This is a genomic window from Kitasatospora sp. NPDC008115 (assembly GCF_042957205.1).
Lineage (GTDB): Bacteria > Actinomycetota > Actinomycetes > Streptomycetales > Streptomycetaceae > Kitasatospora.
On the sequence record NZ_JBIBHU010000005.1, the window covers coordinates 279,126 to 364,147 of the forward strand.

Consider the following 85,022-nt stretch of genomic DNA (forward strand, 5'->3'; position numbering starts at 1 on the left):
GGCCGCCTGCGGGCCGCTCCCGACGGCCTTGACGGGCGGCTTGGCGGCGATCGCCTTCGTCGGGGGCTTGGCCGCGACCGCCTTGGTCGGCGGCTTGGCGGCGACGGCCTTGGCGGGTGGCTTGGCCGCGACAGCCTTCGCCGGCGGCTTGGCGGCGACGGCCTTGGCGGGCGGCTTGGCCGCGACGGCGGCCGCCGGCCGGGCGTCGGTGACCTTGATGGGGGGCTTGGCGGCGGCCGGGGTGGCGGCGAGCAGGCCCACCACGGGCAGTGCGGCGATCGCCCCGCCCGCGATGGCCAGCCGGGCGCCCCGGCGCCGCGCGGGCGTACCGGGACGGTCGGCGGCCGGGGTGTTCTCGGACCGGAGGCTCATACGGTTCCTCTCGACGAACGGACGAACAGATGATCGGCTGATCCGACGATAGGGCCGCCGCGACCGGCCGGACAACCAACCGATGGCCGTCCGGCCTGTGGTGACGGTCCGAAGGCTTCCCGGCCCGCCACCGCTCGGCCACCGGACGGCCGTCGAATCTCAGCGCACCCGGGTGGAGAACAACCGGGCCGACCAGAACACCGCAGCCGCCGTCATCAGCGCGACCACCAGCAGGCCCTGCCAGACGACGCTGTCCCCGACATCGCCCGCGAACAGCGAGCGCATGCCCTCCACGGCCCAGTAGAAGGGGTTCCACTTGGCCATCGTCTGCAGCCACATCGGCGCCAGCGCCAGTGGCAGCAGCGTGCCCGAGAGCAGCGCGATCGGCTGGGCGACGGTGTTCACCACCGGCGCCATCGCCTCGTCGGCCGGCAGCACCAGGGCGATCCCGTAGGAGATCGCCGAGGTCATCAGCGCGAGCAGGCCCATCAGCAGGAAGGCCAGCACCAGGTCGACCGGCCCGACCCGCAGGCCGAACGGCAGCGCGATGAGCGTGATGATCACCGCCTGGACGAGCAGCGCCACCGTCTCGCGCAGCGCCCGGCCGAGGAGCAGGGCGAGCCGGCTGACCGGGGTGACCCGGGCCCGCTCGATGATCCCGGCCCGCAGCTCGCCGAGCAGGCTGAAGCCGGTGTACAGGCCGCCGAAGATGCACAGCACCGCCAACAGGCCCGGCACGTAGATCTGGTAGGCCTCGGCGTAGCTCCGTGCGCCCATCGGCTCCAGCACCTTCTTGAGCAGCGGCGCGAAGAGCAGCAGGTAGAAGATCGGCTGGATCACCCCGACGGCGATCCAGACCGGTGTTCGCCACATCAGCAGCAGCTGGCGCTGGAAGACCAGCCAGGTGTCGCGGGCGAGCTTCATTGGCCCCTCCTAGGGGATCCGGAGGTGGGGTCAGGACTGCTCGATGGAGCGGCCGGTGCGGGCCAGGAACACGTCGTCCAGGCTGGGCCGCTGCAACTGCACGGTGCCGGTGACGACACCGGCCGCGTCCAGGGCGCGCAGCAGCCGGGGGACGGCGGCGGCGCCGTCGTCCAGGTAGAGCCGCACGCCGTCCTCGCCGTTCAGCTCCAGGCGGTGCAGGACCGGCAGCCCGGGCTGCTCGCGCAGCGCCTTGGCGGCCCGTTCGGCCTCGCCGGGGCCGAGGCCGATGAGCACGACGTCGCCGGATATCTCGCGCTTGAGCGTCTCGGGCGTGCCCTCGGCGACGATTCCGCCGTGGTCGACGATGGAGACGCGGTCGCAGAGCGCGTCGGCCTCGTCGAGGTAGTGGGTGGTGACGACGACGGTCATGCCCTCGCCGCGCAGCCGCCGGATCTCGGCCCAGACGTGGCCGCGGCTGGCCGGGTCGAGGCCGACCGTGGGCTCGTCGAGGAACAGCACCTTCGGCGCGTGGATGACGCCGAGCGCGATGTCCAGCCGGCGGCGCTGGCCGCCGGAGTAGGTGCGGCACGGCCGGTCGCCGAACTCGGTGAGCTCGAAGGCCTTGAGCGCCTCCTCGGCGCGGCTCAGCGCCTCGGCCTTGCCCTTGCCGTGCATCCGCGCCTGCATCACGAGTTCCTCGCGGGCGGTGACGGCGTCGGTGGTGCCGCCGCCCTGGGCGACGTAGCCGATCCGGCGGCGCACCTCGGCGGGGTCGGCGAACAGGTCGGCGCCGGCGATCCTGGCCTCGCCGCCGTCGGGGCGGATCAGGGTCGCGAGCATCCGCAGGGTGGTCGTCTTCCCGGCGCCGTTGGGGCCGAGGAAGCCGACGATCTCACCCGGCTCGACGTTCAGGTCGATGCCTCGGACGGCGTCCACGGGGGGCTGGCCGCGTTTCTTGGAAGGGTAGGACTTTCTCAGCCCCTTGGTCTCGATCAACCAGAACTCCCGTGCGGGGATGGCTTGCCGGGGCGCCGGGAAGGCGGCGCGCGGGGCACCTGCGAAGCGGTGCTGCGGGCCACCCTAGAGTCTGCGGCGCCCCGGAAACAATGGCCTAGACCAGTGGATTGCCTCGGCGGGCACCCGTCGCGACCAGTGCCTCCACCCGGTCGGCGGCCGTCACGGCCCCGCCACCGGCGAGCAGTTCGGACCCGATCCGGGCCGCCGCGGCCCGGTACCCGGGCTCCTCCAGGACCGTGCGCAGCGCCGCGCCGAGGTGATCCGGCGTCACCCTCGCGAACGGCACCCGCAGTCCGGCGCCCGAGGCGGCCACCTGCGCCGCCACGAACGGCTGGTCGTGCCGGATCGGCGCCGTCACCAGCGGCAGCCCGTGCGCCAGCGCCTCGCCGACGGTGTTCATCCCGCCGTGGCAGAGCACCGCGTCCAGCACCCCGCGCCGCATCAGCTCCAGCACCGGGGCCCGGTCCACCGCCACCGCGCCGGGCGGCAGCGCGGGCAGCAGTTCGCCCGGCGCCGCGAACACCGGCTGCACGCCGGGCCCGGCCAGCTCCAGCGCCCGGGCCGCCCGGGCCAGGAAGTCCGCGCCCAGCTCGCCGGAGAGGGTGCCCATGGTGACCAGCACCCGGCGGTGGTCCGGCAGCAGCCGCTCCCAGGGGAACGCGGGATCGGCCGGGCGGTCCGCCAGTACCGGCCCCACCGGCGCGTAATGCGCCGGCGGTTCCTGCGGACCGGCCGGCGCCGGGCCGGTGAGCGCCGGGCCGGTGAAGGCGAGAACCAGCGCGGGGGAGAACCGCGGGTCGACGTACTCCTCCTCGGGCAGCCCGGCCCGCCGCCACAGGCCCCGGAGCAGTCCGGTCATCCACTCCTCGACCAGCGGCAGCGCCCGGAACGGCCGCCCCAGCTCCATCGCGCCGGGCGCCAGGGTGCCCCAGGGCAGCCGGTGACGGTGCGCCACCATGGCCCCGGCCGGCGTGTGCTGGTCCACCAGCAGCGCGTCCGGCCGGTACTCGCGCACCGCCGAGTCCAGCGCCTTCAGGGTGAACCGCGCGTACGGGACGATGAAGCCCTCCCACAGCGAGCGGACGGCGGCCAGCCCGTGCCCGCCCTGCGCCCGGAACGCCCGGGTGCCGGTGCCGAACACCCTCGCCTCCGGGCCGAGCAGCGGGCGCAGCGCCGACTCGGTGCCGGTCCAGGCCACCTCGTGGCCGCGCGCGACCAGCTCCCGGGCCAGGCCGACGGTCGGATTGACGTGCCCGGTCAGCGGCGGGACCACCAGCAGGAAGCGGCTCATCGGGCGTCCTGCGCGGGCAGCAGGCGCTCGACGTCGGCGACGGTCAGCGCCTCCAGCGCGGCCAGGTCGAGCCCGGCGCGCAGCGCGGCGAGGTCCACCGACGGGCCGAAGTCCCGGCGCAGCCGCTCGTGCAGTGCGGCGAGTTCGGTCTCGTCGAGCAGCAGGTCCCCGTCCAGCCGGGCCTGCGGGGTCACCCCCGCGGCCCAGCCGGGCGGCGCCTGCGCGACGTCGGCCAGCAGGGACACCAGCGCCGGACGGACCGGCGGCACGGCGATGGGAGGTTCACGATCGGTCATCTGGGACTCCACCGTCTCGACGAAGCGGGGGCGGGGGGACGGCGGCACGAAACGTGCGCGTTCCATGGGTGTGATGTGCGGGCTGTGTGCCGCAACCGCCCGAGATCACTTGTGCGGACCCGTCGGGCGTGGGAATACTAGCCCGCGTGACCGCACTGGAGGCAGTGGCCGTTCACCTCCCCCACCACATCGTGCCCATCGAGGCAGTGGGCGAGCGCATCGGCCTGACCCCACGTCAACTTCGACTCTTCCGCCGCTTCCACGGCCTGGACCAGCTGCGACTGGACCCGGACGGGAAGCTGCCCGACCTGCTCGGCGCCGCCGTCGACGCCCTTCCGGAGCTGCGCGGACGCGAACGGAACGTCCGTTTCGTGATCCACGCGCGCAGCATGCCGGTGGCGGTGCCCTATCCGCTCAACCCGCTGCACGACCTGCTCCACCGCTACGGCCTCGGCCACGCCCAGGCCTTCACCGTCACCCACCACGCCTGCGCGGTGGGGCTCCTGGCCGTGGACCTGGCCGGCCGCCTGCTCGCCGGAGAACCCGACCGGGAGGCGCTGGCCCTGGTGCTCGCCGGGGAGAAGACCTTCACCAAGGACGCCCAGGTGGTGCCCGAGACCGGCATCTTCGCCGAGGGCGCGGCCGCCTGCCTGGTCAGCGCCGACGGCGAGCACGACCGCGTGCTCTCCTACACGATGCGCCAGCGCCCCGAGTTCGACGGCCGGCTGGCCGAGGACCCGGAGCTGCTCGCCCGCTACCAGCGCGAGTACCCGGCGGTGATGATCGAGGCGATCGAGGAAGCCCTCGACCAGGCCGGTCTGGACCTCTCCGACCTCGCGCTGCTGCTGCCGCACAACGTCAACCAGGCCTCCTGGCGGATGATCGCGCGCCGGCTCGGCTTCCCGATCGGGAAGGTGCTGCTGGACAACGTGCCCGCGGTGGGGCACAGTTTCGCTGCGGACAGCCTGATCAACCTGCACACCGCCACCACGCGGGGGCTGCTCGGCCGCGGCGAGCGCTACCTCATCGCCGCCGCAGGCATCGGAGCCACCTTCTCCGCCATGGTTGTCGAGCACTGACGCTCGGTCAGTCGCTCCACCCCGGACGCCGGTTTCCCGGCCGCCCGGACCCAAGTCCACCACGCACGACGGGACGGTCCCACCCATGTCCGACCAAGTGGTCCAGACCACCGACACCGAGCTGCGCGACCGGATCCTGCACAGCCTCGGCGAACTGCTGCCGCGCGTCCTCAAGCGGGACCTGCCCGAGATCCCCGAGAACGCCTGCCTCTTCGACGACCTCGGCCTCACCTCGGCCGGCACCATCGAGCTGATCCTGGAGGTCGAGGAGGCGCTCGACATCCAGGTCGACGTCGAGCAGATCACCGAGGACGACCTGCGCTCGGTCACCAACCTGGCCGACTACGTCGCCTCGCACGTCATCCCCGAGGACTGACCGGTGCCCGCCGCACCGGGTCTCACCCGGGTGCTGACGCGGCACGCCGACGGCCGCTCCGAACTCTCCCTCGACCCCGACCTGCGGGTCTTCGTCTCCGACCTGGTCCGCCCCTACGGCCTGCCGCTGCGCGAGGACCTGCTGGCCGAGGGCGTCGGACACGCCTACGAGGAACTGGCCGCCGGCCTGCTCGCCGAGGCGCTCGGCCCCGACGAGCCGGCGGACGTGCTCGTCCAGGCCTTCGACTCGCCCGACATCCGGCCCGGTGCGCCCACCTCGCTCGCGCTCAGCCGCTCCTGCGCGGGCTCGCCGCTCGCGCTCGGGCTCTGCGACCAGGGCACCGGCGGGGCGTTCGCCGCGCTGCGCGCCGCCACCGCGTACCAGCGGACCGGTGTCGCCCACCGCGCCGTCGTCGTCCTCGCCGAGCAGACCGCCCTGCACTACGAGCCGGCCGCGCCGGTCACCCTGCCCGAACGGCACTGCGCGGTGGTCCTGGTCTGCGAGACGGCGCCGGGCGAGGAGCTGGAGGTCGCCCAGGAGAGCGGCGCCGACCCCGGGTCCGCCGCCGAGGAGGTGCTCCGGCGGGCGAAGGAACTGGGGGAGGGGGCCGCCGTGCTGCTCTCCGCCGCGCTGGAGGTGCCCGGCCTGGAGGTGCCGGTACCGGAGGTGTCCGGCCTGGACGTCGTCCGCGCGCCGGCCGGCCAGCCGTTCACCGGGCTCTGGTCCGCGCTCGCCGACCGGCTGCCGGCCTGGCGGGACGAACGGCGTCCCGTGCTGCTCGCCGACCTCGACCCCCGGCTCGGAGTGCTCTCCACCCTGACCCTGCGCGCCGGCCCGCGGCGGTGACCCCCGACGCCGCCCCCGACGCGGGCCCTGGAGCGGGGGCCGCCGAGGGCGTCGACCGGATCGACGTCTGGCTGATCCCCACCGACCAGCCCGAGCCGGTGGTCCGCGCGCTGCGCGCCCTGCTCGACCCGGCCGAACTCGCCCGCGCCGACGGGCCCGACCCGCGTTTCGGGCGGCGGTTCACCGTCGCCCACGGCGCCGTCCGGTTGCTCGCCGGCGCCCGGCTCGGCCGTGATCCCGCACGGCTGGTCTGGCGCCGCGGCCCGCACGGCAAGCCCGAGTTCGACGGAATCGCGGTCAACCAGTCCGCCTCCGGAGCCCTCGCGGCCGTCGCCCTCGCCGAGGACCGCGCCGTCGGCGTCGACGTGGAGGAGGTCCGCGACGCCAGGGCCGCCGTGCGCCTGGCCCGGCGCTACTTCCCCGCGGCCGAGGCGGCGTCGGTCGAGGCCGACCCGCTTCCCGCCGAGCGGTTCACCGAGCTGTGGTGCCGCCGCGAAGCCTGCGTCAAGGCCTACGGCGGCCGGCTCGTCCAGGGCTTCGGCCTGCCGCTGGCCGGTCCCGCGCCGCTGCTGCTCGCCGACCCCGGCGCGCTCGGGCCCGGGCCCTGCCGGATCGACGACCTGCCCGCCCCCGGGCCGTTCCGCGCCGCCCTCGCGGCCGTCGGCGCCCGCCCGTTCCAGACCCGCGTCCGCACCTGGCGGATGTCCAATGACCATGTCATGTCAGATAGTTGACTGAGCGTCAGCACAGGGCGGCATCCCAGATTTCTGGTCTGGACCGGATGATCGGCCCGCTGATAGCGTCCCGACCGCATCCCGCCGAGACCTCTTGAACCGAAGGGCGCGTCCGACGTGACGAACGACGTGGAAGAGACCGCCGGGCGGATCACGGTCCGGTACCGCGGCGCGAGCGGCGGCTGCGGCCCGCTCACCCTCGGCCAGGACAACATGATCCGCTGCATCCGGCGCGACCGGCCCGAGCAGATCAACCAGGCCTCGGCCTGGCCGGTCCCCGACGGCACCACCGTGACCGCCGCCCTCGACGCGCTGCGCGCCCTGGTCGAGCGCCACGAGTCGCTGCGCACCGCGTTCCCGCCCGGCCCCGGAGACAGTGCCTTCCCCGAGCGCCAGGAGGTCGGCGCCGAGGGCGCGTTCACCGTCGCCACGATCCCCGCCGGCGACCGGACGGGCGCTGAACTCGATGCGCTGGCAGGCGAGTTGGGGATCGCTGACGTCGCCGTTCCGTTCGACCTCGCGGCGCTCCCGCGGGTGCGCTTCGCCCTCGTCGTGGACGGCGACCTGGTGCGCCGGCTGGTCGTGACGGTCTGCCACGCGGGCGCCGACGGCGCCGCCGTCAGTCTGCTGATCCGGGACTGGACCGACCTCGCCGCCGGCAAGGAACTGCCGCCCGCCACCTGCCGCACCCCGCTACAGGTGGCCGCGCAGGAGCAGAGCACCCAGGGCCGGCGCAAGACCGCCGCCGCGCTCAAGCACTGGGAGTCGATCCTCACCACCGGCCCCTCGGCGGTCTTCGGCACCGACGGCATCACCGGCGAGCAGGGCCCGCTCGCCACCGTGATGCTGCGCTCCCGCACCGCCGCCGCCGACCTCCAGGCAGTCTGCCGACGCACCGGCGCCAGCCCGTCGGTCGTCCTGCTCGCCGTCTTCGCCGCCCTCACCGCGCACCGCGCCGACCGCACCGACCTGGTGATCTCGGCACTGTCCGCCAACCGCCAGCGCGCCGCGCTCGCCGACCACATCGGCACCCTCGCCCAGGACGCGCTGATCGCGCTCGACACCGCGGTCGACGACCTCGACGCGCTCATCGGCCGGACCAAGTCCGCCTCCTTCTCCGGCTACTGGCACAGCACCCTCAATGCCGACAAGGTCTGGCAGTTGGTCGAGGACGTCGCCGAGCGGCGCGGTGCCCGCTTCACCCGCCAGGTGGTGGTCAACGACCTCAGCCTCTCCATTCCGGAGGCGCTCTCCGACGCCCGCCCCGGGCCCACCACCGACCCCGAGGCGCAGTGGCTGCCGGACCAGCCGCTGCCGGTCCGGCTCATGATGAACATCCTGCGCACCACCGGCATGCTGGAGTTCGTCCTGCTCGCCTGCCCCCAGGTGCTCGGCCGGGACGACACCGAGCGCCTCGCCCGCGCCGTGCCCGCCGTCCTCGCGGCCGCCGCCGACCGGCCCCTCCCGCTCACCGCTCTGGCCGCACTCAGCGGTGTGCGCCCCGGCACCCGGACGGGCGACTGGCACCGCGTCGGCGCCGACTGGATCGACCTCGGCGCCGTCCGCGCCCTGCTCGCCGACGCCCTCGGCCCCGCCGCCGCGGCGATCGACCTCACCCGCACCGAGGACGGCGTCACCGCCCGCATCGCCACCACCGACCCCGGCCTCACCCCCGCCGCCGCCCACCGCGCGGTGATCGCAGCCCTCCCCGGCCGGGCCACCGCCATGGCCCCGCACCACTACATCGTCCACGCCCGCCCGGACGCCGTCCCGCCCGTCTGGTCCGACCTCCCGGTTCTCGCCGAAGGCTCCGGCCGGGCCGTCTGACACCCGCAGGGGTACCCTCCTCGCAAACGAGTCGAGGGGGGAAGCGGAACATGCACGTCCGGAGGCTGGTGACGGCGACGATCCTGGCGGAGCTGCTGGGAGCGGTGCTGGCCGGCCTGGTCTACTCGTTGTTCCGGCTGCTGCCGGGTGACTGGACGGAGGGGGTCGCCTGGACGGGTCTGCCGCTGATGGCCGCCATCGCGCCCCTGGCCGACCACTTCGCCCGGCGTCCGCCGCACCGCCGCCGCGGAGTGCTGGCCGCACTGCCGGCACTCGTCGTGACGGGCATCGCCCTCCTGTCGGTCACGGACCGGTGGTTTGCGGGGGTTGAGGGCCTCGGCGGGGCGGTCGCCATGGGGATCGCGCTTCCCGTGGCGGCCGGGGTCTTCGCCGCCGTGTCGGGGCCTGCGTCCGAGCGCTGAGCCGCCGCAGCGCCGCCGCCCCGCCGGTGACCGGGTGTGACCGCGGTTGCCGGGAGCGTGCGGGAGCGGAAGCCTGGAGGTACGGGGGTTTTCCCATTGCGGGGTGATCGATCATGGCCAAATTCACGCCGAAGTACCAGGAGGCGGACCACCCGGTCGAGGTCTGGGACGTCGAGTTCACCGAGGAGGAGTGGGCCGAGTTCCGCAAGGGACCGCGCGCGTTCCTGAAGCGCATCACCGAGGCCGAGGGGCGGACGGTCAACCGCCTCCTCGTCGACGCGGAACTGCTGGAGGTCGCTCCCGACGGCGGCATCTGCCACGGGCACATCACCAGCGTCCACATCAAGTTCGGGCCGGAGAAGTCGACCACCGGCTACAGCTGCTCCGGACTCTGGGAGTAGCGCCGGCCCCCGCTGCGGTGAGGCCGCGACCGGCGGAGACTGAGGGTGACCCCCGTACCCCGGGGGCGCCCCCGACGCCGGGAGGGCCATGCTGCTCGGACTCACCACCGCCCTGGTCGCCACCGTCTGCTTCGGCTTCGGCTCGGTGTTCCAGGCCAGTGGCGCGCGCGAGGCCCCGCGCGCTGACCGGGTACGGGTCGGACTGCTGGCGGCGCTGCTCCGCTCCTGGCGGTTCCTGCTCGGCACCGGCCTGGACATCGCGGGCTTCGCGCTGAGCATCGTCGCCCTGCGCACCCTGCCGCTCTTCCTGGTCCAGGCCGTCACCAACGCCAGTCTCGCCGTCACCGCGCTCGCCGCCGCCCGCCTGCTCGGCGCCCGGCTGCACCGCGCCGACCTGCTCGGCATCGTCGCCGTGGTGGTCGGGCTCACCCTGCTGGCGGTCGGCTCCGGCGACGTCGGCCGCGACCACGCGCCGCCCGCGTTCCACTGGGCGCTGCTGGCCACCACCGTGCTGATGCTGCTGCTCACCCTCCTGCTGGCCCGCCGCAACGGCACCGCGGCGGCCGTCGGACTCGGCCTGCTGGCGGGCGTCGGCTTCGGCGTGACCAGCCTCGCCGTCCGGGTCCTCGACGTCGCCGGTCCGCTGGACGTGTTCACCGATCCGGCCGCCTACGGGCTGGCCCTGGGCGGGCTCGGCGGCTACCTCGCGTACGCGCTCGCCCTGCAGCGCGGCACCGTGACGGCCGCGACCGCCGCCGGCACCGTGTCGGAGACCTTCGGCCCGGCACTGGTCGGGGTGGCCGTCCTCGGCGACGCCGCCCGCCCCGGTTACGGCTGGTGCGCGCTGACCGGCTTCGCGGTGGCGGTCGGCGGCACCTTCGTGCTCTCCCGCTTCGGCGAGGTGGAGGCCGAGCTGGGCCCGACCCCGGTCGCTCGGACGGCTCCGTCGTGCGAAGGTGATTTGCCGGACAAATCGGACGGCGAGGTGCGCACAGAGCGGCAGGTGCCATGACCACGGACGACGACCATCCGCCCTCCCGCCGGGCCCGGCGGCGCCCCTCCGACGCCCCGCCGGTCGCCCTGGTCACCGGCGCCTCCTCGGGCATCGGCGCCGCCACCGCCGACCGCCTCGCCGCCGCCGGCTGGCGGCTGCTGCTCTCCGGCACCGACCAGGCCCGGCTGGACGCGGTCGCCGCCCGCACCGGCGGCCGTCCGCTGCCCGCCGACCTCGCCAAACCCGACGGCGCCCAGCGCCTCGCCGAAGCCGCCCTCACCACGGCCGGGCAGGTGGACGCCCTGGTCGCCAGCGCCGGCATCGGCTGGCGCGGCCCCTTCGCGCGGACGCCCACCGACACCCTGGACCGGATGCTGGAGGTCAACCTCGCCGCCCCGCTGCGGCTCGTCCGTCTGCTGCTGCCCGGCATGCTGGAGCGCGACCGGGGCCGGATCGTCCTGCTCGGCTCGATGGCAGGCCAGGTCGGCGTCCGCGACGAGGCCGCCTACGCGGCGACCAAGGCCGGGCTGACCATGTTCGCCGAGAGCCTCTGGTACGAGCTGCGCGGCACCGGTGTCGGCGTCCGGCTGGTCCTGCCGGGCGCCGTCGAGACCCCGTTCTTCGCCACCCGCGGCACCGACTACCAGCGCGAACGACCCCGCCCCGTCCCGCCGGAAGCCGTCGCCGACATCGTCCTCGGCGCGCTCACCACCGACCGCGACCGGGTCTTCGTGCCGCACTGGCTCGGCTACCCCGCCCGCCTGCACGGCGCCGCCCCGGGCCTGTTCCGGCGGATGGCCGCCCGCTTCGGGTGAGGGCCGCCCGCCTGCTCCTCGGCTCCCTCGCCGCGGTGGAGCTGCTCCACCTCGCCCCGGCCGCCGTCCGCCTGCCCCCCGTCCGCCACCACCTCGCCCGCCGCACCGCCGGCCACGGCGACCCGGGCCGCATCGCGCTCACCTTCGACGACGGCCCCGACCCGCGCGGCACCCCGCCGATCCTGGACGCCCTGGACGCCCTCGGCGTCCACGCGACCTTCTTCCTGCTCGGCGACATGCTCGAACGCGCCCCCGACATCGGCCGCGACCTGGTCGTCCGCGGCCACGAGGTCGCCGCCCACGGCTGGCACCACCGCCGCCAGTACCGCCCGGCCCCCGCCCGCGACTTCCGCGAACTCCGCCGCACCATCGAAGCGATCACCACCCTCACCGGCGCACCCCCGCACTGGTACCGCCCCCCGTACGGCGTCCTCACCACCGGCCTCGCCCTGGCCGCCCACCGCTCGGGCCTGCGCCCCGTCCTCTGGACGACCTGGGGCCGCGACTGGGAGCAGGGCGCCACCGGCCCCACCGTCTACGCCACCGCCCGCCCCGGCCTGGCCGGTGGCGCCACCCTCCTCCTCCACGACTCCGACTGCACCTCGGCCCCGGACTCCTGGCAGGCCACCCTCGCAGCCCTCCCCCTGATAGCCACCCACTGCCGGGAACACGGCCTCACCCTGGGCCCCTTGCGGGACCACGCCATCCTCGGACCCTCACCCCCGACCGGAGAGAGGAGCCCGTAGCTCCACGCGGAGCCGGACCGCCGTGTCGGTGGGCAACCCCAGGCCGGAGTGCCGGAGTTCCTTCGAGAAGGCCGCGATGAGGTCGAGATCCTGAAGCTGACGCCGCAGTTCGGCGGCCAGCGCCTCGTCCGTGCCGATCAGGACGTCGTCCTCCTCCTCCAGCTCGGCCAGGTGCTGAAGATGCTCGTCAACGGCCTCCACCGCCCGGCCGCTGGTCCAGACGGCGAAATCGTGGCAGCCGAACAGGTAGGTGTGCGCGGCGTACAACGTCGCCGCCGCAGCGGACTCGTCCGCGTCGTCCGGGCCGTCCTGGCCGTCGTTGTGGCAGTACTCGCCGAGCATGTACTCGGCGACACCACGGTTGACCGCCGAGAAGGCCGTCGTGTCACCGAGAACGCCCTCCCACACGGAGTCCAGCAGGGGGCGCAGGCTCAGGGTGAACGGCCTCTGCTCGTCCTCGGGCAATGCCTCGTGCCGACGCATCAGGCGTTCCGCGACACCAGCGGCGAACACCCGACGCTCACCGGCCGACACCACCTTCAACCGCTCCGCCACCAGCGCCGACAGCCCCTGCCACGTATCCATCCGAGCCACCCCGAAGTCGCGATGCCGGCATGTTCACACCGGCCACGGCCATCATCCCCATCACCAGTGACAATCCGGTGAGGCGGGCCGGTCAGGCCAGACCCACGCGCTCCAGTGCTGCCGTGAAGCCCGTGCGCCATCCCTCGGGGGTGGCGCCGGGGGAGGGGGGTGGCTCGGGGCGGGTGAGTGCGGCGAGGGCGGAGCGGACGACGTCATCCGGGCGGGCGGAGACCACGTCGGCGTGGCCGAGTTCCAGTTCGTGTTGGAGGTTGTCGCGGCCGTGGCCCTGGACGACGTCCAGGAGCAGGAGGCGCCGGCCCAGGGCGCGGGCCTCGCTGCAGGTGTCGCCGGAGCTGGTGACGACCAGGTCGGCGGCGGCCATCAGCGCCGGTACCCGGTCCGTCCAGCCGTACGGGTGCAGGCGAGGCCGTCGTTCGGCGGTACGGCGCAGCCGGCGTTCCAGCTCGGCGTTGCTCCCCGCCACCGCGAGGACGTGGGGCCCGGCGTCGGCCAGGGCCGCCGCCGTGCGGGCCAGCGGTCCGAGGCCCCACGCGCCCGACATCAGCAGCACGCACCGCGCCTCCGCCGGCACCCCCAACCCCGCCCGCGCCTGGGCCCGCGAGGGCGGGCGGTAGAACGGCGCCCGCAGCGGGGCGGGCAGCACGGCCACCGGCGCGTCGGGGCGGTAGCGGCGCACGCCGCACGCGGCGACCTCCGAGGTGACCAGGAACAGGTCCGTCTCCTCCTGCACCCAGAGCCGGTGCGGGGTGACGTCCGTGCACAGCACCAGGTGCCGAAAGGGCCAGGGAGCGCCCCGCAGGCGGTTGACCGCCGACGTGGCCGTGGCGAACACCGACACCACCAGCTCCGGCCGCTGCTCCCCGAGCAGCGCCCGCAGCGCCGGCACCAACCGGCGCCGGGCCGCCGCGTCGGCGAGCAGGGCGATCCGGGCGCCGGGGCGCAGCGCGGAGAAGTGGAACGCGTCGTAGAGGCCGGGCAGGCCGAGCAGCCGCCGGAACACCGCCTCGCCGGTGGTGCCGGCGCGGTGTCCGAGCAGGGCCATCGCGTCGACGGTGGCGGTGGTCCAGCCGCGGGCCTCCAGCGAGTCCGCGCAGGCGCGGGCCATCACGTCGTGGCCCTGCCCGAGCGAGCCGGAGACCAGCAGCGCGTGCGGCACGGTCGCGCCCTCCCGGCCTCAGGCGCCCGGCCGCGGCCCGGCCTCCGCCCGGTACCAGTCCGCGTAGCGCCGCACCCCGTCGGCGAAGTTGGTCCGCGGCGACCAGCCCAGCAGCCGCTTGGCCTGTGCGGCGGAGATCCTGCGCCCGGCGTAGTCGGCGGTCCGGGCCTCGATGTGCTCGATGGTGACCGGCCCGAGCAGCTCGTCGACGGTGTCGGCGATGTCGCGGACGGAGACGGCGGTGGAGCCCTCCAGGGCGAAGGTCTGGTCCTCGGCGGCGGGGGAGAGGGCCCGTACGTGGGCGTCGGCGAGGTCCTCGACGTAGACGAAGTTGCGGCTCTGCCGCCCGTCGCCCGCGATGGTGATCGGCCGTCCGGCGAGCGCGGCCTGCACGAACCGGGCGACGACCAGCTCGTCGCGCATCCGCGGCCCGTAGGGGATGCCGTACCGCAGGATGGTGAAGTGCCGTCCGTAGAGCTGGCGGTAGCTGTGCACCAGCATCTCCGCCGCGAGCTTGGTGGCGACGTAGAGGTGTCCGCTGTGCTCCAGGTCGATCGGCACGTGCTCGTCCAGCTCCTGCTCCTCGCCGTCGAGCGCGGCCTCGGCGAGCGCGGCGCCGTACACCCAGACGGTGCTGGCCAGCACGGTGCGGCTGAGGTCGTTGCGGCGGGCCGCCTCCAGCACGGCCTCCGTCCCGTCGATGTTGGCCCGCACGGCGCCGACCGGGTCGGCGGCGACGCGTTCGACGTCGGCCTGCGCGGCGAGGTGGAAGACGACCTCGCAGCCGTCCAGGGCGTTGGTGAGGACGGGCAGGTCGAGGACGTCGATCCGGGCGTGGTCGGCGTCGGGGTTGAGGTACTTGTCGGTGGTGTCCACCGCGAGCACCTCGTGCCCGGCGGCGAGCAGCCGGTCGACGACGTGTGAGCCGATGAATCCGCATCCCCCGGTGACCGCAATCCGCACGGCTGTCTCCTCTCTTCTCTCTCCCGACGGCTCTGCTCTCTCCCGGCGGCGCGTCAGCCCGCCAGGCGGCGGTGGACGGCGCTCACCGCCTCGATCACCAGGTCGGTCTCGCCCTCGGTCATGTCGGAGTGCACCGGCAGGCAGATCTGCCGGGCGCAGACGTCCTCGGCGACCGGGAGCCGGTCGCGCCGGTAGGGGGCGAGCACCGGCTGGAGGTGCAGCGGAAGGTCGTAGACCTCGCCGGGGAGCCGTACGTCGTACTCCTCGGCGACCGCCCGCTTGAAGGCCGCCCGGTCGGTGCCGGTGGGCAGCAGGGCGATGTACTTGTAGTAGTTGCTCCGGCAGCCGGCCGGCTCGGTGAGCGGCTCCAGCCCGTCGAGCGCGCCGAGCGCGGCGTCGTAGCGCTGGGCGACCCGGCGCCTGGTCTCCACGAACTCCTTGAGCCGGCGCAGGTGGACGGTGCCGATGGCGGCGTTCGGCTCGCTCATCCGCCAGGACGCGCCGAGCCGGACGTGGTGGTTGGTGGTGAAGGAGCCCTTGCCCTGGTCGCGGTGGATGCGGGCCTCGTCGCGGAGCCCGGCGGACCCGGTGAGGATCATGCCGCCCTCGGCGCTGGTGGTGACCTTGGTCGGGTAGAAGGAGAAGGCGCCGGCCAGGCCGAAGGTTCCGGCGGCCCGCCCCCGGTAGCCACTGCCGTGCGCGTGCGCGGCGTCCTCGACCAGCGGGATGCCCCGGGCGTCGCAGATCGCGCGCAGGGCGTCCACCTCGGGGGTGATCAGCCCGCCGATGTGGACCAGCACGACGGCGGCGGTGTCGGGGGTGAGCGCGGCCTCCAGGGTGCCGGGGCCCAGCGCCAGGGTGGCCGGGTCGACGTCGGCGATCACCGGCCGGCCGCCGGCGTGCAGCACGGCGCCGGCGGTGGCGTAGAAGGTGACGGCGGGGACGACCACGTCGCGGCCGCGGACGTCCAGGCCGCGCAGGACGATCTCCAGCGCGGCGGTGCCGCTGGCGACGGCGATCGCGTGCTCCGCGCCGTGCTCGGCGGCGAAGGCCTGCTCGAACCGCTCGGTCCAGGGGCCGAGGGTGAGCGCGCCGGTGGCGAGCATCTCGCTCACCGCCTCCGCGACGGTCGCGCGGTCGTTGTCGTCGAACACGATGCGGGCGGCGGGAACGCCCATGGGCCACCTCCGGCTGCGGGACGTGCTGCGGACGGGCCGCGGCTGCTCGGGCCGCCGGGATCCCCGGGAACACATCCGGACGGACCGGGACGAATCGCCCGGTCCAGGCACATCACGCTACTTCGCCCGCCGGTCCCCGGCCCGTCCGCACCCCCACCCGGGTGACACGACGGTGATCGCTACGACGGCGGTGCCGCGGGAACCCGTCGCCACCGCCGCACCAGGGTCGCCCCTCGGCCGCAGGTCGGAGCCCGGCACCCGGTCTCCGCCTCGGGGAGTAGACCGTCCGGGCCCGGGCTGCTGCGTCCGCATTACCCCGGAATGCCTGCACAGAGCCGACGCCGAGGAGACCCCCGCCGACGCAGGATGTTCATGCTCCGGGCGTCCCGGCCCCGCGGCCGCAGGCACCGCCCGGCATCCATTCCTGCCCGCCATCCGAAGGAGTCCGCTCTCCCGTGGCCACTTTCCTCTACCGCCTGGGCCGATGGTCCTTCCACAGGCGCCGGCTGGTGACCCTGCTCTGGGTCGCCGTGCTGGTCGCCGTCGGGGCGCTGGCCGCCAAGGCGCCGGCCGCCCCCGACGACGGTTTCGCCATGCCCGGCACCGAGGCGCAGAAGGCCTTCGACCTCATGGACGAGCGCTTCCCCGGCGCCATGTCCGACGGTGCCTCGGCCCGGCTGGTCTTCGTCGCCCCGTCCGGCCAGAAGATCACCGCCGCCGCCAACCAGCAGACGGTCGACAAGGCGGTCACCGAGCTCGCCCACAGCGACCAGGTCATCAGCGCCGTCGGCCCGTTCCAGGCCGGCGCGGTCTCCCAGGACGGCACCACCGCCTACGCGACGGTCAGCTACAGCGCCAAGCCGGGCAAGGTCAGCGAGAGCGCCACCGAGGCCCTGAAGGACGCCGCCCAGCACGCCCGCGACGCGGGCCTGACCGTGGACATCGGTGGCACCGCGCTGATGGAGATGGGCGAGGCGGGCGGCTCCGCCGAGGCGATCGGCATGGCGATATCCGCCGTCGTGCTGGTGATCACCTTCGGCTCGCTGCTGGCCGCCGGGCTCCCGCTGCTCACCGCCCTGATCGGCGTCGGCCTCGGCATCGGCCTGATCACCGCGCTCGGCAGCACCCTCGGCCTGTCCACCACCACCAGCACGCTGGCGATGATGCTCGGCCTGGCCGTCGGCATCGACTACGCGCTGTTCATCGTCTCCCGCTACCGCGCCGAGCTCCTCGACGGCCACGAGCCGAAGGAGGCCGCCGGGCGGGCCGTCGGCACCGCCGGCTCGGCCGTGGTGTTCGCCGGCCTCACCGTGATCATCGCGCTGGCCGGCCTCTCCGTGGTGGGCATCCCGATCCTCGCCAAGATGGGCATGGCCGCGGCCGGCACCGTGGTGATCGCCGTGCTGGTCGCGCTCAGCCTGGTCCCGGCGCTGCTGGGCTTCCTCGGCCGCAAGGCGCTGCCCCGCAAGGTCCGCAAGGGCCGGCGCGCCGCGACGGGCTCCGACGACGCCCGCCCCAACGGCGGCACCCGCTGGGCGCGCTTCGTGCTGCGCCGCCCGGTCGCCGTGCTGATCCTCGGCGTGGTCGGCCTCGGTGTCCTCGCCCTGCCGGCCCTGGACCTGCGGCTCGGCCTGCCCGGTGACGAGGCCCAGCCCACCTCCACCACCCAGCGCCGCGCCTACGACCACCTCTCCGAGGGCTTCGGTCCCGGCTTCAACGGCCCGCTGACCGTGCTGGTGGACGCCAAGGGCACGCCCGACCCCAAGGCCGCCGCCGACCAGGTCGCCGCGACCGTCAAGGCCCTGCCGGGCGTCGTCGCCGTCGCCCCCGCGGCCTTCAACCAGGCCGGCGACACCGCGATGGTCAACGCCATCCCGGCGACCGGCCCGAGCGAGGCCGCGACCACCGACCTGGTCCACGCCATCCGCGACAAGGCCCCCGACCTGAAGTCCGCCACCGGTGCGACCGTGCTGGTCAGCGGCCCGACGGCGATGAACATCGACGTCTCGCAGAAGCTCAACGACGCCCTGCTGCCCTACCTCGCGGTCGTCGTCGGCCTCGCGGTGGTGCTGCTCCTGGTGGTCTTCCGCTCGATCCTCGTCCCGCTCAAGGCCGCCCTCGGCTTCCTGCTCTCGGTGGTCGCCGCGCTCGGCGCCGTCGTCGCGGTCTTCCAGTGGGGCTGGCTCGCGAGCCTGATCGGCATCGAGCAGACCGGCCCGGTGATGAGCATGATGCCGATCTTCATGATCGGCGTGGTGTTCGGCCTGGCCATGGACTACGAGGTGTTCCTGGTCACCCGCATCCGGGAGGCCTTCGTGCACGGCGAGGAGCCCGGCGAGGCCGTGGTCACCGGCTTCCGCTACAACGCCCGGGTGGTCACCGCCGCCGCGCTCATCATGATCAGCGTCTTCGCCGGCTTCATCGGGATGAACGAGCCGATGGTCAAGATGATGGGCTTCGGCCTGGCCGCCGCCGTCGCCTTCGACGCCTTCGTGGTCCGGATGGCGATCGTCCCGGCCGTCCTCGCCCTGCTCGGCCGCCGCGCCTGGTGGCTGCCGGCCAAGCTGGAGCGGATCCTGCCCGACGTCGACGTCGAGGGCGCCCGCCTCCAGACCGCGGCGCCGGCCCAGGCCCCGGCCGACGGCCCCGAGGCCGACCCGGCCCGCCAGTCCGTGGGCGTCTGACCCCCCGCCCCGCCGCGGCTCCCACCCCCACCGGGAGCCGCGGCGGGGCCGTCCGCGACCGGTCGGCCCGCCGACCGGTCAAAATGGTATGAACCGCTACCGAACGACGACCCCGCCCACCCGCGCGTACTGCATCTGCAGTACGTCCCCACCGTGACCCGTCCCCCCACCCCCTCGCCGGATCGTCCGGGCCCGGCCGAGGAGCCCCCAGGGCAGCCCGGACGGGGAGAAGCGAGCATGATCGACACCTGGCTGCGCCGCACCCGCCGCCGTCACCCCCATGTGCTCGACGCACTGCTCGTGCTCGCCACGTTCATCGTCACCGCCGGGACGACCACCGTCGACCGGCTCGGCAACCACATCGAGCCGAACCCGGCCGCGCTGGTCCTGGCTGTCGTCGCCAGCCTCGCGATGCTCGGCCACCGCCGCCACCCCTGCGTGGTCTACGTGGTCGCCCTCGCCTGCAGCCTGGCCCTCTGCTTCGTCGCGACCCAGCTCAACGCCGGCCTGGTCGCCCCGGTGATCGCCTCCCTCTACTTCCTCGCGGTGCGCACCGACCGCACCACCGCGCGCGCCGCCACCGCCGTCGCCGCCGTCCTGGTCACCCTCGCCACGATCATCAACGAGCCGGACGCCTCCATCAGCGTCAAGATCGGCGTCGTCGCCTGGATCCTGCTGCCCGGGGCCTTCGGCGACTCCGTCCGCAACCGCCGCGCCCACCTCGCGGCCATCGAGGAGCGCGCCGAACGGGCCGAGCGCACCCGCGAGGAGGAGGCCCGCCGCCGGGTCGCCGACGAACGCATCCGGATCGCCCGCGACCTGCACGACGTGGTCGCCCACCACATCGCCCTCGCCAACGCCCAGGCCGGCATCGCCGTCCACCTCCTCGACCGCCACCCCGCCCAGGCCCGCGAGATGCTCAGCCACCTCACCGACGCCACCGGCTCCGCGCTGCGCGAGCTCAAGGCCACCGTCGGCCTGCTGCGCCGGGCCGACGACCCGCTGGCCCCACTCGAACCGGCCCCCGGCCTGGAGCGGCTGCCCGACCTCATCGGTGCCTTCGAACGCGCCGGCCTGCCGGTGCGCCTCACGGTCGAGGGCGAGCCGCAGCCGCTCTCCCCGGGCGTCGACCTCACCGCCTACCGGATCCTCCAGGAGTCCCTGACCAACGTCGCCAAGCACGCCGCCGGCACCGCCGCGGACGTCACCCTGGCGTTCTCCGGCAGCCGCGTCCTGCTGACCGTCGCCAACGACCGCCCGGCGCCCGCCGCGGCCCCCGCCGTCGCCGCCGCGGGCGGAGGCTTCGGCCTGATCGGCATGCGCGAGCGCGCCTCCGCCGTCGGCGGGCGCCTCACCGCCGACCGCCGGCCCGGCGGCGGTTTCCTGGTCTCCGCCGAACTGCCCCTGCGCACCGCCGCCCGAGAGGAACACCCGTGACCATCCGAGTACTGCTCGCCGACGACCAGGCGCTGCTGCGCGGGGCCTTCCGCGTCCTGATCGACGCCGAGGACGACATGGAGGTGGTCGGCGAGGCCGCCGACGGCCGTGAGGCCGTCGACCTGGCGAAGGCCACCCGCCCCGACGTGGTGCTCATGGACATCCGGATGCCCGGCGTGGACGGCCTCTCCGCCACCTCCGCCATCTGCGGCGACCCCGACCTCACCGGGACCAGGGTGCTGATCCTCACCACCTTCGAGATCGACGAGTACGTCGCCCAGGCGCTGCGTGCCGGCGCCGGCGGCTTCCTCGGCAAGGACGCCGAACCGACCGAGCTGCTCGCCGCCCTGCGCCGCGTCGCCGCGGGCGATCCGCTGCTGTCGCCCGCCGCCACCCGCGCCGTCATCGACCAGCTCCTCGCCCGGCCCGAACCCGACCAGGGCCCCGCCGCCGCCCCCGAGCGCCTCGCCGCCCTGACCGCCCGCGAACGCGAGGTGATGGCCATGGCCGCCACCGGCCTCAGCAACGAGGAGATCGCCGCCCGGATGTTCGTCAGCCCCTTCACCATCCGCACCCACATCCACCGCGCCATGGCCAAGCTCGACGCCCGCGACCGCGCCCAGCTGGTGGCCCTCGCCTACCAGACCGGCCTGGTCCCGGCCCCCCGCCCGACCAAGTAGCGCTCCCGGTTCCGTCCCCGCACCCTCGTTGTTGCGAGGTGGCACGGCCTCCGGCCGGGCCGGAACATGGCGGTCGGCGGCGTCCGGCCGGGCGCCGCCCACCGGCACAAGGGGGGTCATCATGGGAAGCCGCGTTCGCGCGTGGTGGCGGTCAGGGGTCCTGGCGGCCGTCCTGGGAACCGTACTGACGGCGTTCGCCGCCGTCCCGGGGGCGGGGGCGGGGGCGGCCACCGCGCAACCGGCGCCGCCGCCGTTCCAGATGCCGTTCCCGTGCGGGACGACCTGGGAGGTGGACACCTACGGCCCGGACCACAGCCCGGCGCTGGACATCGTGGTGGAGCACAACACCGGCTCCGACGGCCTGCCGGTGCTGGCCTCCGCCGCGGGCACGGTGTCCGCCACCTACTGGGACAACGGCTCGGGCAACACCATCCAGATCAGCCACGGCAACGGCTGGTTCACCGCGTACTACCACCTGATGGACGACCCGGCCGCCTTCGTGAAGAAGGGCGACCCGGTGCTGCCGTCGACGCGGATCGGCCGGATCGGCAACACCGGCACCGAGTGGGCGCACCTGCACTACGAGCAGCGGTACGCGGCCACCGGCGACTTCACCCACGAGAAGGACCGGGTGCCCGTGCACTTCGACGGCGTCGAGTACAGCGGCCTGAACCGGTACTGGCCGAAGGTCACCAGCCGCAACTGCACCGGCGGCCAGGCCCAGCCCTGGCAGGACTGCCCGTCCGGCAGCGTCTGCTTCTACTCGGGCCTCAACGGCACCGGCACGGTCTGCCGCTCGGCCGGCGACGAGTCCGCAAGCACCTGCGGGTTGCGCCGCTCGTACTTCAACAACGGCACGGAGCAGCCGGGCTACGACCACGTCCAGGTGACGTTCCGCGAGGGCGGCGGCCAGTGCCTGCACTTCGGCCCGGTGGAAGGACGGGGCAACCTCCCGGCCGGCGGGCGGACGATCGACGCCTTCCGCTGGCGCGGCGAGTGCTGAACGGACCGGGCGCCAGAATTATTCCTGGCCCGGAGGGTTTCTGACCGATCGTTATATGAACGATTGATTCCGCTCGTTACCCTTTCCCCGACCGCACACGGGGGAAGGGAAGCGGTATGTACAGCATCATCGTGGTACCCGGGCCCGGAATGGAGCCGGCCGACCGGCTCCACCTGGCCCCGGGGCAGAACCTCCGGTTCGGCCGGGCCACCACGGGGGACGGCGCGCCCGGCCTGGGCATCCCGCACAGCGGGGTCTCCCGCACCGCGGGCGAGATCGGGGCCACCGGCACGTACTGGACGCTCAGCAACCTCAGCCGCACCTCCACCTACGTGGTGGAGAACCCGGAGGGCGCGGGCGAGCACATCAAGGTCGCACCGGGCCGGCTGGCCGCGCCCGTCCCGTTCGAGTTCGCCCGGATCGTCCTGCCCGCCGGGTCCGAACTGCTCAGCCTCGACGTCTGGGCGCCGCGCCACGACTACGCCGACCGGGACGCGCCGGGCGGGCCGGACCCGCTCGGCGGACCGGGCGGCGAGCCCACCCTGCTGGCGTTCCCGCTCGACCGCTCCAAGCGCTACTTCCTGGTGCTCGCCGCGCTCTGCGAGTCCCGGCTGCGCGGAGAGCCGCACGCCCTGCCGCCCACCGTCGACCAGGTCGTCGAACGGCTGCGCCCGCTCTGGCCGTGCGCCAACCGTGCCGCCGTCCAGTGGAACATCGACTACCTGGCCGTCAAACTGCGCCTCAAGCCCGCCCCGGACACCGCGGCGTCCGGCCCGCGCCTGGTCGGCAAGAAGGACGCGCTGGCCTCCCTCGCCCTGCGCTTCGACCTGGTCCGCGAGGACGACCTCGCCCTGCTCGCCCCCGGGACCGCGCGGTGACCCTGCCGCCCGGCGCCTCCGGTGCGCTGCCCGTTCCCGAGGGCTACCGGATCGGCGCCTGGAGGGTCGACCGCCTGCTCGGCAACGGCGCCTTCGGCAGCGTCTACGCGGCCCGCCGCGCCCTGCCGAGGCTCGGCCTGCCGTCGCGCGCCGCGCTCAAGTTCCTGCCCACCGGCACCCGGACCCCGCGCCAGTTGCGCCACCTGCGCGAACTGGCCGACCGGGAGACCGAGGTGCTCAGCCGGGTCCGCGCACCACGGCTGATCCGGCTCTACGAGATCCTCGCCGTCGACGCGCCCGACCTGCCCGAACTCGACGGCGCCACCGTCCTGGTGCTGGAGGAGGCGGACTGCTCGCTGGACGCCCTGCTGGCCGAGGACCGCACACCCCGGGCCGGCCCCGCCCTGCTGGCCCAGATCTGCGAAGGACTCGCCCAACTGCACCGCGCGGGCTGGGTGCACGGCGACCTGAAACCCGGCAACGTGCTGCTGATGCCGGACGGCACCGCCCGGCTCGCCGACTTCAACCTGGCGGCCGAACTCGACGGCACCCACGCCTACGCCCCGCCGTTCGCCACCCCCGACTACACCCCGCCGGACCTGCTGTGGGCCGAGATCGGCGAACGCGGCCGGCAGATCCGCCCGACCGCCGACATCTGGGCCTTCGGCATCCTCGCCCACCTCGTCCTCACCGGCGCCCTGCCGCTGCCCGGCGCGACGCCCGCCGCCCGCCGGGACGCCGCGGTGCGCTACGCCCGGGGCGAGGAGGAGCTGCGGATCTCGCCCCGGCTGCCGCTGCTGTGGCGGGACATCGTCCACGACTGCCTGGCCCGCCGCCCCGAGGACCGGGCCTTGCACAGCACCGCCTCGCTGCTGGCGCGGGTGCGGACCGCCGCCGCCGGCCGGCGCCCGCGCCGCCCGTTGCTGCCGGTGCTGCGCCGCCACCGCCGCCCGCTGATCGCCGCCGCGGCGACCGGCCTGCTGGCCGGTGTGCTCGGCCTCGGCGTCGGTGGCGACCCCACCGCCTACGGGCGCTGCGAGCACGGCCAGGTGTGCTTCTTCAGCGAGACGGACGGCCACGGCGAGGTCTGCGCCTGGGTGGACGGCTACGCGGACTGGACCGTGGGCGGCCTCGCCTGCGAGTGGTCCGCCGGACGGCCGCCGCGGTCCGTCTACAACAACGGCCAGACCTACGAGGAGGGCGCCGGTCTGGTGGACGTCCTCTACTACACCGACCCCGGCCGGCAGTGGCTCCTGGGCTGTGTTCAGGTCGGCGAGCGGCGCAACCTCGCCGAGGGCGAACGGCCGCGCTCGCACACCTGGGTACCGGACTGCACGGCCACCCCCGGCCCGGCCCTCGGATCTACGAGGTACCGCGCGGGGGCCTCCTGACCCACCATCGGGGCACGGAAGCACGACCGAAGCCGCCAGGAAGGGAACGAGCATGGGAACGAAGCCGAACCTGCTGACCCGCACCCTCGTCAGCGTCACCGCCCTCGCCGGAATCGCGGTGGGGAGTCTGGCGGGTGCGACCGTCGTCGCCGCGGCCCCCGCCCAGGGCCCGGGCGCGTCGGTGAGCGCCGGCACCACGCTCAACGCGGTGGTCAACCTCGGCCTCAGCACCACGCAGGCCAAGTACGTCCAGTGTTACCTCAAGGCGTCCTGGGGCTACTCGGGCGGCATCGACGGCCAGTTGGGCACCGACAGTTGGAAGGCGATGCAGCGGCGGCTCGCCGCGGACTACGGCTACAACGGCTCGATCGACGGGATCGTCGGCTCCGGCACGGTGTCGGCCCTCCAGCGGCGGCTCGCGGACGGCTGGGGCTACAGCGGCGCGATCGACGGGGTGGCGGGACCGGGCACCCAGGCCGCGTTCAAGTCATACGCCAACAACCTGGCCTCCACCTGCTGAACCGGGTGATCGCCCCGGCCCGTCCTCGCCCCGCCCCGGGTCTGACCGTCAACCACCCCTGAACAACTGACAGAGTGTCAACTGACGTGCCCGGGCCCGCGCCGTTCGCCGAACGGCGCGGGCCCGGGCAGGTGTGCGTGGGGGCGCGGAAGCCTCACGAGGGGCGCCCGGAAACAGTGGTGCATCAACGCCCCGGAGCTCCGTGAGGTTCCCCGTGGCGTGTGAATGTCAAGGCGGAAGGAGGGGCACCGCTAAAGGAAACAGGATGTTAACCAGATCGGCACATCTTGCGCGCTGGACGAGCTTTTGCCGACCCGATACCCGTGTTTTACTTCGTCTTGACGCGTCATCAGGTCATCGGGGGGACACCGAGGGTCACCGGCGCGGCCTTGCGGTGGTGCCACGCGCCCACCGTCGCCGCACCCACCCGCCCAGCGGTCCAGCGACACCTGGTTCCGACGTGCCTGCCCGTCCACCGCCCCTCCCGGCCGGCGCCGCGAGGGTCACCGAAGGAGGCATCCACCCTCATGGAACCGCTCATCGACCGAGCCCGGGCGTTCCCGCAGCGCGCGGGCGACACCGGCCGGGAACTCACCGGACTCGCCGCCGGACAGGCCCCGCAGGCCCTGTTCATCACCTGCTCCGACTCCCGGGTGGTGCCCGCGCTGATCACCGGCGCCGACCCCGGCGACCTCTTCGAACTGCGCACCGCCGGCAACATCGTGCCCGCCTACCGGGCCGACGGCGCCTCGGGCGAGACCGCCACCATCGAGTACGCCGTCGAGGTGCTCGGGGTCCGCGACCTGGTGGTCTGCGGGCACTCGCACTGCGGCGCCGTCGGGGCCGTCGTCCGCGACGAGGACCTCAGCGTGGTCCCCGCCGTCCGCGACTGGCTGCGCCACGCGGACCGGGCAGCGCTCCGCGCGGACGAGACCGACGTCTTCGACCCGACGGTGGCCGGCCCGGTGCAGCGCCACGTCCTCACCCAGCTCGACCGGCTGCGCGGCTACCCGGCCGTCGCCCGCCGACTGAGCGAGGGCCGGATCCGGCTGCACGGCTGGTTCTACGAGATCCACACCGGGCTGGTCCTCTCCCACCGGGCCGACGCCGGCCTCTTCCTCCCGCTGTGACCCGGGGGCACCGTCCTCGGCCGAACCGCCCCCGGGGCGTTCACCGCACCACCGAACTCCGTACCACCGCACTCCGCGCCACCGCACTCCGCACCGTCGTCCACCGCACCGACCACACTCTCCCGAGGACCCGATGACTCGTCGTCCCGCCCTTCGGCTGAGCACTCTGCGCTCCGACCTTCCCGCCTCCCTCGTCGTCTTCCTGGTCGCCCTCCCGCTCTGCGTGGGCGTCGCCGTCGCCTCCGGCGTCCCGGCCGAACTCGGCCTGGTCACCGGAATCGTCGGCGGCCTGGTGACCGGCCTGATGCCCGGCAGCAGCCTCCAGGTGTCCGGCCCCGCCGCCGGCCTGACCGTGCTGGTCTTCGCCGCCGTCCAGGAACACGGCCTCGCCGCGCTCGGCGTCATCACCGCCGTCGCCGGCCTGATCCAACTCGCCATGGGCGCCGCCCGCCTCGGCCGGCTGTTCCGGGCGATCTCCGTCTCGGTCGTCCAGGGCATGCTCGCCGGGATCGGCCTGGTGCTGATCGCCGGTCAACTCTACTCGCTCGCCGACGCCAAGGGACCGTCCGACGGCCCCGCCAAGATCGCCGGCATCCCGGGCCTGATCGGCGACGTCGCCGGGAACCCGGACGCGCTCGCCGCCGCCGCCATCGGCGCCGGGACGGTCGCCGTCCTGCTGCTCTGGCCGCGGCTGCCCGCCCGGATCAAGGTGGTCCCCGCGCCGCTCGCCGCCGTCGCCGCCGCGACGGCCGTCACCGCCCTGTTCGACCTGCCCGTCGCCAGGGTCGAGGTGGCCGGACTCGCCGGGGTCATCGACCTGCCCGGCGCCTCCGACCTCGCCGCACTCGGCAGCGTCGGCGTCCTCGGCACGGCCGTCGCCTTCGCGCTGATCGCCTCCGCCGAGAGCCTGTTCAGCGCCGCCGCCGTCGACCGCCTGCACGACGGCCCGCGCACCGACTACGACCGGGAACTGCTCGCCCAGGGCGTCGGCAACACCGTCTGCGGCGTGCTCGGCGCCCTGCCGATGACCGCCGTCATCGTCCGCAGCGCCGCCAACGTCCAGGCCGGCGCACGCACCAAGGCCTCCCGGGTCCTGCACGGCCTGTGGCTGCTGCTCTTCGCGGCGCTGCTCCCCTCGGCCCTCTCGGCCATCCCGCTCGCCGCCCTGGCCGGCGTCCTGGTCCACGCGGGGGCCAAGCTGGTCCCGCTCCGCACCCTGCGGCCGCTCTGGCGGGCCGACCGTGGCGAGGCGTCGATCCTGGCCGTCACGGCGATCGCCATCGTGGTGACCAACCTCCTCGAAGGGGTGCTGCTCGGCCTGCTGCTCGCGGTGCTCAAGAGCGCCTGGGACACCTCCCACCTCCAGGTCGCGGTCACCGAACTCCCCGACGGCGCCGTCCGGGTGACGCTCCACGGCAACGCCACCTTCCTGCGGCTGCCGCGTCTCCTGGAGACCCTGGAATCCCTGGAGGGCCTGCCCGCCGACCGCCCCGTGAGCCTCGAACTCACCGGCGTGCGCCACCTCGACCACGCCTGCCGCAGCGCACTCGAACTCTGGCAGGAACGTCACAACCGCAGCGGCTCCGCCGAACTCCTCGGCCTGCCCGCAGCCGCCGCCTGACCCCGCCGGGCCGTGGCCGCCGCCGAACCGCGCCGGCCACGGCCCCCGTCTGCGACTTTCGCACCGGGTCCCCGACCATGGAGGCCATGACGCCTCCCCTCACGGACCGCCTGGCCCACGTGCGTTGGATCGCCGGCGGCACGGCGGCAGGCAAGAGCACCCTGACCCGACTGCTCGCCGAGCGCCACGACGCCACCGTCCTCGACGGCGACCGCGCCGAGCACCGCTGGCTCGCCCGCTGCGACCCCGCCCGCCACCCGAGGCTCGCCGCCCTGCGCGACCAGCCGCCCGGAGCCCCGTGGCACGACCGCACCGCCGAGCAGGTGTTCCGGGCGATGCCCGGCCTGCACGGCGAGATGACCGGGTTCCTGGTCGACGACCTGCTCGCCCTCCCCGCCGACCGCCCCGTCCTGGTCGACTACTTCGGCATCCTCCCGCGCGACCTCGCCCCCCTGCTCCGCCACCCCTCGCAGGCCGTCTTCCTCCTGCCCACCCCCACCTTCCGCCAGTCCGCCCTCACCACCAGGTACGCCGACCCCGCCCACGCCCACGCCACCTGGGGCGCCGAGGACTTGGCCACCGCCCTGGCCAAGCGCCTGACCCGCGACGCCCTGTGGGACCAGGAGGTCCGCCACCAGTCCCCCCTCCACGCCGCCACCCTCCTCACCATCGACGGGACCACCCCTACCACCACCCTGGCGGACCGACTCGCCGCGCAGTTCGGCCTGCCACTGCCGTAGCCGGCACGGCACAGTTGGCTGCTGCCGGGTGGCGGGGCCGTTGCCCCCGCTGCCCTGGCCTACCAGGTCGCCGCGCGGTTCGGCCTTCCGCAGCCGTAGTCGGTGCGGCCTGCTGACCGCAGCGGAGCGGATGCCGCCGCTTTGCCGGATCGGGCCGCCGTGCAGTTTGGCCTATGTCGTTGTAGCCGACGGGGCCCGCTGGCCGGGGCGGGTTGCCGAGGTAGGCGCCCGGCGTCGGCTTGGCGGATCGGGTCGCCGCACGGTCGGGTCTGCTGCTGTCGCAGTCGGCGTGGCACTGCTTACTGCAGGGGAGTGCAGGGCGCCGGACTATCGGAGTCGCCGCCCGCCGCCGTTGTGCGGATCGGATCGCCGTGCGGCCAGCTCTGCTGCTGCCGTGCCCGGCTGACCGGCGCGGCGGCCATCGCCTTGGCGGATCGGGCTGCCGTGCGGTTCGGCCTACTGCTGTTGTAGCCGACGTGGTAGCTGCCTACCACCGCCCTGGCGGATGGGGTTGCCGGGCGGTTGGGGCCGGTGCCGTCGCATGCGGCGCGGCCCGCTGACCGCGGTGGGCGGAAGGGCTGTCGGGCCGACGGGCTCACGCGCGCTGCCGGTTTGGGCGGACTGGGGTGCCGCGCCTCCCCGGCTGCTGCCGTTTGCCGTCGGTGCGAGCAGCCGACCGCCGTGGAGCGGAGGGCACCGGCCGGCGGGGCCGCCGTCCTGGCGGACCGACTCGCCGCGCGGTTCGGCCTGCCGCTGGCGTGGCGAGCACGGCACGATGAACGCGGTGGGACGGTGACGAGCCCCGGAGGGACATCGTGGAGCGGACGGCGGGGGAGTGCTGGGTTGCCGGGGTCGATGCCGGCGGGTCGGGGATCCGGGTCGCGCTGGCGCCCGACCGGTGGCCGGACGGGCTGACGGAGGCGCGGACGGCCGAGGTGGCGGTGCCCGCCCGGGTAGCGGCGGCGAGCGGCGGCCACGACGCGCGGGTGCTGCTCGACGGGCTGCTCCCCGCCCTCCGCCGGCTGGCCGCCGGGCTGCCGGAGGGTGCGCGGATCGGGGCCGTCGCCGTCGGCGCCGCCGGGATGGCGCTGCTCGGCCGCGACCTCGCCGCCCGCCTGCCCGGTCCGCTGGCCGAGGCCACCGGCGCCCGGCATCTGGTGCTCGCCGGGGACGCGGTCACCGCCCATGCGGGCGCGCTGGGCACCGGCGCCGGGGTGACGGTGGCCGGCGGGACGGGGCTGGTCGCCCTGGGGTACCGGCCCGGCGCGGGCTGGTGGCGCGCGGACGGCTGGGGCCAGCTGCTCGGCGACTGCGGCAGCGGCGCCTGGCTCGGCCGCGCCGGTCTGGAGGCGGCCCTGCGGGCGTACGACGGCCGGCCCGGCGGTTCGCCCGTTCTCCTCGCCGCCGCCGAACGCCGCTACGGCCCGGCGACCGGCCTCCCGTCGGCCCTCCAGCCACGCCCCGACCGGGCCGCCCTGCTCGCCGCCTTCGCCCCGGGTGTCGCCGCAGCGGCGGAGCAGGGCTGTCCGGTCGCCGCCGGCCTGCTCCGCCGCGCGGGCGAGGAGATCGCCGCCACCGCGACCGCCGCCGCCACCTCGGCCGGACTCCCCGCCCCCGACCTCGCCCTGACCGGCGGCCTCTTCCGCCTCACCGCCCTGCGCCGTGCCACCCTCGACGCCCTGGCCACCCGCCTCCCCGCCGCCCACCCCCGCACCCCCGACGGCCCGCCCCTCCTCGGCGCCCTCCGCCTCGCCGCCACCGCCCCCGACCTCCCCTGGCCCCTCCAGCCACCCCTCCTCACCGTCCTCACCACCTGAGGCACCTGAGGCACCTGAGGCACCTGAGGCACCGGGCACCGGGTACCGCACCCGGGTACCCCGGCCGAAAACGGCTTGAGCGGCTGCCGCAGCCTGCCTAGCGTGGTGGTATGAAGAAGATCCCGACCCCCGACTGGCTGGCGGCCAATCGCGCCAACTGGGACGGGCGCGTTCCGGTACATGTGGCCAGCGACTTCTACGACGTGGCCGGCTTCGTCGAGGGCAAGGAGTCCCTGCGGAGCTTCGAGCTCGCCGAGGTGGGCGAGGTGCGGGGGAAGTCGCTGCTCCACCTCCAATGCCACTTCGGGCAGGACACCCTGTCCTGGGCCCGGCGCGGGGCCACCGTCACCGGGCTGGACTTCTCCCGTCCGGCGGTGGAGGCCGCCACAGACCTGGCCGAGCGGATCGGCATGGACTCCGCCCGCTTCGTCGTCTCCGACGTCTACGACGCCGTCGCCGCGCTTGACGGGCGCAGCTTCGACATCGTGTACACCGGCCTGGGCGCGCTGTGCTGGCTGCCGGACATCGACCGCTGGGCGCGGACGGTGGAGACCCTCCTCGCCCCCGGCGGCTTCCTCTACCTCGCGGAGTTCCACCCCTTCGGCGACACCCTGGCCGAGGACGGCCGGACGGTGGAGTACGACTACTTCCAGGCCGAGGGGACGGTCTGGAACGAGGCCGGCACCTACACCGACGGCGAGATGGCGGCCACGACGCCCGCCCGGACCGTCGAGTGGCAGCACGGGATCGGCGAGGTCGTCAGCGCCCTGGTGGCCGCGGGACTGCGGATCGAGTTCCTCCACGAACACGACTTCACCGTGTTCGCCCGCTTCCCGGTGCTGGAGCAGGACCGGGGCTACCGCTTCCCGGCGGGGCAGCCGCGCGTCCCGCTGATGTACTCCCTGCGCGCGGGCAAGCCCGCCTGACGGCAGCCGGACGCGCGGCGGCCGGTGGGCCCTACGGCTTGCGGGCCACCGCGCCGTACATGCTGACGCGGTCGGCCCCGGCGGGCAGCGCGCCGTCGGGGCGCCACAGCGGGACGGTGACGACCCCGGGGTCCAGGACCTCCAGGCCGTCGAGGAAGTCCCGCACCTGCTCCCGGCTGCGGCCGACCAGGGGAGCGGTGGCCTTGCTGTAGACCCCCGTCACCCGGTCGCGGACCTCGGCGGGGAGGAAGTCCGCGGTGCCGTGCGACAGGATCAGGTGGCTGCCGGGGGCGAGGGTGTCCAGCAGCGTGCGCACCACCTCGTAGGGGTCCTCCTCCTCCCGCACGAAGTGCAGGACGGCGGCGAGGACGAGCGCCATCGGGCGGTCGAAGTCGAGCAGCTCCTGGGCCCTCGCGTCGGCGAGCAGTTCGGCGGGTCGGCGCAGGTCGGCCTGGATGACGGTGGTCCGGCCGACGGCGCTGCCGCCCATCAGGGCGCGGGCGTGGGCAAGCACGATCGGGTCGTTGTCGACGTAGAGGACCCGGGCGCCGGGATCGACCGACTGGGCGATCTCATGGGTGTTGCCGGCCGTCGGGATGCCGGTTCCGATGTCGAGGAACTGGTCGATGCCGAGGCCGGCCACACACCGCACCGCGCGGGTGAGGAAGCCCCTGTTGGCGCGCGCGGTGGAGCGGAACTCCGGGTTGGCCGCCAGCGCCCGCTCGGCGGCCTCGCGGTCGGCCGGAAAGTTGTCCTTCCCACCCAGGTAGTAGTCGTACATCCGGGCGGGGTGCGGGATCTCCGGACGGAGGTCGGCCGGGACGCCCGGCTCGCCCTGTTCCCACATGCTCTCGTAACTGACCACTGCCGCCGCGCCTCCGCCAAACCAGGTGATCCAATGGTGATCTGATGATCCGTCGGCGGACAGCGTAGATGTTCGAGCGCGTCCGCGGGCGCGGTTGCCCGGATCGCCCTCGGTTGTGCGCGATGCCCCCGGTTGTGCGCCGCGCGCCCCGGCAGGCGCTCCCCGCCGTCCCGGCGCAGGATGGGAGGGTCCGGGGCCGCTGCCCGCCGAGGCCGCCGCCCAGCCGAGGAGCCGCCGCCGTGGGGCGGCTACGGGAGGTCGCCATGGCCGTCGCCGAGATCGTTCCGGCCGACATCAGGGAGTGGCGGGGTCAGGCCGTCGTGGACCAGAAGGGGCACCGGATCGGGAAGCTGGAGTCCGTCTACGTCGAGACCGCCAGCGACGAGCCGTACTTCGCGACGGTCACGATCGGGCCGGCCGTCGCGGTCGGGCTGAACGTCAACAGCAAACTGGTCTTCGTCCCCCTCGACGGGGCCGTTCTGGGGCCGGGCTACCTCAAGGTGGCGTTCGCGAGGGCGCTGGTCAAGTCGGCGCCGTCGATCGGCGTCGACGACGTGCTGCCCGCCGAGGCCGAACCGGAGGTGTTCGCGCACTACGGCCTCGACTACGCCACCGGCGCCGGCGGCGAGCGCAGGCTCGCCCGGCGCTGAGCGTCCACCCGCATCCCACCCGCATCCCACCACCGGCCCGCCCGTCGGCCACCGGGGCATTGATACCCCACGGGGTACACTGGACAGCCGGTAGTCGACAGCGTAAGGCGGTGCTGAGATGCAGGTGGACGAGGAGGCCGTGGGTGCGGTCCTGAACCGGCTCCGGCGTGCCCAGGGGCAGCTCGCGGGCGTGATCGCCATGATCGAGGCGGGCCGGGACTGCAAGGACGTGGTGACCCAGCTGGCCGCCGTCTCCCGGGCCCTCGACCGGGCCGGCTTCAAGATCGTGGCGAGCGGCATGCGCCAGTGCATGGCGGGGGCGGACGCCGACGCTCCGCCGATGACCGAGGCCGAGCTGGAGAAGCTCTTCCTGGCCCTGGCCTGAGCCCCGGCGCCCGGAGAACGTCCGCCGGCGGGGGCGCGCGCCACGAGGCACGCGCCCCCGCCGTTCGCGTGCCACACACCCTCCGGCCCCCGTCCGTGCCAGGCTGGCCACCCCATGACCGTCGCCATCGCCCTGCTCACCCAGGACCTCCGTCTGCACGACAACCCCGTGCTGCGCGCCGCCTGCGCCGCCGCCGACCAGGTCGTCCCGCTCTTCGTCCTGGACCCCGACATCGCCGCCACCGGCTTCACCGCCCCCAACCGCGCCGCCTTCCTCGCCGACTGCCTCACCGACCTGGACGCCTCGCTGCGCCCGCTCGGCGGCCGCCTCGTGCTGCGCGCCGGCCCCGCCGCCCCCGCCACCGCCCGGCTCGCGGCCGAGCTGGACGCCGCCTCCGTGCACCTCGCCGCCGGCGTGAGCGCCTTCGCCCAGCGCCGCGAACAGGCGCTGCGCGCGGTGCTCGGCGACCGGCTGCACGTCCACGACGGCTCGCTCACCGCCGTCGTCCCCGGCGCGGTGACCCCCGCGGGCAAGGACCACTACGCCGTCTTCACGCCGTACTTCCGCGCCTGGTCGCAGGCGCCCCGCCGGACGGTGCACCGCCCGCCGAAGGCCCTGCGCACGCCGGACGGCATCGCGAGCGAACCCGTCCCCACCGCGAAGCCGGAGTCGCCCGCGCTCCCGCCGGGCGGCGAGCGGGCCGGCCGGCGGCTCTGGCGGGGCTACGAGCTGGAGCGCTACGCCGAACTGCACGACGACCTCGCCGCCGACGGCACCTCCCGCCTCTCGCCCTACCTGCACTTCGGCTGCCTCTCCGCCGCCGAACTGGCCGCCGGTGCGCTCCGCCGCGGCGGCGACGGAGCCGAGGCGTTCGTCCGGCAACTGGTCTGGCGCGACTTCCACCACCAGGTGCTCGCCGCCCGCCCCGGGGCCGCGCACCACCCCTACCGCGACCGGGGCGACCACTGGCTGCCGGAGGACGACGAGGAGTGCACGGCCTGGCGCGCCGGGCACACCGGCTTCCCGCTGGTCGACGCGGGCATGCGCCAACTGGCCCACGAGGGCTGGATGCACAACCGAGCCCGGCTGGTCACCGCCTCCTTCCTCACCAAGACCCTCTACCGGGACTGGCGGATCGGCGCCCGCCACTTCCTGCGGCTGCTGGTGGACGGGGACGTCGCGAACAACCAGCTCAACTGGCAGTGGGTGGCGGGCACCGGCACCGACACCCGGCCGAACCGGGTGCTCAACCCGCTGGCGCAGGCCGACCGGCTGGACCCGGACGGCGCCTACGTGCGGCGCTGGGTCCCGGAGCTGGCGCACGTCCCCGGGCGGGCGGTGCACCGCCCCTGGCTGCTCGACGAGCGCCCGGCCGGCTACCCGGACCCGATCGTCGACCCGACCGCCCTCTCCGACCGCCTGCGCAGCGCCCGCGGCCTGGACTGATCCGCCGTCGGGCCCCGCCCGGTCCCGGCCCGACCCACGCCCGGCACCACAGTTCCCGAACCGCCCGACGCCGCGTCACACCTCGTTCACACCCCCGTCGCCGACCTTCGGATGAATGGGCCCGGCCCCGCAGTTGTACAGCCAACTGCCCAAGGGGCCGCCCCTCCCAGCCTCCGTCAGCAGCCGCGGACGGCCCCGGTCCGGTACCCCCCGACGGCCCGGCGCCCGCGCGGCGGACAGGACATCCGTGGCCACCGGCAGCACCCTGCGCATCACCTCGTCCAACGCCCCCTCCGAGGGCGACCGCCTCACCTTCCACTGGACCACCGACGCCCCCGACCCGAAGAACTGGGTCGGCGTCTACGACGGCGACCGCCGACCCGGCAACGGCAGTTCGCTGCTCTGGAAGTACACGCCCGCCGCCGCCGGCGACGTCCAGCTCGACACCACCGCGCTCACCGGCGGCCCGTACACCGCCTACCTGCTCGCCAAGGACGGCTACGGCGTCCTCGCCAGGACCGAGCCCTTCACCTTCCGCCCCAAGCCCGCCGTGGTCCGCCCGCACGCCGTCGTGGACGCCTTCACCGCCACCCCGGTGGCCCCCGGCGGGGCCGTGACCGTCAAGCTCGGCGGCCTCTGGTCCCGCCCCGAGGGGAACCCGCCCGGCAGCGCGGCCTTCCGCAAGGTCTCCGGCCCGGCCTGGCTCGCGGTCGCCGCCGACGGCACCGTGACCGGCACCGCGCCGGCCGGCAAGGCGACGCGCCACCCGGAGGTGCTGGTCGTCGGGGTCAAGGACAGCGCCGGGGCCGCCGACACCGTCACCGTGCTGCTCCCGGTCGCCGACCCGGCCGCCGCGCCGCGCCTGAAGGTGGCGAGCTGGAACCTCGCCGACGCGGGCGCCGCCTTCACCGACGCGCTGGAGAAGCAGTTGCGCGTCGTCCTGGCCCAGGGCCTGGACGTGCTGGCGCTCCAGGAGACGGCCGGCAGGGCCGCCCAGGCGCTGGCCGACGCGCTCGGCTGGCACGCCTACCAGAGCGCCGGCAGCGTCGGCATCCTCAGCCGCCACCCGCTGACCGCCGTCACCGCGCCGACCGCCGCCCTGCCCGCCGCCGGGGCGACCGTCCAACTGCCCGGGGGCCGCGCCGTACGCGTCTGGAGCGCGCACCTGGACGAGGCCGACTACGGCCCGTACGCCGCCCAGGACGGGCGCAGCGCCGCGTGGATCACCGCCGCCGAGACCGCCTCGACCCGTTTCCAGCAGGCCAAGGCGCTGGCCGCCGCTGTCCGGGCCGAGCCCGCCGGCGTCCCGGTGGTGCTGGCCGGCGCGCTGTCCTCGCCGTCCCACCTGGACTGGACGGCCGCCACCGCCGCCGCGCACAGCGGCGTCGGAGCGCTCGACTGGCCGGTCACCACGGTGCTCCAGGCCGCCGGGCTGACCGACACCTTCCGCGAGGAGAACCGCGACCCGGTCAAGGCGCCCGGCATCACCTGGTCGCCCGTCCGCAAGCAGCGCGCCGACGGAAGGGCCGAGCCGCAGGACCGGACCGACTACGTGCTCCACCGCGGCCGGCTGAAGCTGGTCGAGGCGCACACCCTGGTCGCCGACTGGCCCGCCACCGCCACCGGCGCCGACCCCGCCACCGGCACCGCCCCGGCCACCGCTACCCGCCAGGCCGCCCTCGCCGCCAACCAGTGGCCGTCCGACACCGCCGCCGCGGTCGCCACCTTCCAGCTCTGAAAGGCCAGTTCGCGATGTCCGACCTTTCCCGCCGTACGTTCGTCGGCGCCACCGCGGCCGCCGGCGCCGCCGCCCTGACCGGTCTGCCCGGCACCCCGGCGCAGGCCGCCCCCGCGCCGGGCCGGCTCACCGGCACCATCAAGGACGTCAGGCACGTCGTGGTGCTGATGCAGGAGAACCGCAGCTTCGACCACTACTTCGGTGCCCTGAACGGCGTGCGCGGCTTCGGCGACAAGCAGGCGCTGCGGTTCCCGGACGGCACCGACGTGTTCCGCCAGCCCGACCCGGGCCGCAGCGACGGCCAGGTGATGCTGCCATACCGGATGGACACCTCGAAGTACAACGCACAGAACGCCGGCGGCCTGCCGCACGACTGGGCGACCGGCCACCAGGCCATCAACAACGGCGCGATGAACAAGTGGATCGCCGCCAAGGGCGAGCGCGCCATGGGCTACTTCACCCGCGAGGACATCCCCTACCAGTACGCGCTGGCCGACGCTTTCACCCTCTGCGACGCCTACTTCACCTCCCTCGCCGGCCCGACCGACCCCAATCGCCTCTACCTGTGGACCGGCACCGCCGGCCCCGGCCGCGACGGCACCACCGGCCCGTGGATCGACAACACCCCGGTCACCGACAACCCCGTCGCCGACTGGACGACGTACGCCGAGCGCCTCGAACAGGCCGGTGTGAGCTGGCGGGTCTACCACAACCCCAGCAAGGACGACCGCACCGGCGACTACGACGACAACGCGCTCTCCTATTTCAGGCAGTTCCACAACTTCCCTGCCACGGACCCGCGTTACATCAACGCGATGACCAAGTTCGACCCGGCGGCCTTCGACGCGCACTGCAAGGACGGCACCCTGCCGACCATCTCCTGGCTGGTCGCCCCCTACCTGTTCTCCGAGCACCCCGAGGCCGGCCCGGCGTACGGCGCGCACTGGGTGAACCAGGCCCTGCAGTCGCTGATGTCCAACCCGGACGTCTGGCGGCACACCGTCTTCCTGGTGATGTACGACGAGAACGACGGCTACTTCGACCACATGGTGCCGCCCACCCCCGAGCCGGGCACGCCCGAGGAGTTCACCCAGGGCCGCGCCATCGGCCTCGGCAACCGCGTCCCGCTCTGGGTGATCTCGCCCTGGTCGCGCGGCGGCTGGGTCAACTCCCAGGTCTTCGACCACACGTCGGTGCTGCGCTTCATGGAGCAGGTCACCGGCGTCGCCGAGCCCAACATCTCCGCCTGGCGCCGCGCCGTCTGCGGCGACCTCACCAGCTGCTTCGACTTCGCGGCGCCGGACCAGTCGATCCCGCAACTGCCGGACACCAACGCCCTGATGGCGAAGGCCGACGCCGGGACGAAGCTGCCGGGCGTCCAACTCCCGCCCGTCGGCGCCCAGTCGATGCCCGTCCAGGAAAGCGGCGACCGCCCGCACCGCCATCTCCCGTACCAGCCCTGGGCGGAGGCCGAGGTGGACCGGCGCACCGGCCGGGTCACCTGCACGATGAGCAACGACGGCGGCGTGGCGTTCCCGTACACCGTCTACCCGAACATCGTGCAGCCCTTCGCCGGCACGCCGTTCACGGTCGCCCCGGGCGCCACGGCGACGTACCTCTGGGAGGCCGCGGCGACCAACGGCCGCTACGACTTCACCGTGCACGGCCCGGACGGCTTCGTGCGCCGCTTCGCCGGCACCGTGATCCGCGAGGGCGCCGGCAGCGCGGACGTCCCGGCGGGCCAGGACGACATCGGCATCCCGATCGTCACCGCCGACCTCTCGAACTCCGGCCGGCTCACCCTCCAGCTCGTCAACGACGGCATGAGCGACGTCTGCTTCTCCGTCGCCCCGAACGACTACGCGGGCGCCGCGCAGACCCTCTGGGTGCGCCCCGGCAAGCAGAGCAACCTCGCCTGGCCGCTGGACAAGCAGGGCCGCTACGACGTGGTGGTGACGGCCGCCACCGGCCAGCGCTTCACCCGCCGCTACGCGGGCCGGGTGCACTGACCCGGCGGCGGTCCGCGCCACGGCCCGGGGGCGCCGAACCGGTGACCCCCGGCCGTGGCGCGGCCGCCCGGCGGGGGAGCGCGGCTACCGTCGGCTCCATGCAGCAGATCACCCCATGCCTCTGGTACGACGACCAGGCCGAGGAGGCCGCCGGCTACTACACCTCGGTCTTCCCGAACTCGCGGATCACCGACGTCACCCGCTACACCGAGGCGGGCCCCGGCACGCCCGGCACGGTGGTGACCGTCGCCTTCGAACTCGACGGCCGCCCGTTCGTCGCCCTCAACGGCGGCCCGATCTTCCCGTTCACCGAGGCCGTCTCGCTCCAGGTGCAGTGCGACGACCAGGCGGAGGTGGACCGGCTCTGGGCGGCCCTGCTGGAGGGCGGCGGCCAGGAGAGCCAGTGCGGCTGGCTCAAGGACCGCTGGGGCCTGTCCTGGCAGGTCACCCCGCGGGTCCTGATCGACCTGGTCTCCGGCCCGGACCCGGCGAAGGCCGCCCGGGTGACCGAGGCGATGCTGACCATGCGCAGGATCGACATCCGGCGGCTGCTCGAAGCGGCCGAGGGCTGAGCGCATGGCCGTCCCCGCCTACCGCCACATCTCCTACCTGCACGCCACCCCGCACCGGGTCTGGCACGCGCTCACCAACCCGGACGAGTCCGGCCTGTACTGGGGCCACCGCAACGTCTCCACCTGGCAGCCCGGCGCCCACTGGGAGCACCAGCGCGCGGACGGCTCCGGCGTCGCCGACGTGGTCGGCACGGTGGAGGCGGCGGACCGGCCGAACCGCCTGGTCACCACCTGGGCCGGCCCCGGCGAGCAGCGGCCGGCCGGGCCGTCCCGGGTGACCTTCGAGCTGCACTCCCACCGGGACCTCACCCGGCTGACCGTCACCCACGAGAACCTGGCCGACGAGGCCGAGCGCGCGGACGCCGAGGCGGGCTGGTCGGCCGTGCTGTCCAATCTGAAGACCTATCTGGAGACCGGCCACCCGCTCCCGCAGGACCCCTGGACCATGCCTGGGCCCTGAGCCCCGCCACAACGCTCACCGCCGCCCGGCGCGCCTGCGCCGGCGGCGCACCCGGCCGAGCCCGGGAAGGTCGCCGCGCACCCACCGCCGCAGCCGGCCGAGCCGGGAGAACCGCTCCCGGCTCGCCACCGACGCCCGGTCCAGCTCCTCCATCAGCCGCCGCGAGCGGTGCTCCAGGTCCAGCTCGTCGAGGATCCGGTCGACCTCGGTCAGCAGCGAGCCCAGCAGGTGCCAGGCCTCCGGATGCGCCCGCACCTGCTCCAGCAGCAGCCTGGCGACGTTCTCCCGGCTCGCCCAGGCGGCCGTCAGCTCGGCGTTGAGCCGCTCCTCGGCCTCCTCGGCGTTCAGGCTGACCTGGGTGGTCACCAGCACGGCGAAGCTCACCAGCGCGCCGCCGACGTGCGCGAGCAGCTCCTCCAGTGCCACCGCCAGCGCCGGGGCGACCAGCGGCTCCCCGGGCGCCCGCCGCTTGGCGAGGTCGGTCAGCGAGCGCGAGATGACCCGGATCACCACCACGCAGATCTCCAGGGTGTCCAGCCCGGTGCGCAGCACCAGCCGGGAGAGCAGCCCCTCGCTGATCCTCGGGTTGAAGCGGAGGCTGTCCTCGGCCTGCCGCAGCGCCGCGTCGACGTCGGCGATCGCCTGGTCGAGCCGGCGGGCCTCGTGCAGGCGCTCGGCGGCGTCCTCGACCGGGGTCGGCCGGCCCAGCTGGTCGGAGAGGTCGAGCAGCAGGTGCCGGGCCCGGCGGGCGAGGTCCTCGATCGACTCGCCCGCGGTGTCCACCCAGACCGGTGCCGCGAAGACCAGGTTGAACACCAGGCCGACGCTCGCGCCGATCAGCGTCTCCAGCACCCGGTCCCAGGCCTGGGAGGTCACCTGGGTGACGCCGAGGATCAGCATCGCGCTGATCGCGACCTCCTGGACGAACTCGTCCACCCGGACGAACCGGCCGATCACCAGCGAGGCCAGGATGATCAGCCCGAGGCTCCACCAGGAGAGCCCGACCACCGTGCTGAAGCCGATCGCGATCAGCACGCCGACCACCACCGAGTTCACCCGGCGGATGCTGGTGGTGAGCGTCGAGTAGACCGTGACCTGGACGACCAGCAGCGCGGTGAGCGGAGCGGTCAGCGGGGCGGGCTCGCTGCTGAGCCAGGTCGCCACCACGTAGGAGAGCGTGGCCGCGACGGTCGCCCGGGCGGTCTGCACGGCGAAGGGCTCGCGGGCGGCGCGCCGCACCAGTGCGGCGGCCCGTTCGGGCGCCAGGGCCACCCGGACCTCCCTTCGCTACGGCTTCCCGCGGCGCCCCTCGCGCAGCAGCTTCCACGGGGCGAGCGCCGACTCGGCCTGCACCGCGAGGCTCATCTTCGACGCGCCCTCGACCCGCTCCTCGAAGCGGATCGGCACCTCCTTGACGGTCAGCCCGCGCCGCACCACCCGGTGGTTGAGCTCGACCTGGAAGGAGTAGCCGTTGCTGTGCACCGACGGCAGGTCGATCGCCCGCAGGGTCTGCGCCCGCCAGGCCTTGTAGCCGGCGGTGGCGTCCTTCACGCCCAGGCCGAGGATGGTGTTCACGTAGAGGTTGGCCCAGGCCGAGAGCGCCTTGCGGTGCCACGGCCACTCCTCGGCGGTCGACCCGCCCGGCACGTACCGGGAGCCGATCACCACCGCCGTGTCGCCGGACAGCAGGGTCGAGACCATGAGCGGCAGGACGGAGGCCGGGTGGGACAGGTCGGCGTCCATCTGGACGACCACGTCCGCGCCGTCCTCCAGGGCCCGGGTCATGCCGGCGATGTACGCCCGGCCCAGGCCGTCCTTCTCGGTGCGGTGCAGCACCCGCACCCGCCCGGCCGACTCGGCGGCCAGCTTGTCGGCGACCTCGCCGGTGCCGTCGGGCGAGTTGTCGTCGACGACCAGCAGGTGCAGGTTCGGCAGGTCGAGCTCGGCGAGCAGTCCGGCGAGGACCGGCAGGTTCTCCCGCTCGTTGTAGGTGGGCACGACCACAACGACCTTCGGGGAGGCCTCGACCATCTTCTGTTCCCTCGCGAGTTCGGCGCCCGCGCTCCGGCGCGGTCAGGCACCCGCGGCGGGCCGGACGGTCGTCCAGTGCTCCGGCCGTCGTTGGTTCCGCGGCCGGTCCGTACTACGGCCGTGCGAGTCTAACCGCGCCGTCGCGGACGCCGCCCTGCCGGACCGTCATCTGGTCCTGCGCGAACTCCACGCGGGGGCGACGACGGCGATCAGGGCGACGGCGAAGCCGAGCTGGAGCAGATGGCGGATCCAGTCGATCCCGGAGGTGTTCCGGACACCGACCCAGCCGGCGACCGCGTTGCCCAGCCAGGCCCCGGCCGCGCCGAGCAGCATGGTGAGCCACCACGGGATCGCCTGCGGGCCGCGCAGGATCAGCTTGGCGATCACGCCGAGCACGAAACCGATGAGCAGAATCCACAGGAGCTGGAACATCGCATTCCACCTTTCGAGGGCGCGTCCCCCCATGATCGCCCGAACCGGGCGGCACGGCACGTCCAACGGGGGAGCAGGGTCGTCCGAGCCCCCGCCTGCCCCTTTCTCCGCGTCCCAACCGTCCGAGTTCTCCGCGGGCCCGGCCGTCCCCCTACCCGTCCGCCCCGCCGCTGAGCGCCGCCCCGGTGGCCGGATCGAAGACGTGCAGCCGCTCCGTGTCGATCCACAGCTCCAGCGGGGCGCCCTCGGCCGCCCGGGTGGCGGTGCCGATCCGCGCCACCACCTCCCGGCCGGGCGCCCCGGCGCCCGCCTCCGCCTGCTGCGCGCCGACCTCCTCCAGGCCCCCGCCGGAGACCGCGTCGCCCTCCACCGTGAAGTGCGCGAACACGTCCGAGCCCACCGACTCGACCACCTCCACCCCGACCGTGACCGTCGCACCGCCCGTCGGGTGCTCCAGCAGCGCGGCGTCCTCGAAGTGCTCCGGGCGGATGCCCACCACCACCTCGCGCGGCGCGTCCGCCGCCGTGAGCCGGCGGCGCAGCCGGTCGGGCAGTGGCAGGTCGCCGAGCGCGGTGCGCAGCGCCCCCTCCTCCAGCCGCCCCCGCAGCAGGTTCATGCCGGGCGAGCCGATGAACCCGGCGACGAACAGGTTGGCCGGCTCGTCGTACAGCCGCTGCGGCGGGCCGACCTGCTGCACCACGCCCGCCCGCAGCACCACCACCCGGTCGCCCAGCGTCATCGCCTCGACCTGGTCGTGGGTGACGTAGACGGTGGTGGTGCCCAGGCGCCGTTGCAGGCGGGAGATCTGGGTGCGCATCTGCACGCGCAGCTTGGCGTCCAGGTTGGACAGCGGCTCGTCCATCAGGAACGCCTTGGGGTCGCGCACGATCGCCCGGCCCATCGCGACCCGCTGGCGCTGCCCGCCGGAGAGGTTGGCCGGCCTGCGGTCCAGGTGCTCGGTGAGGTCGAGGATCCGGGCGGCCTCCTCCACCTTGGCGGCGATCACCGCCTTGTCGGCCTTGGCCAGGCGCAGCGCGAAGCCCATGTTCTGGCGGACCGTCATGTGCGGGTAGAGCGCGTAGCTCTGGAACACCATCGCGATGTCCCGGTCCTTGGGCGCCCGGTCGTTGACCACCTGCCCGCCGATCCGCAGGGTGCCGCCGGTGATGTCCTCCAGGCCCGCGATCATGTTCAGGGTGGTGGACTTCCCGCAGCCCGACGGTCCGACCAGGATGACGAACTCGCCGTCGGCGACGGTCAGATCGAGGTCGTGGACGGCCACCGAGCCGTCGGGGTAGCGCTTGCTGATGCCGTCGAGGACGATCTCCGCCATCGGTCCGCGTCATCCCTTCACTGCGCCGGCGGTCAGGCCGGCCACGATGCGGCGTTGGAAGAACAGCACGAACAGCACGATCGGCACCGTGATCACCACCGCCGCGGCGGCGATCGAGCCGGTCGGCTGCTGGAACTGCGAGCTGCCGGTGAAGAAGGCGATCGCGGCCGGCACGGTGCGCGCGGCGTCCGTGGAGGTCAGCGAGATCGCGAACAGGAAGTCGTTCCAGCAGAAGATGAAGACCAGGATGCCGGTGGTGAACACGCCCGGCGCCGCCAGCGGGGCGATCACCAGCCGGAACGCCTGGGCGGGGGTGGCGCCGTCCACCTTGGCGGCCTTCTCCAGCTCCCACGGGATCTCCCGGAAGAACGCCGACAGGGTGTAGATCGCCAGCGGCAGCGAGAAGGTCATGTAGGGGATGATCAGCCCCGCCCAGGTGTCGAAGATCCCCAGCGCCCGCTCGATCTCGAACAGCGGGGAGACCAGTGAGATCGGCGGGAACATCGCGATCAGCAGCGACATCCCGATCAGCAGCCGCTTGCCGGGGAAGCGCAGCCGGGCCACCGCGTACGCCGCCATGGTGGCGAGCACCACCGCGATGGTGGTGGCGATCACCGCGATGCCGATCGAGTTGACCAGCGCCCGGGTGAACTCCGTGGTGCGGAAGATGCCGCGGTAGTTCTCCAGCGTCCAACTGCGCGGCACGAAGTTGCCGTCCGTCAGGGTGGCCGGGTCCTTGAAGGAGAGCGCGGCGATCCACCAGACCGGGAACAGCGCGTACAGCACCACCACCAGGTTGACCACGCCCCAGCCCGCCCCGGCCCCGGCCTGCCGGGCGGTCACCGCTGCTCCGCCGTACCGCCGGGCGCGGCCGCGCCGAAGACCTTGACGAAGACCAGGGCGATCGCCGCCACGCAGAGGAACACCAGCACCGAGATCGCCGAGCCGATGCCCAGGTTGAGCGCCGTGAACAGGTTGTCGTAGCCGAGGATCGACACCGAGCCGGTGTCATTGGCGCCGCCGGTCAGCACGTAGATGTTGTCGAAGATCCGGAACGCGTCCAGGGTCCGGAACAGCAGCGCCACCAGGATGGCCGGCTTCATCAGCGGCAGGATCACCAGCCGCAGCCGCTGCCCGAACCCGGCGCCGTCGACCATCGCCGCCCGCACCGTCTCGGTCGGCACCAGTGCCAGGCCCGCCAGCAGGAGCAGGGCCATGAACGGCGTGGTCTTCCACACCTCGGCCAGCACGATCAGGGCGATCGCCGGCCAGTGCTCGGTGAGCGGCGCGCTGTCCTCCGGCAGCAGCGCCGCCAGGTACCCGGTGCCGGGCGTCCAGGCGTACTGCCAGGAGTAGGCCGCCACCACGGTGACGATCCCGTACGGCACGAGCACCGCCGTGCGCACCACGCCCCGCCCGACCACCGCCCGGTGCATCACCAGCGCCAGCGCCAGGCCCAGCACCAGCTCGGCGGCCACCGAGACGACGGTGATCAGCACCGTCACCCACAGCGCCTGCCACCAGTACGGGGAGGACAGCACCGCGCCGTAGTTGGCGAGGCCGACGAACTCGGAGCGGTCCGGGAAGCGCAGGTCGTAGCGCTGGAAGGAGAGGTAGACGGCGTAGCCGACCGGATAGGCCGTCACCGCCAGCATCACCAGCACGGCCGGGGCGCACAGCAGCCAGGCCAGCCGGCGCTCCTGCCGGGACCCCTCCGAGAGCCCTCCTGCGGCCCTCGCGGCGGTTCGGGTCTTGGTCACGGGATCAACCCCTTCGAGCCGAGCGCGTCCCTGATCTGCCCGGCGAGGCCGGCCACCGTGCGCTCCGGGTCGACCTCCGAGGGCGGGGAGAGGGCGTGGGCGACGGCGATCGAGACGTTCTGGTACGCGGGCGTCTGCGGCCGCACCGAGGCGGAGTCGAGGGCCTTCAGCACGTCGGCCGCGAACGGGTAGCTCTCGGTGAGCTCGGCGGCGCTGTACAGGCTGCGCAGCGACGGCGGCAGGCCGCCCTTGAGCGCGTTGGTCAGCTGGTTCTCACGGTTGCGCAGGCACAGCACCGCCTCCTGGGCCTCCGCCGGGTGCCGGGAGTAGGCGCCGACGGCGAGGTCGATGCCGCCGATGGTCACCGTCGCGGGCCGCCCGGGGACGACCGAGGGGTAGGGCGCCCAGCGGAAGTGCGCGAACAGCTCGGGCTGGTTCTCCTTCATCGACGGGTAGACGAAGGGGTAGTTGAGCTCGAAGGCGGCCGTCCCGGACTCCATCGCGAGCCGGTTCTCGTCCTCCATCTGGTTGGACAGCGAGGGGTCGGCGGCGGGGGAGCGGGCCACGTCCCGGATCACCCGCGCGGCGGTCACGGCCGGCTCGCCCAGCGAGGGCGCCGTCGCGTCGGGCGTCAGGATCGAGCCGCCCGCGCTGGTGACCAGGGTGTTGAACCAGACCGTCAGGCCCTCGTACTGGGCGCCCTGCACCTCGATGAAGTGCGGCTTGTCCTGCTCGGCCAGCCGCCGGGCCGCCTCCAGCATCTCCTCCCAGGTCGCGGGCGCGGCGGACACCAGGTCGTCGCGGTACCAGAGCAGCTGGGTGTTGGAGTTGTACGGGACGGCGTACAGCCGGTCCTTCCAGGTGGCCGTCCGCAGCGCCGCCGCCAGCGTGTCCTCGCCCGCCCGCTCCCGCAGCGCCCCGGTCCACTCGCGCACCCACCCCGCCTCGGCGAACTCGGGCGTCCAGGTGACGTCCAGTCCCATGATGTCCACGCCGGTGTCGTGCGCCGCCAGCCGGCGCACCAGCTGCTGCCGCTGCCCGTCGGCGGTGCGCGGCAGCTTGTTGTACCGGATGGAGTAGCGCCCGCCGGAGTCACGCCCGCAGTTGTCCGCGGCCTGCTGGAGCGCCCCGGAGTCGTCCGGGAAGTTGTACCAGTCCAGCACGACCGCCCCGCCGCCCCCGGACCCGCCCCCGCACCCCGCCAACGCCCACGCGAGCACCGCCACCAGGGCGACGACCCGCCGGCTCGCTCCGGGCATCGCGACTCCCTCCACTCGACCGCCCCGCGGCTGCCCCACGCTAGGCCCCCACCCACCCCCCACCCCGCCCCGCCACCCCCGACACCCCACCCTCCCCCCGATCGGCCCAACGCTCCAGCGGCGGCTCCACGCCCGCGTCGGCCAGGGGACTGCGCCGGCGATCGCGAACACGGCTGCGGGGACGTCGCCGTTGGAGCCGTGGGCATGGAGCGTGATCGAGCCGATGAGGTTCGCGGAGCCGGCGGGGTCGCAGAAGTGGACGGGGATGTCGGCGGGGAGCTTCGCGTCCTCGTGCGGACCGGGGGAGCAGACCCTGACACCGGTCGCGGGTCGCAGGTTGCGGGTCAGCGGGCCGTCGCGGCCGTCACGGATCGGGAGGTGAGCCAGCCGGCCTGGGCGGCGCGGACACCGGCCTGGAAGCGGCTGCGGGCGTCGAGGCGTTCCATGAGGTCGGTGGCGATGCGGCGGGCGGTGCGGGGCGAGACGCCGAGGTGCTTGGCGGCTGCGCCGAGCGGCTGGGCGTCCGCCCAGACGGTCTCGAACAGGGCGCAGAGCGCCGTCAGCGTCCCCTGGCCGGTGAGCACGACGCCGGCGGCGGTGTCGTCGCTGCGGACCGGAATGACGGCGGTGGCCCGGTCCACCACGATCATCCGGGTGGGCAGTGCGGGCACGGTGCGGACGTACTGGGGTGGTCGTCGCCGAGGAGCCGCGTGTGGTCGGCCTCCCAAGCGCCTCGGGCAGCCGGAAGGTCCGGATCAGTGGTCCTCGTCCGGATAGCCCCACTCGACCTCGGCCTTCGCCGTGGGGGCGACCTCGGCGACGGTCCGGGCGAAGGCGCCCTCGAAGGCCGGGCCCCAGTTGTAGAAGCCGCTGATGATCAGGGCGAGGCCCGACTCGCCGGTGACCAGGTACTCCCCCTCGTCGAAGCGCACGCCGTGGCGGACCTGGTCCTCGATGCCCTCGGCGTCCAGCAGCACGCCGATCGCGCGGGCGACGTTCTTCGCCTGGGCCTCGTCGGCAAGGCCGGTGACGGTGAATCCGAGTTCGATGTTGACTGACATGGAGCGCAAGAGTATCCGCCCGGTGCGCGCCTCCGGAACGCCTTCGCGGCTTTGTGATCTGCAATGTCCCGGTCGATCCGGGGCGCCAGTGCCGCCGAGACCGAACACCTCGGCGCGACGCGCGACCGCGACGATGTTCTTCGCCGGCTTGCCGAGGCTCGGCTCGGAACCGCCCTGCCCGCCGACCGCCGGCACCCCTTCTCCATCACCAAGCTCATCGACCGCCCCGGGTTCGAGCCGTACGAGCCTCGCGACCCCTCCGACGGCTGCCGACCCGGGCAGTAGAGCAGGACGACCCGGTGCAGCAGCCGTGTGCGGGACGAGACCGAAGCAACCGGCGGTGCATGGTGCTGGGAAACGATCTCCAACTGCGGCTCCCTTGGGCCACTTGATGATCCGCAGGAAGCGGCCTAGCTCTGGAGAGGTGACCCGTCGTCAAGCATGACGACGAACAGCATCAGGAGCGTCCATACCAGGGCGAAGAGCACCGCACAGGCGATCGTCGAGATCACGAACTGCCCTGTCACGCTCTTGGCGAACCGCTTCATGCACTGCCCTCGCTGATCGTCGTACTGTCTGCCCGCACCGACCCCGGGAGGCATTTCGCATGCTCAGGCCTGGGCCTCAAGCCCGTGCCGGACCGCCGTCGCTTCTTGAGGACGTCCGAGCGCATCGAGCAACCGCGCTTGGAGGCCCAGCACGCTCCGGAGCTGAGCCGGCAGGGCGGGTGCTGCCGCAGCATACCGACGGAAGCGCTCCACGGCCTCCTCGGCCTCCCGCAGCGCACCGGAGAGATCGCCCAGCGTCTCAAGGAGTTCGGCCGAGGCTGCCAACACTTGGGCGAGTTTGATCTCATGGGCGCCGGGGTTGTCGGCCGCAAGTCGTCGCCTGATTCCCGCGGCGTCCTTGAGAGCGGCCAGCGCCTCCGGACGGCGCCCCACCGCGGAGAGGTGATGCCCGAGATCCGCGAGGGAGACGGCGAGGTCGGGCTCGTGTACGGCACAGTCTTCGGCCGTGAGCCGGCGCTGGATCTCCACCGCCTCCTCCGCGGCGGCCAGGGCCTCCGCGTGGCGTCCCACCTCGGACAGCGTCGTGGCGACGTTTGCCAGTGACTGGGCGAGGTCGGGTTCGTAGGCGGCGGGGTTGTCGGCCGCGAGTCGGCGTCTGATCTCCACTGCCTCCTCCGCGGCTGCCAGGGCCTCCGCGTGACGCCCCACCTCCGACAGCGGAGTGGCGATGTTTGCCAGTGACCGGGCGAAGCCGGGTTCGTAGGCGGTGGGGTTGTCGGCCGCGAGCCGGCGTCTGATCTCCACCGCCTCCTCCGAGGCCGCCAGGGCCTCCGCGTGACGCCCCACCTCGAACAGATCCACGCTGAGGTTGACCAGTGACCGGGCGAGGTCGGGTTCGTAGGCGGTGGGGTTGTCGGCCGCGAGTCGGCGTCTGATCTCCACCGCCTCCTCCGTGGCCGCCAGGGCCTCCGCGTGACGCCCCACCTCGGACAGGTCCACACCGAGGTTCGACAGCGACAAGGCGAGTTCGGGTTCGTAGGCGGCGGGGTTGTCGGCCGCGAGCCGGCGCCTGATCCCCACCGCCTCCTCCTCGGCCGCCAGAGCCTCCGCATGACGCCCGATCACGGACAGATGGTTGCCGAGGTCCGACAGCGACCTCGCAAGGTCGGGTTCGTAGGCGGCGGGGTTCTCCGGTGCGATCCTGCGCCTGATCCCCACTGCCTCCTCGGTCGCCGTCAGGGCCTCCGCGTGACGCCCCACCTCGGTCAGATGGTTGCCGAGGTATGCCAAGGACGTGGCGAGTCCCGGCTCGTGCGCAGCGGGATCCTCGTACGCCAGTCCGCGTCGCAGGCCCACTGCCTCCTCCGCTGCGACCAACGCCTCGGCGTGGAGCCCCAGTTCCCAACGACGGACACCGAGGTTGGCCAAGGACGTGGCGAGGTCGGGCTCATGGAGAGCGGGATCCTCGGCCGCGAGCCTGCGCCGAAGGGCCAGCGCCTCCTCCGCCGCGGCCAGCGCCTCCGCTCGGCGCCCGACGTCGGCGAGATCGACGCTGAGGCTCGCCAAGGAGGAGGCAAGGTCGGCTTCGTGGCTGCCCGGGTCCCGGGCGGCGAGCGCCCTGTCGGCCCGGACGAGTGCGTCGGTGAGTTCCAGCGCCAGCGGGGCGGTGATTCGGGAGGGGTGCGGCAGCGCGGCGGTCGCGGTTCGGAGCGCGAGCCGGGACAGCGGAGTGGTGTGGAGAGCGGAATCGAGCATGCGGAGGACGGACGCACTCTCCTCGACCCGGTCGGCGTTGTAGTGGGCGATGGCGGCGCGGGCCAGGACGGTGACGGCTTGCGCCTGTTGACCTGCTGTTCCGACGGCCAGGAGAGTCGGTAGCGCGACTCGGTGGTCCCTGAGCGTACGAGACGCGTGGTACTCCGCCACCCGGTCCGGTTGAAGGGTGCCCCAGTAGCGGTCCTTCTGGCCGGGATACAAGGAGGCCAACCATGCCGCCGTTGAGTCCTGCTGGTGATCCGGCACCTGTGACAAGGTCGCGACGACGCGCACTGCCTCCTCCCTGGTGCCCGCCCCGCACAGGGCCGCGGTCGCGACCGCCGCCGCGAGGGCGGGTGCGGCCAGGTGGAGCCCGTAGGCGGGAGCCCTGGCGCTGTGCTCCCAGAAGCGTTCCTCATGCCTGAGAAGGGTGCGTTCCGGCGGCGCTCCCGGAGCGGTGTCGGCGGGCCCCGGCCCGTGCTGCAGGAGTGCCACCAAGGCGGTCATCTGCAGTGTGAGGGCGTTCCGATAGCGGGGGTGCCCGAGGTCGGCAGGGGGATGAAGGGTTCCGACGAGGGCCTGCCAGTCGCAGGGGGGGTAGGCGGGCAGTCGCGGCATCAGATGGGCCAGATCACCGACTGCCTGGCGGAATTCGGCGCGTCGGTCCGCGTCCGGTGCGTCGGCCGCGATCAGCGCACGGAGCGGATGGACAGGGGCGTCCGCCAAGAGGTCGCGCACTTCGGGAACGGCCTGGAAGGAGCCGGTACGCCACCCACCGTCCGCGCGGGCGAGCAGCAGCAGTCTCACGCGGTGGCGGGAACGGTGCAGATGGGTGATCAGACGGCGGACCAGAACGGGACGGGTCTCGGCGTAGTCGACGACCAGGAGCAGGGGCAGTGCGGTGTTGAGCGTGGTGAAGTCGGGTGGGCGGCCGTCGATCGCGGGGTCGTCGGTGAGGTCGGACCGGAGGTGTCCGGCGACCCAGCCGTGCCGGCCCAGGGTTCCGGTGAGATGTCGGGCGAGGCGGGTCTTTCCTTGCCCCCCTGGCCCGGTCATGACCCGAATCGCGAGAGCGCGCGTTCCCCCCTCGCACCAGGCTCGCAGGTCTGCCACCTCGGCGTCACGGCCGTGGAACGCGACGGCCTCGGCATCGGCGCGCAGAAGTGCGGCAGGTGAGCGAAAGGCGCGGTCGACGGAGGCGGCGGCCAGCAGGACAGCGGGCTCGATCGGTTCGAGGACCGGTTCCCACCGGGTGTGATCGGCCAGCAGAGTTCGGAAGTCGTGGTCGGCGAGCAGGGTGCTGACGGGCGTAGCGGTGAGACGGGTGCCGCCATCGGCATTGCGGTCCCGACGCACGACGCCGCAGAGCAGGTCCTGGCCGTAGCCGTCGTCGGCCAGTACGGCCGCGCCGGAGATACCCGACCAGCGGGTTCCGGAATCCGTGGGCGGGCCGGCGGGCACCGGCGTGGTACTGGTGATCTCGTAGCGTCCGGCGAGCATGCCGGTACCCGGTGTGATGTGGCCGGACAGGTGCTCGTCCAGGCGGCCGAAGTCCTTCTGCGGGCTCCCTCCCGGCTGTTCCTTCTGCAGTCGTGGGAAGCCGGTGAGATCGACCGGGTGGGCGCGGGTGCCGATGAGCCGGCCGAAGCGCTGCGTCGGACGGGCGGACGAGTCGGCGAGGGACTCGGGAACCTGCCAGTCCGCATGGTCATCGACCTCGATCAGCGCCGCGTCGACGGCACCGTCATTGCGCCGCCAACGCACGGTGGCGGAGAACTCCCGCTCGCTCGTGTCGGGCAGACGGACGGTGGCCACGTCCGCGCCCTCCAGGACGTGCTCGGCGGTCAGAACCAGCCGCGGCGCGATCAGGTATCCCGACCCGAAACCTCTCGTCCCCCTGCCCTTGCGCTTCACGCGAATCTGGACCCGACGGTCTAGCTCCACAGCCCCCCCTGCAGTTGTCCCGGCTCCCCGCGCACCCCAGGGCGGGTCCTACTCGTCGTCGCTGACGTCGACGTCGCCGCCGCCGGGCTGGTGCGGGAGCAGTTTCACGGTCACGCTGTGGGTGGCCTTGCTGCTGCTCTCCTTCTTGCCTCCCAGGCCGATGACGCTCCACCGCAGGCCGCCGTTGACTCCCTTGGTGGCGGTCAGTTCGAGGCCCAGGTTCAGCGTGATCTCGCCTATCGTGAACAGCACGCCCTCATGGCCTCGGCCTGCCGGGTCGGTGACCCTGCGCTGGGACTCGGCGATCTGGTCACGCAGCAGCCTGACCGCGTCGGCCAGGTCCATCCAGTCCTCGTCCGAACCGCTCACGCCGCCCATACCCCGCCCCTCTGTTCCCGAGCCCCCGTCCCGTTCGGCTGGAACGGGGTACCACCGGTTCCTTTGTCCCGGAGCCGGACGGCACAAACCGTCAGGAGTCCCGCGACAGTTGCCGTGGTGGCAACGATGTATCGGGATCCGAGAGGGATGGTCCCCTCGGGACCGACCCCTGCGCCATCGCCGGTGTCCTCATCCGGTCCCCCTCGGCGCGCCGGCACCGCCCGGACCATCGGCCGGCGGGCTGAGGAGGTCTCCGAAAGCCGGTGATCAACGCCTCGCAGAGCATGCCGTCCCCGCGGCCGCCCGGACTCATACGATCGTTCCGCATTCTTCGACGGACGGTGCCGGCCACTCGGCCGGGCGCTCGCCGTCCACCACCCCGCACGACCCTCGGCTCCACCGCACCGCGATGGAGTCGTGCATCGAGGAGGAACGATCATGCACGCCCGGAAGATCGGCACGGCCGCCGCGACAGCGGTGGCGGTCCTGGCCGCCCGCGACCTCATCCAGAAGCGGCACGCCCTGCTGCGGAACTTCCCGGTGGTCGGGCACGCCCGGTACCTGCTGGAGAGGATCGGGCCGGAGCTGCGGCAGTACATCGTGACCTCCAACGAGGAGGAGCGTCCGTTCAGCCGTGACCAGCGCACCTGGATCTACGCGTCGGCGAAGGAGGAGAACAACTACTTCGGGTTCGGCACCGAGGTCGATGTCAAGCACGTCCAGGGGCACGCCTACCTGAAGCAGCGCACCTTCGCCGGCGCGCTGCCCGATGTGCACGACCCGCAGGCGCCGCTGCCCTCGGCCAAGGTGCTGGGCGGCCCGCGCGGGCGGGTCAAGGCGTTCCGGCCGGCGAGCGTGGTGAACGTCTCGGCCATGAGCTTCGGCTCGCTCTCCGGCGCGGCCATCACGGCGCTCAACCAGGGTGCGGCGCAGGCGGGCGCGATGCACAACACGGGCGAGGGCGGCCTCTCGCCGCACCACCGCAACGGCGCCGACCTGGTGCTCCAGCTCGGTACGGCGTACTTCGGCTGCCGCAACGAGGACGGCAGCTTCAACCTGGACAAGCTCAAGGACGTGGTGGCCGGCGCTCCGGTCAAGGCGATAGAGATCAAGCTCTCCCAGGGCGCCAAGCCCGGCTTGGGCGGGATGCTGCCGGGCGCGAAGGTGACCCCGGAGATCGCCGGGATCCGCGGTATCCCGGTCGGCAAGGACTGCGCCTCGCCGTCGCGGCATTCCGCGTTCCACGACGTCGACTCGATGCTCGACTTCGTCGAACTGCTCGCCACCGAGACCGGCCTGCCGGTCGGGGTGAAGAGCGCGGTGGGGGAGATGGGCTTCTGGCAGGAGCTGGCCGGGCTGATGGCGCGCGGCGACCGCGGGGTCGACTTCGTGACCGTCGACGGCGGCGAGGGCGGCACCGGGGCGGCACCGCGGATGTTCGCGGACTCGGTGTCGCTGCCGTTCCGGATGGGCTTCTCCCGGGTCTACGGCACCTTCGCCGAGCTGGGGCTGACCGATCGGCTGACCTTCATCGGCTCCGGCAAGCTCGGCCTTCCCGAGAACGCCACGGTCGCCTTCGCCCTGGGCGCGGACATGATCAACGTGGCCCGTGAGGCGATGCTGTCGATCGGCTGCATCCAGGCGCAGAAGTGCCACACCGACAAGTGCCCCACCGGCATCGCCACCCAGAACCCGTGGTTGGCCCGCGGCATCGACCCGGCCTCGAAGTCCACCCGGGCCGCGGTCTACCTGCGCACCCTGCGCAAGGAACTGCTGAAGGTCTCGTCGGCCGTCGGGGTGGCCCACCCGGCGCTCATCACGGCGGACGACGTCGAGGTCATGAACGGGGACTACGAGGCACGAACGCTGGCCGGGGTCTACGGCTACAAGGAGGGCTGGGGCGAGCTGGGACCGCGGCTCGCCGAGGAGATCACGGCGCTGATGACCGCGAAGCCCGCCGTCTGACGCCCCCTCGCCGACCTCGGTCCCGACCGGACCGTAGCCGGCCCGCCCCATAGCCGGCCCGCCCCGTTGGAACCGGCCCCGGGCCGGGGGAGTTCTCCTCGCTCCCCGGCCCGGGGCCTGGCCGCTTCAGCGCGCGGACGGTGCGCCGGCCTCCGGGCTACCGCAGGTCGCCGTGTCGACGAGGGCCTGGAAGGTGCGGCCGGCGGCGTCGGACCGGTGGTACGGGTTCACCGACACGACGACCTGCCGCCGTCCGTCGGCGCTGCCCGTCACGAGCGTGCCGTAGCCGAGGATGCCGCCGGTCAGGCCCCAGAACTCGCCGCACGCGCCGGGGTGGCGGCTGAGTCCGAGACCGTAGGTGAAGCCCTGCCCGGTGTCGACCTGCTGCTTCATCGCGTCGAGCTCCGCCGGCCGCAGGAGCCGGCCGCCGAGCAGCGCCGCGTTGAAGCGGGCCAGGTCGCGGGCGGACGAGATGCCGGCACCGGCCGGGCCGTACGCCGACGGGTTCTGCAGGGTGACGTCGGCCGGTCCGCCGGGGCGTTCGACGTAGCCGTGCGCGTGCGGTCCGGGGATGACCGTGGAGGCACCGGGCATCGAGGTGTCGCGCAGGCCCAGCGGCCGGATGATCCGGCGCTCGGTCTCCTCCGCCCAGGTGCGTCCCGTCACCTGTTCGACGATCAGGCCGAGCAGCACATAGTTGGTGTTGGAGTACCACCAGCCGGAGCCCGGACTGCCGTACGGCGGTTGGGCGGTGGCGATCCGCACGACGTCCAGCGGCCGGTAGGTCGTCCAGCGGCCGACGGTCAGCCACCGCTCCAGGGCCGCCTCGCCCTCGGTGTCGAACCGCGGGTCGTCGGTGAAGTTGCGGATCCCGCTGGTGTGGTTGAGGAGTTGGCGCACGGTGATCGCGGCGCCGTTCGGGACGAGCCCGGGCAGGTGGCGTTCGACCGGGTCGTCGAGCCCGATCCGGCGCTCGCCCACGAGCTGGAGCACCACGGTGGCGACGAAGGTCTTGGTGACGCTGCCGATCCGGAACCGGGCACCGTCGGGCACCGGCGCGCCGGTCGTCAGGTCCGCGACCCCCGCCGTCCCGCGCCACGCCGTGCGGCCGTCCTGTCGGACCTCCGCCAGTACCGCCGAGGAGCCGCCCTCCTCCACCACGGCCCGTAGCGCCCGGCGCAGCGCGGCCGGGTCGGTGGCGGGCCGTTCCTGCCCGGCGGCCGGGACGGCGGGCGGGGCGGTGACCGGGACGGCGGCCGGGGCCGCCGAGGCGGTCGGTGCCAGGGCCGCCAGCAGCCCCGTGCCGGCCAGGGCGACGACGGCCGCCCGGCGCACGAGCCGGTGGCGGGCGGTACGACCGTTCGGCGTGGTCCCGGCGCTGGTCGCGGTGCTGGTCGTGGTGACGGTCATGTCGGTCCCTCCCGGCGGCGCCCGGATCCCTTCCGGCGCTGCCTCCAGCCTGCTCGCCGACCACCCCGCCCGGCCTCCTCCCGAGGTCGCCACCGCCTCCCCCGGCAGAGCCAACCCCTCGCCCTCCGCCAGAAGGACGGCCGTGCGGGCGGTGCACCGGGCAGGCCTCGGCGGAGCCGGCCGCGGGGGTGATCCCGGGGTCACGCGTGCAGGTGTCCCCAGCAGCGTCCGCTGCCGCACGCCGTCGCGCTCCTCCCGGCGTGCCCACCGCTCCCGGACGGGGCCGTCGTCCTGTATGCGTGTCCGCGGGCGGGCCGGACGGGCGGCGGAACGGCGGAGCGCCGGTTCCGGCGGGGAATCGGCGCTCCGTCAGAAGATCCTCCTGGGCTCAGTCCCTGGCGGCTCCGTCGTCCTCGGACTGGTGCCGGGCGCGGGTGAACTCGCCGGTGCCGACGCGGGCGGCGAGGGTGTCGTCGGGGCCGGAGAGCAGCGAGCCGTAGCCGGTGGCGGCCCAGAGGCTGCGGTCGGCGGGGACCTCGAAGTAGGGGACGGTGCGCCCCTGGTCGCGGACGGCGAGCACCTGGGGTGCGCGGCGGGCACGCAGGGCCTGGGCGCAGTCCTCGCAGACGGCGATGTCGACGCGTTCCCGGCGGCCGAGCGGACGCCAGACGGTGCGGCGGACGGCGGCGCCGTGGCGGGGGTCGAAGAAGCACAGCGGAAGCCGCGGTTCGGCGGCGAGTGCGGAGCGTCCTTCGGCGGCCAGGGCGAGCACGCCCGCCAGGTCGGGGATGCCGCGGGCGGAGTCCAGGACCCGGCCGGCCGCGTCGTAGGCGTCCAGGGCGCGGGCCAGGCCGGGGGTGGTGGCCCCGTCGGCGCCCTCCACGGCCTCGCTGAGGGCGAGCACCTCGGCGGCGGCCTGACGGCGCAGCCCGGCCTCGTCGGCGGCCTGGTCGGCGGCGAAGACGGCGTCGGGGAAGGTGAAGGCGGTGTGCCGGGGCGAGCGGCGGCGGCGTACCAGGAAGGCGCCGGCGACGGCGAGGACCAGCGCCGCGGCGACCACGAGCAGAGTCCCCGGGCCACCGGAGGAGGAAGAGGACTCGGCGGCCTTGTCCTTCGGCCTGGGGCGGGCCGAGTACTCGCGATCGGCCCGTGCGGACTCGGCCTTGTAGACCTCGGTGCCCTGGCCGGTCCTGATCAGTTCGACGGCCCGGGCGACGCGGGCGGTCAGTCCGGCGTCCTTGAGTTCCTTGAGCATGCCCACGGCCATGGCCGCGTCGCGGGCCTGGTGGGTGTCGTCCGGCCACTCGGTGCCCTTGAGCCAGCTCCCGTACTCGTCATTGGTGAGCAGGATCAACTGCGGCAGGCCGAGGCGTTCCTGGACCACTGCGGCCAGGGACTTGGCGCTGCCGTCGAACGCGTCGCCCTTCTTCAGCGGCACCAGCACCACCTTGATCGGCAGGCCGGTCGCGGCGATCTGGTCGGCGAGGTCCCGCTGTTGGGAGGCGGTGACGGCAGCGGCGAAGGACGGGTCGACGTAGACCGGGGAGGTGGCCAGTGCCTCGACGATCGTCGTGGCGGCCGGTCCGGGGCCCGGGCTGTCCGCGCGGGCGGGGGCACCGGTGCCGGGCCCGAGCAACGCCGCGCAGGCCACCAGAAGGGCGGCGAACAGCCCGCCGGGCAGGCGCCGGCCGGGGCCGGCGGACGGGTGACGGACGGTGGGGCGGTCACTGGACACTGGCGGACTCCCTGGCCCTGAGGATGAGTGCGTCGAGCCCTTCGCGGGCGGTCGGCAGGATCTGCCCGGCCTCGTCCCAGGCGGTCCGGGTGCGGTCGTCCGCCGCCGGCAGGCGCAGCAGCCGGTCACGGGCCCGGCCCGCACGGGCGGCCCGGTCGGCGGTGGCGCGGTCGGCCCCGCCGCTGCGGAGGGCGTCCCGGCAGGCGGGGCACAACTGCGCGGAGCGGGGGCCGAGGCCGAGGTCGGCGAGCCAGGCCGGCGCCCGGCCGCCGGTGGCCTCGCCGTGCAGCGGGTTGAGCCGGCAGACGGTGGGGTCGAGGTGGCCGCGGAGGGCGGCGAGCCCGGCCTGGGCGAGTACCACGACGGCGGCGAGGTCGCCTGCCCCGGTCGACTCGTCGGGGCGCTGCTCGCCTCTGCCGGTGAGGAGCGCGGCGGCGTCCAGGCAGTCCCAGGCGCGGGCGCGGCCGGGCGTGTCCTGGCCGGCGGCGGCCAGCTGCGTGGCGAGCTCGCGGACGTCCTCGTCGGCCCACGCCCGCAGTTGCCGCAGGGACGGCAGCGGGGTGGCGTGCCGGGGTGCGGCGTGCGGCTGCGAGGAGCGGGTCGCGCGGGCGCGCCGGGAGCGGATCACGGCCCGGGCGGCGGCGTGGGCGGCCCAGGCCAGCAACAGCAGGACGCCGAGCAGCATCACGCCGAGCCCGATGCCGCCCCCGAAGTCGTTGCCGCTGAACAGGGCGGGCAGCCGGTTGTCGTGCAGCGGGGGCAGGGTGGTACGGCGTTCCGCGGGGTCGTAGCCCGGTTTCGGCTCGGCGGCGGCGACGGCGTCCAGGACCTGGTTCAGCCTCGGCACCACGTTCGGGCCCTTGTTCTCCCCGTACGCGTACCTGACCTCGGTCGGCAGGCGTGAGAAGCGGCGCAGGGTGTCCTGGTCGGTGCCGTAGCTGTCGAGGTCGATCACGCCGGTCATCGGGTCGACGAGGATGTAGACGCCGTTGCGGCCGGTGCGTTCGTGGATCAGGGCGAGCAGCAGGTCGCTGTCGTGGGCGGTCTCGTCGTCGCTGCCGGTGGGGGTGACCACGATGTGCACCGGGCCCTTGGGGGCGAGTTCGGTGAGCCGCTGGCGGATCGCGGGGAGGTCGGCGGCGGGCAGCGCGTCGGGGCCGGACGGGTCCTGGTAGACCGGCGCGGCCCTGAGCCCGGCGGCGATCTCGTCGACGCGGGCGTCGACGTCCGCCTGGGTGACGTTCAGGTAGGGGCTGTCGATGACCTGGGGGAAAACGGTGGGCGCGTAGTGCACCACGCCGAACACGGCGGCGGCGGTTGCCAGCAGCGTCACCGACAGCGTCACCGGCAGCAGGCTGCGGCCGCGCCGTACGGTGCCCGGGCCCGGGGCGGCGTGTGGCGTCCCCGGCTCCTTGTCCAGCCGGACGGCGGGCTTGTTGTTCAGTCCGGTCCTGCGGGTGGGGGCGGTGCCGGAGGGGCGGGTCCGGCGGAGGGAGAGGCGAAGGCCGAGGGCCAGCACCAGGCCGGGGATCACCACCACGGCCAGCCCGAGCAGCACGTTCTGGTTCTGCCGGTCGGTGGAGCTGATGTACAGGCGCTGCCGGTCGCTGTCGCGGTACCGGTCGTACAGCTCCTCGGCCTTGACGGCGGCCCGGTCCTTGCCGGAGGCGACGGCGTCGACGAAGTTCTCGAACGCGGCGAGCGGCCCGGCACCGTACGGGGTGCCGTACCGGGAGATCCGGCGGGCGTCTTCCACCGGGACGTCGACGCCGAACGCGGACGCGGTGACGCGGCCGTAGTCGCCGATCAGCACGTAGAGGCCGTCCGCGCCGAGCCGGTCGTGCACCAGGGCGAGCAGCGCGGTGTCGCCGTCGGGCAGCGCCAGCACGTAGGTGGGCACGCCGGTACGCCCGGCGAGGGCGGCGATCTCCGGAGCGAGTGAACGCGGCAGCCTGCGCGGCTGGGCGGCCGAGACGTAGACCGGGTTCTTGCGCAGTTCCTCGGCCAGGCGCTCGGACTGGGTGATGCCGTCGGTGGTTTGACCCGTCGGCGCGGCGGCGGCGGTCGCCGTGGACGCTGCCGTGGGGCCGGGCGTGGCGCTCGGGTCGGCCGCGACGGCTGTTCCGGCGCTGCCGAGCAGGATGAGCGCCGCGAGCGCCGTGCCCGCCCGGGCCCCGAATATTACGGTCCGTCTCCGTATCCCTGTCGGTATCCGCATCGGCGTTCCTCCCGGTGGTTCGGCTGGTCACCTTACCCATGCCGGTTCCGACGAGTGCGGACTGCCCTGGTCCGGAGCGGTGCGAGGCGGGGGCCGCGGGCGCCGTCGGCGAGCAGGCCGAACAGCAGGAGGCCGGCCTGCCGACCGGGGAGCTACAGGGGCGGCCGGAGGGGGAACATCGCGCTCAGTGCCGGAAGTCTGTGCGCTGAGTCCGTCTCGCACCGGACGTCCCACTGCTCGCCGAGCGGCCCGGTGCTTCCGGGGGTGTCGCCCGCCACGGCGTTGAGGGCCTGGTAGTACGCCTCACCGCAGTCGTCGGCGGAATCGGTCAGCAGCCCGTACACCTCCATGGCGACATGGTCGAGCGACTCCCATCCGGGCCAGTCGTCGCCCCAGGCGTTCCGCGGCCGGCCCACCAACCGCTGAACCTCCGGCGTGCCGGCCAGGGCGTCGGGAGCGGCCACCGCCGCAGAGAACGCCTCCCGGCCGAGACCCACCATCCACAGGCGGAAGTAGGAGAACCCGTCATCGGAGCACCAACCGCCGAAGATTCGGTCTGCGGCCGCCCACAGGTCCCACGTGAACGCCTCACGCCTCACCTCGTCCAGGCGCTCCTGGAACTGAACGGCCTCAGCCGGCGACCTCCGGCACAGTTCGCCTCGCAGCCATGTGAGCCGCTCCTCCGGCCCCTCCACCTGCCGCCTGCACTCCTCGATGAGCTTCCAGAAGGAATCGATCTCGTCCACCACGGCACTGTGGCAGACGCCTCCGACAGCCCGGACGAAGCCGCGGCCGATTCTCGCGGCCCGCAGGACGGCCGGCGGTCTCAGGGGATCAGGTCCGCGACCGCCCGGGCCATGGCGGCCGTTCCGGGGTCGCCCGGGTGCAGGCCGTCGCCGGAGTCGTAGGCGGGGGACAGGTGGTCGTGGTGGTCCGGCCTGGGGTCGGCGAGGGTCCGGTCGAGGTCGGCCACCGCGTCGTAGGCGCCGGAGGTGCGGATCCAGTGGTTCACGGTGTCCCGGACGCGCTCCTTCTCCGGCGTGTAGTACGGCGCGTAGCCACGGAACGGGGTGAGGGTCGCGCCGATCACGGTCAGGCCGCGCCGGTGCGCCGCGTCGATCAGTGCCCGGTGGCCGTCGATCAACCGGCTGGCCGTGACGGTGGGGTGGGTGCCGCAGCCCCAGTCGTCGAGGCCGCCACCGCCGATGTCGTTGATGCCGATCAGCACCACGACGGTGCGCACCCCTGGCCGGTCGAGCACCTCGCGGCGGAACCGCTCCAGGCCGCGCTCGCCGTAGCAGGGGGAGTCGGTCAGCAGCCGGTTGCCGCTCAGTCCGGCGTTGACGACGGAGAGCCGGCGCCCGTCGGCGCGCAGCCGCTCGGCCAGCCGGTCCGGGTAGCGGCGGTCGGTGCCCGGCGTCGAGCCCCAGCCGTCGGTGAGGGAGTCGCCGAAGGTGACGACGGCGCCCTCGGTGCGGGCGCCGCGCACGTCCACGCCCGCGAGGAGGTAGTGGGACTCGCTGGTCGCCCCGGCGAAGGCCTCGCCGGTCGCGTCCTGCGTGCGGTCGCCGGGGGCCCGGTAGGCGGTGGCGAGCCCGTCCTCGTGGAAGGCGACCGGGCCGGTCGCCGCGCTGAAGTAGAGGGTGACCGCGATCCGCTCCAGCGGCCGTACGGGCAGCCGCAGGACGTCCGACCGCAGCTCCGCCCCGGCCGGCACGACGGCGTCCGGGCGCCCGGCGAACCGGAGCTCGCCGAGCGTTCCCGGGAGCACCGACGCGCCGTCACCGGCCCGGGCCACGCTCGCCCGGGTCAGCCGCAGTGGCTGCCCGCCGTACCGGTTGGACACCCGGATCCGCAGCTCGGAACCCGCGGCGCCGACCCGGACCACCTGGCGCAGGCTCTGGTCGGCGAAGCCGTCCCAGGCCCAGTTCGGCCACGACCAGGGCTGCGGCGCCGTCGGGCGGACGAGCGAGGAACCCCAGGCGGCGGTCCAGCCACCCGACGCGCTCCCGGCGGACGCCGGCGGCGCTCCCGGGACGGCGGAGAACACGACGGTCAGCGCGGTCAGCAGACCGACCGCGGCTGCTGTCGCACGGCGGCGGGCACGGACGAACGGCTTCCTTGCGGGCACGGGTGACTCCTGGGGCCGGTGGGATCTCCCGGAACCTACCGCGCCCGACCCGCCCGGCGGAACAGCCCCGAACGGAAGGCGGCCCCGGCCGACTTGGGCGGCGGCCCGCATCCGACACGCCGCACCCGGCCACCGTCAGGGGCTCCGTTGTCGGAGCGGCCGCCTACGCTGTGCTGCCATGGGACTTTCGATATCGGTGGGAATGCTCCACGACCAGGCGCGCAACGACCCCGAGGGGTTCGAGTACCACCGCCGCGCCTTCGACCGGCTCGGCGCGGCGCTCGGGGCGGAGGGGATCGACTGGCGGGAGCCGCCGCTCGACGGTCCCCCGCAGGACCCGGCCTTCTCCGGCGGCTTCCCCTACCGTCACCTGACCCGGCTGCGCCGCGTGCTGGCGCTCACCGGGCGCGGTGAGCCGGTCACGCCCGCCGAGGAGGACGGAGCCGGCTGGGAGCGTGACTGCGAGCTGATCCAGGACGAGGCGTTGATGTTCGCCTCGCACCTCATCTGCCATGCCGACAACGCCGGTTACTACGTGCCGGTGGACTTCGCCGACCCGCTGTTCCTGCCCGCCGACGCGGGGGTCGCGGGCGCCGGCATGGTCGGCTCCAGTCAGCGGCTGTTGCACGAACTCGTCGGCCTCGCACCGGCCTTGGGCATCGTCCCCGACGAACTCAGCGCCCCCGACGGGCCGTTCGAGACCGAGCAGTTCGCCTGGCAACAGCTCCACCGCGCCTGCCTGGCCAGCCTCGCCGGCGGTCACGCGATCGTCTTCCACTGACCGCGGGCCGTAGCGGTTCCATCCGGGGCGACGGCGACCCAGCGTCAGGGCAGCGGCCGCCCCTCGCAGCCGACCCGCCGGACGCCCCGCGGCGCGAGCGTCATCGGGCCGCTCCAGCCCCGGTGGACGAGGGCGACCTGCGAGGGCAGCGGGGTCACCGGGTCGAGCTCCCGGCCGAGCGACCAGTTCCGGAACAGCCCCTCGGTGGTGGCGACCGCCGACACCACCATCGTCACCTGCTCCCCGCCGCCCCAGGTGTGCCACAGAGCCCAGCCCTCCGGACGCGGCTCGACCCCGAACCGCGCGCACATCTGCTCGTAGTCCTCGTCGGTCCCGGCCGGCATCGCATCGGGCTTCAGGACCGCGGCGGCGGCCAGCCTGAGGAGGGGGCGGTCGCCGTCCACGCAGCCGTCGCCCTCGAAGTGGTAGCAGCGCACGGCCTGCGCCAGCGCGTTCAGGCTGCGTTGGAAGGGCGTCGCGTCCGGAGGGTCCGGTTCGTACGTGATCCGGTCCTCGGCGGACGCCTCGACGATGAGGCGATGGGCGAGGCGTTCGATCTCCCGCAGGTAGTCCAACTCGTGGAACTGTTCGGGTGCGCTCATGGCGCGCAGCATCCCACCCGGCGCACCGGACGGCACCCGGATTTCCGCGCGGGGGAGGGGTGGGCGCGGACCGTGACGGTTGCGCTCGGTTCCGAGCGTCCGGCGGGGACGGCTCACCGACGCGACCGGCCGACCCGCGGGGACCCGGCCCGCTCGACCCGGGCGAGGCGTGCTCGGAGCCACCGCGACCGAGGAGCCGCCCGTGGCCGGCTGTTAGCCCGGCCAGGCAGCGTTCTTCCGCCGCCCGGGTAACCGGGTGTCGGGCCGCGGGAGGGGCGTGGTGGTTCGGGTACGGATCGGGCCGGCGTGGCGGAACGACCCCCGCCGACGAACGCCGAACCCCGAACCCCCAATCCCGAACCCTGAATCCCGAGGAGACCGTTATGACCCGAATGAAGCCGCTGGCCCTGACCGCCCTCGCCGTCTTCGGCGTCCTGGCCGCGAGCACCGCGGCCGCCGCCGACGCCAGGCCCGCCGACAAGCCCGCCGACAAGCCCGCCATCGTCAAGCCGGACGTCGTCCTCCCGCAGGAGCAGCCCGCCGCCGACCCCGCGCTGCTGGCTGCGCACGACCAGGTCTTCGGTGACTGGGTCGACGTCGCCCCGGGTGCCAACGGGGTCGCCTTCGTGGCCTGTCCGGCCGGCGAGGTGCCCACCGGCGGTGGCGGCCAGACCAGCGCCTTCCGGATCTTCTTCACCGACTCCTTCGCGAGCGGCGACTTCTGGGTCGTGCGCGGCACCAACACCGGCACCGGGACCGAGTCCATCCGGGCGACCGCCGTCTGCACCATTCCCTGACCCGGCCCGAACGCCCCGGCCCCGGCCGGCTCGGGCCCGCTGCCGCACCGTGTGGTCGGCAGAACCGGGCCTTTCGGCACAGCCGATCCGAGCCGCCCGGCGCCGGGGCACTGCGGGCGGTGCGCGACGGCTTCCAGCGCCGGACTCCCGAGCGTGAGCCGGGGACGCTCGGGGCACGACCGGTGTTGTCGGTGGCACCCGGCATGATGCCCGCATGACCGACGAGACCGCTGCCACCCTCTCCTCCCGGGCCGACTACGCCGACGCCGTCGACAGGGCGGTGCGGGCCGCTGCCGCCTACTACGGAGACGGCGCCACCCCCCTCGGGGACGACGAGTACGACGCCCTGCTGCGGGCCGTCACCGCCTACGAGGACGCCCACCCCGACCAGGTGCTGCCCGACTCCCCGACCGGCAAGGTCGCCGGCGGCGCGGTCGTGGGCGACATCCCGCACAGCGTGCCGATGCTCTCCCTCGACAACGTCTTCTCCGCCGAGGAACTCACCGAATGGGCCGCCGGACTGGAACGGCGCCTGGGCCGCCCGGTGACCGCCTGGTGCGTCGAGCCCAAGCTCGACGGCATGGCGGTGGCCGCCCGCTACCGCGCCGGCCGCCTGCACCAGGTCCTCACCCGCGGCGACGGCCTGGCCGGCGAGGACATCAGCCACGCCGCGGACGCCATCCTGGGCCTGCCCGCCGCGCTCACCGCACCCCTCGACGTCGAACTGCGCGGCGAGGTCCTGCTCACCCACGCCCAGTTCGAGCACGCCAACCGGCTGCGCAGCGAGCACGGCGCCACGCCCTTCGCCCACCCCCGCAGCGGCGCGGCCGGCACCCTGCGCGCCAAGGACCGCCCCTACCGCGTCGAGCTGACCTTCTTCGCCTACGGCGCCATCGGCCTGGACGACGACCTCGGCCACAGCGCCCTGCTGGAGCGCCTCGCCGCCCTCGGCGCGAACACCGCCGCCACCACCCCCGCCCACCCGCAGCGCTGCGCCACCCAGGAGGACGCCCAGCGGCGCATCGAGGAGATCGCCGCGCTGCGCACGGCCCTGCCGTTCGGCATCGACGGAGTGGTCGTCAAGGCCGACTCCGCCGCCGACCAGCGGGAGGCGGGCTCCGGCTCGCGCGCGCCCCGCTGGGCCGTCGCCCGCAAGCTCGCCGCCGAGCACAAGGTCACCCGCCTGCTCGACGTCGAATGGAACGTCGGCCGCACCGGCATCATCGCCCCGCGCGCCGTCCTCGACCCCGTCGACATCGACGGCGTCATCGTCACCTACGCCACCCTCCACAACCCCGCCGACATCACCCGCCGCGACCTGCGGATCGGCGACCAGGTCTTCGTCTACCGGGCCGGCGACGTGATCCCGCGCGTCGAGGCGCCGCTCGCCGACCAGCGCACCGGTGACGAGACCCCGATCGCCTTCCCCGAGGCCTGCCCCCGCTGCGGCGACGCCATCGACACCACCGAGCAGCGCTGGCGCTGCACCCGAGGCCGCAACTGCCAGGCCGTCGCCTCCGTCATCTACGCCGCCGGCCGCGACCAGCTCGACATCGAGGGCCTCGGCCGCACCCGCGCCGTCCAGCTCGTCGAAGCCGGACTCGTCGGCGACATCGCCGACCTGTTCACCCTCACCCGCGAGCAGCTCCTCGCGCTGGAGCGGATGGGCGGGACCAGCACCGACAATCTGCTCGCCGCGATCGAAACCGCCCGCAGCCGGCCACTGAACCGGGTGTTCTGCGCGCTCGGCGTGCGGGGCACCGGGCGCACCATGTCCCGCCGCATCGCCGCCCACTTCGGGTCCATGGCGGCCGTGCGCGCCGCCGACGCCGAGACCCTGGCCGGGGTGGACGGCATCGGCGCCGAGAAGGCCCGCGTCATCGTCGCCGAACTCGCCGAGCTCGCGCCCCTCCTGGACAAGCTCGCCGCCCAGGACGTCGGCACCGCCGTCACCGAGCCCCGGACGCCGCCCGCCGCGGCGGACACCGCTGCCGGCGATGACGCGGACGGTGATGCGGGCGGTGATGCGGGCGGCGATGTGGGTGGCAACGCCGGCCGGCGGCCGGGCGCGCCGCTCGCCGGCGAGGCCGTCGTCGTCACCGGCGGCATGAGCGGCCGGCTCGCCGCCCTCTCCCGCAACGAGATGAACGAACTCGTCGAACGGGCCGGCGGAAAGGCCTCCTCGTCGGTGTCCGCGCGCACCACCCTGCTGGTGGCCGGGGAGAAGGCCGGCTCGAAGCGGACGAAGGCCGAAACGCTCGGCATCACGATCCTCACGCCGGACGAGTTCGCCGAACGCGTGGCGGAGTACCTGCCGTAGCGCCACGCCGCCCGGGCCGCCGGTCACGAGACGACCGAACTCCCGTGCAGTCGACAAATCGATGACTATATGCTCGCCCGATGCCTTACGACCGCATTGACGGCGTCCCCGTCATCTGGACCGAGACGCCCGGCCCGCTCGAAGCCACCCTGATGTTCGGCTGCGGGCTCCAGGACGAGACCTTCCGCACCCTCGGGGTGACGCACATGGTCGAGCACCTGGCGATGAGTACGCTGCCCCGGCTGCACTTCGAGCACAACGCCTCGGTCAGCCTCACGCTCACCGACTTCACCTGCACCGGCCGCCCGGAGCAGGTCGTCGACTTCCTCGCCCGCGTCTGCGCCGCCCTCACCGACCTGCCCCTGGGGCGGATCGAGCAGGAGGCCGGAGTGCTGGCAGCCGAGGGCAGCGGCACGGCCGACCCGGTCACCGCGGAACTGCTGTCGATCCGTTACGGCACGCAGGGCCTCGGCCTGGCCTCCTTCAACGGCCCCGGCGCCGACCGCATCCCGCTGGACGCCGTGCGGGAGACCGTCGCGCGCCACTTCCACGCCGGCAACGCCGTCCTCGCCCTCACCGGCCCGCCGCCCGAGGACCTGCGCCTCCCGCTGCCGCCCGGCCCCAGCACCACCCGAGCCCCGCACCCCGCCCCGCGCACCACCCGTTCGTCCTGGCACCGGGCCGACGTGCCCGGCCCCGGCCTGCTGCTCTCCTGCGACCTCAACGACCAGGCGATGCTGCTCGCCGCCCACGTGCTCAGCCAGCGCCTGACCGACACCGTCCGGCACCAGCACGGCCTCAGCTACGACGTCGGCGGCACCGCCGTCTACGTCGGTCCCGGCAGGGGCGAGCGCAGCATCCAGCTCGACGTCCGCGAGGGCCAGGAGAAGCGGGTCGCCGAACTGCTCTGGCAGGAGGCCGTCCGCCTGGCCACCGAGGAGCCCACCGAGGCCGAACTCGCCGAGGAACGCGAGGGGGCCCGGGAGTTCCTGACCGACCCGCGCACCGCCGACCTGGAGGTCGTCGAGCGCGCGGCCGACCTGCTGCTCGGCGAGACCCACCTGGACGCGCAGACCAGGCTCGCTCTGCAGGCCGAGGTGACCCCGGCCCAGGTGCGGGAGGCCTTCGCGACGGCGATGGAGTCGGCGCTGCTGCTGGTGCCGTGCGGAGTGGAGGTCCTGGTGCTCGGCCGGCCCGACGGATCGGGACTGCCCGCCGGCGGCTGCTCCGAGCGCACCGAACTGCCGGCCGGGCCGCAGTACCGTCCGCCGCTGCTCACCCGGGCGCGGTTCGGCGCGGCGCGCAAGGTCCGGCTGGTCGTGAACGCGGACGGCGCGTGGTGGCAGGACGAGGAGGGCGTGATCCACGGCTTCCCGTACTCCGAGGTGGTCGGCGTCGAGGTCCACGAGGGAGCCCTCGTCCTCCAGGGCCGCGGAAACTGCTTCGTCCCGGTGGTCCCGGATCTCTTCTCCGGCCTCGGCCCGGCCATCGCCACCGTCGAGGCCGCCGTCCCGGAGGCCCTGCGCTACCCGGTCTCGGCCCTGCGTGCCACGGAGTGATCCGAAGATCGGTTTGGCGGGCCGTCGGCCGGGTGCGATGAGCACGGAGTGACTCCCCGGCCCACGGCGCGGGTGACGGCCGCTCCGGGGCCGGGGGGAGCTCGCTCCAGGGGCCGGACGACCTGTGCGTCGAGGTCTGGGACGACGAGATGCCCGTGCAGTGGTTCACCCTCGTCGATGCGGTCGTGGTGGCCCATCAGCCTGCCCCGGGGGCCCGGAGCGGTACGACGTGGCGCTCGGCGCCGGTGTCAGGCGCGAGGAGAGCTTCTCCGGCCTGCCCGCGACGCCGCGCTTCGAACTCTTCGCGGGGACCACGGTCGCTGCTACCGGTGCGGGCCGGTGCGCGGCCCGCGACCTCGACGACGCGCTCGACCTGGCACGGGCCATCGGCGACCGGCACGGCGAGGCGCAGGCCCTGAACGCCCGGGGCAGACTGCGCCGCCCGTCGCACGCGCCGTCGGCGACGGCCGACCACGAGTCGGCACTGGCGCTGGCCCGCGAACTGGGGAACCCGGGCCGGACGGGCGCGGCCCTGCTCGGCGCCGGCCGGTGCGAGCGCGACCTCGGGCGGACCGACGCGGCCGGGGGACGTCTGTGGGAGGCACTGACGCTGTACGAGGGCCTCGGCGCACCGGAGGCACCGTCCGTCGCAGCCGAACTCGCCGACCTCCGGGCCTGAACGGGTCGTTGCAGCAGGGCCTCGCTGTTCGCTCGGCGCTCGCCGCTCGCCGCTCGACCGCGAACCCCGCCTGTCGTACCCCTGTGCCAGACTGCCCGTCATGCAGGCCGACCTGGAACTTCTGCGTGAGCTGATCGCCACCACGCCCGGGATCGTCAGCCGGCCGGGCCGGGGCCGTCCGGAGGCCGTGATCCGCGAGACGGAGGCCGCCACCGGGCCGCTGCCGCGCTCGTACCGGTGGTGGCTGGCCGCGTACGGGGAGGGCTCGCTGCGCGGGTGCCCGATCGCCACGGTGGAGCCGGTGGAGGGCCTCGGTGAGCCAGGGCTCACCGAGGGGTGGTCCGGCGGGGACCGGCTCTGGTTCCACGAGGACGACGACCACGGGCGCCACGGATTCGCCCTCGACCAGGCCGTGGACGGGGAGTGGCCGGTCGTCGTGCAGAGCCCTTTCACCGATGAGGAGCAGGTGGTCGCCGACTCCTTCGCCGGGTTCCTCACGGTGTGGACGGCGCTCGCCGCCGGTCTGCGGGAGGGACCGAACCCGGCCGTCGCCCGGCTGTGGCGCGCCACCCCCGGACTCCGGCTGCCGGACGGCGGCACGCTGTCCGGGCCGCACACCTTCCGCGCCCGCAACGAGGCCTGGGAGGTGTCGACGTACGCGCCCCACTGGGCCCTGGTCGGCGAGGACGGCGGGGGAGCGGGCCTGTTCATGCGCCGTCACGGCCGGGACCGCTCCTCCCTGTACCGGCTCGCGCCCGGCGCCCTCGGGGGCGATGTCGCGGAGCAGGGGGAACTGCTGGGCGCGGACCTCTTCGACTGGCTCGACGAGTCCCCGAGCGGCTGAGAGCGCGCGGGCCGGCGAGCCCGGCGGCCGGGACGCACGGCGGGGTGGTGGTTGCCGACCGGCGCCGATGTTCACCGGTGCGGGGCGGAGTTGCCCGGATTCCCCGCGCGAGCCGACCGGCATCCGTACCATCGGCGGGGCCTGGGGCGCTGGAGCAGGCATGGGCGGGTGGGACCGTGGGAGGGGATCGATGGGGCCGGTGGGCTGGATTCTGGTGGTCGTGCTGTCGGTCGGCGCCGCGGTGATCTGGCTGATGCTGCGCTATCCCGGAGGATGGCGGTACGCCTTCGGCGAGGAGTACGCCAAGGACCGGCGCGATCTGGATGGCGCGCGCAGCAGGCTTCGCGGGCTGGAACGCGAAGCCCGCCGCGAGCGCGACGCCGCCCGTGGCGAGGTCGAAGCGGCCGAGCGCGCCCATGGTGACCGGGTCGGCCGGGCCAGGGCGCACCTGGCCCGGCTCCGGGCACCCGGCCGGGGCGATCTGCGCTCCTCGCTCCTGGGCGGCCTGCGGCTGTACGAGCACGCGTTGGAGGTGACGGTGGACGGTCTCACCTCGGAGTACCCGCTGGACGAGATCTCGGTTCGCGACGAGTACTCGTCCAAGGCCGGCCACGTCTACGTGGCACTCCCGACCGGGCGTCGGCAGATGGTGTCCGTCCCGCTGGACGAGGTGCCCGAGGCCGAGGTGCGGCAGTTCGTCGTCGAGGTCTTCAACGCCGCCGCCGACGCCAAGGTGGCCAAGGTGGAACGGCAGGCGCTCGTGCCGCAGGCCGAGGCCGACCTGCGCGAGGCGATCTCCGACACCGCCGGTCAGGAGGAGGCCCGGCGCCGGCAGACCGAACTGGCGGCCCGGCAGGAGTCGGACACGCGCATTCCCCAGGCACGCCGCGAGTGGGACGCGGCCCGGGACCGGTGGCAGCAGCTGACGGGGCGGCGACCGGAGTAGTGCCCGCCGTGGGCCCCGGGCTTCGCACGCTGCAGGTGGGGGTGAGCCCACGGCCGACCGCCGACCGCAGGGGCGCGGTCGGGGGCTCGGGGACGGGGCGCAAGCGACGCGTTCGCGCAGGAGGTCGGCGCGCAGGTCGGGGTCGGGGGCGGGAGTGGTGGTGAGGGCGCGGGTGAAGTCCTCGGCGGCGGCGGTCTCGTTGCCGAGCCGGCGGTGGGCCAGGCCACGGTTGTAGAGGGCGACCGGGTCGGGGTCCAGGGCGGTCAGCGCGGTGGCCGGCATGGTGGTGAAGGCCCACCAGTTCCGGGTATCCCCCCCGCCGGGGTGACCAGCGGCAGTCCGCGCTCGGCGAGGCGGACGGCGTGCTCGTAGAAGCCGCTCTGCAGGGCGAGGCCGAGCGCGGTGCGCAGCGCGTCGACGCCGTCGGTGGCGGGGCGGGTGCCGCGTTCCCGGTGGTAGGGGGATCGCGCCCAGCTGCCAGGACCACTCGCCGGTCGCGGCGAGTTCGTCGGCGCGCTCGTCGTGCCAGGCAGGATCGCGGACCGGGGCGGCGGTGTCCTCGGTGGTGGTGGCCGGGAGGGGCCGGGCGTACGCGGCGACGGTCGCCGCGAGCGCGGAGGGCAGCGAGGCGACACCGACGTACAGCCTCAGCCGGGAGGGGGCGAGGCGTCGTAGCAGGACGTCGACCCCACGACCTGGCCCCTCACCGGTACGGCTGCCGAATCCTGCCATGCGTCGGTCGCCGCCGGGACCCGGCGGCGGCTCCGTCCCGTTCCGGCGGGGAACGCGATCCGGGCGGTTTCCACGGCGCGGTGAAGGCCGGTTGTCCAGGCTGACGTGGATGGGGGCGCCGTCCGGTCGGCCCGTCCTTCCGGCCGGGCTCCCCGCGCGGGGGTGCCGTCGCCTAGAGTGAGAGCTTCTTGCGGACGGGACCGGTGGCGGCACGAGCGGGGAGGGGGCCGGAGTGGAGCGACGCGTACGTCGGATCGCGGCGGCAGCGCTGTCCTGCGCGTTCCTCGCGGTCTGGGCCGTCCTCCAGGTCCTCCTCGGCACCGCGACGGGCGCGGCGCAGCCGGTCCCCGGCGTGCCGCCCGCCGTCGCCGCCCCGGCGGCGGCCCCCGTCGCCGTACGGCTCGGGCCGGCGGCTGCGGAGGTCCGACGCACGCCGGACCTCCACCGCTCCGACGTCGCCCAGCGGCGGACGGCCGCCGCCGAGCCGGGCGTGCGGCTGCCCGTGCTCCCGCCGGCCGCGCTGCCGGCCGCCCGGACGGACGCCCCCCGGCCCCGGCCCGGGGTGTACGCCGCGGGGCCGCGCCAGGAGCGGGCGCCGCCGGCCGACCGCTACGACCCCCGCCACACCCGCGGTCCCCCCTCCACCCGGTCCAGCTGACGTTTCACCGCGCCCGCCGACCCGGGTGCCGCGGCCTGCCCGCGGCCCGGAGCGTTCCCGGCGGTGCGCCGTTTCCTCGCGTCCGCCCGTCCCGGGTGCGGCGTCCCCCGCGGACGCCCGGCTCCCGCGGACCGCCCGTGGAGTACCCATGCCTACTCGCCGTGCCACGTTCTGGCGCGCGCTCGTCGCGCTCGCCGTCGTCGGTGTCTCGCTCTACGTCGCTCTGACCACCCCGCCCCGCCTCGGCCTCGACCTGCGCGGCGGCACCCGGATCGTCCTGGAGACCCAGGACTCGCCCACCGTCCGCGCCGACGCGGGCTCCACCGACCGGGCGCTGGAGGTGCTGCGCCGCCGGGTCGACGGGCTCGGCGTCGCCGAACCCTCGCTCGCCCGGGCCGGGGAGCGGCGCATCGTCGTCGAACTCCCCGGAGTCCAGGACCCCCGCGAGGCCGCCGCGGTCATCGGCCGCACCGCCCAGCTCACCTTCCACCCCGTCACCGCGATGGCCGAAGGCCCGGCCGGACCCCCCGCGGCGGACGGCTCCCGGGTCCTCGCCGACCCCGGCCTGCCCGGCGGCCACCTGCAGCTGGGCCCGCCGGTGCTGACCGGCGACGGCGTCAAGGACGCCTCGGCCGTCCTCGACACCCAGATGGGCCTCGGCTGGAGCGTCGACCTCTCCTTCCGCGGCTCGGCCGGCGACGCCTGGGCCCGGCTCACCGGCGAGGCGGCGTGCGCCGCGCCGGGCGACCCCGCCCGCCGGGTCGCCATCGTGCTCGACGACCGCGTCCTGTCCGCCCCCGGAGTCCAGGACAGCGTGTCCTGCGGGCGGGGCATCACCGGCGGTTCGACGCAGATCACCGGCGGCTTCTCCGCCGACGAGGCCCGCGACCTCGCGGCCCTGGTGAAGGGCGGCGCGCTGCCCGTCCCGGTGACGGTGATCGAGCAGAGCACCGTCGGCCCCACCCTCGGGGCCGAGGCGATCCGCGCCAGCGCCCTGGCCGCGGTCATCGGCCTGCTCTGCACCGGGGCCTTCATCATCGCCGTGTACCGCCTGCTCGGGGTGCTGGCCACCGTCGCGCTCGCCCTCTACGGGCTGATCTCGTACGCCGCCGTGGTCGCGCTCGGCGCGACGCTCACCCTGCCCGGACTGGCCGGCTTCGTGCTCGCCATCGGCATGGCGGTGGACGCCAACGTGCTGGTCTTCGAACGGGCCAGGGAGGAGTACACCGCGCCCCGCGCGGCCCGCGCCGGCAGGGAGCTCGACCTGCGGCGCCCGCTGCGCGTCGGGTTCGCGAAGGCCTGGAGCGCGGTGGCCGACTCCAACGTGACGACGCTGCTCGCCGCCGGACTGCTCTTCGTGTTCGCCACCGGCCCGGTCAAGGGCTTCGGGGTGACGCTCTCGATCGGCGTGCTGGCCTCGATGTTCTCGGCGATGCTGATCACCCGCCTGCTCGCCGAGTGGGCGGTGCGGCGGCCGGCCGTCGCCCGGCGGCCCGCCCTGACCGGCATGGCCACCGTCGGCCGGCTCCGGACCCGGCTGAACCGGCGCCCGCCCCGGCTGATGCGCCACCGGCGGCGCTGGCTCGGCGCCTGCGCCGGCCTGCTGCTGCTCGCCCTGGCCGGCATCGGCGGGCGCGGCCTGGACTTCGGCGTCGAGTTCACCGGCGGCCGGGTGGCACAGTACACCGCCGCGCAGCGGGTCGACGCGGACGCCGCCCGCGCGGCGGTGGTCGGCGCCGGGTTCCCGCAGGCCGTGGTGCAGACCACCGGCGACACCGGCGTGTCCGTCCGCACCAAGGAGACCGGCGACGACCAGCAGCAGCGCATCCGCGAGGCGCTCACCGGCGTCACCGGCGAGCTGTCCGTGGAACGCGACGAGCTGATCGGGCCGAGCCTCGGAAGCGAACTGCGCGGCTACGCACTGGCCGCGCTCGGGCTCGCGGTCGCCGCCCAGCTGCTCTACCTCACGATCCGCTTCCGGTGGACCTTCGCGGCCGCCGCGGTCATCGCGATGGCGCAGGACCTGCTGCTCGTCCTCGGCCTCTTCGCCTGGCTGGGCAAGCCGGTGGACAGCGTCTTCCTCGCCGCGCTGCTCACCATCGTCGGGTACTCGGTCAACGACACGGTGGTGGTCCTCGACCGGCTGCGCGAGCTGCGCCGGACCGGGACGAAGGCGAGCTGGGCGGACCTCGCGGACCGCGCGGTGGCGCAGACCCTCCCGCGGACGGTGAACACCGGCATGGGGGCGCTGTTCGTCCTGGTGGCCCTGGCGGTCCTCGGTGGTGACTCGCTCGCCGACTTCTCGGTGGCGCTGCTGGCCGGGGTCCTGGTGGGCACGGCGTCGACCGTGTTCACCGCGATGCCGGTGGTCGTGCTGCTCCAGGGCCGGTTCCCGGACCGGCCGCGGGAGGGCCGTGGCACGCGGGACGCCCGGGAGGCCCGGACGCCGCACACGGTGGGCGCCGCACGGGCGCGCGACCACAACGGGGCGGTGGTCTGACCGGCGCTCGGTCCGCTCCCGGCGGATCACCCTCGCAGCTGCGGGGAGGACGTGGACGGAAGTCCGCCTTGGCCGGTCCGGACCGGCCAAGGCGGAGCTGTCGGAACCGGGCGGTCACCGGCGCTCGGCGGACCCGGCGCCGGTCACCCGTACAGCGCGTCCCGGACCTGCCCCCACGCGGTGTCGGTGGCCACCGCGGCGAGCTGCTCGGTGGTCAGCGGCGGCGCGGTGCGGCTACCGGTCGGCTCATCGGCCCCGGCACCGGCCGGGGCGTCCGCCAGCTTGGAGCCGTCCGGCAGACGCGAGACCGTGCAGGCGTCCTCGGGTGTGTCCATCACCGGGAAGCCGGGTGTCCAGCGACGGTATGGACTCCGCATCGACGTGGCCACCGGTGGAGCCGCTCGCCATCCGCCGGCCGGTCTGTCCGGGCCTGTCCGGGACATGTCCCGGACGGGGCGGGGGATTGCCGGACGGGTGGCGCGGACTGAAGTCTCGGTGACGCGCTACCCGGGCCACCGGCTGTCGGGAGCGCCGATCGGAAGGGAACGACCAATGCGCATCCGCAAGCTCCTCGCCGGCGTGACGCTGGGATCCGCGCTCCTCGTCGGGGGTCTCGCCGTCCCCGCCCAGGCGACGGCCGCCCCCGTGCCCCGGGCCGGATCGGTCGCCGTGATGGGCGAGATGGTGTTCTACGACGACTTCTGGACCCACGCCGAGTGCCAGAAGGTGGGCCGGGCCGGCCAGAAGGCCAAGATGTGGAGGGTCTACACCTGCCAGGAGTCGCTCTGGGACTGGGACTTGTACGTCGGATACTGATCCCCGCCCCCCCCGGGGCGGTTGTCGGCGCCGTTCAGCCTGACGTGGGGCCTGCCGGCCGGCAGGCCCCACCTGGCCGGGGTGAGCGGTGGAACGGCTCTGGCGGGCGACGGCGCAGAGCCGCTACGGTCTGGACCAGCCACCCGTCCTGGCCTCTACCGGGAGTCGACATCAGCACCCGAACCACCGTCAGCGCCGTTCCCGCCACCGCCGTTTCGGCTCCTGACGCGCTCACCCTGCCCGATCTGCTCGACGACCGGGCGCGGCGGCACCCCGACCGGCCCGCGCTGCTCGTCCCCGGACGCCCGGCGCTCGACTACCGGACCTGGCGCGCGCGGGCCGTGCGCGCCGCCCACGGTCTTGCGCGCGCGGGGGTGCGGCCGGGGGAGCGGGTGCTGCTGCTCTTCACGAACCGGGCCTGGGACGACTACGCGGTGGCCTTCCTCGCCGCGCACTACGCGGGCGCGGCAGCCGTCGTCGCCCGTGAGGACCTGAGCGCCGAGGACACCGCCCGGCTGGCCGGCGACAGCGCGGCGGCCCTCGCGGTCACCGGCCGGGCCGGATCGGACGGGGACGAGCGGGCGTCCGCCGCCGGCCTGCGCTGCCTGCGGCTCGCCGACCTGGAGACGGCCGGCAGAGACGGCAGGGAGGGCGAGGACGACGACGGCGAACCGCCGCACCGGCCCGGCCCCGGCGACCTCGCCCAGGTCATCGGCACCTCCGGCACCACCGGCGCACCCAAGGGCGTGCGGGCCGCCCACGCCAGCCTCACCGCCGGCCAGCGGCTCGACCCGCGCCCGCGCCCCTACGCCCACTCCGCGCACGCCCTGCACGCGTTCCCGATCGGCACCAACGCCGCCCAGGTCGTCCTGGTCAACGCCCTGGTCGCCGCGCCCGCCACGATCTGCCTGCCGCGCTTCGACGCCGAGGAGTTCGGCGCGGCCGTCGCCGAACACCGCGTCGGCACCGTCTTCCTGGTGCCCTCGATGGCCGTCGAACTGCTCAACTCGGGCGCCGCCGGGCGCTACGACCTCAGCAGCGTCCTGCTGATCAGCTCCTCCGCCGCGGCCCTGCCCGCCCCCGTCGCCACCGCCCTGCGCGCGGCCCTGCCGACCGCGACCCTGGTCAACACCTACACCTCCGCCGAGGCGTCCCCCGCCCAGATATCCGCCGTCGTCGACGCCCGCCGCCCCGGCTCCGTCGGGCGCCCCGCCAACCCCGCCGACCTGCGGCTGCTCGGCGAGGACGGCCGGCCCGTCGAACCGGGCGCCGTCGGCGAGGTGTGGCTGCGCCAGCCCGGCCCGCCGCGCGGCTACACCGCCGGGGCCGACGCCTCGTCCGCCGTCTTCCGGGACGGCTGGGTGCGGATGGGCGACCTCGGGCGGCTCGACGCGGACGGCTACCTGTACCTGGTCGACCGGGAGAGCGACGTCATCAAGTCCGGCGCCCTCAAGGTCTCCACGCTGCGCATCGAGGACGTCCTGCACGCCCACCCGCAGGTGGCCGACGCCGCCGCGCTCGGCCTGCCGCACCCCGTCATGGGCGCCGTCCCGGTGGCCGCCGTCGTGCCCGCCGCCGGCGGCCTCGACCTCGACGAACTGCGGCTCTTCCTCGCCGCCCGGCTCGGGCGGGCCGAACTGCCGGTCCGCATCCTGGTCACCGACCGGCTGCCCCGCAACCCCAGCGGCAAGGTCGTCAAGCACGAACTCCGCACCCGCTTCGACGCCCCCGCCGACGGCACGCCCGGCACCCCGCCCGCCACCGGGCACGAACGCTCCCTCGCCGCCGTCTGGCGCAGGATCCTCGGCCGGCCCGTCCAGGCCGTCGAGGACGAGTTCTTCGCGCTCGGCGGCGACTCCTTCCGCGCCGTCCAGCTCGCCGCCGCCGTCTCCGCCGAGTTCGGCGTCACCGCCAGTACCGCCCTCGTCTTCGAACGCCCTTCGCTGCGCGCCCAGGCCGCCTGGCTCGCCGACGCCCCGAAGGCGGCCGACGGCAGCCAACCCCTGGCGGACTCCGAGCTGTCCCCGTTCCTCCGGGAACTGCGCGCCCAGCCGCACGACATCCCGCTCACCTCCCAGCAGGAGAACTTCCTGCGCTGGATGGCCGAGGCCGAGGGGCGCAACGTCGGCGCCGTCGCCGTCATGTTCCGCGTCACCGAGGCGCTCGACCCCGAACTGCTGGCCGAGGCCCTGCGCGAGGCGGTGCGCCGTCACCCGGCGCTGCGCACCCGCTTCGTGCCGGTGCTCGGCGCCGCGCCGGGGGTCCGACGCGCCGTGGTCGACCCCGAGCCGGAGATCGACGCCGTCCTGGTCGACGCGCCGGGCGAGAGCGACGACGAGGTGTCCGCCCGGCTGATCGCCGCCCGGGACCGGCTCACCGACGTCGGCGAGGGCCCGATGACCGGCCTCGCCGTGGTCAGCCGCGGGCCCGAGGACCACGCCGTCCTGCTCGCCGTCCACCACATCGTCGGTGACGGCTGGTCGGTCGGCGTGCTGCTGCGCGACCTCGGCGTCGTCTACTCGGCGCTGCGCCGCGGCCGTCCCGCACCGCCGCCCCGTCCGATGCCGACGCTCGGCGAACTGGTCACCCGCGCCAACGCCCAGTGGCCGGTCTCCCGCGCCCACTTCGCCCGCACGCTCGCCGGCGCGCCCGAGGCCGTGCACCCCTTCCCCGGCCGCGCCGACACCGAGACGGTCCTCAGCGCCGCCCACCGCCTCACCGTCCCCGCCGCCCGGGCCACCGCCCTGCGCGAGCGGGCCGCCGAGGCCGGGGCCACGCCCTTCCAGGCCCTCGCCGCCGTCTGGCTCGGCCTGCTGGCGGAGCGCAGCGGCCAGGACGACCTCGTCCTGATGACCCCGGTCCCCGGCCGCACCACGCCCGAGGCCGAACAGGCCGTCGGCTGCTTCGTGCAGTCCCTGCTGCTGCGGGTCGACGCCTCCGGCGCCCCGGGGTTCGCCGAACTCCTCGCCCGGGTCCGCGACACGGCCACGGCGGCGCTGGACCAGCAGCTGTACCCGTTCGCGGAGTTCAGCCCGCTGGTGCCGTTCGCGGCCTGGCTGCGCTACGAGGCCTGGAACGCCCCCGCCCAGCTCCCCGGCCTCAGCTGCACGGCCTGGGAGGTCCCGCGCAGCGCCACCGTGCCCTACCCGCTGCCCGGCGGCGACCGCCACGTCCCCGAACTCGCCGCCACCGAACAGCCCGACGGCTCCCTGGTCTGCTGGCTCCGCTACAACGAGCACGCCTTCACACCGGCCGCCGTCGAGTCCCTGGCCGCCGCCCTGGAGGCCCGCATCACCGAGGCCGCCGGGGGCTGAGCGTGCGATTGTCGGTGGCCGATGCCATGATCCCCATGACCCGACCGAAGGAGATCATCATGGGTACCTGGGACATCGGCCACTTCGACAACGACACCGCCGCGGACTTCTCCGGAGCGCTGGACGAGGCGGCCCCGGAGGAGCGGGAGGGGCTGGTCCGCCGCGTCCTGACCGTCGTCGCCGACACGGCGGCCGAGGACTACCTCGACTCCGACGAGGCGGCCAAGGCGGTGGCCGCCGCCGCCCTCGTCGCCGCCCAGTGCCCCGGCGGCGAGCCGGTCACCACCAGCTACGGCCCCGACGAGCCCCTGCCGGCCTTCGCCGCCGACCTCCGCCCGCTGGCCGTGCAGGCCCTCGACCGGGTGGTCGCCGACGAGTCCGAACTCGCCGAACTCTGGGACGAGACCGAGGAGAGCGAGGACTGGCGCCGCACCGTCAAGGACCTCCGCGCCGTCCTCGACCCCGAGCCGCAGCCGGCCACGGAGCCGCTGTCCGACGTCTAGACCGTTTCCCGGGCCGGGCGAGGACGGTGGCGGGCCGGGGCGGGCCGGGCCAGGATGCTGGCGGGGGCTCAGGCCGCGGCCAGCCAGTCCTCCTCAAGGGCGTCGAGAACGAACCCGTTGTCGAAGCGCACCTTGTACGTGGTCCGGGCGCCGGCGCCGGTGCCTTGCAGGCTCATCCTGATCACCTGCTGGCGGAGGTCGTCGACCATGCCGGCCGCGAAGCCCGAGAGATGGCTGCCGCGGACCTGCTGCTCGAAGGCCGCGAGATGGTCCTGGTAGGCACCGGCGCTCCCCTGGGAGACAGCCGTGACGATGCCCGTCAGCCCCTCGGCCAGGAACAGCGCTCCGGGGAAGCCGCCCCCGGCCGCGGCGCCGTGCGCGGTGACCTGGACCTCCCTGGTCAACCTCACCCGTGCACCGGTGTTGTACGGCATGGTGTTCCCCCCTCGTTCGATCCTGCCCCTGACCATGGCGAGCGTAGTCGAGCCGCCGGGTCTTCCGGTGCGGGGACGGACGGTTACGAGGCCTGACGGTTACGAGGCCTGACGGTTAGGGGGTGCCGAGCAGCCGGGCGCGCAGCGCGGCGGCGCCGCTCTCCGCGAGCCAGTCCGCCAGGGTGCGCAGCCCGGGGTGAATGACCCGCAGCGCCTCGATGTCGGCGTGCCAGCGGTGGCCGGCGTCCCACTGGCGGCGGATATCGGCGAAGTCCGGGTTCAACGCGGCCGCCTCGTCGTGGGTGACCTGTTCGTAGCGCACCGCGATCCCGGTCGCGGCGCTGATGGCGGCCGCCGCCTCGACCGGGGTCAGGTCGTCGCCGGCCAGTTCCAGCGTCCGTCCGGCGAACCGGTCCGGCTGCTCGAAGGCCAGGGCCGCGAACTCGGCGATGTCCTCCAGCGCGATGATCTGGAGCGGCGCGTCGGGCGTGAAGAGGTGCCGGTGGACGCCGTCGCGGACTCCGTCGAGGCCGGCGACGGCCGTCCCGAGGTAGTTCGTCATGAACCGCACCGGGCGCAGCACGGTGACCAGCGGGATCCGCTCGTGCAGGTACCGCTCGATGCGCCGCTTCCCCGGGGCCGCGAACGCCGCGCCCGAGGTGGAGGCGACGCCGGTGAACACCACCTGGCGGATCCCCACGGCGGCCGCCGCGTCGGCCAGGGCCCGGCCGCGGGCGAACTCCAACTCCTCGTCACCGCCCGCCGGTCCGTAGGCGACCGGCGGCACGGCGAACAGCGCGCCGGTGCCGGCCAGCGCCCGTTCGAGGCCCGACGGCTCGTCGAAGTCCGCGACGGCCAGTTCGGCTCCGGCCTGCGCGAGTGCCACGGCGGCGGGCGCGGCGCTGTCGCGGACCAGTGCGCGCACCGGGCGGCCGGCGGCCAGCAGTCGGCGCACCGTGGCACCGCCTTGCCTGCCGGTCGCTCCGGTCACGGCGACGGTGGTCGTGGCCCAGGCGGTGTCGCTGTCGGTGGTCATGATCGTTCCTCCCTCTCCCCGGTCCCCTGAGGCTGTGGACTGATGCGGTGGAACCGGGTTATCTGGAACACTGCAACCCGGTTGAGCCGAGGCACAAGGGGTTTCGTGACATGACGACATCGGCAGCGACAGGGACAGCAACCGGAACAGGGGCGGCAACCGGGACAGGGACGGCGACCGGCGGCGACCGGGCCGACGCCCGCCGCAACCGGGCCAAGGTGCTGGCGGCCGCCGCCGAGGCGATGGCGGAGCGGGGGATCGACGTCCCGCTCGGCGAGATCGCCCGCCGGGCGGGTGTCGGCGCGGGCACCGTCTACCGGCACTTCCCGAGCAAGCAGGCCCTCCTGGAGGCGGTGTTCGCGCAGCACCTGGACGAGGCGGTCGCCTCCGGCGAGCGGCGGGCCGCCCGGCTCGCGCCCACCGAAGCCTTCTTCGGGTTCCTGCTGGACGTCATCGAACTGCCCGGCCTGTGCGGGCAGATCTGTGAGATGGTGACCGCCGACACGAGCTGGCCGCGTCCGGTGCTCACGGCCTCCCGGCTGCGCTTCCGCCAAGTCCTGACGGCCCTGCTCCACTCCGCGCAGCGGGCCGGCGGGGTCCGCGCCGATGTCGACGCGGCGGACGTCGCGGCCCTCGCCGTGGGGTGCGTCTCGATGCTCACCGCCCGTCGTGACGAACGGGCCGGCCGCAGGCTGGTCCAGCTGACCCTGGACGGGCTGCGGCCCTCCGGTCCTGTCACGGAAGGGCGTTCCTTCCGTGACGGACAGGGTGCCCTCTGTGAGGAGTGCGGGACCGCACTCGCCGTCCGCCCCACCGGCCGTCCGGGCCGCTACTGCGGCGCCACCTGCCGCCAGCGCGCCCGCCGCCGACGCCTCGCGGGCTGAGCTCCGGCCGAACGGGCTAGTCCACCGGGTGCGGGCGGACGGCGAATCCGATACTGGCCGTCCCGGCCCCCGACGGCGGGGCACCACGAGGAAGGAGTACGGACATGAACCCTCCAGCTCCCATGGAGTCCGGCTGCGACATGATGAAGCGCACCGCGAAGGCCCTCAAGAAGGACATCGAGAACAGCGAGCGCCACGCGGCGGAGATCAGGTCCAAGATCGCCGTGCTGCAGGGACAGGCCAATCCGGACCAGGCGCAGATCGATGCCCTCAAGCAGGCGCTGGAGATCCTGGAGAAGAAGATCGAGGAGGACCGCCTGTCTCTGTCGACGCTGGAGGACGTGATCACCGAGAACTGTTAGGACGTGTCGGTCTGCGCAGACCGGGCGCGCTTGACCTCAACCTGGGTTGATCTTGCAGGCTGACCCTGTTCGCACTGACGCACAGGCAGGGGGCAGGCAGCATGCGCGCGGTACAGGTGCACCGCTTCGGAGGGCCCGAGGAACTGGTCCCGGGGGAGGTCCCGGATCCGGTGGCCGGGCCGGGGGAGGTGGTGGTGAAGGTGGCCGTGGCCGGGATGACCTTCGTCGAGACGCAGATCAGGCGGGGCACGGACCCGTGGCACGAGCCGCCCGCGCTCCCGTACGTCCCCGGCGGCGTGGTCGCCGGCCGGGTGGACGAGGTCGGCCCGGGGGCGGACCCGGCCTGGCTGGGGCGGCGGGTGATCGCGAGCCCCGGGGAGACCGGGGGCTTCGCCGAGCGGGCGGCGGCGCCGGCCGGGGAACTCTTCCCGGTGCCCGAGGGCCTGGACCTGCCCGAGGCGGTGGCGCTCCACAGCGACGGCAGCACGGCGCGGGGGCTGGCCGAGCACGCCCGGATCGGGCCGGGGGAGTGGGTCCTGGTGGAGGCCGCGGCCGGCGGGGTGGGCAGCCTCCTCGTCCAGCTCGCCCGCGCCGCCGGAGCCCGGGTGATCGGCGCGGCCGGGGGCGCCCGGAAGCTCGACGCCGTGCGCGAACTGGGCGCCGACGCCGCCGTCGACTACCGCGAGCCCGGCTGGACGGACGAGGTGCGCGCACTGACCGGCGGCGCGGGCGCGGACGTGGTGTTCGACGGGGTCGGCGGCGACCTCGGCCGGGCGGCGTTCGCAGTGACGGCCCACGGCGGCCGCTTCTCCGTCCACGGCGCCGCCGGCGGACCGGCCACCACCATCGACCCCGCCGACGCGCGCCGCGCCGGCGTGGAGGTCCTCGGCATCGAGCAACTCTTCGGCTTCGGACCCCACCTCACCCGCTGGGCCCGCGAGATCATGACCGAAGCGGCGGCGGGACGGGTACGGCCCCTGATCGGCCAGACCTTCCCCCTGGACCGCGCCGCCGACGCCCACGCCGCGATCGAGAACCGCACCGCCCTCGGCAAGACCGTCCTCCTGCTGTGAGGGCCTGAGCTACCCGCTCACCACCGAATCCCCGGCGAACTCCGCGGCGAGGGCGTCCATGACCACCTCGTCACAGACCTTCCCGAGCCAGTACCCGGCGTCCCGCAGCGCTCCGACCGTCCGGAACCCCGCCTTCTCGTACGCCCGGACGGCCGGCCGGTTGGGCGCCAGCACCTTCAGCCAGACCATCCGCAGATTGGTGACGTGGAACGCGTAGTCCAGCACCAGCCGCGTCGCCGCCGTCCCCAGCCCCCGCCCCCGCGCCTCCGGCGCGAGCATCACCACGTACTCGGCCGTCCGGACGGCGGGATCCGGCAGCAGCGTGGCGACGCCGACCGGAACGGCGGCGTCGCCCGCGACTTCGTAGACGGTGAACCGGATGTTGTCGCCCCGGAGTTGTTGAGCCATCCCCTCGGTCCGCGCCTCCAGGGATTCCGGCTGCTGCCGCCCGTACCCGACCAGCACGGAAGGATCCTGCTCCCACCGCCAGTACGTCTCGACGAGATCGGCACGGTAGGGACCGAGACCGCAGACGTCGTCGCGGATCCAGATGATCGGCTCAGTTCCGGTGCTGATGACGGGCTCCAATGACGAGGAGGGGTGTGTAGGCGAGTGTCGAGTCCGGCTCGCCGACACGTGTGCCGTCCTCAGTCTGCACCCACGCGTGCAGCCGCACCGGGTCGGCGGCGATGCCGTGGCACCATGCCACGGTGAGTCCTCGGGCGGCCAGCAGCAGGACGACAGCTGCTGACTCTTCGAGGCAGGCCGTACGACCTGGGGAATACCATCCGGCTGCCCGGATCGCACCGACGGCGGCTGTTGCCTCCTCCAGGGTGACCGGACGACGAGTGGTTGACGTGGCCAGCCTGAGGTAGCGGACGATACGCCGCATCGCCGTTCGCCTGTCCCCGGCCGCTTTGATCGAGGCCACCGCTGTGAGCGCACCAGCGGCACTCAGGAGGTGCCGAACGGGAACCCTGGATGGACGGGCGGTGCCGGCACTGTGCTCGGTGCTGCCCCAGCTTGCCCGCGCGGAGTGGGCGATGGTGAGGGACCAGGCGACAGCTGACTCGGCAGGGGTGAGGAGCCCGGCGGCCAGGAGCCGGGTGTGGAGCTGTTCGCCCAGGGGACGGGACCAGCCAGTGCGTGCCGCCTCACGGAAGCCTTCGGCGGCGGCGGGGAGCAGGCCCTGAACCCTGCCGGAGTGATAGTCGATGAGGACCAGGACATGCCCGAAGTCAGCGGCACGTACATGGGTCGGCATGGTGACGAGACCGGTCCGCTCAGCCATGAGCTTCATCCGTTCGAGTGACGAGAGTCCATTGGGGGACAGGGGCGTGATGATGGGCTGTGAGCCATGCTTCCGCGGCGAAGGCCTGTTCCAAGGGGGCGAGCGAAGTCGGCAGACCGGCCGCAGCCTGTGACAGGTGGCGGCGGAGTCTGTCGGGATGTACGAGGCCGAGGCCGGCGAGATGGCCGTCGGCCAGGGTCGACAGGTGCGGCAGATTGGCGCGCAGACCCGTGTAGTGGTCGGCGTTGAAGCTGCCCTTGGTCGTGCGCCTCGCCGTCTCGGGCGGTAGGAGGGAGGCCATCGCTTGGGCGAGGAGCGGTTTGTAGAGGTGTGGCGGGGGACGTAGGTCGAGCGGCGTGCTCAGAACGGTGTCGATCACCAGAGGATCGAGGAACGGATTGTGCAGCTCGATGCCATGGGCAGCGGCAACCTCGGCATCGGCGACAGCCGTGCGGGCGACCTCGCGGATCTCGTCCACCAGGACTCGTACGGAGAAGTCGAGGTCGTCCAGCGGGTCTTCCAGACAGGCTGCGCGCTGGGCTGCGTCGATGAGGAGACGGCGGGCGTGGGCGGTGCCCCAGGTGGGGAAGGGCAGGAGTGGAAACCAGGTGACCCGTCCGTGGTCATCGCGATCGGATACTCCGACGGCGCCCGCGAGATTGGACATGGCCCGTTGGCGATCGACCAGGGACGTTCGCGCGGTATCTCGAAGGAGCGGCCCGACAGCGACGTGGCGCAGTCGGGCCCAACCGAACGCCTCACCCAGTGCGCGACGGAAGCGTCCGTGACGGATGAGGTCGGCGAGGTGGATGGGTGGTTGGAACAGAATGCTGTCGCCACCGTCGCCGGTCAGATGGGTTCGGATCCCCAACTTCTCGCGCAGCCAAGTCAGCTGGCCGGCGAAGCGGGCGAGGGTGAGTGTGGATGGCGCGGGCTCGTCGGTCGCGGGGATCGCGGTGATGGAGGTGTAGGGCAGATGGTGATCAGTGAGTGGAAGCAGATGGTGCGTGATGCGGTGCGCGTAGCGAGCGGCCGAGAGCCGTGCGTGGTGGAGATCGGCCCCGCCGAGATCGCCATCCGGATGAACGGTCACCGCATTGAGACGCCGGTCGGCAGGTAGAGAGATGGTGGCGAGGACCGAGATGCTTGTGGAGTCCAGTCCGCCGGAGAGATCGCACGCCAGCCCAGGGTCGGCGTCCGTTCGCAGTACCACTGCCCGTTCGAGGGCGTGGCGAAGCCGGGCACTGGGCGGTGAACCCTGCACCGGCTTCGGTCGCCAGTATGTGTCGGTGCGAAGTGGCGCGCCGTTCGAGGGAAGCTCGACACGTGAACCAGGCGGCAGTTGGCGGATGCCGGCGAAGAAGGACATCGAGCCGGACAGTGTGGGTACTGATGGGAGGAACACCGTGCACGCCAGGCGTTCGGCGTCGATACCGGCGTTCGTCAGGGCGGCGAGAACCCGGGCCGATGTGGACCAGGCCCAGCAGCCGTTCCACCGGGTCGCGTAGACGGGTAGGGACGCGGCGGGGTCGGTGTACACGATGACCCCCTTGTCGACCTCCTCGACCACCGCGTAGGTGCCGGGCCAGCGGCAGGTGAGGTTGACGGGCAGACGGGCAGTGCTGAGTTGAGACAACTCGAAGTCGCTGGCCCCGCAGTGGCCGAGAACGAAGACCCTGCTATGACCGGCAGGGGCCGAGAGAACCCGTACGGGGTGGCCGCCCAGGCGCCAGGCGGACGATCCGGTCATCACTGGTGCGGCCCCGGCTGGTCGTGGGCGGGGGACTGCTACGGAGCTGAACCCTCCAACGGGCATATTTCCTCCCGGGAACACGGACGAGTGTGGTGGGGGGCCCGCGGGGGGGGGGGGGCCCCCCCGCCCGCCCCCCCGGGGCGCCGGCGCGGGGGGGGGGGGGGGGCCCGTGCCGGGCCGGGGGGGGGGGGTGTGGGGTGGGCGGGAACGCCCACCAGGCGC

At 74.3% G+C, this 85,022-nt stretch carries 78 protein-coding genes and 1 pseudogene (1 of these 79 only partly in view); 45 read left to right on the forward strand and 34 right to left on the reverse strand.

What is annotated here, in order from left to right:
• The 5 genes from ACFZBX_RS09240 to ACFZBX_RS09260 all read right to left on the reverse strand — a co-directional run.
• Window positions 1-372: the 5' portion of a hypothetical protein gene (locus tag ACFZBX_RS09240; RefSeq protein WP_391532453.1), read on the reverse strand. It extends 12 nt beyond the left edge of the window; the window shows 372 of its 384 coding nt (coding positions 1-372); its start codon is at window positions 370-372; its stop codon lies beyond the left edge, outside the window.
• A gap of 159 nt (window positions 373-531) precedes the next feature.
• Window positions 532-1,296, reverse strand: coding sequence for an ABC transporter permease (locus tag ACFZBX_RS09245; protein WP_391532455.1), 765 nt, complete (start codon window positions 1,294-1,296; stop codon window positions 532-534).
• A gap of 30 nt (window positions 1,297-1,326) precedes the next feature.
• On the reverse strand, window positions 1,327-2,292 hold the full coding sequence (locus tag ACFZBX_RS09250) for an ATP-binding cassette domain-containing protein (RefSeq protein ID WP_391532457.1): 966 nt from the start codon (window positions 2,290-2,292) through the stop codon (window positions 1,327-1,329).
• Window positions 2,293-2,407: 115 nt separating this feature from the next.
• Window positions 2,408-3,604 carry a glycosyltransferase gene (locus tag ACFZBX_RS09255; RefSeq protein WP_391532459.1) on the reverse strand — a complete coding sequence of 399 codons (1,197 nt, stop codon included), beginning with the start codon at window positions 3,602-3,604 and terminating at the stop codon, window positions 2,408-2,410.
• Window positions 3,601-3,966 carry a hypothetical protein gene (locus ACFZBX_RS09260; RefSeq protein WP_391532461.1) on the reverse strand — a complete coding sequence of 122 codons (366 nt, stop codon included), beginning with the start codon at window positions 3,964-3,966 and terminating at the stop codon, window positions 3,601-3,603. The genes ACFZBX_RS09255 and ACFZBX_RS09260 overlap by 4 nt, the downstream gene beginning before the upstream one ends.
• Before the next feature lie 80 nt (window positions 3,967-4,046).
• Between ACFZBX_RS09260 and ACFZBX_RS09265 the strand changes: the two genes are divergently transcribed.
• From ACFZBX_RS09265 to ACFZBX_RS09310, 10 genes are all read left to right on the forward strand, one after another.
• Window positions 4,047-4,979 carry a 3-oxoacyl-[acyl-carrier-protein] synthase III C-terminal domain-containing protein gene (locus ACFZBX_RS09265; protein WP_391532462.1) on the forward strand — a complete coding sequence of 311 codons (933 nt, stop codon included), beginning with the start codon at window positions 4,047-4,049 and terminating at the stop codon, window positions 4,977-4,979.
• 85 nt (window positions 4,980-5,064) lie between these two features.
• Window positions 5,065-5,355, forward strand: a complete 291-nt coding sequence (locus tag ACFZBX_RS09270) for an acyl carrier protein (RefSeq protein ID WP_391532464.1) — start codon at window positions 5,065-5,067, stop codon at window positions 5,353-5,355.
• Window positions 5,356-5,358: 3 nt separating this feature from the next.
• Complete coding sequence (locus tag ACFZBX_RS09275; RefSeq protein WP_391532466.1) at window positions 5,359-6,201, forward strand: hypothetical protein; 843 nt, start codon at window positions 5,359-5,361, stop codon at window positions 6,199-6,201.
• Window positions 6,198-6,935, forward strand: a complete 738-nt coding sequence (locus tag ACFZBX_RS09280; RefSeq protein ID WP_391532468.1) for a 4'-phosphopantetheinyl transferase family protein — start codon at window positions 6,198-6,200, stop codon at window positions 6,933-6,935. The genes ACFZBX_RS09275 and ACFZBX_RS09280 overlap by 4 nt, the downstream gene beginning before the upstream one ends.
• A gap of 117 nt (window positions 6,936-7,052) precedes the next feature.
• Window positions 7,053-8,762 (forward strand): condensation domain-containing protein, encoded by a 1,710-nt coding sequence (locus ACFZBX_RS09285; protein ID WP_391532470.1) that lies wholly within the window; start codon window positions 7,053-7,055, stop codon window positions 8,760-8,762.
• Between the two features lie 50 nt (window positions 8,763-8,812).
• Window positions 8,813-9,184, forward strand: coding sequence for a hypothetical protein (locus tag ACFZBX_RS09290; RefSeq protein WP_391532472.1), 372 nt, complete (start codon window positions 8,813-8,815; stop codon window positions 9,182-9,184).
• Between the two features lie 113 nt (window positions 9,185-9,297).
• The gene (locus tag ACFZBX_RS09295; protein ID WP_391532474.1) at window positions 9,298-9,585 is read left to right on the forward strand and encodes a hypothetical protein; all 288 of its coding nucleotides are present in this window, start codon (window positions 9,298-9,300) and stop codon (window positions 9,583-9,585) included.
• An 88-nt stretch (window positions 9,586-9,673) separates the two neighbouring features.
• Window positions 9,674-10,597 (forward strand): DMT family transporter, encoded by a 924-nt coding sequence (locus ACFZBX_RS09300; RefSeq protein ID WP_391532476.1) that lies wholly within the window; start codon window positions 9,674-9,676, stop codon window positions 10,595-10,597.
• Window positions 10,594-11,394, forward strand: a complete 801-nt coding sequence (locus ACFZBX_RS09305; RefSeq protein ID WP_391532478.1) for an SDR family NAD(P)-dependent oxidoreductase — start codon at window positions 10,594-10,596, stop codon at window positions 11,392-11,394. Before ACFZBX_RS09300 ends, ACFZBX_RS09305 begins: the two co-directional genes overlap by 4 nt.
• The gene (locus ACFZBX_RS09310; protein WP_391532480.1) at window positions 11,391-12,140 is read left to right on the forward strand and encodes a polysaccharide deacetylase family protein; all 750 of its coding nucleotides are present in this window, start codon (window positions 11,391-11,393) and stop codon (window positions 12,138-12,140) included. The genes ACFZBX_RS09305 and ACFZBX_RS09310 overlap by 4 nt, the downstream gene beginning before the upstream one ends.
• On the opposite strand, the gene ACFZBX_RS09315 is transcribed toward ACFZBX_RS09310, so the two are convergent.
• The 4 genes from ACFZBX_RS09315 to ACFZBX_RS09330 form a co-directional block, all read right to left on the reverse strand.
• Window positions 12,111-12,725 carry a hypothetical protein gene (locus tag ACFZBX_RS09315; RefSeq protein ID WP_391532482.1) on the reverse strand — a complete coding sequence of 205 codons (615 nt, stop codon included), beginning with the start codon at window positions 12,723-12,725 and terminating at the stop codon, window positions 12,111-12,113. The two genes, ACFZBX_RS09310 and ACFZBX_RS09315, sit on opposite strands and share 30 nt — an antisense overlap.
• Window positions 12,726-12,816: 91 nt before the next feature.
• Entirely contained in the window at window positions 12,817-13,902 is a 1,086-nt protein-coding gene (locus tag ACFZBX_RS09320) for a hypothetical protein (protein WP_391532484.1), read from the reverse strand.
• Between the two features lie 18 nt (window positions 13,903-13,920).
• Window positions 13,921-14,865 (reverse strand): NAD-dependent epimerase/dehydratase family protein, encoded by a 945-nt coding sequence (locus tag ACFZBX_RS09325; RefSeq protein ID WP_391532486.1) that lies wholly within the window; start codon window positions 14,863-14,865, stop codon window positions 13,921-13,923.
• Between the two features lie 53 nt (window positions 14,866-14,918).
• Complete coding sequence (locus ACFZBX_RS09330) at window positions 14,919-16,043, reverse strand: DegT/DnrJ/EryC1/StrS family aminotransferase (RefSeq protein WP_391532488.1); 1,125 nt, start codon at window positions 16,041-16,043, stop codon at window positions 14,919-14,921.
• A gap of 455 nt (window positions 16,044-16,498) precedes the next feature.
• Between ACFZBX_RS09330 and ACFZBX_RS09335 the strand changes: the two genes are divergently transcribed.
• From ACFZBX_RS09335 to ACFZBX_RS09390, 12 genes are all read left to right on the forward strand, one after another.
• Window positions 16,499-18,727, forward strand: a complete 2,229-nt coding sequence (locus tag ACFZBX_RS09335) for an MMPL family transporter (RefSeq protein WP_391532490.1) — start codon at window positions 16,499-16,501, stop codon at window positions 18,725-18,727.
• Between the two features lie 237 nt (window positions 18,728-18,964).
• Window positions 18,965-20,164 carry a sensor histidine kinase gene (locus ACFZBX_RS09340; protein ID WP_391532492.1) on the forward strand — a complete coding sequence of 400 codons (1,200 nt, stop codon included), beginning with the start codon at window positions 18,965-18,967 and terminating at the stop codon, window positions 20,162-20,164.
• Window positions 20,161-20,844, forward strand: a complete 684-nt coding sequence (locus ACFZBX_RS09345) for a response regulator (RefSeq protein WP_391532494.1) — start codon at window positions 20,161-20,163, stop codon at window positions 20,842-20,844. The genes ACFZBX_RS09340 and ACFZBX_RS09345 overlap by 4 nt, the downstream gene beginning before the upstream one ends.
• 121 nt (window positions 20,845-20,965) lie before the next feature.
• Window positions 20,966-21,847 (forward strand): peptidoglycan DD-metalloendopeptidase family protein, encoded by an 882-nt coding sequence (locus ACFZBX_RS09350; RefSeq protein WP_391532496.1) that lies wholly within the window; start codon window positions 20,966-20,968, stop codon window positions 21,845-21,847.
• Between the two features lie 116 nt (window positions 21,848-21,963).
• On the forward strand, window positions 21,964-22,725 hold the full coding sequence (locus ACFZBX_RS09355) for an FHA domain-containing protein (RefSeq protein ID WP_391532498.1): 762 nt from the start codon (window positions 21,964-21,966) through the stop codon (window positions 22,723-22,725).
• Window positions 22,722-24,116: a serine/threonine-protein kinase gene (locus ACFZBX_RS09360; protein WP_391532500.1), complete on the forward strand. Its 1,395-nt coding sequence runs from the start codon at window positions 22,722-22,724 to the stop codon at window positions 24,114-24,116. Before ACFZBX_RS09355 ends, ACFZBX_RS09360 begins: the two co-directional genes overlap by 4 nt.
• A gap of 52 nt (window positions 24,117-24,168) precedes the next feature.
• The gene (locus ACFZBX_RS09365) at window positions 24,169-24,636 is read left to right on the forward strand and encodes a peptidoglycan-binding domain-containing protein (RefSeq protein WP_391532501.1); all 468 of its coding nucleotides are present in this window, start codon (window positions 24,169-24,171) and stop codon (window positions 24,634-24,636) included.
• A gap of 527 nt (window positions 24,637-25,163) precedes the next feature.
• Window positions 25,164-25,766: a carbonic anhydrase gene (locus ACFZBX_RS09370; protein ID WP_391532503.1), complete on the forward strand. Its 603-nt coding sequence runs from the start codon at window positions 25,164-25,166 to the stop codon at window positions 25,764-25,766.
• 133 nt (window positions 25,767-25,899) lie between these two features.
• Entirely contained in the window at window positions 25,900-27,387 is a 1,488-nt protein-coding gene (locus ACFZBX_RS09375; RefSeq protein WP_391532505.1) for a SulP family inorganic anion transporter, read from the forward strand.
• Window positions 27,388-27,473: 86 nt separating this feature from the next.
• Window positions 27,474-28,127 (forward strand): hypothetical protein, encoded by a 654-nt coding sequence (locus tag ACFZBX_RS09380; RefSeq protein ID WP_391532507.1) that lies wholly within the window; start codon window positions 27,474-27,476, stop codon window positions 28,125-28,127.
• A gap of 815 nt (window positions 28,128-28,942) precedes the next feature.
• Entirely contained in the window at window positions 28,943-29,944 is a 1,002-nt protein-coding gene (locus ACFZBX_RS09385; RefSeq protein ID WP_391532509.1) for a BadF/BadG/BcrA/BcrD ATPase family protein, read from the forward strand.
• 110 nt (window positions 29,945-30,054) lie between these two features.
• Window positions 30,055-30,870 carry a class I SAM-dependent methyltransferase gene (locus ACFZBX_RS09390; RefSeq protein ID WP_391532512.1) on the forward strand — a complete coding sequence of 272 codons (816 nt, stop codon included), beginning with the start codon at window positions 30,055-30,057 and terminating at the stop codon, window positions 30,868-30,870.
• A gap of 31 nt (window positions 30,871-30,901) precedes the next feature.
• Here ACFZBX_RS09390 and ACFZBX_RS09395 read toward each other — a convergent pair whose 3' ends face one another.
• The gene (locus ACFZBX_RS09395) at window positions 30,902-31,735 is read right to left on the reverse strand and encodes an SAM-dependent methyltransferase (protein WP_391532514.1); all 834 of its coding nucleotides are present in this window, start codon (window positions 31,733-31,735) and stop codon (window positions 30,902-30,904) included.
• 263 nt (window positions 31,736-31,998) lie between these two features.
• On the opposite strand from ACFZBX_RS09395, the gene ACFZBX_RS09400 reads away from it, so the two are divergent.
• The 7 genes from ACFZBX_RS09400 to ACFZBX_RS09430 all read left to right on the forward strand — a co-directional run bounded on the left by ACFZBX_RS09400 (window position 31,999) and on the right by ACFZBX_RS09430 (window position 38,995).
• Window positions 31,999-32,385, forward strand: coding sequence for a PRC-barrel domain-containing protein (locus tag ACFZBX_RS09400; RefSeq protein WP_391532617.1), 387 nt, complete (start codon window positions 31,999-32,001; stop codon window positions 32,383-32,385).
• A 118-nt stretch (window positions 32,386-32,503) separates the two neighbouring features.
• On the forward strand, window positions 32,504-32,770 hold the full coding sequence (locus ACFZBX_RS09405; RefSeq protein ID WP_350550913.1) for a metal-sensitive transcriptional regulator: 267 nt from the start codon (window positions 32,504-32,506) through the stop codon (window positions 32,768-32,770).
• Between the two features lie 114 nt (window positions 32,771-32,884).
• Window positions 32,885-34,216, forward strand: coding sequence for a cryptochrome/photolyase family protein (locus tag ACFZBX_RS09410; protein WP_391532517.1), 1,332 nt, complete (start codon window positions 32,885-32,887; stop codon window positions 34,214-34,216).
• Between the two features lie 247 nt (window positions 34,217-34,463).
• Window positions 34,464-35,954: an endonuclease/exonuclease/phosphatase family protein gene (locus ACFZBX_RS09415; RefSeq protein WP_391532519.1), complete on the forward strand. Its 1,491-nt coding sequence runs from the start codon at window positions 34,464-34,466 to the stop codon at window positions 35,952-35,954.
• Between the two features lie 14 nt (window positions 35,955-35,968).
• Complete coding sequence (locus ACFZBX_RS09420; protein ID WP_391532521.1) at window positions 35,969-37,963, forward strand: phosphocholine-specific phospholipase C; 1,995 nt, start codon at window positions 35,969-35,971, stop codon at window positions 37,961-37,963.
• Between the two features lie 98 nt (window positions 37,964-38,061).
• Window positions 38,062-38,535 (forward strand): VOC family protein, encoded by a 474-nt coding sequence (locus ACFZBX_RS09425; RefSeq protein WP_391532523.1) that lies wholly within the window; start codon window positions 38,062-38,064, stop codon window positions 38,533-38,535.
• Window positions 38,536-38,539: 4 nt separating this feature from the next.
• Entirely contained in the window at window positions 38,540-38,995 is a 456-nt protein-coding gene (locus ACFZBX_RS09430; RefSeq protein WP_391532525.1) for an SRPBCC family protein, read from the forward strand.
• Window positions 38,996-39,010: 15 nt separating this feature from the next.
• Here the strand turns inward: ACFZBX_RS09430 and ACFZBX_RS09435 are convergent, their stop codons facing one another.
• The 12 genes and pseudogenes from ACFZBX_RS09435 to ACFZBX_RS09490 form a co-directional block, all read right to left on the reverse strand.
• A complete protein-coding gene (locus ACFZBX_RS09435; protein WP_391532527.1) occupies window positions 39,011-40,267 on the reverse strand; it encodes an aromatic acid exporter family protein in 1,257 nt (418 codons plus the stop codon).
• 15 nt (window positions 40,268-40,282) lie between these two features.
• Complete coding sequence (locus ACFZBX_RS09440) at window positions 40,283-41,026, reverse strand: polyprenol monophosphomannose synthase (RefSeq protein ID WP_391532529.1); 744 nt, start codon at window positions 41,024-41,026, stop codon at window positions 40,283-40,285.
• A gap of 165 nt (window positions 41,027-41,191) precedes the next feature.
• The gene (locus ACFZBX_RS09445; protein WP_380761995.1) at window positions 41,192-41,458 is read right to left on the reverse strand and encodes a GlsB/YeaQ/YmgE family stress response membrane protein; all 267 of its coding nucleotides are present in this window, start codon (window positions 41,456-41,458) and stop codon (window positions 41,192-41,194) included.
• A 151-nt stretch (window positions 41,459-41,609) separates the two neighbouring features.
• A complete protein-coding gene (locus ACFZBX_RS09450; protein WP_391532531.1) occupies window positions 41,610-42,791 on the reverse strand; it encodes an ABC transporter ATP-binding protein in 1,182 nt (393 codons plus the stop codon).
• A gap of 9 nt (window positions 42,792-42,800) precedes the next feature.
• Window positions 42,801-43,634, reverse strand: coding sequence for a carbohydrate ABC transporter permease (locus tag ACFZBX_RS09455; protein WP_391532533.1), 834 nt, complete (start codon window positions 43,632-43,634; stop codon window positions 42,801-42,803).
• On the reverse strand, window positions 43,631-44,551 hold the full coding sequence (locus tag ACFZBX_RS09460) for a carbohydrate ABC transporter permease (RefSeq protein ID WP_391532535.1): 921 nt from the start codon (window positions 44,549-44,551) through the stop codon (window positions 43,631-43,633). The genes ACFZBX_RS09455 and ACFZBX_RS09460 overlap by 4 nt, the downstream gene beginning before the upstream one ends.
• The gene (locus ACFZBX_RS09465) at window positions 44,548-45,810 is read right to left on the reverse strand and encodes an ABC transporter substrate-binding protein (RefSeq protein ID WP_391532537.1); all 1,263 of its coding nucleotides are present in this window, start codon (window positions 45,808-45,810) and stop codon (window positions 44,548-44,550) included. The genes ACFZBX_RS09460 and ACFZBX_RS09465 overlap by 4 nt, the downstream gene beginning before the upstream one ends.
• Window positions 45,811-46,154: 344 nt before the next feature.
• Window positions 46,155-46,490: pseudogene (locus tag ACFZBX_RS09470) on the reverse strand (helix-turn-helix transcriptional regulator); the annotation flags it as partial.
• 75 nt (window positions 46,491-46,565) lie between these two features.
• Window positions 46,566-46,871, reverse strand: coding sequence for a hypothetical protein (locus ACFZBX_RS09475; protein WP_391532539.1), 306 nt, complete (start codon window positions 46,869-46,871; stop codon window positions 46,566-46,568).
• 410 nt (window positions 46,872-47,281) lie between these two features.
• Window positions 47,282-47,419, reverse strand: coding sequence for a hypothetical protein (locus ACFZBX_RS09480; protein ID WP_391532541.1), 138 nt, complete (start codon window positions 47,417-47,419; stop codon window positions 47,282-47,284).
• A 63-nt stretch (window positions 47,420-47,482) separates the two neighbouring features.
• Window positions 47,483-51,049, reverse strand: a complete 3,567-nt coding sequence (locus ACFZBX_RS09485) for a tetratricopeptide repeat protein (RefSeq protein WP_391532543.1) — start codon at window positions 51,047-51,049, stop codon at window positions 47,483-47,485.
• 78 nt (window positions 51,050-51,127) lie between these two features.
• On the reverse strand, window positions 51,128-51,457 hold the full coding sequence (locus ACFZBX_RS09490; protein WP_391532545.1) for a trypco2 family protein: 330 nt from the start codon (window positions 51,455-51,457) through the stop codon (window positions 51,128-51,130).
• A 438-nt stretch (window positions 51,458-51,895) separates the two neighbouring features.
• On the opposite strand from ACFZBX_RS09490, the gene ACFZBX_RS09495 reads away from it, so the two are divergent.
• Window positions 51,896-53,422: an FMN-binding glutamate synthase family protein gene (locus tag ACFZBX_RS09495; RefSeq protein ID WP_391532547.1), complete on the forward strand. Its 1,527-nt coding sequence runs from the start codon at window positions 51,896-51,898 to the stop codon at window positions 53,420-53,422.
• A 126-nt stretch (window positions 53,423-53,548) separates the two neighbouring features.
• Here the strand turns inward: ACFZBX_RS09495 and ACFZBX_RS09500 are convergent, their stop codons facing one another.
• The 5 genes from ACFZBX_RS09500 to ACFZBX_RS09520 form a co-directional block, all read right to left on the reverse strand.
• A complete protein-coding gene (locus ACFZBX_RS09500) occupies window positions 53,549-54,832 on the reverse strand; it encodes a serine hydrolase domain-containing protein (protein WP_391532549.1) in 1,284 nt (427 codons plus the stop codon).
• A 388-nt stretch (window positions 54,833-55,220) separates the two neighbouring features.
• Window positions 55,221-56,567: a hypothetical protein gene (locus ACFZBX_RS09505; protein ID WP_391532551.1), complete on the reverse strand. Its 1,347-nt coding sequence runs from the start codon at window positions 56,565-56,567 to the stop codon at window positions 55,221-55,223.
• Window positions 56,557-58,785 (reverse strand): hypothetical protein, encoded by a 2,229-nt coding sequence (locus ACFZBX_RS09510; protein WP_391532553.1) that lies wholly within the window; start codon window positions 58,783-58,785, stop codon window positions 56,557-56,559. The genes ACFZBX_RS09505 and ACFZBX_RS09510 overlap by 11 nt, the downstream gene beginning before the upstream one ends.
• A gap of 152 nt (window positions 58,786-58,937) precedes the next feature.
• Window positions 58,938-59,531 (reverse strand): DUF4240 domain-containing protein, encoded by a 594-nt coding sequence (locus tag ACFZBX_RS09515; RefSeq protein WP_391532555.1) that lies wholly within the window; start codon window positions 59,529-59,531, stop codon window positions 58,938-58,940.
• A gap of 80 nt (window positions 59,532-59,611) precedes the next feature.
• A complete protein-coding gene (locus tag ACFZBX_RS09520; protein ID WP_391532557.1) occupies window positions 59,612-60,916 on the reverse strand; it encodes an SGNH/GDSL hydrolase family protein in 1,305 nt (434 codons plus the stop codon).
• 178 nt (window positions 60,917-61,094) lie between these two features.
• Between ACFZBX_RS09520 and ACFZBX_RS09525 the strand changes: the two genes are divergently transcribed.
• A complete protein-coding gene (locus tag ACFZBX_RS09525) occupies window positions 61,095-61,697 on the forward strand; it encodes a hypothetical protein (protein ID WP_391532559.1) in 603 nt (200 codons plus the stop codon).
• A 44-nt stretch (window positions 61,698-61,741) separates the two neighbouring features.
• Here the strand turns inward: ACFZBX_RS09525 and ACFZBX_RS09530 are convergent, their stop codons facing one another.
• Window positions 61,742-62,299, reverse strand: coding sequence for a hypothetical protein (locus tag ACFZBX_RS09530; RefSeq protein WP_391532561.1), 558 nt, complete (start codon window positions 62,297-62,299; stop codon window positions 61,742-61,744).
• 383 nt (window positions 62,300-62,682) lie between these two features.
• Between ACFZBX_RS09530 and ACFZBX_RS09535 the strand changes: the two genes are divergently transcribed.
• The 8 genes from ACFZBX_RS09535 to secD all read left to right on the forward strand — a co-directional run bounded on the left by ACFZBX_RS09535 (window position 62,683) and on the right by secD (window position 73,334).
• On the forward strand, window positions 62,683-63,096 hold the full coding sequence (locus ACFZBX_RS09535; RefSeq protein ID WP_391532563.1) for a hypothetical protein: 414 nt from the start codon (window positions 62,683-62,685) through the stop codon (window positions 63,094-63,096).
• Between the two features lie 214 nt (window positions 63,097-63,310).
• Window positions 63,311-65,416 carry an NAD-dependent DNA ligase LigA gene (gene ligA, locus ACFZBX_RS09540; RefSeq protein WP_391532565.1) on the forward strand — a complete coding sequence of 702 codons (2,106 nt, stop codon included), beginning with the start codon at window positions 63,311-63,313 and terminating at the stop codon, window positions 65,414-65,416.
• 80 nt (window positions 65,417-65,496) lie between these two features.
• On the forward strand, window positions 65,497-66,975 hold the full coding sequence (locus tag ACFZBX_RS09545; protein ID WP_391532567.1) for an insulinase family protein: 1,479 nt from the start codon (window positions 65,497-65,499) through the stop codon (window positions 66,973-66,975).
• A 229-nt stretch (window positions 66,976-67,204) separates the two neighbouring features.
• Window positions 67,205-67,654 carry a hypothetical protein gene (locus ACFZBX_RS09550; RefSeq protein ID WP_391532569.1) on the forward strand — a complete coding sequence of 150 codons (450 nt, stop codon included), beginning with the start codon at window positions 67,205-67,207 and terminating at the stop codon, window positions 67,652-67,654.
• Window positions 67,655-67,754: 100 nt separating this feature from the next.
• A complete protein-coding gene (locus ACFZBX_RS09555) occupies window positions 67,755-68,498 on the forward strand; it encodes an SMI1/KNR4 family protein (protein ID WP_391532571.1) in 744 nt (247 codons plus the stop codon).
• Between the two features lie 199 nt (window positions 68,499-68,697).
• A complete protein-coding gene (locus tag ACFZBX_RS09560) occupies window positions 68,698-69,444 on the forward strand; it encodes a hypothetical protein (protein WP_391532573.1) in 747 nt (248 codons plus the stop codon).
• A gap of 964 nt (window positions 69,445-70,408) precedes the next feature.
• On the forward strand, window positions 70,409-70,834 hold the full coding sequence (locus ACFZBX_RS09565; protein ID WP_391532575.1) for a hypothetical protein: 426 nt from the start codon (window positions 70,409-70,411) through the stop codon (window positions 70,832-70,834).
• Window positions 70,835-70,982: 148 nt separating this feature from the next.
• Entirely contained in the window at window positions 70,983-73,334 is a 2,352-nt protein-coding gene (gene secD, locus ACFZBX_RS09570; protein ID WP_391532577.1) for a protein translocase subunit SecD, read from the forward strand.
• 143 nt (window positions 73,335-73,477) lie between these two features.
• On the opposite strand, the gene ACFZBX_RS09575 is transcribed toward secD, so the two are convergent.
• Window positions 73,478-73,669, reverse strand: coding sequence for a hypothetical protein (locus tag ACFZBX_RS09575; protein WP_391532579.1), 192 nt, complete (start codon window positions 73,667-73,669; stop codon window positions 73,478-73,480).
• A 217-nt stretch (window positions 73,670-73,886) separates the two neighbouring features.
• Between ACFZBX_RS09575 and ACFZBX_RS09580 the strand changes: the two genes are divergently transcribed.
• From ACFZBX_RS09580 to ACFZBX_RS09590, 3 genes are all read left to right on the forward strand, one after another.
• Window positions 73,887-74,150, forward strand: coding sequence for a hypothetical protein (locus tag ACFZBX_RS09580; RefSeq protein ID WP_391532581.1), 264 nt, complete (start codon window positions 73,887-73,889; stop codon window positions 74,148-74,150).
• Window positions 74,151-74,395: 245 nt separating this feature from the next.
• Entirely contained in the window at window positions 74,396-77,464 is a 3,069-nt protein-coding gene (locus ACFZBX_RS09585; RefSeq protein WP_391532619.1) for an AMP-binding protein, read from the forward strand.
• Between the two features lie 59 nt (window positions 77,465-77,523).
• Window positions 77,524-77,967, forward strand: coding sequence for a DUF4259 domain-containing protein (locus tag ACFZBX_RS09590; protein ID WP_391532620.1), 444 nt, complete (start codon window positions 77,524-77,526; stop codon window positions 77,965-77,967).
• 68 nt (window positions 77,968-78,035) lie between these two features.
• On the opposite strand, the gene ACFZBX_RS09595 is transcribed toward ACFZBX_RS09590, so the two are convergent.
• Window positions 78,036-78,377 carry a hypothetical protein gene (locus ACFZBX_RS09595; protein WP_391532583.1) on the reverse strand — a complete coding sequence of 114 codons (342 nt, stop codon included), beginning with the start codon at window positions 78,375-78,377 and terminating at the stop codon, window positions 78,036-78,038.
• 139 nt (window positions 78,378-78,516) lie between these two features.
• Window positions 78,517-79,437, reverse strand: a complete 921-nt coding sequence (locus ACFZBX_RS09600) for an NmrA family NAD(P)-binding protein (RefSeq protein ID WP_391532585.1) — start codon at window positions 79,435-79,437, stop codon at window positions 78,517-78,519.
• Between the two features lie 110 nt (window positions 79,438-79,547).
• Here ACFZBX_RS09600 and ACFZBX_RS09605 point away from each other — a divergent pair, with 110 nt between their 5' ends.
• From ACFZBX_RS09605 to ACFZBX_RS09615, 3 genes are all read left to right on the forward strand, one after another.
• Window positions 79,548-80,321, forward strand: a complete 774-nt coding sequence (locus ACFZBX_RS09605; protein WP_391532587.1) for a TetR/AcrR family transcriptional regulator — start codon at window positions 79,548-79,550, stop codon at window positions 80,319-80,321.
• Window positions 80,322-80,425: 104 nt separating this feature from the next.
• Complete coding sequence (locus tag ACFZBX_RS09610) at window positions 80,426-80,683, forward strand: hypothetical protein (RefSeq protein ID WP_391532589.1); 258 nt, start codon at window positions 80,426-80,428, stop codon at window positions 80,681-80,683.
• 101 nt (window positions 80,684-80,784) lie between these two features.
• Window positions 80,785-81,756 (forward strand): zinc-binding dehydrogenase, encoded by a 972-nt coding sequence (locus tag ACFZBX_RS09615; protein ID WP_391532591.1) that lies wholly within the window; start codon window positions 80,785-80,787, stop codon window positions 81,754-81,756.
• Between the two features lie 9 nt (window positions 81,757-81,765).
• Here the strand turns inward: ACFZBX_RS09615 and ACFZBX_RS09620 are convergent, their stop codons facing one another.
• Genes ACFZBX_RS09620 through ACFZBX_RS09630 form a run of 3 tightly spaced genes read right to left on the reverse strand, consistent with a single transcriptional unit; the run spans window position 81,766 to window position 84,863 of the window.
• Complete coding sequence (locus ACFZBX_RS09620) at window positions 81,766-82,302, reverse strand: GNAT family N-acetyltransferase (RefSeq protein ID WP_391532622.1); 537 nt, start codon at window positions 82,300-82,302, stop codon at window positions 81,766-81,768.
• A 13-nt stretch (window positions 82,303-82,315) separates the two neighbouring features.
• Window positions 82,316-83,047: a lasso peptide biosynthesis B2 protein gene (locus tag ACFZBX_RS09625; protein ID WP_391532593.1), complete on the reverse strand. Its 732-nt coding sequence runs from the start codon at window positions 83,045-83,047 to the stop codon at window positions 82,316-82,318.
• Complete coding sequence (locus ACFZBX_RS09630) at window positions 83,040-84,863, reverse strand: albusnodin/ikarugamycin family macrolactam cyclase (protein ID WP_391532595.1); 1,824 nt, start codon at window positions 84,861-84,863, stop codon at window positions 83,040-83,042. Before ACFZBX_RS09630 ends, ACFZBX_RS09625 begins: the two co-directional genes overlap by 8 nt.
• Window positions 84,864-85,022 lie beyond the last annotated feature (159 nt).

Bases quoted from the DNA above. Each gene is read 5' to 3' on its own strand.
- ACFZBX_RS09380 (WP_391532507.1), top strand. From the start codon at position 27,474: ATGACGCCTCCCCTCACGGACCGCCTGGCCCACGTGCGTTGGATCGCC.
- ACFZBX_RS09300 (WP_391532476.1), top strand. From the start codon at position 9,674: ATGCTGCTCGGACTCACCACCGCCCTGGTCGCCACCGTCTGCTTCGGC.
- ACFZBX_RS09290 (WP_391532472.1), top strand. From the start codon at position 8,813: ATGCACGTCCGGAGGCTGGTGACGGCGACGATCCTGGCGGAGCTGCTG.
- ACFZBX_RS09510 (WP_391532553.1), bottom strand. From the start codon at position 58,785: ATGCGGATACCGACAGGGATACGGAGACGGACCGTAATATTCGGGGCC.
- ACFZBX_RS09390 (WP_391532512.1), top strand. From the start codon at position 30,055: ATGAAGAAGATCCCGACCCCCGACTGGCTGGCGGCCAATCGCGCCAAC.
- ACFZBX_RS09535 (WP_391532563.1), top strand. From the start codon at position 62,683: ATGACCCGAATGAAGCCGCTGGCCCTGACCGCCCTCGCCGTCTTCGGC.
- ACFZBX_RS09295 (WP_391532474.1), top strand. From the start codon at position 9,298: ATGGCCAAATTCACGCCGAAGTACCAGGAGGCGGACCACCCGGTCGAG.
- ACFZBX_RS09500 (WP_391532549.1), bottom strand. From the start codon at position 54,832: ATGACCGTCACCACGACCAGCACCGCGACCAGCGCCGGGACCACGCCG.
- ACFZBX_RS09440 (WP_391532529.1), bottom strand. From the start codon at position 41,026: ATGGTCGAGGCCTCCCCGAAGGTCGTTGTGGTCGTGCCCACCTACAAC.
- ACFZBX_RS09330 (WP_391532488.1), bottom strand. From the start codon at position 16,043: ATGGGCGTTCCCGCCGCCCGCATCGTGTTCGACGACAACGACCGCGCG.
- ACFZBX_RS09315 (WP_391532482.1), bottom strand. From the start codon at position 12,725: ATGGATACGTGGCAGGGGCTGTCGGCGCTGGTGGCGGAGCGGTTGAAG.
- ACFZBX_RS09600 (WP_391532585.1), bottom strand. From the start codon at position 79,437: ATGACCACCGACAGCGACACCGCCTGGGCCACGACCACCGTCGCCGTG.
- secD (WP_391532577.1), top strand. From the start codon at position 70,983: ATGCCTACTCGCCGTGCCACGTTCTGGCGCGCGCTCGTCGCGCTCGCC.
- ACFZBX_RS09255 (WP_391532459.1), bottom strand. From the start codon at position 3,604: ATGAGCCGCTTCCTGCTGGTGGTCCCGCCGCTGACCGGGCACGTCAAT.
- ACFZBX_RS09495 (WP_391532547.1), top strand. From the start codon at position 51,896: ATGCACGCCCGGAAGATCGGCACGGCCGCCGCGACAGCGGTGGCGGTC.
- ACFZBX_RS09480 (WP_391532541.1), bottom strand. From the start codon at position 47,419: ATGAAGCGGTTCGCCAAGAGCGTGACAGGGCAGTTCGTGATCTCGACG.
- ACFZBX_RS09430 (WP_391532525.1), top strand. From the start codon at position 38,540: ATGGCCGTCCCCGCCTACCGCCACATCTCCTACCTGCACGCCACCCCG.
- ACFZBX_RS09580 (WP_391532581.1), top strand. From the start codon at position 73,887: ATGCGCATCCGCAAGCTCCTCGCCGGCGTGACGCTGGGATCCGCGCTC.
- ACFZBX_RS09590 (WP_391532620.1), top strand. From the start codon at position 77,524: ATGGGTACCTGGGACATCGGCCACTTCGACAACGACACCGCCGCGGAC.
- ACFZBX_RS09410 (WP_391532517.1), top strand. From the start codon at position 32,885: ATGACCGTCGCCATCGCCCTGCTCACCCAGGACCTCCGTCTGCACGAC.
- ACFZBX_RS09370 (WP_391532503.1), top strand. From the start codon at position 25,164: ATGGAACCGCTCATCGACCGAGCCCGGGCGTTCCCGCAGCGCGCGGGC.
- ACFZBX_RS09490 (WP_391532545.1), bottom strand. From the start codon at position 51,457: ATGGGCGGCGTGAGCGGTTCGGACGAGGACTGGATGGACCTGGCCGAC.
- ACFZBX_RS09450 (WP_391532531.1), bottom strand. From the start codon at position 42,791: ATGGCGGAGATCGTCCTCGACGGCATCAGCAAGCGCTACCCCGACGGC.
- ACFZBX_RS09405 (WP_350550913.1), top strand. From the start codon at position 32,504: ATGCAGGTGGACGAGGAGGCCGTGGGTGCGGTCCTGAACCGGCTCCGG.
- ACFZBX_RS09475 (WP_391532539.1), bottom strand. From the start codon at position 46,871: ATGTCAGTCAACATCGAACTCGGATTCACCGTCACCGGCCTTGCCGAC.
- ACFZBX_RS09245 (WP_391532455.1), bottom strand. From the start codon at position 1,296: ATGAAGCTCGCCCGCGACACCTGGCTGGTCTTCCAGCGCCAGCTGCTG.
- ACFZBX_RS09525 (WP_391532559.1), top strand. From the start codon at position 61,095: ATGGGACTTTCGATATCGGTGGGAATGCTCCACGACCAGGCGCGCAAC.
- ACFZBX_RS09545 (WP_391532567.1), top strand. From the start codon at position 65,497: ATGCCTTACGACCGCATTGACGGCGTCCCCGTCATCTGGACCGAGACG.
- ACFZBX_RS09575 (WP_391532579.1), bottom strand. From the start codon at position 73,669: ATGGACACACCCGAGGACGCCTGCACGGTCTCGCGTCTGCCGGACGGC.
- ACFZBX_RS09610 (WP_391532589.1), top strand. From the start codon at position 80,426: ATGAACCCTCCAGCTCCCATGGAGTCCGGCTGCGACATGATGAAGCGC.
- ligA (WP_391532565.1), top strand. From the start codon at position 63,311: ATGACCGACGAGACCGCTGCCACCCTCTCCTCCCGGGCCGACTACGCC.
- ACFZBX_RS09420 (WP_391532521.1), top strand. From the start codon at position 35,969: ATGTCCGACCTTTCCCGCCGTACGTTCGTCGGCGCCACCGCGGCCGCC.
- ACFZBX_RS09530 (WP_391532561.1), bottom strand. From the start codon at position 62,299: ATGAGCGCACCCGAACAGTTCCACGAGTTGGACTACCTGCGGGAGATC.
- ACFZBX_RS09260 (WP_391532461.1), bottom strand. From the start codon at position 3,966: ATGGAACGCGCACGTTTCGTGCCGCCGTCCCCCCGCCCCCGCTTCGTC.
- ACFZBX_RS09630 (WP_391532595.1), bottom strand. From the start codon at position 84,863: ATGCCCGTTGGAGGGTTCAGCTCCGTAGCAGTCCCCCGCCCACGACCA.
- ACFZBX_RS09445 (WP_380761995.1), bottom strand. From the start codon at position 41,458: ATGTTCCAGCTCCTGTGGATTCTGCTCATCGGTTTCGTGCTCGGCGTG.
- ACFZBX_RS09340 (WP_391532492.1), top strand. From the start codon at position 18,965: ATGATCGACACCTGGCTGCGCCGCACCCGCCGCCGTCACCCCCATGTG.
- ACFZBX_RS09350 (WP_391532496.1), top strand. From the start codon at position 20,966: ATGGGAAGCCGCGTTCGCGCGTGGTGGCGGTCAGGGGTCCTGGCGGCC.
- ACFZBX_RS09555 (WP_391532571.1), top strand. From the start codon at position 67,755: ATGCAGGCCGACCTGGAACTTCTGCGTGAGCTGATCGCCACCACGCCC.
- ACFZBX_RS09605 (WP_391532587.1), top strand. From the start codon at position 79,548: ATGACGACATCGGCAGCGACAGGGACAGCAACCGGAACAGGGGCGGCA.
- ACFZBX_RS09615 (WP_391532591.1), top strand. From the start codon at position 80,785: ATGCGCGCGGTACAGGTGCACCGCTTCGGAGGGCCCGAGGAACTGGTC.
- ACFZBX_RS09355 (WP_391532498.1), top strand. From the start codon at position 21,964: ATGTACAGCATCATCGTGGTACCCGGGCCCGGAATGGAGCCGGCCGAC.
- ACFZBX_RS09270 (WP_391532464.1), top strand. From the start codon at position 5,065: ATGTCCGACCAAGTGGTCCAGACCACCGACACCGAGCTGCGCGACCGG.
- ACFZBX_RS09305 (WP_391532478.1), top strand. From the start codon at position 10,594: ATGACCACGGACGACGACCATCCGCCCTCCCGCCGGGCCCGGCGGCGC.
- ACFZBX_RS09425 (WP_391532523.1), top strand. From the start codon at position 38,062: ATGCAGCAGATCACCCCATGCCTCTGGTACGACGACCAGGCCGAGGAG.
- ACFZBX_RS09365 (WP_391532501.1), top strand. From the start codon at position 24,169: ATGGGAACGAAGCCGAACCTGCTGACCCGCACCCTCGTCAGCGTCACC.
- ACFZBX_RS09625 (WP_391532593.1), bottom strand. From the start codon at position 83,047: ATGGCTGAGCGGACCGGTCTCGTCACCATGCCGACCCATGTACGTGCC.
- ACFZBX_RS09465 (WP_391532537.1), bottom strand. From the start codon at position 45,810: ATGCCCGGAGCGAGCCGGCGGGTCGTCGCCCTGGTGGCGGTGCTCGCG.
- ACFZBX_RS09375 (WP_391532505.1), top strand. From the start codon at position 25,900: ATGACTCGTCGTCCCGCCCTTCGGCTGAGCACTCTGCGCTCCGACCTT.
- ACFZBX_RS09400 (WP_391532617.1), top strand. From the start codon at position 31,999: ATGGCCGTCGCCGAGATCGTTCCGGCCGACATCAGGGAGTGGCGGGGT.